The organism is Epilithonimonas hungarica, from assembly GCF_900102265.1.
GTDB classification, from domain to species: Bacteria; Bacteroidota; Bacteroidia; order Flavobacteriales; family Weeksellaceae; genus Epilithonimonas; species Epilithonimonas hungarica.
This window is the reverse complement of record NZ_FNBH01000004.1, coordinates 1-115,343: the sequence shown is the minus strand read 5'-3', so window position 1 is coordinate 115,343 and position 115,343 is coordinate 1. Positions and strand designations below refer to the sequence as shown.

Below are 115,343 nucleotides of genomic sequence, written 5' to 3'. Positions count from 1 at the left end.
AATGCTCCGTTTCCAATGCTTCTTTCATCAATAGTAGCGTCCATCGTATTTATAAAAGACCTATCAGATAGTCTAACTCTCATAAAAAGCTTAGTGGCTCCCGTAGCAAGTGTACCGGTTTGTGCCCCTGTCCAGCTAAGAGTCTGAGTACTGCTTCCTGCTGTACTAAACGAAACAACAGTTGCCGCTTCTTCTAACTGAAACTTGCCATCGCTATTAAAATCGATCCAACCATATAAGTATCTTGTCGCTGCAACCGGTGTGTTAGTTACAGGTATGCTTAAAGTATAAGGTACACCTTTTCTAATCTGGTTTGCAGAAACGTTTATGGCATCCTCATCGGTACCATCTCCGTTTGTTCCATTGTTATCGGCACCTGCAGCTACGCTGTTAGGAGCCAGTTCCAAATCAGGAAGAATAGTTCCCAGACTTAAACCTGTAAGCAAAGAATGTGTGGCAGGAGCATAAACTCCGTCTTTTGTATTGTCATAAGTGGTAGGAACATCTCCATAGTCATAAATAGCCGAGGCAATACTTGCCCAGGTAGTTCCCACTGTAATACCATCAACATCCAGAGTAGGCGCATTGGCTGCTGCACCCTGTATTAATGCTACATATGAAACTGAGGTAATATCTGCTGCTGTTCCTGTGTGGGAAGCATCAGCCACCGCAGGCTCAGATTCCAATGGAGGATTTACATACAGTTTGACAATATTGTTAGCAGCTCCTGTCACCTGTTCGTATTTCAGAACAATCCTGATATTGGTGTTAAAAGATCTTACGGTAGATTCGTAGCTAACAGTACCTGTTGCTCTCAGTACTCCAAAACTAAATCCAGCGCCATTTGATCTGATATATACCTGGTTATTATTCAGAGACATAAAGTAATCTCCTGTAGCCTGTGCTGTCGACACATTTACAATAGCACTGGCATATACTGCCGGTGTAGTTGCATTAAGTGTGACCGCTGTAAAGCTACGCAAGACATCCTGTCCTGTTGCTGTTAAGGATACCTTATTCCCCAAATTATTAGCAAGGGTACCCGGATAGGCCAAATTTCCGGAAGATACATTGACAGCAGGTGTTCCCGCTGCCAGCACCGTCCAATTGGCTGTCGTCAGTGTTGTCCCGGAAGCATAATTGAAACTCTCGGTCAGCAGATTTTGTGACTTTATAGTGGTAATTCCACTAAATGTCATCAAAACAAACCATGCTAACCTGAAGTTATGCCTCTGGAAAAAATTGATTTTTGGTTTCATAAATTTGTGTTATTAAATAGTATTTTAAAGCTTAGATAGCTTTTAATAAAGAGCTAAAATTTATAACTCTCAGCATTGTAAGTTGCTCAACTAAGTTTCCATTTTTTTCATTTTTTTAGTGTGTTTTTAATTGTTATGAACTATAATTGTATTATCCAGCTTCGCTGAAACATATTATATCATCTTGAAACACCTGCTGTCTTGTTATTGACACCACAGATCTTACAAATATTATTAAGTGGTACTTCAAATTATTAGATCCATTTCCCAAGTGGATTGCCATATATTATGAAATTAAAGTTTGAGCCCTCTGATCCCAAAAAATCATTAGCGATTACATGAGTGGGGAAAAAGTGGCATTTTATTATTATGCCTATATTCAATTTTTTCACATGTGGAAATATGCCTCCATACGCAGGACGAATCATTGATAATAAACTTGATGATTGTACAATCATGAAAAATATTGATCTCAAGCAATTCTCAATTAGCCCAATCAAGTGGAAGGCTGAAAAGATACAGCTCATAAAATCTTATGATCTTTTCTTAGACAGGAAACTTTATGTGATTATCATGGGTCATTTATCCCTTTTGAGACAACCTATAACTAATTTTGAAAGTAGCTGATATATCAGTTAAAAGGACATAGGACCATGACAGTATTCCTATGGTTTTTTTTGGGAGACATGATGAAAACAAAAAATCCTATTTTAGGAATTCTGCATTGCCGGGACATCTTCTGGTGGAGGCGGACGTATTGCTGAAGAGGAATATAATGAGCTGTTCTTGTATAGCTCTGATAATTTTTCAGGTGATAATATAGAAAAAAAAGTAAAATCTTTATCCTGCTCAACTACAGGTTGGAAAGGAGTCAATAAGGTAGGATTCTGAATGAGAACTGTAGTAATATTTCCGTTCTTTTTGAAAAAGGTAAAATATTGGTCTGTCCCAGAAGAAAAATTATAAGTGGCAACTTCTTCGGTCATTACAATTTTTTCAATTTCCGGCTCTGGTCTAGGCATCTGCTTTTTAACCTCTTTGATACTGTGAGCCATAGATATTTCCTCATTTACTGTAAAATCTAAAGTATCATTGGTAATATGTGTATCTGAAAAGTTTCCAGGAATCTTGACCACTTCGCTTCCACAAATAAAAGCCTCGTTTTCTACAATAACTACCGTTCCCTCATTAATATAAACTTGCCCAAAAGCATTATTGCAACACAACGATAAAAACAGCAAAAATGTAAACAATTTACTGCCCATATGAGATTTCTGGTATACATCCCATTTTATTTGTGTTATTTTCATCATTTGGCTTAGTACAAAAGGAGTCTAATCTAGACTACTTTTGTTGCTAACTTGTTTTAACACAAGATATCTTATAAAAAAAGACTAATAAAACGGCTACATAGAGGACTGTCTTAACATTTTAAATTATTTAAAACAATTCTATAAATAAGATCAGACATATGAAAAGCTTCAATTTGATAAAAATCTGATAAATGATGTTATGAATTCGGAATTAATCTCATGCAAATGAATGATGTCCAGAAAGTTAAATATTTTTTTTAAACTAAAAGAATAATGAATAAATCGAAGTTTATTTCCGAATTTCTTACAACAAACTCAAATATTTAATTAAATACGTGTGTAATTTCGCAAGGTTAAAATATGTTTCATTGACACATGATCATATTGAAAATAAGTAGTCTAGATTAGACTCCCTTTTATTGTAATTTCGTTGAATATTAATATTAAAATATTTTCAACGATGAATTTTTATTATTTTATTTCTCCCTGCAATAGATCCCGCACTTGCAGTATAAACCTAAACTTAACAGATGAAAACTTAAAGATCGAGCTTCTCTTTCCGCTGCCTTTGCGCATCACTAGTGAGGAATGGGATATAGAAAGGCAACGTCCAAAAAACATCTATCTGAAAAAACATAAGGTACTGAATGCCAAATTAGACAGGCTAAAGATCTTTCTAACGGAGAATATCAAGGAAAGAATAATGAAAAAGAAGATCATCTCACAAAAGATTCTGATATCTCATATCAAAAAATACTTTTTTCAAAAAGAAATCGAGCATCAGAAAGACGACCTTTTATTTTATGTGAAAGAATATATCGAAAAAAAGAATGGATTGATAAGTAATTCCACGATGAAGCGATATAAGGTCTTTTTACGTCTTCTGGAACGCTTTGAAGGATATATCTCCAAAAGGATATCTATTGAAAGTGTAAATTCTGATTTTGTAAAGAATTTTCTACTATTTGGAAAAAAAGAGGAATATTGCGAGAGCACTATACATAGGACCATATATTTTGTCAGAACTATCCTCAATTTCGCAGCAAGAAAAGGCATACGGACATATAGTGAAGAATTGGTAGTAAAAAAGACCGCACATCTAAAAAATATCATAACTCTTTCCGAACAGGAACTTAACAAAATAGAAGAACTGAAAGTTCCAAAAGCTTTGCAGGATGCAAAAAAATGGCTAATTATCAGTTGCTATACAGGACAAAGGATTTCAGATTTCATGAATTTTTCCAAAGAACAACTGCAATTCATCGATGGAAAACCGTGCTTATCATTTTTCCAAAAGAAAACAAAGAAGCATATATTGCTTCCCCTTCATCCGAACATTAAAAAGATCATGGAACAAAGTGAGGATGATTTCCCAAAACATCTGTCGCCACAAATCTATAACAGGCAAATAAAAGAAATTGCAAAACTGTCTGGCCTGACCGAGATACTGAGGACAAGAAAAAAGCGAGGCTTCAGAAGTCGAATAGAAAATGTGGAGAAATGGGAGGTCATGACCAGCCATGTTGGCAGAAGAAGTTTCGCTACTAATTTTTATGGGAAAATCCCCACTCCATTGCTAATCCGGGCTACTGGCCACTCGACAGAGCAGATGTTTCTCAATTATATCAATCATCAACAACAGGTAATATTACTTGGCGAACACTTTGAACGGCTAGCAGGATAACGAGATTGATAATTATATATTCAAATATACCAAAGTTTAAGTATATAAAAAATAAAGGTATTTAACTAAATTATTTATCAAATCAAGTTTAAATTATATGAAAAGCTTGATTTTGTCATGAGAAGGAAAACTAGTTTCGAATCTTTACAAAAATAAAATAACAAACAAACTGCCAACAGGTATGTAATGTTCATCAATCCTCTTTGATTACTTTAACATCTGTAAAGTGGCCTAATGTTCCAGGGCCTATCCATAACCCGATACTTCCCCGGATATCTTTACCCTGCTTCAAGTCATTCACAATCAAAGTAGGTTGAGAAGCGCCGTTAACATACAGTTTGGCCGTTTCATCCTTTACTACGATCTTTATTTTGATCCATTCCGCAGGCACAATGTCGACATAGGCTTCATACTGTTCCGGTGTTTCCTTTCGTAATTTTTCCCAAGGGTATCCCGGAATAGAAATATACTGACTGGAATGGTTTCTTCGTACCTGGTCGTTCGCCCGGCCATTGGTAGGGCGCAAATAGAAAACCTCCATCTTGGAAGCGTCCAAAGCCGCCCTGAATGCAATTCCTACAAACCCACGCGCTGTTTCTCCGGCATTAGCAAGTGTCTGCCCGGAAATCGTTGCTTCAATAATACCATTATGAAAATCAATATCCTTTAGGATTGCAAGTGTTTTGTCCCCATTAGCCTGCCCCTGTATTTCCAAGGCTAAAGCATTTTTACCTTTAAAGTTAGATTTTTCGACAGCTACCTGAAACGGAATGACATCAGATGGAACGATTGTCTTGTTTTGTGCTTTTAGCTGCAAACCAAATACTAAGCTTACCACTAAAATCAATAACAGCCTTTTAGTCATATGAAAATAATTTTTCAATATTTTGATCCATCTAAAATAAGGAAAATATTTAAGGGAATGATACTCTTCTTTGACATAAGATACCACCAAAAAATATATTTACAGTCCAATAGATGAAGGTAAAAACCCTCAATTACTAAAAAAAATAAAATTCAGGTAAATAAAAAAACATATACTAACTTCACCACAACAAAAACAGCCGTTATTAAAAAAACACCATCAACTTCCAACCAATCAACGGCTGGAGTTGGAATAAACAGTACAATTAAGATCGTAATTTGAAATAATTATTCTTCTAACTTTCTGATTGCTTTCAACATATCAATTCCCTTTCCCAAAATGGGTTTAAAGATATCGCCTTTTTCTTTCAGTCGGTCTAATGAATTATGAATATTGAAATCCGTGGGTATGAGTCCATTTTTAACTTCTTCCCATTCTAAAGGCATTGAAACCGGCGCACCATTTTTCGGACGGAGGCTGTAAACACTTGCCAGAGTCTGCCCTCTTCTATTTTGAAGATAATCCAGATAAATCTTATTCTTATCTCTTTTTTGAAGGCTTCTTTCCAAGGTCGTCAAATCTGGTAATCTTTGCTGAACCATCTGCATCAAAAGATGTCCAAAATCTTTAACCTGCTCGTATGAGTATTTTGCATTCATCGGAATATAAATATGAATCCCTGAACTGCCCGACGTTTTAGGATAACCATCAACTCCTGCCAGGTCCAGAACTTCTTTCACAGCCTGAGCGGTTTCTATTACATCTTCAAAAGAGTTTTTTTCAGATGGGTCAAGGTCAAGAACGAGATAATCCGGATTGTCTGCTTTTTTGACCCTGCTGGTCCAGATATTCAATTCGATGCAACCAAGATTATTAAGATAAGCCAACGTTTCTTTATCGTTGCAAATAATGTAATTGATATATTTGTCAGAACTTTCCGAAAAGACCTTTTGCGTTTCTATCCAGTCCGGCGTTTCTTCTGCGGCATCTTTTTGGAAAAAACTTAAACCTTTGATACCGTTAGGATAACGGTTCATAGATTGCGGACGGTCTCTCAGATGTGGCAAAATATATTTTGAAATGCTTTGATAGAAGTCTATCACATCACCTTTTGTAATATCATCTTCCGGAAAATAGATCTTGTTCTGGTTGGTCAGTTTCAGTTCCTGCTTTCCTATTTTCTTTATCAGATCATCTTTTCCGGTTCTTTTTTGGGGTTCCGCTTTTTTCATAATCTCTTCTTTTTCTAGATTCTCAGAATTAAATTCTACATTCTGAGGTTTGATGTCATCCCTTAGCCTGAGGAATATCGGATGCCTGTAAATAAAATCCTTTGTCAGTTCCGTGAACTTGATCTCAGCAACCAGTTGCGGTTTTATCCAGGTAGCTTTGGTATTGGTTTTAGGCGTGATTTTAAATACCGGTTTTTCTGTGATCAGGGGTTGCATCTTATCATAAATCTCGGAAAGTGATCGATCATTAAAACCACCGCCCGTGTGGCCGCAAAATACCATTTCACCATTAAGATATTTCCCCAGGATCAATGCTCCGAACTTTTTCCTCGAGCCTTTTGGTGCAGTAAATCCACAAATGATCGCTTCATCGCTTTTATGGATCTTGATCTTCAGCCACTCTGAACTTCTGAGATTCTCTTTGTAAGTACTGTCTGTCTTCTTGGCAACAATCCCTTCCAATCCCATATCTTTAGCAGCCTGGAAAAATTCTTTGCCATGTTCTAGAACGTGGTCACTATATTTGATGATCTCATTTTCTACTAAAGCCTCTTTCAATAATTCTTTTCGTTGCAGATAAGACAGATCCTCCGTTGAATGTCCATTCAGCCACAACAGATCAAAAACTTGAAAGATCAATGCAAGATCCGGGTTATCACCAATTCTTTGGAGCCATTGGAAGTTAGGTTTTCCTTTATCATCATAAGCGACAATCTCACCATCAAGAACCATCGGATGTTCCTGCAACTTAAATGAGTTCGTTATTTTTTTGAATTTCTGAGAAAAATCGATACCATTTCTGGAGTATAATCGGATCTCATCTTTGCTTAAGTCAGCAATCGCGCGGTAGCCATCCCATTTGATCTCAAATGCCCAATCCTTGTCATCAAATGCTTTATCAGAGACTTTACAAAGCATTGGCTTGATAAATTCTGATAGCTTTTTTTCGCCGGAAAGTGCCGGTGCATAGTTTTTATAATGCTTCAGGCTTTCGGCGGAAGTATTTTTTTTTTACCTTCTTTCTCTTCGAGATAAGCGGTTACTTTGGAAGTTTTTAAAGTATGGTCCTCAGCATTATAATCTTGATCAACGGCAAATATATCCTTATGTTTGATAAGCAGCCACGCATTTTCATCTTTAGAATTTTTGATTTTCACCAATGCAAATTCGCCTTTCAGTTTTTTTCCGTGAAGAGTGAATTTCAGTGACTGCTTATGAAGTTCCGCACGCATTACAAGATCGTCGCTTTTTCCTTCTATTTTTTCGATTGGCTCATAAGTTCCCTCATCCCATATCTCGACTTCACCAGCACCATAATTACCTTTTGGAATCGAACCTTCAAATGTTCTGTAAGAATACGGATGGTCTTCCACCATCATTGCCAAACGTTTGTCAGAAGGATTTAGCGAAGGGCCTTTTGGAACTGCCCAGCTTTTCAGAACCCCCTCCATCTCGAGACGAAAATCATAATGGAGCCTCGAAGCAGCATGTCTCTGAATCACGAATCTCAGTTTCTTTCCACTCGCTTTTTCTTTGCCTTCCGGTTCAGATGTCTCTTTGAAATTCCGTTTTTTATTATAATCTTCTAAAGCCATTTCTTATTTTTTTTAAGTACTATCCTGCTTTCTTCTTACCTTTTTCCAGACTGGCCTTCAACATTGCCATCAGGTCGGTAGCTTTACCTTCCGGTTCTTTAACCTCCGCCAGTTTTATTTTTTTACCTTTTGCTTTTTGTTTGATAATTTTCAAAAGGTCTGCATTGTAAGTATCTTTATATTTCGTAGGTTCAAAAGTTGTTGCCAAAGATTTGATCAGCTGCTCTGCCATTTTCAATTCAGCAGGTTTTGGCGCACTGCCTGATGGGATCTTCAAATCCTCAAAATCCCGCATTTCCTCAGGATAACGCATTCTGTTGACCATTAATATCTTATCTTCATAAGGACGAATAAGGCAGAGAACCTCTCGTTCCCTCAAAACAAATGAACCAATGCCAGCCATTTTAGTTTTGGTCAAGGCCTTTAATAATAATTTGTAAGCACTTTCTCCATTCTTCTGAGGTTCCAAAAAATAAGGCGTTTCAAAAAATGCCGGATCAATTTCAGTTTCTTTTACAAATTGAGAAATACTTAAAACTTTAGATTTCTCAGGACTTGCGGCTTCAAAATCCTCATCATTCAGAACGATGTATTTATCTTCGATTTTGTAACCTTTTACGATGTTTTCCCAAACCACCTCTTTACCTGTTTTTTCATTGACACGCTTGAATCTGATATTGCTCAGATCCTTACTGTCCAGCATATCAAGATCAAGAGTGCTTGAATCCGTTGCCGAATATAGTTTGATAGGAATATTGACTAGTCCAAATCCTATTGCTCCGTTCCAAATTGCTCTCATATCGATGATTTTTAATTTAATAGAAGTAAGGCAAACACACAATTCACTTGTGCAATAAATATTCCATCATTTTCCCAGTACTTTATTTGTAAGTTTTACGTCAAACCAAACCTGCTTTTTCCATTGGTTCATTTATAGCAAAAATCCACAGTATTACCGGAAGCAAAAAGATCAAAAGGATAAATTATTCTGAAAATACTTTTACATCAGTTCCTATAAGTCGATATTCAAAGATCTACTTCATTTCCCGAAACCGGATCGGGGTAATTTGCATATTTTTCTTGAAGAAATCATTAAAGTGTGTAGCTTCTTTGAAACCTAGTGAATAGGCGATTTCCGAAACATTCCATTCGGTATGCCTGAGTAAAATTTTCGACTCGTGTAATAAGCGCCCGGCAATAATTTCCGAAGTTGTTTTTTTTTAACCTCTTTCACGGCTCTGTTAAGATGATTGACATGGACCGAGAACTGAGTGGAAAATTCTGACGGTGAGCGAAAGTGTATCCGCTGCCCCACATCTTCGATCGAAAACTGACGCTCTAAAAGTTGGAAAACTGATCATGTAAATATAAATCTATTTTTAAGATTTGTTAAGCGAATGTCTGGCAAACACTACTAATTTTTTTATACTGCGCCAACTCGCAAATGATACTTCAATTGCCTCTTCTGCTGTAAGACTTTTTCTTTGGGTAGCCAATCTACATAAAATAAATAGTAAATCTTATAAGCTCTTGTCCAGAAAATCTACTATTATTCTGCCAACTTCCTGATGAACTTCTGTCCTGTCAACACCTTGTGGGTCTTTAAAAAAGATCGCTTCATCTGGGCTATATTCTTTTAATTTTGGTAGAAAAATATAATGACCAAGATTCCTTTTAAGCACTTTTATCTGTGATGTAGGAATAAAGCGATGATACTTAATGGCATTACTTTTTATTGGAGTAATTGTATCACCTTCAGTTCCAATGATAAGGACCGGTGCTTCTACGTTAAACTGGTCTTCGGTAGAAAAACCTAATCCTAAGGCCGGCGAAAGTGCAACAAACGCCTTGACCCTATCATCTTTTAGAACCTTTGGTATCTGTTTACAGTCGATCTTATCAATGAGCTGAGTTAGGTCTCCCATTTCTGGGACATTCAGTTCCTGTTTTCCCTGTTTGTTTTTAGCTGCTTTTTTGAACAGAGAGCAGTCTAATCTGGCCCCTGCCAAGGCCAATGATGTATATCCACCAAGTGAAAAGCCCACCACTGCCAATCTGTTGTGATCTATTATATCCGAGAAATTAGGATCTTCCAAGAGCTGATCCATCACAAACGAAATATCCAATGGCCGCTCCCAATATCTCACAAAATATTCAGGGATTTTGTTATCTGTCGTATTTCCAAAATGATCGACCGATGCTACTATAAATCCTTCTCCTGCAAGTATGTTTGCCAGCCAGTTTAAGCTAAACCTGTTACCTCCAGTGCCGTGGGACAATAGAACCAACGGGTGTTTTCGGACTACAGTTTTAGAAATATCAAATATTTCTTTACTATTTTCATCAACAAGATTCCCTGGGTACCAGATCTCTGTTAGGAGCAAACGATTCCCTCTTGAAACATCAATGTATCTTTTAGAAATTTGGTTGAAATTCTTAATTTGTGCTAGTAAACAGGAATAAGTTGAAAGAAATAATAGTATTGTATAACCGATTTTTCTCATATAGTAGTTATTAATATATTATACTGACAACTTAAAAGCTATTTTTATTACTTCTGAAACAAACAAATTCTCCTAGATGCTACTTAATCAATTGAAGATGAAATAAGAACGATAACAGAATCAATGCCCTTTCTTACCTCATCCAAAACGTTTATCCAAAAAAAATTACAATTTAATTTGCCCTAGACTTTTCATCAAACGTCACCTGCCGTCCTCCTGTTTTTACTTTGCGGTTTCCAAAGTTATAAGTCAACGAAACAGACAGGTTTCTGCCATCATAATAGTTATCAAAATAATGGGTAGAATCCACATAGTAGATTTCACCATGGCTTCTGGCCTGCCTGAAAACATCAGAGACATAGACATTCATCAGGAGGTTCTTGTTCATTAGACTTAATTTTAACCCTGTCGTAAAGTTACCGACAAAGTAGGAATAGGTGTTGCCTATACTTGAAGGCAGGCGAAGCCAGTAGTTCATTAGGAGTTGAACGCTTTTATCTTTGGTCAGAGAGAAATTGTTCCTGACTTCAAAACTGGTACTGTTTCCTTTTCTGGAGGCGGCATCAGTGGCAAATACCTGTGTTTTCATATAAGAGAGATCTGCGGAATAGTTAGCTTCCCAAAAGTTAAAGAAGGTATCGGAATAATTCAAAGAGATGCCTGTACTGTTTTTGTTGAAGAAGTTATAAAAATTACTGGTCTTGTTCTCACCTTCCAGGATAACCAGCTGCGCAAAGGCATTCAGTTCCCTCTGGAAGTAGGTGGAAACAGAAAATTTACCTTTATACAGGTATGACAATTCAAAATTATGATTAACGGATGGATTGAGGGCAGGATTTCCAGAGTAGTACGAATTGATGTTCGTGTACCAGCGGAATGGATTGAGCGCACGGAAGCCCGGCCTGTTGATCCGTTTGGAATAATTGAGGTTGAACGTATTGTTGTCATTGGCCTTGTAGGTAAGGTAGGCCGTTGGAAAAAACTTGCCATAGGAATTCTCTGAGCTTTGTCCGGATGAAACAGAGTTTCCTCTGATGGTGGAATATTCATACCTAAGTCCGGCTTTTACGGTCCATTTTTCGCCAAGCTGTCTTTCCATTCCTACATATGCGGCATAATTCTTTTCATTGTAATTGAAAAGATCACTTTTTAGGGGATCGGTCACATAATCCTGACCGATAAGGTTTTTGTATTGCAGATCTGAATTGTTATCGAAATTAGTGATTTTGACCCCTGCTTCTGTCTTGGCAAATTCAAACGGCAATGTGAGGTCGGCCTGACCGGAATAGATCTTGTAATCCAATTCAGACGGAGTTCTCACGACATAGGAATTAGCAGAATTATCTTTGGTGGTAAAATCGATATTGCTGCCCGGTGTGTTGGAGAAATAGTTACCAGTTACGCTAAGCTTATTGCTCCGCTTTCCGAACTTGACATCATAATAGGCACTTGCCGTGGTCTGCTTATTGTCATTGCGGTGTTCCGCATAGGTCAACAAGGTATTCGTGTAGTTTTGACCCTGGAAATAATCCGAAGTGTTGGTGATATCCATTCCTGATCTTCCGGATCCGTAGTCAAATACAAATCCAACACTGGAATTGCTATTCATCTCATAATCTGAACTGAAGTTAAGGCCTGTGCCTTTCCAGAAATCCCTCCTGTCATCAGAACTATGCAGGCCGTCCGAACCGATGATCCTGTAATTTTCATAGGAATGTTTCTGGCTGTCATATTGCCTCAGCTTTAATGAAGACCTGAGCTTTTCATTCTGGTAGTTCACTGTGGCAGAATTCGAGTTCCCCGTATAAGTGGTCTGAAACAGACTGGTGGTCAGACTGCCGTTCCAGCCCAGGTTTTGATTTTTCTTCAGAACAATGTTGATGAGACCGCTGTTTCCCTGCGCTTCATATTTGGCCGGCGGCGCTGTGATGACCTCTATTTTTTCAATATTTTCTGAGCGAAGGCTTTTTAGATAATTGATCAATTCAAATCCGGAAAGGTTCAACATCCGCTCATTGACCATCACTGAAACACCGCTTTTTCCGACCATCGTTATCCCTGCATTCTCATCTACCTTGATTTGTGGTGTGGCGTCCAATGCTTGTATACCGTCCATCCCCTGAGAGGCCACAGAATTGGACAGATTGAAGATCAACCGGTCCGCCTTTCTCTCGATCAGCTTTTTCCTGGCCGTCACCGTTACACCTTCAATTTGCCTTTCGTTTCCATTTGTGATCAAAAGGTCATGATCTATATTACCATCAACCTTTATTTCTGCCTGATAGAGCGTCTTTCCTTCATATATGCATTCGATGGTATAGATTCCGTTTTCAGCCAGTCTCAAGTTAAAATAACCCTTTTCATCTGAGATCGTTGACTGTTTGTATTGATTCTTTCTGGCAACAATCTCTACGTAAGAGATCGTATTTTTTGATCTTTTGACCGTTCCGTTGATACTCTGTGATAGAGCGAATAAGGGCATCAGCAGTAAAACTGACGACGTTGTTTTAAGCATGGTTGTCATTTTAGTGGTTGTTCTATAATGACAATCCTAAGCTGTCTTTTATTACATGCAATAGTGTCTGCTTACAACATGCAGCAAAAAATGATACAGGTATCTTCGTTTTCTAAATTTTTTCTATTATAATTTTCCCAATGAAACAGCTTAATCGTAAGTACAACGATATAGGATATCTTGAAGGAGTTCAAATATCTCTTTTTTAAAGCTAAATATTTATGGTTCCAACCTTCATCCGATGTTGTTTTTTCGCAAAAAAGCATCGATTTAACCGGATCGTCAAATCAATGCTTCGATAGGTTGAAATTATAAATGCTATGCTTTATCGCTAAATACCTTTAGTGATCAAACAGTTGGTGATGCCCCACCATCTACAGAGATATTAGCCCCTGTGATATATTGGCCTTCTGATGAAGCAAGAAAAGCCACCATATTGGCAATCTCTTCGGGCTCTGCCATTCTCCCTATAGGCACGCCAACTTTATCGACTATACTTTGGAAGGATTCCTCAAAAGTAGTTCCTGACTGCTGAGCAATATTTTCAATGAAATCATTCATTAGCGGCGTTCTCACGACACCCGGAGAAACCGTGTTCACTCTGATGCCTTTAGACCCAACTTCATTCGCCAATGCTTTGCTATAAGCATTCAATGCAGCCTTAGCCGATGAATATGACATGGTCATTTCCCAGATGGGTTGTTTGGCCGCTCCTGTGGATATATTGATGATAATGCCCTCTTTCTGTTCTAGCATAGCAGGTAATAGTGCTTTGTTCATACGAACTACTGACATGAAATTGAGTTCCCAGTCTTTGAACCAGTCCTCATCTTCCAATGTATTAAATCCTCCGCCCGGACTTAAATTAGCTCCGGCATTATTAACGACAATATCTATCTTACCGTACTTTTCCAATACCTCTTTTGCAATTCTCCCTGCACTGTCTGCCCGAGTTAGATCTGCAGCTATAAAATGATAGTTGTTATAATCATCCTCTGATTTGCTACGTGCTGTGATCACAACGGTCACTCCGTTTGCACTCAATTTATCAGCAATAGATCTGCCTATTCCTTTCGTACCTCCTGTCACTAAAGCTATCTTTCCATTTAAAGAATCATACATAATTGATAATATTTAAAAATTAAGTTGCAAATCTATCTCCATTACTTTACTTTTGCAAGTAGTTACACGATTGTATACTATCAACATTTTTGTAACTTTTATTGACAATCAAATAGTTATGGACAAAGAAAATATTGAAAAATCGGAAAATAAATGTGAACTTCAGAAAATCCTTGATATTATTGGGGGAAAATGGTCCATGTCAATTATTTATGCTCTTATTTCTGATAAAAAACGCTTTAAAGAGCTGGAAAGAATGATTCCGGGAATAAGCACAAGAATGCTGGTGAAGGAATTGAAGAATATGGAAGAAAACGGCATTGTAACCCGTACAGCTTTTGCGACTGTTCCGCCAACCGTTGAATACAATTTGACACCTAAAGGAAGGAAATTGGAACCTATTATCAATGAACTTTATAAATGGGGGTTAGAACATATCAATTAGTTACAAAATTATGTTGTTTGATTAATACATATTGTAAAATTTATTGCTGATAAAAAAACCTTCTTTTGCAAGAAGGTTTTTCTTTGGTCAAATAAATGTAATTAAGCTTTTGCCTTATCTCGTAAAGCTTTAATTTTATCGTGAGAAGTTTTTAAACCTTGTTTTTGTCCGCGAAGCAAAACCTTGGTTTCTTCCATAACGTCTTCATCCTCGATGGCGGTCTTGTAAGCTTTTTGTGCCGCATCTTCACCTGCTTCACAATTACTTAGTACAGAAGCCCTATCATTCACTGCCAGTGCGGATCTAACATCCATCCAAACTCTGTAGATCTTTCCGGCAGTAGTTGTACCTTCTTCTGTAGAACCTCCATATTCGTGCACCTTCTGCTGCAGCGCATTTTTGTATTCCTGGCTTTCCGTGACCATACTGCTGAAAACCGTTTTCAGATCAAAATGTTCATCATCCTGTAATTCGTCAATTGCCTTTTTGTAGCCTTCAATTCTGTCATTGTTGATTTTGATGAGGTCATTCAATGCCTCAATACATGCATCGTGATTCATAACTTTTATTTTATATTAATAAATTGGTTTGGGCTTTCATGATTACAAACACCGTTCCGATCTGGAACCCATACAATTTCATTTGGTATATATACCATCATAGAAAAGGAAGAATGATTTTCTTCACATTTATTTAAAGTTGACGTAAAACTATTGGTGCAGGAAACCTTTATTTTAGGAGATTTAAGATGAAAAGAACGATATTGTCATTTTTACTTCTTGCGAACACACTTCTATCTGCTCAAAAATCTACGCAGATAGCATTTCTTTCAGATGTTCATTTTCAGGATCTGTACGGACTATTTTCAGATAACAATTTTAGGGGAATCATTAATCAAAAAACAGGAAAACCAACCATTTTGAGAACTATGGACTCTCAACTGCATTCCACAAGGATCTTTAACGAAAACTATTTTGCCTTTCTAAAAGCTTTAGATGACATTGCTGCAAAGGGAATTAAAATCGTTGCGATGCCTGGTGATTTTTCAGATGACGGGCAGGCATACAATCTTCGTGGACTACACAAGATACTTGAACAGTACCATCAGAGATTTGGAATGAAATTTTACCTTACAACGGGAAATCACGATCCAGTTGGGCCATTTTGTCAAGATGCAGGGAAAGATGATTTTTTAGGGGAAGATGGAAACCCACTTGGTATTTACAGCAAAGAGAACATCGGAAAAAGCTCCCATAAAATCATCAGCAAAGACATTGCAGAATCCGGATACCTGGAGATTCTGGGCGAGTTGAAGGATTTCGGGTTTTATCCTAAAAAAGATGACCTATATTGGAGTACACCTTTTGATCAAGTTGCATTTCAAGATTATTCTTATAACAAAGCTATGCAATCTGCCGATTATTCAAAAAGAATATATGAAGTATCTGATGGATTTTCTGTCCCGGATCTGAGTTACGTTGTAGAACCTGTAAAAGATGTTTGGATGATTGCCATTGACGGGAATACCTACATTCCAAAAAACACAAGCGGAAAACCGGATGATGCTTCAAATTACAAAGGAGCAAGTATTGGGTATAACAACGTTCTGACACACAAGCAGCATTTGATAAAATGGGTAAAAAAAATCGCCGGAGAAGCCAATAAAAATCACAAAACCCTGATTGCATTTACACATTATCCAATGATTGATTTCAACGATAATGCAACAGGAGAAATCAAAAATTTGTTGGGTGAAAAAAAATGGCAATTGGAACGTTTGCCTCAGGAAGATGTTGCAAAGGCCTTTGCTGATGCAGGTTTACAAATTCACTTTGCAGGGCATATGCATATTAATGATGTAGGAACCAGGAAGTATGGGGACAATATATTGGTGAATATCCAGGTCCCTTCTTTGGCTGCATATCTTCCTGCCTATAAAATTCTGACCATTGAATCGTCAGGTAAAATGGAAGTGCAGACTGAAGTTCTGAACGATGTTCCACATTTTGATGATCTTTTCCCATTGTATGAAAAAGAACATAAGGCGCTAGAAAAAAGTAACATAAAAAAGCTTTGGAATAAAGATATCCTAAAGACTAAATCCTATCATGATTTTATGCTTTTTCATCTGAAAGAACTCGTCCGCCTAAGAATGATTCCAAACGATTGGCCAAAAGATCTTATAGAAAAAGCGGCAAAACTAAATGGCGAAGAACTATTGTTTTTATCACTTGATCTAAGTGGCAAAGATGCAAAAAAATATTTGAAACAAAAAGATATTAAACCGAAGAAATTCAAAAATTGGATGTTTGAAGACCTGATTTTGGATCTATACAAGTTTCAATCTGCCGATGAATTGGCTAGAAAAGACATTCCAAAAATGAGATCACAGCAATACCAGATATTAGAAAAACTTTTTGAAGTTAATAAATCTCAGAATCCTTTTATCATTCAATTAAGATCTGTATTCAAAATATTGAACCTCTTATCAAACGGAGATCCTACCGATCACTTCGAAATTGATCTGGAAAAACAAACTTTAAACAGAATTGAAGATTAATTCAAAATCACAAAAGACCGTCAAAATTTAACGGCCCTCTCAGTATAAATCTAATTGAAAAAGTTATTTTAGGATGATATGATTTTTTCTTTCGTAGGAATTGTTGTCAAAACTAATTTTATATTTTGACTCGAAAAGCTTACTCGGCAAATAGTAATCGGTCGTAATGATCTGAGCACCGCTTTCCTTTGCCTTTTCGAATCTGGAATAATCCTCACTTCTGGCCTCCATCGTATCTGCATCGGCTCTCGTGCGTACAATATAGCCTTGTTTTACTAGATCTTTTATTTTAGAACTGTCCTTTTGAGGTTCATTTATAAACAAAATCGCTGATTCCGGGGTTCCTGTTGTCGAATTAGTAAAGATCATTCTGCCTTTCAATGATGGATGATCCTTTGCGTATAGATCCCTGTTCTCACCGTTGTTGTCCAAGACAAAAACAAACTTTCCTTTGGCATCTTTCACTTTCGGCCAATTCTTATGCAGGACAGCCTCATTCAGCGTTTTGTAAGACCCTGTGATGTCATCTGGGGTAATGATCTTATCTTTTCCCAAATAGTTTTTCAGTTCATTGTCCAGGTCATCGAAAAGCTTTGACGTATAATGTTCAGGCTCAGTACCAAATTTGTTGACCTTTCCATCCTTTGGCTCCAAAGTAATAAAAACAGGATTGTGGCCGGGATGTGAATCTGACCATTTCTTCAAATCTTTAAGACAGTCTTCAAGCGTATAATACCAGGTCTGATAATCGATATCTGTGATGTGGATCATCTTGTAGCCTGGCTTTTTCATTTTGCCTTCAGGATCAAAGGCCTGTGTCGTTTTCACAAGGTCCAGAATTTTCGGATGCGCATATTTTCCTCCTTTACTGTCTGCGTACACATCGATTTCAAGATTCCGAAGCCCAAGGTCCAGCTGTTTAGGAATTGGAATATGTTCATATTGTATTCTCGGCAAAAAATTCATAGAATCTTTTTGGGATAAATATGCGTAAACCTCCGGGAGAATTGCCTTTTTATATGAATTGTGAGAACCTATCACCTGTATCTCGTTGATCTTCAGATCATCAAGACCTTTAGCCTGTGACCAGAAAATACTGGTTGATGATAAATATAACGCAAGGAAAACTAACCTTTTCATTTGTCAAAGTTTATGAAAGCGAAATTAGGAACTCCGCATTTCCTGAAGCTTATCAGTTGTATTAAGTGTTTTTTAAGATATTGTGAATAACGAAAAACTCATGCGTATAAATGATTAAAAGTGAATATTATTCATTTTTTTATAAATATAAACTGTTATAAATTATTTATTTTAACATAATATTCTGTTAAACTGACTTTCCTCTAAACAGATTTACTTTGTATTCTGAAATATAAAATTAAACGTTTGCTTTAAAAATAAAAACCACTGTTGCGGGAACAACAGCGGCTTTTTACTAAGCAATGTAATCTTTAACAATTACTTTACTTAATGACATGTACCACAAAATTAATTTATTTAAATTTAAAAAGCTAATTCCTGTAGCAATACTTTTTTTGGTGGCAAACCAGGCAAGTGCAGAAGAGCTTAATGCAAAGTATCCTGTTTTTTTGCAGGTGAACGAGACAATTATCGGAAAAGTAGTCAATCAGAATGGCTCTGCCGTAGAAGGCGCAACTGTTACCGTTTTAGAAACCGGAGTTACCGCAACAACTGATGCATCTGGTAATTTTACAATTTCTGCCAATATCGGACAGACAATTTCCGTTTCATATGACGGGAATGAACAACTGGTCAAAATTGCAGGCAGTACTGTTTCTGTCAAGCTACAGTCCAAAGACACCACTATCGCTGAAGTTATGATTGTAGGCTACGGTTCACAGAAAAAAGCCGATTTGACAGGAGCCATAAGTCAGTTAAAAGCTGAACAGTTCAAAGAAGGGATGAATATCTCTGTTGATAATCTGATGCAGGGGAAAATTGCCGGTGTGCGGGTTGTTCAGTCTAGTGGTGAGCCTGGTGCCGGCGTGAATGTTTCCATCCGCGGAATTGGCTCTGTGAGAAGTGGAAGTACGCCACTTTTCGTAGTAGATGGCGTTCCTTTGAGTAACGATGCTGTGAGTGCCGCCAGCCCTAATGTAGGTCTTGGAAATACTCAGGCAAAAAATCCTTTGAACTTTTTGAATACTTCTGACATCGAATCCATAACGGTTTTAAAAGATGCTTCTGCTGCTGCGATCTATGGTGCAAGAGGCTCCAATGGTGTTGTTTTGGTAACAACCAAAAGAGGTAAAAAAGGTGAACCAATGTTTACTTATGATACCTATTTAGGCTATTCATCAGTGATCAAAAAATTAGACCTGTTTTCAGCAGGTGAATACAGGAATGCCCTTCTGGACAAATCTTACGATCACGGTGGAAATACAGATTGGCAGGACGAAATATACAGAGTGGCAGCCTCTCAAAATCATTCGGTTTCATTTTCAAAATCTACAGATACAGGTAGTTATTTTGCTTCAATGTCGCATATGGATCAGGAAGGGATTGTTCAAAACAGCAGTTTCAAAAGGACTACAGTACGTGTAAATGCCGAAGAATCTTTTTTTGATAATAAACGTTTGAAAGTGAAAGTAAATCTTACAGCAAGTGATATCAAGGAAACCGGAATCCCGAATGGTGCAAACGCAGGATCAGACGGCCAAGTGATCATTCACGCTTTGATGGCAAATCCGACACGTTCTGTTTATGATGCAACCGGAAATTACACCAATTTCAACATGAATGCACATTATAATCCTTTGTATCTGTTAAGTGTTTATAATGATAAAACCAACACTTTCAGAGTATTAGGAAATACGGAAGCAACGTTGAGATTATTATCGGGACTTAATTATAAATTAAATCTTGGGATTGATAAAACAACGTCCGAAAGAAATACAACAATGTTTCCAAATATTACGGACAGGACACCAAAAGGCTCGTATATACAGGCAAACCTAGATTCTTATAATGTGCTTTTGGAACATTATTTAACATATGACTTTAAGCTTGACAAAAACAATTTCAGCATATTAGGCGGTTTCTCTTATCAGAAATTCAAATCTGCAGGAACTTATTTTGGAGTGAGAAATTTTGCTGCCCAGGGAGACGCAATTCCGCCAGAGATCAACCCGGGATATTCTGGTGAAGCCTTCATCCCAGGTGCCGGATATGCGCAGGAAAACGAATTGCAGTCTTATTTCGGGAGAGTCAATTATAATTTTGATCAAAAATATTTGTTAACTGCTTCCATTAGAGCTGATGGTTCCACACGTTTTGGAGATAACAACAAATATGGTTATTTCCCTTCTGTTGCTGTGGGCTGGACGATTTCAAATGAAAATTTTCTGAGAGATTCTCAAATCGTAAATGAGTTAAAATTAAGAGGTAGCTGGGGACAAACCGGAAATCAGGAACTACCGAACAAAATTACTAAGGCAAGTTATTCACTCTCACAGTCAGCAGGATACTATTTATATGATAATTTGAATCTGATCAATGGCGTAGGTGTGCTCAGAACCGCATTTCCTGATTTGAAATGGGAAACAGTAGAACAGTCCAATATCGGTGTAGATTTTAGCTTGTGGAATAACAAATTATATGGATCATTAGAATACTACAACAAGGCGACAAAAAATGCCATATTGTATATCCCAACACCTGCATTGAGTCCGACAACTCATTGGTTTAGAAATTCTGATGGACAGATTGTAAATAAAGGTTTTGAATTGTCTTTAGGTTCAGATATTATCAAAACTGAGAATTTCACATGGAACCTTGACATAAATGCTGCGACTGTAAAAAACCTTGTGAAAGATCTAAGTGTTACAGACATTACTTCTGGAGAAGTTTCAGGGCCTGGACTTTCTGGCGTGACTGCCAATATTTATAAAAATGGTTATGAAGCAGGTTCTTTCTATATGCTGAATTATATTGGTATCGATGCGGATGGAAAATATATCTATGAAGATGTAGATGGTGACGGACTTATCGGGCAGAAAGATAAAAAGATTTTTGAAGGTCCTATTCCTAATTTAACTTTTGGGATTAATTCGTATATGAAGTACAAGAAGATTGATTTTGGATTCTCTTTCATCGGGCAGACTGGTGGTTATCTTATCAACAACACTGCTCTGAATTTGAACATCAACAACTTGGCGTCAGACAGAAATGTTTTGAAAAACTTCGCCGATTCTGGTGCAAGTCCAACCAATCAGCCGCAGTTATCTTCTTTATATCTTGAGAAATCAGATTTTATCCGATTGAATAATGTAAGACTGGGATATACTTTTGATATCAATCAGCTGAAATGGATGAAAAGCCTGAATCTTTATATAAGTGCACAGAATCTATGGACGATAACGAATTATACAGGTTATGATCCGCTGATTGACACCAGCAAACCAAGTGGAGGAAACCAATCTTTGGGTATTGATTACACCACTTATCCTTCTGCAAAAACGGTATTATTTGGAGCAACTGTTAAATTTTAATTGAATTAATTATGAAATCTAAATTTTTAAATATAAATAAAGCTGTATTGGCATTTTTAACTATAGGATTAATAGGCTGTACAAATCTCGATGAACAGGTAATAGATGAAAATCTCGGTACAGAAGGTGGCGCTCCTGAAAGCGCTTTGGCAGCAGCTTACGGACAATTGGGAGATGGTACATTTGTAGATCACGGAAGCGTTTTCGCTTTACAGGAATATTCTACAGACGAAGCACTTTTGCCAACAAGAGGAAGCGATTGGGGAGACGGTGGAAAATGGAGAGCAATGCACGAATTCACTTGGGACTCCAACAACGATGTTGTGAAAACAACCTGGAATCAACTGACCCTCGGGATCACAAAATCTTTAACTGCAATTGGCAGCATCGAGAAAAGTACCGTTTCAGATAAGGCTCTTTTCCTTGCTGAAGCGAAGGTATTATTAGCTTTCTACACTTATAATACGTTAGAGATGTATGGCCAGGCACCTTACAGGAATCCTCATAATATTTATGCACCGATAGAAATTAGAAAGGCAGATACTTATATTGATACTTTAATCACCGAAGTTGAAAGTTTAATCCCAAATTTGGCAGACTTCAAAGCGCAGAATACGCACGCTGGAAGATTTACAAAGCAGGCAGCCTACGCTTTTCTTGCAGATATGTATCTCAACAGAGCAGTTCTGAAAAAAAGAGATGCAGCTTCTTTTGATTTCACAGAACCAGCTGTTGGAGGAACAGGAAATGACATGGATAAAGTGATCGAGTATTCCAACCTGATCATCAACTCTGGATTTTTCAGTTTAGAATCCAATTATTTTCACAATTTTGACATCAATAACGACAACAGCAAGGAGATGATCTTCTCCATCGTTCAAAAGAAAAACTCCAACAGAAATGCTGACAATGATCTGGCTTATATGTCAATGGAAAGAATCCAGAAACCTTCACCTGATAACAGAGGGACAAACGCCTCCTGCATCACGCCGGAATTCTATAATTCCTGGAATGGCAATTTTGATGATCCGCGTTTCCACAGATATTATCAGTATGAAGATGGAACCTGGTTCAAAAATGACGGAACAGACGTAAGTGTACCGTCGACCAGCAAGGTGGAAGGAACAGGTAAACCCTGGTTCCATTTCAACAGGGGTTTGCAAGTTGGACAGCAATATGGGCCAAAACTCCTTGCCACAGGAAACTTTGAAATGACAGCAGATAACAGAATAAAAGTTACCAAATTATTCACTGAGAAAAACACGACACTTGCTGTAGATTTCACACCGGAACTTAATTTTGATAAACCATCAGAAGCTGTATTTACACAGGCCCAGATCAACAGAGGCGTAAGAAACTTCAAGTTTGAATTCGATCCCGGTTATGGTAACAACGGGACAAGCGGAATGGATGTTCCTTTGTATAGATTGGGAACAATTTATACGATGAGAGCAGAAGCCTACTTCAGAAATGGAAATATAATGGGCGCTTTGGCAGACATCAATATGCTGAGAACTTCCAGAAAGCGTGAGGCTCTGTTTAATAATGCTCCGGGTGTTGCAATCACCACTGTGGATGCCAATACTTTACTGAAAGAATCAGGCTACGAATTGTATTGGGAAATGTACAGAAGAAAAGCGATGATCAGATTCGGTAAGTTTGATCTTGCAGGAACGGCGAAACCTGCTTCTCAACCTTATAGAAGGATTTTCCCGATTCCTCAGGCAACGCTTGATGCATCGAAAGAATTTAAACAAAACCCAGGATACTAAATTTCTTATTGTTCTAGTTAAAAGAAGCAAAAAAGCGGAGAAAAATCTCTCCGCTTTTTTGCTTCTTTTAAGTTTATAGGATCTTTAAGTAAATATCAATATATAATAAATTATCCTGTTTTTCGGTAGTTTTCTCAGAAACAAAATCATAAATCTAAATCCTCAAGGTATTGATTGAAATTATGCTGTAGCAATGACAATATTTTCTGCAAATAAAACAGTAATTAATTATAAGCGAGACCTTTGCGAGTCGGATGACATTTTTTCATGTTCAATGATATAAATATGACAATTTGATATATAATTATGGTCCATTGGTGACAATTTTTTTAGCAATTTTCAGACGGTATATTATTTGTGTTTGTAAAATTGAGATCATTTAAAATTATTGTTTAACTTTTAAAATTTGTTTGTTATGACAACAATCGTGAAAAGAACAAACGGCAGTTTACTCCCTGCCGATGCACGTTCAATGTTTGACGATTTTTTCAATCGCGAACTTTTTAATTGGGGTAATAATAACTTTTCTGCTTCTCGCACAACACTTCCATCCGTTAATATCAAAGAGCTTGAGAAAGCTTTTGAAGTGGAAGTTGCAGCACCGGGAATGCAGAAAGAAGATTTCAAGGTCACACTTGATGGCAATCTGCTTACCATTGCTTCTTCCAAAGAAGACAAGAAGGAAGAGAACAGCGGCAACTATACCCGCAAAGAATTCAGCTATCAATCTTTCCAGCGCAGCTTCGAACTTTCAAAAGATGTTGATGACGACAACATTGAGGCCAAATATGAGAATGGTGTCCTAAGGCTTACCATCCCAAAAAAAGAGAGTGCCCTGGCACAGTCTTCGCGACTAATCGAGATCAAATAATATTTAAAGGTTTTCCGGATGTCCGGAAAACCTTTTATTTCAATAATTATTTTTTGTAGTTGAGAGATTATGAATGCATTATTGTGGTCTATCTGTATATTATGCCTTACACTGCTTATCTTAAGCTTTATACTGAAACGCTTTGATCAGCCTTACCTGATTGCCTACATCATTGCCGGAATCTTATTGGGTCCACACATTACCGGTGTATTTTCTAAAGTGGAAGAAATAGAAGTGATAGGCGAGTTGGGAATTTTGTTGCTGATGTTTTTTCTGGGTTTAGAGATCAACATTCCCAATAAACGGCATCTGATCATCAAACCTTTTATCGCTCAAGGTATGAAGGTGCTTCTGGGCTTTGGTTTCGCCACACTTATCGGATACTTTCTTGAACTTGATCTTAAAAGTATCACGCTGATAGCGATACTTTTCTTTTTCAACAGCACGGCAGTTGTCACCGAGTATCTAAAAAAATTCAATCTTTTAAATACAGGTTTTGGTAGTACCATCTTCAACATACTGCTCTTACAGGACATACTCTTGGCACCGGTCCTAACGTTACTTAACGCCTGGGGCGGCGAAGAGGTGACATTGTTGAACTCTATCCTACCTTTGTCGTTTTGTATTGCCATATTCTTTCTGTTCAAAAAGATCAGAAATGTGCGGGAAATAAAATTACCGGATTTTTTCAACAAAATACTATATGACCATGACCTTCAGCTTTTTATTGGTTTGCTGATATGTATGGGATTCGGACTGCTGGCAGATCTTGTGGGGTTAAGCAGTGCATTGGGAAGTTTCATAGCAGGTGTGCTGGTAGGAAAACTAAAGGTTTTCAACTGGCTTGAGCATTCGCTTACCTCTTTCAAAGTTTTCTTTGTTGCGCTGTTCTTCGTATCTATCGGCTTGAGGCTGGACCTCAAGTACTTTTTGGACCATAAAGACATCGTCCTCATAGGAACTCTTTTTGTTTTGATCAGTAACAGTCTGATGTCAGCAATCATCTTCCGTCTTTTAAAATATGATTGGAAAAATAGCTTGTACGGTGGTGCTTTACTGTCTCAAACGGGAGAATTTGGAATTCTGGCACTGACCATAGCCTATAAAACAGGCATAATTCACTATGACCTGTACAAATCCGGTCTGGGAATTACGTGTCTTACCCTACTTTTTTCGACAATATGGATCGCAGTGCTTAGAAAAGTGATCAGTAGAAATACCGTGGTCTCCTCCAAAATCAGGACGATTCAAAAGTATAAAAACTATTAGTAATGTTATTATCTTTCTAAAACAAAATGTGAATCAAACTCTTTTGTTCATGACAATACGAACAGACAAATCATATTTCTATTTCCACAAGATACAAACGGTTATAATTCAGTATTGACAGATACATGCATAAGCTTATATTTTTACCATTAAAACAAAGACATAGTGATGACCAATACGAAATACAAATAAAGGGACAGAAGTGTGGTTACCAAAAATATTTCCGCAGATATTTTTAACATGTAGCAATCCCTGCTGTGCTTCGCATTATTAAATCAGAATTTTCCCGTTATCCTCCTATCTTCTACATATTTTCTATTTGCAATATACTCCAGCATCTCATCTGAATCAGAAATGACCATCATTTGAAATACTACTTCTTTAATGTAATTATAGTCTAATAGTAAGACGTAATCATTTACTTTTCAATTGTCATTAAGCACAATACTTCTATGAAGCAATCCCCAGAAATGCAATTCATCCAGAACTTTACCTAAAGACAATCCATGCTCTGTGATTGAATATTCTACTCTGGGCGGAAATGTACTGAAAACCTCACGTCTCAGAAGCTTGTTTGCTTCAAGGCTTTTTAACTCTTTCGATAAGGTTTTATCGGTAATTCCTCTGACCTCGCGGGAAATTTCTTTAAAACGTTTTGGTTTCTCCGATAATGAAAATAATATGAGCAATTTCCATCGGCCTTCTACAGCTTCTAATGCATCCTGTATAGATAACATTGTTTTTGGGCAACCACCATTTGATAGCATATATGTCTGATTTTGTCATTACTATCTTATTGGAAATCGCTATCCAAAAGCATAGTAATATATTTTGGATAGTAAAGATATATAATTTTGTTTTTAATATTTAACTACAGAATTATGAACAAGCCGTCAAAATCAAAAAAAACCGTCAACATCCTAAAGGTGATATTTCAAGTTCTCCTTTTTTTTATATTGGGATGGGCAGGAATGATGAAATTTTTTAATTCGGATGATCTTCCTTTTCCTTGGATCAAAGATGATCCCCAATTAGTTCTTATTACCGGAGTTTTTGACATTCTGGGAAGTATTGGAATTGTTCTATCTCCCATTTTTGGTTTAAAAAGTAAAATTACGGTCCTCTCCTCCATTGGAATCATTTTTTTGATGCTGTCAGCAATTGTTTTTCATATACTTAGACATGAAACGGGCGATATTACATTTAACCTTCTTATGATAGCTATGGCTGGATTTATCATTTGGGCTGAAACAAAGTATTTAAAATCCCAGCAGATAGTGTAGCTGCCAATGAAAGCCATCAGCTCCCTTTCAAAGTCAGAATTAAAATTATTTTAGAAATGAATTTTATTCTAACAGTCAAGAGTCAGTAATGGTATCGAATATTTGTCTAGTACCCCATCTGAATCTAATCTCGAATGGCCGCTATAGTTCTGAAGAGTGAATTTCGCATTTTTCTTGCCACAAAAAATCTCCTATGCGCTTGTCAATAAGCCATTGATGATCGTGAAGGACACAGTGATCATTGTAAACAGCTCCTATGGTAGTCCTGATCTTATTGTCTTTTTGATTGCTGATCAATGTGATCAGGCAATAACAGATGCCGGTGGCCTCATCTCCTTTGATGGTAAATACGGATTGTCCGTTAAAATGGTAAACGGTCTCCACATCTTTAAGAAATTCTGCGAAAGCCTTAGCCATAACACCGCGTCCTTTTAATTCCATAATAACTTTACCCTCTGCTCTGGTTTCTGATAGGGCATTCTCTGTAAAAAGCTGTACCTGGTTATTGAAATCTTTTTGGTCTCCCAAAATGGATACTTGGTCTATAAGCTCTTTGAGCTGTATTTTTTCTTCTGTTAATGTCTTTTTCATCGAATTACTACTATAAGGCAAGGCTTTCTGAATTCAAAGAAAGCCTTTCTTATTTTTAATGTTTAGATCAATAATTACTGATCTACAGTTAAGACGATCTTTCCCTGTATATGCCCTCTGGCCGCTCTTTCATGAGACTGACGGGCTTCAGCAAGGGGAAACGTGCTGTCGATCACAACACGGATGATTCCCTGATCAAGCAACGTTGCAAGTTCTGCAAGCTGCTTGCCATTGGAACGTACCTGGGTCGCCGATACACTGACCCCTAATCTCTCTGCTTCATCACGATCTGAAAACCCTAAAGGGAAGATCGGAAATAATGATCCGCCAGGTTTCAATGTCTTTAAAAATCTTCCTGTCTTGGGCCCTCCTACCGCATCAATAACAAGATCGATATCTTTTAAGATTTCGTCAGCATTTGTTTTGGTATAATCAATAAATTCATCGGCGCCAAGTTCTCTTACTAATTCTTCCTGCCGGCCGGAAGCTACGGCAATCACCCTGGCGCCTTTCCATTTGGCGATCTGTACTGCAAAATGACCTACTCCACCTCCTGCTCCATTGATCAGTACGGTTTTACCTTCGAGAGGAACCGGTATGTGTTTATTCGGCTGAAGTGGATTCTGCTCATCGTGACCGACCTCAATCATAAACTGCCAAGCGGTAAGAAGTGACATCGGAGCTCCGGCTGCATGGATATGGTCAATGCCGGCTGGTTTTAGGGCAAGTTCTGACACAGGCACATTAACGTATTCTGCGTAGGCCTGACTTGGGCCATAGCTTGGAAATCTCACCATCGAATATACTTCATCACCTACTGAGAATTCCTTCATATCATCGGCAACCGATTCAATGACTCCCGAAATATCTGTACCTAGAATGATGGGAAAAGGAACTTTCGGCTGCCATTCGGGAGGTAACATTTTGTATCCGTCACGCAGGTACCAGTCAGGGGGATTGAGGCCTATTGCCTTAACTTTTACGCATACCACTCCTTTGTTTAATTCTGGAACAGGAGCATCTTCATATATCAGTACTTCAGGACCTCCGAACTCATGCTGACGCACGGCTTTCATTATTTTATCTTTTCCAAAATGGCTTTTGTTTTTATCTGATTGTTGCATCTTTAATTTTTTTAAAATGATGATACAAAATTAATTTAATGGTATCTTTACCACAAGTATGTACTTTTTGGTAATCTATGAACTAAAAGGTATGTATTACTGAAAATCAATATATTAAATTTATAAAAAGATGAAAAATAAAATAGCACCTGCTGAGATCGATCAGCAATGTGGTGTGGATTATGCCTTCAAACGGATCGGAGGAAAATATAAGGGAAGGATATTGTGGCACCTTAATTCCAAGGAAGTATTACGTTACGGAGAACTGAGAAGGACATTGCCAGATATTACCACCAAAATGCTGACACAGACTTTAAGGGAACTTGAGGACGACCGGTTGATCACCAGAAAAGTGTACCACGAGGTACCGCCAAAAGTAGAATATGCTTTAAGCGAAACCGGGATGGAACTGATCCCCTTCATCAAACATCTGCATCATTGGGGCAATAGGCAATTGGCGAAGGAAGTGATCTCCTGTGAAAAATGATAATTTTTAGGTTAAATTGTAAGGAGAACATCTTCAATGACCTTGCTTTATTGATATAATAGTGAACCATACAGGAAAGTAAATTGAACCATACAGGAAAGTCAGTTGGTTGATAAATGGAGACCTTTGTCCTGTTACATTAAATCAATCACATGTCAGAAATTACAAAAATTCAATTGGGTCAGAATGGACCTATGGTATCCAAGCTGGGTCTTGGGTGTATGCGAATGTCTTCGGTCTGGGGCGGGCCGACACCGGATGAAACGGAAAGTATTGCAACCATTCATCAGGCTTTGGACAGCGACATCAATTTCCTGAATACCGGAGATTTTTACGGTGCAGGCCACAATGAGATACTCATCGGAAAAGCCTTAAAAGGAAGACGGGATGAGGCCTTCATCAGTGTAAAATTCGGAGCGATCTTCCATAATGGTCAATGGATCGGGCTGGATCTGCGTCCTGTAGCAATCAAGAACTTTGTCAATTATTCGCTGACCCGTCTGGATATTGAGACCATTGATCTGTATCAGCCCTGCAGGATGGACGACAGCGTGCCCGTCGAAGACATTATCGGAACGATCGCCGGCCTGGTGGAGGAAGGCAAGGTACGTCATATCGGGGTATCTGAAATCACTGCTGATCAGCTTCGGAAAGCTAACAGCGTTTATCCTATCAGTGCACTGGAGATCGGTTACTCCCTGGCAGATCGTCAGATCGAAAATGATCTCTTGCCGACGGCTAAGGAATTAGGGATCAGCGTCGTAGCATTTGCCAATACGGCAGAAGGCCTTTTAACCGGTGACCTACAGGCACTGTTGCCAGTTGACGATTATCGGAATCACTTCTCCCGTTTTCAGGGTGACAACCTGATCCATAATCTTGAAAAAGTGGCCGTATTAAAAGAAATGGCTCACGTTAAAAATGTTACCCCGACACAGCTTGCGATTGCCTGGGTAAAAGAACAGGGCGACCATATCATGCCATTGGTGAGCATGAGCCGCAGGTCAAGACTGCCTGAAAATATCGCTGCGATGGAAATTGTGTTTACCCCGGATGAGATGAACATTTTAAACACTACATTTGCAATAGGTGCCATCAAAGGTGGTACTTACCTACAAAGATAAATGGAAAGTCCAGCAGAAATTCTTCCCGGTGTTATATTCTACTCCTACCTTTCCTCAGAACGGAAGGAAAAGGCCTGTGTTTGGAATCACCATACCCTGGTATTGCAGGTCTCCGGACAGATGGTTCTGGAAACCTCGGATCAGAATATCAGCATCTCCGCCGGAGATGTATTGCTGATCCATAAAAATCAGCTTGGAACATTGACTAAAACGCCTGGACCAAATGGTCATTATGAAACGATCGTCATCTCCCTGCAAGAGGATCTGATGCGCCAGATCGCGCTGGAGGATAAAATGGAAGTTCACGGTAAATACACCGGACCTCCGAATCTATGCCTCCCCAATAATGCGTTTCTCACCGGATATTTCCAGTCGATCGTTCCCTATGCCAGAAGTTCTGGTTCTGAAATGACCGATGAATTGGGACTGTTAAAGGTGAAGGAAGGCATCAAGTTAATGCTGATTGCCGTTCCTGAACTCCATAATTTTCTATTCGACTTTTCAGAGCCTTACAAGATCGATCTGGAAAGATTTATGTTGAGCAATTATCATTTCAATGTGCCGGTTGAAAAGCTGGCACAGCTTACCGGGAGAAGTCTTTCAGGTTATAAAAGGGATTTTCAGAAGATATTCGGAATGCCACCACGAAAATGGCTGCAGGATAAAAGACTGAATGAGGCCCGGCACCTCCTTGAAAGTAAAAATAAAAAACCGTCTTCCATCTATCTCGACCTAGGTTTTGAAAGCCTGTCGCATTTCTCTTATGCTTTCAAGAAGAAATTTGGGAGGACTCCGACCGAGGGTTTGGTAAAAACTGGTTAAGATCATAAGCGGTAACTGTATACTTTAATGTACCAACAGAAAATCCTTCATTATTTTTCAGAAAAATTGTCATCCTTCTTAATTAGAGGAAAAATTTAAGGTATATAATTATTTGTCACATTAAAGTTTACAGCCACCTTAACGAAAAAGCTGAAGTATAAACTTCAGCATTCTTGTTCAATAACTTTTTATAAGATCTATTCCCATAACATAAATCCTTCATATGCAAAGTATATCAAAACAGTATAAAAGCCATATTTTATAATTTTTTTTGTCATTTTGTAGCTTTTAAATAATAGTGGATCGTAAGCCGATTTGTCGAAAGGTGTTTTTGATGTCTGTTCCATTTTTTTCATTTTAATTGTTATTAAATAAATTATTTTTCTGCTTCAGTTTTTAGTGCATCAAGCCAATATTCTATTGAGGTATCAAGGCTGGATTGAAAGGTACTTTTCAGTAATGTGACCAGCCAGCCTTCCATACTTTCTTCTACACGGATCGTTGTCTGCCCGTTATGTTCTGTAAAATACCAGGTGTGTATGGCAAATGCTCCAAACGCGGGGCCTGACCAGCCAACCATTTTATTAATTTCTACAGTTTGTAATGTAGAAGTTATGGTCAGTCCGTTACTTTTCCAATTAAAGGATGAACCAGGTTTAAATGCACCGTTAATTTTTGGTGTCACAATCTATTTTTGCCAGGCATCCCAATTGTTGACATCGCTAAAAACTTTCCAAACTTTTTCAACAGGTGCATTAATTACAATACTCTTTCTTGTGATGACAGGTGCATCAATATGGGTAGTTTCTGATGATTTATAATTACTGAAATATTCAAGCGAAAAAACAGTCGCAGAAATTGCAAGAAGTAAAAAAGTAAACCAAAGTACTATACTTTTAAGTCTTCTATTTTTCATAATGGTTACACTTATAAGTTGATATAATTTGGCCTGACCAATTTTCTATGCTTTCCGGTAATGGTCTATCCGCCTTGTCAAAGAAAAAATGGTTGTTGATCTCCAGACCGCAGTAAGTAAAAATACCTTTATCTGATGTTAGCGACAACGCTTTATCCATTCCAATTTCCTCATATTCTGCTTTTGATTTTCCGTGCGTATTGATCACGGTTATTTGTTTGCCTGTAAGCAAGCCTTTTTGTACACCTTGGTCGTAACGATAGGCAAAGCCGTAACTAAAGACGCGGTCAATAAATCCTTTCATAATGGCAGGCATTCCCGTCCACCAGATAGGATAAATAAAAGTAATGTGGTCTGCCCAGGCAATAAATTCCTGTTCTTGTCGTACATCGTTTGCAACTATTCCCATTCGCTGTCCTTGCATATCTTCTAATGAAAGAACCGGGCTGAAATTGAGTTGATATAAATCCCTGACCACCACTTCGTGTCCGCTGTCCCATAAATGTTCGATGAGTGTTTGCTTTAAATGGCTGTTCAAACTCTCCGGACCTGGATGAGCATAAATAATTAAATGTTTCATTGTTCTATTATTTTAATTTTGATAGAACAAAAGTAGATCAGCAATATCTGCTAAAATTGTAAGAAAACGAAATATGCTTATTTAGCTTTTGGATCGCAAATATCCTGTTGAAATTTGAGATATTTTGTAGGACTGAGATCAAGGTAATGTTTAAAATCGTGAATAAGCTGGCTTTGGTCGTAATAGCCACATTTGTCGATGACTTCAAACCAATCTGTTTTAGTGGAACTGGATGCAGCACGTTGTATTAGTTCTACAGCTTTTAAGAACCTTTGGTATCGGTTAATTTCTTTAGCGGTATATCCTAAATATTTCCTATGGTTGAGCTGGATGTTTCTCTCAGTCTGGTTTTGTAAGTTTGCTATAGACTTGATAGGATCTAAATTTCTGTCATTGAAGTTTGCCAACTGTTCTACAATTATATTTCTCTTTTTCAGGTATGGTTTGCAGAATTCTAAAATATATTCTACCCTATTGTTAATTTCCTTTATTTTGTTGAGTTGTGTCCATAAAGAAGTAAAACAATTTTCTTCTAATAGATCATCCGGGTCGACAGGCAGATGTTCTGCGACTTCAGCATTGCCAAAGAAATTGTAAAATGAATCGTCTTTAAAATTCACAACCAGAATGCCGGAACCTGGCGGTAATGAATAATTAAAAGCCTGTTTTATAGGTCCTAAAACCATGCATCTATCAACCTCTATTTCTGTATTTTCATTAGAACAAAGAAAAGCCGGTGTCCCAAAACTGAAGATCAAAATGGTTTGGTAAGAAGGAAGTAAAGTTTTGGTAATAATTCTATCGGTTGTATTTTCAGCAAAATAAAAATGAGAAAACATTTCCTCATAGTCTTTTGGAACAGCTATCTGGAAGTTGTCATATGGCTTTTCGTTTTCTGTCATTTTTTATGTATAATGTAAAGTTACAACTATTTAATTTTAAACTTTAAAACATAGTACGGCAGTTTTTGATATCATCTTTACCTTTTTCTTTCAGATCTAGTACCTACCCAATATTTTGGGTGAAAGTTGAAATTGTCTTTTTATTAATTTCTTAATTTAGTACATCACCAATCTCCGGAACACTTGTTATAATTCTCAATCATTTGCAATATGTTTTTCTTCAAAAATAAACGAGAGAAGTTTTTTAGCTACCCTTGTTTTTATAAATTAAATTCAATTGATATTGAAAATCAACTGAATACAGTTCTAAAATCGAATATCATTAGATTCTGGAACACAACAAAAAAACCCAGCAGAAGCTGGGTAAAAACTAATAACCATGAAAACTCAAATTAAACATGAGAATCGTTTCATCAACAAACAATAAGTAGGCCACAAAAAATTAAAATTTACTTAAAAAAAGTTATTTTATGTTAAATATTAAATATTATATTTTAGCGTTTCCACACCCAAATCACTTATAGAAAATCTACAATACAAAAATCAGTAATAACATTTTATTATCAAATCCTGACCTTCATCAAGATTTTTTAAAACCCCGTCACCATCTAAAATCCCCGCAACCGTGTAGCTCAGCAAATCTTTATAAAATTTGCCAACAATTTCTATTAAATCATCCATTTTGCAACTACTGTATAATCTGTAGATAAGTATTAAAATTCAATTCGAGGAATATTTGGAAGTAATATTAATAATAATAACTTTGGTAAAGTTTTTAAAATCCAATAATTCAAAATGAAAATCGAACACTTGGGAATTGCGGTAAATTCTTTGGAAAATTCTGACGACCTGTTTGCCAGACTTTTAGGTACATCAAATTACAAAAGAGAGTCTGTAGAAAGAGAGGGTGTAACAACTTCTTTTTACAAAATAGGGGAAAGCAAAATCGAACTTTTGGAAGCCGCAAAACCAGAAAGTCCAATCGCTAAATTCCTCGACAAAAAGGGAGAAGGAATCCACCATATTGCATTTGGGGTTGAAAACATACAGAATGAGATCGAAAGATTAAAAAAAGAAGGCTTTGTTTTCATCTCTGAAGAACCGAAAGAAGGCGCTGATAATAAATTAGTTGTCTTTCTCCATCCTAAATCAACCAATGGGGTATTGGTAGAATTGTGCCAAGAAAAACCTTGAAAAGTTTTGTAGATAGATAAATTTTGTTATTTTTGCACACACAAAATTCAACCAAATTTTGAGGTCCTATAGCTCAGTTGGTTAGAGCACCTGACTCATAATCAGGTGGTCCCTGGTTCGAGCCCAGGTGGGACCACAATAAACACTCTGAAAGCCCCTTAAATAGGGGCTTTTTATTTGGGAAATGAGGACAGCTCAAATATATGCTCAAACTTTCTCTGCAAGTCCCTGCCAGATTGACTTTGTAACGACTTGCTTACTTCTAAAAATAAAATTTGAAATGACTTTGTGAGAATAAAATTACAGAAGTTATTTTACCTTTTTATCTCTGCATTGCCTTTGCCTAAAGAGATTGATATTGTTTCCATTTTCGTCAATTGCCAATCATCTTTCAAATCCCACCAAATATTTTTATCTTAGTCCTTCCAATAGCCCCTTTATGCCAAAATACGATCTGTCTCAATTACCGATTAAATCAGCGGTAAAGAACCCGGGCAAAAGTGAATAAGAACGGAACGCCTGATAAGCGCATCAAAAATAACTTTCAGATTCCAGTGGTTCAATACGGCAGACTTAAATCCTCTAATTCCAGAGGCTTAAATGAAGAATATCAAATCAGTCATTTTGAAGCTGCGGAAGAATTCGGGAATGCTTTTCAGGAATATAGGAAGGTTTGCAAGGTATTGTGAAAAAAATATTCAAAATAGACCCCATGATCTCAAAACAAGACAAAAATCATGTTTCTTATTTTAAATAAGTCTAAATAAACTTTGATTAAATTGATCAAATGAATATTTTTGCACCCTATCTTTAAATGACCGGTGTGTTTAAATATTTCTTTTTATTTCTTTTCAGTCTTGCTTTTATTAATGTCCAAGCACAATCCGAAAATTTCCCTATCACCATTCAGGTTTTGGATGACCTGAAAAGTCCTGTGGTGAATGCAACCGTAAAACAAGACCAAGAGAAAAATACAATTACAAATGCGGATGGCATTGCCGTTCTCTATCTTTCAAGAGGAAAGCATACCCTATCCATTACGCTGGATGGTTACGATGAAAAGGAACTTCACATCCATGTGGAGGGAGCGCAGACCTATATTGCCGAGCTAAAAAAGGAAACCAAAATTGCAGAAGTTGTCATTACCGCAAAAGAAGGCAAAGGCCTGACCAGCAAATCTGTCATCAACAGACAAGCGATGGAACATTTGCAGCCTTCCAGTTTTGCAGACCTGATGGAATTGCTTCCCGGTGGATTGTCCCGAGATCCCAACCTCAGCACAGCCAATAGAGTTTTATTAAGAGAAAATCCAGGTGGTCCGTCGTCTTACAATACAACATCATTGGGTACTCAGTTCATGATAGATGACAACGTTTGGAATACCAATGCCAACTTACAAACTTCGGTTGACGATGCACAAATGGGTTATGCTGTTCAAAACAGATCTACGCCAGCCATTGGTGTAGATATGAGAACGATATCGACCAATGATATTGAAAAAGTGGAAGTCATCCGTGGAATCCCTTCTGCTGCCTATGGAGATCTAACGTCGGGTGTCATCAAAATCGAGAGAAAGATAGGAAATTCACCTTTGGAAGCGAGATTCAAGGCTGATGGTTTTAGCAAACAGTATTATGTTGGGAAAGGTTTTCTCATCAATAAAAATTGGAGCATCAATGCCAATATGGACTATTTGGATTCCAAGCAAAATCCCACTGACGAATTTGAAAATTATCAGCGGATCACCGCATCATTACGCTCCAAATTAAAAACAAATCTTTGGCAAAGACCACTGGAATGGCGTTCGACAATCGACCTCTCGAACAACATCGATAAAAAGAAATATGACCCTGACACGGGTTATGCGCTGACAGATTCTTATAAGAACTCCAACCAGCGTGTTAGCTTTACCAATAACTTCATTTACAAACTTGACCCTCAAGCCATCTTTGACAAATTGGTTTTGAATACGGCCATCCGACAAGGATTTGAACGCATAGAACAGGTCAAATTGGTACAACTTTCCGGCCCAAGAGCTCTCTCTCTAGCTACAACTGCTGGAGAAAATATTGGAATCTATCCGAGTACACGTTACGTTGCAGAATCTTCTACGGACGGAAAACCTTTAGATCTATCAATTTTTGCTCAAGCATCAGGCGCCTGAAAATTTGAGAAATTTAATAATCAGGATTGGATTAGAGATATTGTAAAAATTTCGGAAAGGACATCCGGCTGAACCTTTTTTACAAAATAGTTTTTAGCCATAAGGCGTTCCAGTAATAATAAAAAAGGATGGCAAAACCATCCTTTTAACTATTATTTACAGCATTGATTGTATTGCTAATTGGTTACTAGAGAGCCAAAGTCATCTTCTAATCAATGTGTAATTTTTATCAAAAACAAAAACTATCTTGAATACATTACCAAGGTTGCCAGTGATGAAAAACTTCACCAGTTGGAGCTGATTCAACTGCATAATTGGATTCTCCGTATATATCGAAATCCCAACTGTAAAATGAAGTGCCACTATCTCCGAAAGGACCACCATAACCTACCAAATGATGTACCGCGTTATGATCAAGTAATAGGTTTGGAGAATAATTTGCATCATTAATCCAACAGTTAGTCAAATTACTGCAAATTGCCCCTGTAAACATACTTAATTGACTATCAGCTGAATAATAAGTTTCCCATCGTTTCTTAGAAACATCATCTGTAATTATTTCTCTAGATTTGATAGTAAAAAATTCCCCATAAAAATAAGCATCCTTAGTATAACTACTTTCAATTAACAATTTTTCCAATGATTTGTTAGTAATTTTATATTTTTTAATGTTAGTACGATCAAATTTAATCATACCCATACTTATTGGATTTCTTAAACATTTAATCATAAATGAAGCCTTTTCTTCTCGAGATTTTGATTTAAAGTCAACATTTTTCACATTTTCTTCCTCTAATGCAATAACTTGACTAGAATCAATGCAGCTATTAACTAAAAAAGCGCTTAGGAAAATAAATAAATAAACGTAATTTCTCATGTGTACATAATTTTCTACAACAATACAATTAAATTAGGATATGAAAGAAATTAATATAAATGATAAAAATCACATTATTTTAATCAAGTCTAAATAAAGGTAAAAATTAAGGATAATAAAGGTGGAAAATAAATATTATTTTGATTTACTTTACTTTCCATCAAACGGGATTCCTTATATTTCAAAGAACAGGAACGCCCGGAAGTCATTCTCGGAAAAATGTTATTTTTTGACCCAAAACTTTCCAATTCCAATCAGATCTCGTGCAGCTCTTGTCATGATCCAGAAATGGGATGGACAGATAGAAGGCGCATCGCATTGGGAAATGACCATCTAATGGGAAACAGAAATACCTTATCTCTTTACAATATTGCTGATCGAAAAGCTTTTTTCTGGGACGGACGAGCCAGATCTTTGGAAGAACAAGCTTCCGGACCGCTTGGCGCACATCACGAGATGGCGATGGATGTAAAAGTTCTTCCTAAAAAAATCCAGAAGATCAAAGACTATAAAGTTCTTTTTCAAAACGCTTATGGTGATGAGAAAGTGACCTATGACAGAATCGTAAAAGCACTTGCCGAATTTCAAAAGACCATCAAAAGTCAACCCAGCAGATTTGACCAATTCATTGATGGCAAATATAATGCTTTGACAGACCAGGAAATCTACGGCATGCACATATTCCGTACAAAGGCACGTTGTATGAATTGTCATAATGGGAAAAATCTGACCGATGAATCCTTCCACAACATCGGATTGACCTATTACAAGAGAGAATATGAAGATCTGGGACTTTATAACGTGACAAAGAAGGCCGAAGATGTCGGTAAATTCAGAACACCCCAATTGCGCGACCTCAACCTAAGCCGGCCGTGGATGCATAATGGCTTATTTGACCAGCTGGAAGGTATTGTAAATGTCTACAACAGCGGCATGCACATGATCGATGCAAAACCTGAACAGAAACTGAAAGACCCGTTTTACCCTGTCACCGACTCTCTGATGCAACCATTAAAACTGACAAAAGATGAGAAGTCTGCGCTGATCTCTTTTTTGGAATCATTGAACGGAACCAAATACAAAATGAGGAGACCAGAGTTTCCTGTCAAATAATCCTATGCAGTAAAAATACCCAAAAATGATCCATGAGTCATTGTTTTTCAATCTGGTTATACTATATTTTCAAGAATCCCTATTACTTGACTTTACAATCGCAAACTTCAAATAACCTTTGACATCGTATTTATCTTACAACTTCCGGATACATCTGGAATGTAATTGAAATCCTGACTAGTGTCGGGATTTTTTGTGACATCCTATCAAAAGATATAATGCCGTTTAATATTTCATTAATTTCGTATATCTAAATCCTATTATATGAAATACATTATCTTACTTCCACTTCTACTACTTTTCAACCATACTTTTTCACAAGAAAGGCATTTGAAAAAAGAAAAGTGGCATTGGAACAACAACAAGTTAAAACAAGATACAATTGCAGGTTACTGTCAAGTTTTAAAAGTGGATAATGTTCTTTATATCTCAGGTGCTGTAACCAATGACATTACCCCGGAAGGCATCGCATCCGTGTACAATGACCTGAAAGTTTCTTTGGCCAGTTTTGGAGCCACCTTTGAAAATGTGGTGAAAGAAAATCTCTACACCACTGATATCGAGAAAATGAAAAAATTGAATTATGTGAGAAAAAAATATTATCAGAATGATTTTCCTGCCGCTACCTGGATCCAAATACAAAGATTGTACATGCCCAAAGCAAAATTAGAAATAGAATTAATAGCACATCTGCCAAAATAAAAAACTTATGCTCATTGTACAAGAAAATGTGAGCATTAACCTTAATGGCGGGAATAGTCTCTATTCCTAGAAGAGATCATGCCCTTTGCTATCAACCAACATTTTTGCAGCTTTACGGAATAGTGAAATCTAATAATCAAGTTTTATGAAAGAGATCATCACACATCATCCCAGTGGTTCAGTACGGACGACTTAGACCCTCCAACTCCACAGGTGTGAATAAAGAATATCAGATCAGCCATTATGAAGCTGCGGAGGAGTTTGGGAATGCTTTTGAGGAATACAGAAGGGTGTGTAAGGTATTGTGAAAAATATTATCATAACAGTAACGTTTTAAACAATTAAAAACATCCATACGTTATGAATTTGGATTGAGCTATATTTGTCAACAAATAACAATTATTAATACTGTCCAAATGAGAACTGGTGCATACGGAAAACCCCCAATAATATTGTTTATCATTATTACTTTGTTCTTAGGGTCTACCCAATATGCTAAAGGTCAACAGAAAATTCAAAAGTCTATTAATAAAGATATTGTTCCAGTAAAACTATCTGTGAAAAACATGCGGACAGACCTGGAGATCCTATGGTCAACTATAAAAGAGATGCATCCGGGATATGGTTATTTTACACCTGTAGATAGTCTGCGGAAAGTCTATGCCCAGACATTCTCCTCCCTTACCAAACCGCTTTATGAGGGTGAATTCATTTCCCAGATCTACCCTTTCATTTGTAAATTGAGGTGTGGACATACACAGATCAAGCACTCAAGAGGATACAAATATCCTTCTGGTCTTTATCCGGCACATTTACCGTTTAAAGTGCTAGTTAAGAATGGGAAGGTTTTTGTAACTAATCATCAAACAGAAGCTGTCAATACCGGTGACGAAATCATTAGTATCAATAATGTAGCTGTTGAAGAAATTATTAGCCATGGTTCTGACCTGTATTCTACTGACGGATATAATAAAACCTTTAAAGAACTGTTCCTAAGCGAGTATGATGGTTTTGAAGATGCCTGTAATAAATATTACCATTGGCAGGGCGACTATAAATTGCAAGTACGAACTGTCCAGGGGTTGCTTAAGGATCTGACCATAGATACAAATACAAAAAGTGCGAACGAGCCTGTATCTTCCAGTTTTGACAATTATGCAAACTGGACCACTGCTGAAAACACTGGAAATCTTAAGCTTCGTTTTTTTAATAATTCATCGATAGCATTATTTGAAACCAAACCTTTTTCGTACGAGGATACTATTGTCTATAAACAAGCATTTAAAGAGATAGAAAATAAAAAAATAAAAAACCTGATACTGGATATGCGCCACAATACTGGCGGAGACATTCGTGTTGCGATACAATTGTTATCCTATCTAGCAGATACTCCTTTTAATATCATTAAAGATGTTAAGTCACGTCTTCCAAACCCCACTTTAAGTAAATCCGTGAACTATTTTGACAAGCAAAGAATGAAGAGCTTTCTAAGAGGATATAAAATAGCTAATAAAGAGGGGTCATGGTATCATGTGGAGACCACCTCGGCAATGGGTACCGTGTATGGTCCTCTTGAATTGGCAAAAGACCATCGTTTTAAGAACAATCTATACGTTTTAATCGATGGTGCCACATTTTCTTCGGGTGCGCTGTTTACTGCTGCATTAAAATCACAGCGTAAGAATGTAAAATTCATTGGAAGAGAAACCGCCGGAGGTGAAGAAGGGTGCAACGGTATGGTGATGCAGGAACTGACATTACCAAATTCAAAGGTAATGATCGATTTTCCCTGGATGCGTGTTGAATCTGTAGCCTTAAATCCAAATCATGGACGAGGAATCATACCGGACCATATCGTTGAATATGATCCGCAGGATATTGTAACCCAAAGAGACCGTGATCTTGAAAAAGTCTTGGAACTAATAAAATAAGATATCTATCGATCCCCCTTTTCCGTCTTCAGGGTTATTTGCACTCGGCCTCGTGCTGTGGAAAGTTATAACGAAAATAGTGTCACTACCCTTCCCAAGGATACCCAAGTCTATGTTTCCAATAAGGCGAACTGGAATAATTACAAGAAGATAAAATGAGGTAATTATTACGGCTGGGCCGATGACGCAAATTAAATATCATCAACATTGTTATTAAGTAATATATATGAGCTGATCGAAGGATATCCGATATGAGGAGTAAAGGTCTCATTACCAACTCTGCTCTGAATATATTGAGAATAAATACGAAACCTCTGATCACTTGGCAGATCCTCCTTCAATTTTTCAGGATTAGAAATATGAATGCAGCATCTATGGAGAAGATATAGGTATATGGGGTTCCAATCAATCAGACATTCAGAAAATGTTTCTTTCTTTAAGTAGTGATATTTGTAATATAAAAAAATTCATTTAGATGATCTTTTCATTTCAATTTTTCTCTTCCTGATAAAATCTGCAGGGCGAATACCATTTATTTCCTGAAAAAGCTCTGAAAAATTCTGACGTGACGTAATTCCACATTTTTTTGCCAAAGCTTCAATGGTATAATCAAGAAGTTTATGGTCGTGATATAGCTGATGAGTGATATATTGAATACGTAATTCATTAATATAGCTATTGAATTTTTTGCCTTTATATTCATTGATAACCTGGGAAAGATAAGTAGTATTCGTGTTGAATTTTTTGGCAAGTTCTTGTTGGGTAAGTCCTTTTTTCCTAAATTCCCTTCTTTTCTCAAAATCATCGAGCTTTTGCAAAATATCGTTTATTATTATCTCCGGAACTTCGATCTTATTTTCCTTAACAGAGTAAGAAGTAGCTAACAATTTTTCATTTTCAACTATCTTTTTCTCTAAGCCCTCATATTTGCGTTGGACCGTCCTTTCTTTCCTATTTCGGTAAACGATAGTTACCAACAGACCAAGAATTAATGCAATAGCAATTATGAGTGATATTTGACCAACAGAATTTTTGCTTTCCAATTGCTTTTGTTTCTCCAATAAAGCATTCGTGTCATATTCTTTATGGATTTTGTTTGATATATATTGAAAATCTTTATTGATTATATTATCTGCATCAAGCAATTGTTTAGTATAATATAATTCCTTTTCAGGATGTTTTATTTTGTTGTAATAGTTGATCAGACTTTCATAATTGCTCCTTAGCTCGGGAATAATAAACTTTTCCTTTTGAAAAATGGAATCTACTTTTATAAAGTAAGGAACGGCCAGAGCCTCTTTATCCATTTTTTCATAGGATTGTCCTATATAAAAGTATATCACCGAGGTCCAGGTAAAATCCTCAATTTTTTTTATTTCCGGTAAAGCCAACATTAAGTTGTCAATCGCTTCTTGATACCTCTTTTTCCTAAAATCGGAAATGCCAAGACATTTATGAAAATATGCTGTCTCCAAATTGTATTCACCGGAACTAGGGATAGAGGCCAAGCCGAGTTGAATAAGTGAGTCGCTTTTAGAATAATCCTTTAATTGACGATAACAAATAATTTGCTGATGCAAACTGTTATAGTAACCTTTTCGGTTGTTATATATAAGATTAGGATGGATATCGGCATTAATGAGTGACTGAAAGTGCTCCGAACTCTCATTAAAAAGCTTCAACGCATCATCATAATATCCGAGGTAACTTTTAACGACCCCCAAAAGATAAATAATTCTATATTTTAAGAATTCATCTTTAATATTTCTGGAATACTCGTATGCTTTCAGATATTCGTTTAAAGCAGGTTGATATTGTTTATAGAAAAAATAGTAGATAACTCCTTTTTCCAAATAAGCATTACTGATCAGTTCATTGTTGTGGGACCTTAAAACATAATTGACGCAGCTATCGGCATATTTAAGCTTCAGGGATTTGTCTCTCGAATAAAATACAGCATCCTGATAACCCTGATAAATTTTCTTGAAATCATTTTCCTTTTTTGCCTTTTTCAAATATATTTTGATAAATGGCATTGCCCTCCTGTCATTTTCGGGCATTTCTTCATAGTATTTTCTTAATTCAGCATACGAATTGCTTTTAAAAACAGGATCCCCCTGCCCTTTCAAAAGTATTATCAGAAATAAGGGAATTACCGTTAAAGCACGGTATAATAAGAGCATCATTGGTGTTTTTTAGTTATCAAATTTATCAAAAATCATCTAAGAATACAACGAATCATAAATTAAAGATTTATTAATATATTTTGATTTAAACACATTGATAATCAATAATATAATTTTGGTACAATTTGTAAATCGTGCCATGCCATTTATAAATCGTGCCAAAGATTCTCTGTTGGTGTATGCCTTTAATCTTTAAATTCGTATCATAAGCTTACAAAAAATCCGGTACCGGGTAAACCATTTAATATTTAAATCAAGTAGATATGAATAAAAAGTTTATCCTTTTGTTGTCACTTTTCATTGTATTCACTTCCTGTAGAGATACTGAAGAAGCTATGGAAAAAGAAAAAAACAATGCCAGCGAATTTGCAAAATCGGCAAAACAGTCCTCGGTTGCGGATAAGGACACCGTTTCTGAAAGCAACTTTGAAGTCCCATCTGACAGTACCTCTACGAAGTATCTTGAAGAGGAGGAGGATCCTCCAGTTAAACATGGTGGACATTGGAAAAATTCTAAATAGCTTCTTACCAGATTACTATATTCAAATTTTTCTAATAGTATTTTAATCACATATTTGGAAAAAGCTGTTCTGAATTAGCAGAAAGAATGGCAAAGTAAAAAAAACAAACTCTTTTTTTATGGGGATTTCTTCCCGTGTGTAAAATATATTGATTTTGATGGACATAAAAATAGTAACGTTTTAACCTAATCGAATCCATTGCTAAAATAGCAGTTTCATATTAGGGTTGATAGAACGAAAAGCAGCTTACATTAGTTATGCCTAGCTAATGAAATTCTTAAAAAACATACCAATCTCACAATTAAACAATACTGATATGAAAAAATCTGTACTCATTACATTACTATTACTCTTGCCGTTCTATTTTTCGGCACAGATATTTAAATTTGAGTTTACAGGCGGAGAGGTTTGTCCCACGCCCGGAAATACCCCTACAGTGCAAAATCCCAATACGATTGTTTCACCGTTAAACAGAATTGGAACAAATTGTACAGTGGCGTTGGCTGCTTTTAACAGTAGCAACTGGTCTACGAATGCCACAATAGACGAAAACAAATATGTAGAAGTTACGGTTTTTGCATCGGGAGGTCATCAGATGCACCTTTCTTCGTTTTCCTTTGATACAAGGAGAAGTGACAATGGACCACTATCAGGAAGAATAGCAATGGATACCGGAACAGGAACTTTCTCACAGTTCTATGATTTCACCCCACCAACGGGTATGCAGACGATAAACTGGGATTTTCCCGATGTCTCTGTATCAGCAGGCTACACCGTCCGTTTCAGAATCTACGGATGGAGTGCCACCCTTACCACCGGCACAATGCGTTTCAATAACGTACAGTTGCAGGGAAGCACTACAGACCAGAGTGCGTGGAATACGACCGGAAATTCGGGAACACATCCATCCATCAACTATTTGGGAACTTCTGACAATCAGGATCTTGTTGTCAAAACTAATAATGAAGAAAGATTGAGGGTCAATTCTGCCGGTAAGATAGGTATTGGAGGTCTGCCGCATCCAGACATTGCATTGAAAGCATATGGAAGAACACAAATAATTTCAAACATTAATAGTGATGCATTTTTTGTAGGAAATGATTCAAATAATGTAGATAGTGGTGCTTCACTTGTTTTTCTTCGTTATGGACAATATCAACCTAACAATCCAGGAGTTTTGGATGTTTCCGGTGTAACATCGCCATCTGTCTATGAATTATTTTTCTCTCTCAAGGCCAACGGAAAACTATTCCTGGGGACATCCACCAATCTTTCCTGTCCGGATTGTAATGATTACAGACTATTTGTAAGAAATGGTGTTAGAACTGAAAAAGTTAAAGTGGACATCGCTTCTGCTAATGGTTGGGCAGACCATGTATTCAAGAAAGATTACAGACTGGCAACTCTGGAGGAAGTTGAAAAACATATCAACGAAAAAGGACATCTTCCGAACGTTCCTTCCGCAGAAGAAGTGGTGACCAACGGGCTCAACCTTGGCGAGATGGATGCAAAGCTATTGGAGAAAGTTGAAGAGCTTACGCTTTACAGTATTGACCTTAATAAGAAGAACAAGATTCTTATCGAACAGTTTGGGCAACAGCAGAAAATGATCGACCAATTGCTACAAAAAGTGGAACAACTTGAAAAAAATTCCAAATAGGGAATATATTTTTTACATCAAAAAAACATTTTTCTTATGGAAATCAATACCAAGTACAGCATTCTCGTTGCTGTGTCCTTCTATTGCTCTGTATTTTCCCAAGATACCGGATCGAAGATCACAGTCAACAGGGACGCTTTAGAGAAGATCATTGTACAGCAAAGACAGGCAAGATCGCTAAAAAGTTCGCAGATCGAGAATCTCAAGGCGAAAGGTTATAAAGAATTTATCACGGATGGTGATAACAACAAGCAGCTCATCGGAGCAGACGAACAGGGCAATCCCCAATATTACACCACCCTTAACGCAGCCGCATCAAAAAGGATCAAGGCAAATAGCTTTTATGGCGGTGGCGCATTAGGGTTGAACATTTCCGGTCAGGGAATGCGCATCGGACAATGGGATTATTCCAAACCGAGACTGAACCATCAGCTAATCGCAGGGAAAGCAACCTATGATGCCTCCCAGAATCAGACGATATCGCGTCACAGTACCCATATCATGGGTACGATGATCGGAAATAATTACAGCAACACGCCAGCGACCGGAGTGGCATATGATGCGACGGCAAAGGCGTTCGATTGGGTGGACGATGTAAAGGAAATGGCAGAAGAGTCCATTTTAGGCCTTATGGTGGCCAACAACAGCTATGGTTTCGACCCGATGTATTACCAGACCTACCAGTTCGGGAAGTACAATGAAACATCGAGGGACTGGGACAAAGTGATGTACAATGCTCCCTATTTCCAGATCGTAAAGGCCGTTGGAAATGCCAGGGGATTGAATCCGACAATCGTTCCGCAGGTAACGGCAAAGAACGGATATGACCTGTTGGAAGGGGCCGGAATCGCAAAAAATGTCCTGGTGGTCACTTCGGCGGATAAAAATGATAATCCTTCGGGAGATTCTGATTTCAATATTTCCTCTTTCAGCAGCTACGGATGTACGGATGACGGAAGGATCAAACCGGATATTGCCGCTCAGGGACAAGGTGTATTCTCTGCAATCGAAACCTACAACTCAGCCTACGGCACATATAACGGTACTTCCTCTGCAACAGCCTCTGTATCCGCTGCAATACTATTGCTTCAGCAATATTATATGAGTATCCAGCAACAATTATTTGCCCCGCTCCGGTCTTCATCCATACGTGGGCTGGTTGCACACACAGCTAATGACAAGGGAACACCCGGACCGGATTATATCTATGGCTGGGGGCTGATGGATACCGAACGTGCTGCCAGGCTTATCTACAACAATGGTAAAAGTGCACTCATAAAAGAAAGTGACCTTCAGCAAGGCGGGGAATATCGTCTATATGTCGTGGCATCTGAATTTGAGAATCAACCACTAGTTGCAACTTTGGCCTGGACAGACCCTGAAGGAAGCATCGGAGATAACACTATCGATGATCCGACCCCGGCATTGGTCAATGACCTTGATATTACCATTCTGAAAAAAGATAATAATGGCAATACCCAGACCTTTTATCCGTGGAAGCTGGGAGGAATGCAGGATCTGACCGCCCCAGCCACCCGGAATTCCGATAATAAGGTTGACAATATCGAAAAAGTGGAGATCGACAACCCTGATGGGCTTTACCAGATTATCATCAAGCATAAAGGAAATTTATCTTCCGGTTCCCAGAACTATTCCCTCATTATTTCAGGGATATCTTTCTGCTACACCGATGACCTGTATGTGCTGACCAGGGAAAAGGATAATATAGAGACATCCAATTTTGTCGGAACGGCAAAACAGATCAAAGCCTCCAATGTGATCAAGAGTGCGGCACAGGGCATTGTCTATAAAGCCTCGCAATCCGTGACATTACTTCCCGATGCATCGGGCGGTTCTGCGACCGTAGGCTTCACCGCTGAACAGGGCTCAGGTTTTACTGCTTACATAGACCCTGATTGTGATATGTCAGACCCTATTCTCGTATATCATTCGCAGGCGGACCGGCCTGTGGGGTCATCAACATCGGAAGATCCGGGCACTTCTTCCCCTTCAGGAAATGATATTGGAAAGAAACAGCTTGATAATGTCGTGCTGTATCCAAATCCTGCCAAGACAGAGGTCAACATATCCTATAAAATAGGTACTGCTTCAGTGGTAAGTGTAACGATTACGGATATGACCGGAAAAGTGGTCTACCGAAATAAAAGTTCTGAGAATTTCCCTTCCGGGGTCTACATGAATCGAATATCTACAGATCAAATGGTATCAGGTACATATCTGGTCACCATTGAGACTGCCAACTACAGAGAGACCAAAAAACTGATCATCCAATAAAAATCAAGAAGATGAGAAAATCTATACCTTTTATCCTGTTTCTTTATTCCATCTCAGTCGGAGCGCAGTCCCCGGGAGGCGTCAGTGGTGTCAGCCTATGGCTGAAGGCAGATTCGGATAACACCAACCTGCCTTATTATCAGGATCTCGGCTATGGCCATCATCAGGTACAGGCTCCTGATACACAGAGTAGGCCTACCTATACTCTGCTCAATTACAACGACAGCTTTTCATTTGACGGACAAAGGTCGTCATTGAAACTAAAATACCTGATGGAACTTCTCAACAGGGTAAGTATTTTCACGGTGTTCCAGAATAAAGACCTCAATAAGGAAAGCGCTGTCTACACTACGGACAATTCCGGCGAGAAAGAGCTTTATTACAGTACTGCGAATGTTTTCCGCTACAATGGTGATGCATTGGAATATGCCGATCCCAACCAATTGGACAGCATTGCCTCATTCAGTATGTACTCCAAATTCGATGTTCCCTCAAAAAAAGTGGGTTTCGCAAGTGGCAATACCGGGAAGAGTACCATGTACATCGGAAAAGATATTCGGGGCAACAGTTCATGGAAGCTCTTTAAAGGAAACCTCCCTGAATTGTTCATATATGAGAAGATCCTCACGATGAACGAACGTAATCGCATCAATTCCTATCTCTCCATAAAATATGGAATCAGCCTGCCTTATACAGAATATCTAAGCTCAAAAAGTAAAAAAGTATGGAAGCAGGAAGATCATGATGATTTTCCGAACAGGATCACCGGAATTGGAAGAGACGACTTTTCTGCTCTATATCAGAAGCAATCCACTAACAGTTCGGAGAATAAACGCCTGGTCATTGCAGCCGGAAATCTAGCGATCAGCAATAAAAAGAACAGTGCCGTTTTCGGTGACCAGAGTTTTCTGCTTTGGGGAGATAATGGTAAAGAGCTGAAACCCGGGGAAGAAAATTTTGGATTCCAGCCCATAAGACGCCAATGGAAAGCGAGGTTGACCCTAGAGCAGGGTCAGAGCATCAAAACATCGGTGTCATTCAATGTCAAAGATATTTTTACAGATATACCTGCAGACAAAAATGTATGGTTGATCATTGACAGAGGTGGAAACGGAAATTTCTCCGCCCAGTCCGATGCCATTCCTGCAGATCAGATCAACAGCAAAGGAGAAGCATTGTTCCCGGATGTTTATTTCGATAAGGACCTTTCGGGTACGGATGTTTTCAGCTTTGCCCTGGCGGGTAAAATGTTTGCGTTGTATGACTTGATACAGCCTTCCTGTAAAATCTCTGGCGGGAAGCTTTCTCTTAACATTAAGGGAGGGAAGGCACCTTATCAGCTTGATTTGAGCGGAGACAATAATTACTCGGCAAATATGACCATTCAAAGTTCCGAGATCACCTATGATCAGCTTAAAATCGGACATTATACCTTAAAAATAAAGGATGCATTTTCCTATGAGCAAACCTATGAATTTGACATCAACTCATTCAGCGATATCAATCTCAATTTAGGAGATGAACACGAGATAGGGAGTCAGGGTTATGTGGAAGTGGATGCATCACAGAATATCACAGATCCAGGTGCGACCTATCAATGGATCTCTGAAAACGGATTCAACAGCTCCCTTCCGAAAGTGAAGCTTTATGAGGCGGGAACATATACCGTTACGGTAACAACGACTGATGGCTGTAACAAAACGGAAAGCCTGAAAGTGACGAAAGGCATTGAAAACGGTATCGTGCTATATCCGAATCCTACACTGGTGGGTGAGGATTTCACCATCAGGATACGGTTGGACCAGCCGGAAGATGCAGATATAAAAATATTCGACATGTCCGGTAAGCTGATCTCTTCCAGAAAATTCAACGGGCAGTCTTCTTATGATATCAAAGACCACCTTCTTTCTCAAGGTGCCTATATCGTTAAGGTCGTTACCGTGACCCAGCAAAAGACATTCAAACTCATCATCAACTAATAACCTGAAACTATGAAACCTAATATATTCAGCTACATCCGCAACCAGAAAAAATTGGTTCGTTTTGTGATATTTTTTATTTCCTGGACACAGGTGTACGGTTACAGTTACGCAAGCTATTTAGGAAGCCCGGAGTCAGGTTCGAAGAATTCTTATAATGGTTATAATTATTCACCTAAGACAAAAGGAGGTTCAAATGATAGCGGACCAGCTGTTTCTGAAACCAGAAATAATCCACTCTCCGGGAAAATTGAACAGCCAAACGGAAACGCTTCTTTCAGTGTTCCTGCTAAAACCATATCAAATACTAATGTTTCGTCTGAACCTTTTTCTTCGGTCTATTATAATTCTGATATCAAGGAAGGGATCATCGGAAAAGATAAAGACCATCCTATAGACCAGGTATTTGATAATATTTTCAACATTACGGTCGATGAGCTGCCCAAGGGCGGAACCGTCACTTTGGAATACGACCTTTTCGGAGTTTCTGATTACTCAGGTATCAGCAAAGTGGTGAACGATGAAAGGTTTTCCGGAGGATCGAGTACGCAGCACAATCAAAGTTGGGCCCATCAGTCCGAGCCGGTAAAGCCGGGAACTTTGGTAAAAGGGCTCAATACAATACTGTTTACTATATCTCCGGATGCAAATTATACTTATCGAGTAAAAAATGTGCGTTTCAAGATAGCATCTTCTAAAAATTCAATTACTTATGATAATAATGTAAACAGATCATTAAGCGGAACTATAACCAAAGAATTCTTCAAAGGACAAAAACAAAATTTCTCCATAGGAAATGCCGGACTGGAAACAATTGCCGGCAGTATTTCTGAAAATACAGTTTTCAGCATCACTCCACTGGAAGTTCTGGATATTCCGGCCTTATCCCCGGAAATGGTCAATGTAACTTCTGAAAATGCAGGCTATCGTTTCCTTCCTCACGGTGAGCATTTCAAAGTGCCAGCAAAAGTAACATTGGGATATGACAAGAACAAGATACCTGCAGGTTATACTGAAAGGGATATCAAAACCTATTTCTTTGACAGGGTCTTAAAGAAATGGATAGCATTGGAGAAAGACTCACTGGTATCTGATAAAAAAATACTCGTTTCCAAAACGACACATTTTACAGATATGATCAACGGGATCATCAAAGTCCCGGAATCTCCTGAAACAGGAAGCTACGCCCCGAACAGTATCAAGGACATCAAAGCGGCCGACCCCGTTTCCGGAATCGTGAGTTTATCTGCACCTGCCCCCAACAATCAGGGAAGTGTAAATACCAGTTTTCCGATAAAGCTTCCTGCAGGAAGACAAGGGATGCAGCCCTCGCTATCTGTCAATTACAACAGTGACGGAGGAAACGGATGGATGGGAATGGGCTGGGATCTTTCTGTTCCTGCGGTTACTATTGATACCCGTTGGGGAGTACCTACCTATGATCAAACGGTCGAGACCGAACTCTACACTTTGGGAGGAGAACAATTGGCATTTGAGGCCAGTTCCGGCGTGTATGCAATGCCTAACAGGAATGAGGGTTTTGAAAAGAACAGAACTTCCGACCGCCAGTTTCATCCAAGAATAGAAGGAGCATACAATAAGATCATCCGAAAAGGTACCAATCCTAAGGACTATGTCTGGATCGTGATCTCCAAAGATGGCACAAGATCTTATTTCGGTGGAGATGAAGCAGGGATAAAACAGGATTATGTGCTTAAGGATGCGGATGGCAATATTGGACATTGGGCTTTATATAAAACGGTAGACACCAATAAGAACTACCTTGAATATTTTTATGACAGAACGCCTTATTCGGGAAGTACAGCAAACGGAGGGCAACAGATCTATCCAAGCCGGATTGACTATACATTGCATGAAACAGATAATCCTCCGAAGCATTATTCTGTTACATTCTCTACGGATTCTGACAGAGAAGATGTACAGATCGATGGAAGGCTAGGATTTTTGAAAGTGGTCTCAAAAAGGCTTACAGGTATCAATGTTTCATACGGTACAGAAAAAGTACGTTCCTATCAGTTCTCCTATGTTACGGGAGCGTTCAAAAAGCAGCTGCTTTCGGATATCAAAGAGCTGGATGCCGCTGATCAGGAGTTTTACACCAATAAGATAGAATACAATCAGGTACCTTCCCAGATCTTCGGGACACCTCAGACCTGGACAGCACCTGACATTGCAAATTTTTCGGGATTGGCACAGTCCCTTCAGGGAGGATATTCGTTACTGAGCGGTAACTATTCAAGCAATCTGGGAGGGAACTTCAGGATCGGTGTCGGTATAGGAGATGTAACTGCGATCGTTCCCGATGATAAAGCTATATTAAGTTTCAATAAAGGGACTTTTGGGGCATTGGGAGGTTATTCAAGAGGTAACTCCAAGACCCAGATCATGGCGATAGACATTGATGGAGACAACCTTCCGGACAGGGTCTATATGCAGGATGACGGTATCTATTATTCTAAAAATATGTCCAAGGCAGAGAATGGCGCCCAAAGTTTCGGAGCAAAGATAAAACTGAATTCACTTTCCAATATTGGGAAAAGTTCATCCGATACCTGGAACGTTGGGCTTAGCGCAACCTTCGGAAGTGCAGATGTGGGTTTTGACTATTCCAACAGCACCAGCTCGACGAAATCCTATTTTATGGACTTCAACAACGATCAGCTAATAGATTTCGTGAAAGATGGCAAAGTATACTTCAACAGTATTGTAGGAGGTATACCAACATTCAATCCAGATAGTGGGGTGACACCATATCCTATCAATATCACATCCTCGGGAGCCCAGCCGTCGACATCCTTATTCGATGACAACGACAAAGCTGAAAAGAAAACGATGCTTGAACAGAACCCGTTGCACGATGTTGTACGGGTGTGGGTGGCACCAAGAACAGGAACTGTTACGGTAAAAAACAGTTTCAACCTTCAAAATGTTCAATGTGGCGCTGATGAAGATTGCAGTCTGGCAGATGGTGTGGCAGTATCATTTCAGTATAAGACCGATATGCCTCTAGTACAGAATATCAATGCGGGGGACTATAATATATATTCTTTCACAGACCAGGTTATCAATATCAACAAGGGAGAAAAGCTTTACTTCAGAATATCATCAAAATATAACGGGGCATTGGACCAGGTCAACTGGAATCCTGAAGTAACTTACAATACATCCATATCTCCGGCCGTGGATAGTGACAACAGAAACCTGGACCGATATGACTCCTTTGAGGATTTTGTCAATACTACACCAAGATCTGCAAAAGCAAACGATCCTTCTGTTGCCACGAGCGGTTATATTGCGTCTGCTGATGGAACTTTAAATTTAATGCTGAGCAAGCCGATCGCATTGTCTGACAATGCAGAGATCTCCGTCAGTATTGACGGTATATCATATGATTTTCCGATTTCGCAATCTGATATCTACAATGATACTGTTGTAAATAGTACGGCCTTATCCGTAAACCAAGAGCAAAAAGTGGTGGTCAAAGTAAGGACCAGTACTCAAATTGACTGGACCAAATTTAAACTTATCCCTGAATTTACAGAGACGGCAACCGGAAAAAGAACCTTTCTCCCGGTAGAATATACAATGTACAACAACAGAGGAGAATTTTATACCTATCAGCCTACGGGTGCCGATATAGGCAAAAAAATACTGGTAAAGACATCATCGTTACCTAACTTCAATAACAGAAATGGCCGGGTTGTCATTTCTGCCAAATTCAGAAACAGATTACTGACAAAAACAACTTACGAGGTCATAAACAACAATAACACGGTTGTTACCACTTACGGAACTCCCTATACATTGACATCGGCCGATATAGCTTCTTCTGAGCTTATCTATCTCGAAACCACCGTGGACAGTGATGACCCGGATTTCATCAATACCATTAACTCTATCAATGGACAGCTGGTAAGCAGTGACCTGAACTATATCAATGAGCCTAACAACCTGTCGTTACAGCTTCCAAACGCCAATAGTACATCCCATAGCGATGGAACTATTGTCATAAGCCAAGCTTCCACGCTATATTTTGTTTTGAATAATTATGCGGCCAATACCTCGGCCATCTTATCCATTACAGATACAGCAACAGGGACAGGCGTGCCGTTTCCAAACGGAACATTGTCAGGACAGCCGGGATTGCCAACATCCACGACGGCGAGTTTACCTCCAGGAATATATACTTATAATCTGAACTTTTTCCAGGGATCAAATCCTTCAGCCAATACTCAGATCTTCATAACCAACGGAGGAAGTGAGACCAATATGGTGAGTTTTTCAAATACACCTCCGCACAAACCGATTCTTACCCCTCAATCTATCACAACAGCTTTGGGTTCCAATGAGTATGATAACAGGTTCGGAAGTCTATACCGCGGATGGGGCGGATTTATCCTCAACGGGAATAATCCGGCAAAAAGTACCATTGTTGAAGCCTACGACCTTAACAGTAACTTTGCCAATGCGGGAACAGCAGCAGAGATGAAGGTGGATGAAGCAGGCCTTAAGCTAAGCGATGCTTACGGAACCAGCACTACAACTAATCCTACCATTAATTATCCTACAACGGATGCGAATGGAAATGTCATCATCAATAACAATGACAGTTCCCTTTCCCAGAATTATTTTCTGACCGTCAGTTCCAATATCAATAATACCGATAAAGGAAGACTGGAAGATGTGGACCCTGCGATCTATATTTCGCAAAATGTGATCAATGTATCAAGATTGAATATCAGGGACATCGATAATAATTTTGTTAACAATACGCTCAGCCAAAGTCCAGGGAGTGAACTTAATGCGCCGAATCTCAAATCCAGAAATCAGAGTGTAAGTGATAAGTTCGGGGTAAATATAGGTCTGTCTATTGGTCAATCCCGATCAATCTTCAATGAGAACAAATCACTCCGTTCATTGATCGATTTCAACGGAGACGGATTCCCGGATGATTTTGCCAAGACCAATGTGAAATTGTCCAACCCTATCGGATTCCTTTCCTCTAATTCAAAAGAAGTGGGAAGTGAGTTCATTTCCAAGGCAGATTTCTTGGGTGTATCTGCAGGATACAGCTTTAAGCACGCCAGCTCTGCGCCTACGCGATGGGGAATTTTCCCAATGCCGGGTGTAGCTTTGGGTACCTTGGTGCTTCCGCTTGCTAAGGAAGTTTCCACTACCGTTTCTATAAATACCAATTTGGATATTTATAACAACCAAAGATCAAAACAGGCATTTGTAGATATCAACGGAGACGGCCTTCCGGATAAGTTCAATGATGGAAACTTTGAATTGAACGTCGGAAATCAATTGGTAAACAATGAGTCCTGGGGCACTGGTGAAGTTTCTACCAACAAAGATTTTGGAAAAGGCGCCGGACTTGGTATTTCATTGTTCAAAGGAAGCTTTGAAGGAGGTATCAATACAAATACCAATACTTCTACCACACAAAATGAACTATTGGACATCAATGGTGATGGTATCAATGACAATATTGAGTATAACGGTTCCGGTGCTACGGTCACCTTCAACAAAGGGAACGGATTTACCGGAGGAGAAACGGCCTCTGTCAATTCAAAAAGTATCGTTGAAACATTAAGCCTAGGTGGTAATGTTGGTTTTACAATTCCGATAACCATTATTGTCCCACCAAGTACGATAGGTGTCAAGCTAATGATATCTGCCGGAGTCTCTGCGGGAGAAGCCGCTGGCAAAACTAAATCTTCATTTAAAGATATGAATGGGGACGGCTATCTGGATTATGTTACTTCAGATGATGCCAACAATGTTACGGTAAGCCTGAACCAGATCGGTATTACCAACCTCCTCAAAAAAGTGACCCTTCCAACCGGAGGAAGCTGGGAGGTAACTTACGAGCGTAAAGGAAACACCTATGAGATGCCACAGAGCCGTTATGTGATGACCTCTGTTATCGTGAAGGACGGCTTTGCACAGGACGACCAGTTCAAGCCTGGTGTATCCAAGATCACCGTTTCATATAACAACCCTTACCACAGCCGTAGGGAAAGAACATTCTACGGATTTAATGAAGTAAGAATTGATCAAATCAATACAGCCAACGGCGGAGCCAACGCAACGCAGGTGTTCCGTTATACCGTCCAGCATTTTAATAACAGTTCCTACTTCTTAAAGGGCAGCCTTTTGGACGAAACGCTTTTTGATGCCTCTAACAGAAAATGGACGGAGACCATCAATACCATTACGGCAAGAGCATTATCGAACACCAATCTTCCTATAGCATTGCCAACTTATGAAGCAGAAAAAGCGTTGACCAATTACGCCTATTTTGTCACCGCCAATAAAACCGTTTCCAACTTCTACGAAGGGCAAACCACTGCAGGAAAATCTACCTACTCTGAGAGTCTTGCCTATGACAATTACGGAAACCTTACCGGTTACAGGGACTACGGAGACCAGCAGATAGGCAGCAACGATATCCTGAACTCCATTATAGAGTACCAGATCACCGACAGCGGAACAGATTATATGATCCTTCCGAATGCGGTCATCAACGGTGCCACAGGTGTTCTGAGAGAAAGAGTCGCCTCATATGACCCGAAAGGCAACCTGATGTCCATCACGATGACAGGAGGCGGAAATCCCATGTACAGCTACCAGTATGATATCTATGGTAACATCTCGAAAGCAACATTGCCGCAGAATGCCAATGGTGAAACTTTCTGGCATCAATATACTTATGACAACGATCTCAAGACCTATCCGGTAGCTGTGGAAGATGCGTTCGGATACAGCAGCAGTACGGAATACGATTACCGTTTCGGGGTGCCAGCCTTCACTACGGATATGAACCTGCAGCCTACGCAATATACCTACGATGCAAAAGGACGTTTGACTACCGTTACAGGACCTTACGAGCTGTTCAACGACATCCCGTGGACGATACAGATGGAATATCATCCCGTGACCAACGCCCCTGTGGATGCTACTACAGCACAGTCCTATGCGGTTACAAAACATTACGATCCTGAGATCGCAGGCAATACAATTAACACAGTTAGTATTGCCGATGGTTTAGGAACGGCAATACAGCTGAAAAAAACAGCAGTAATATATGATTCCCAAGCACTGAAAGGACAATACATTGTTTCTGGAAAAGTAGTGCAGGATGCTTTCGGACGTGCACTTAAGAGCTATTATCCTACGGTTGGGCTTGTCAACAATTTCTATGACCCTTCTGTGGACAATATAGAGCCTACCACCAGCACCTATGACGTTCTGGACAGGGTTCTCACCACCAGGCTTCCGGGCGAGCAGCTCTTTAGCAAGGTGCAGTACGATTTTGGGAACGACCGTTTGGGCAGAAAGATGTTCCATACCCAGTTTACTGATGAGCTGGGAAGTATCAAGCATAATTTTGCGGATATTAAAGGACGCACGACCACCGTGCACGAGGAAAGCAACACAGGAGATATCGTTACCAGCTTTACCCACGATGCCATTGGCGAACTATTGCAGGTAAAAGATGTGGAGAACCATCTCACCGCCAGTATCTATGACGACCTGGGAAGAAGGGTGAGCATTACACAACCGGACAATGGAACAAGCACATTTACCTATGACCCTGCCGGAAACCCTACCAGCAAGACGACCGCCGAAAATGAAACGGTAACCTATCAATATGACTACAACCGTCTGAAAGGCATTACCTACCCGAACTATCCGGAGAACAATGTGGCCTACTATTATGGGCAGGCGCAGAATGCCTCCGCAGCCGATGACAATGCCGTGGGCAGACTGTGGTATCAGACCGATGCCAGCGGAACACAAAGGCTGAAGTATGGCAAGCTTGGTGAGCTTACCTCGCAACGCAGATCCGTGGCTACCCCGGATGCCGGTATCTTCTGGTACGGAACAGAATGGGAGTACGACACCTGGAATCGTGTGAAAAACATCACCTACCCCGATGGCGAAAAGCTGACCTACAGCTACAACAGGGCGGGCAACCTCAACAATATGGTAAGCGTGAAGGACGGGCATTCTAGAATCCTTGTACGCAATATCGGTTATGATAAATTTGAACAGCGCGTATATCTGCGTTATGGCAACGATACCGAGACCACTTACGAATACGAGAACGAGCGACGCCGACTCTTGAAGATGAACGTGGAGAACAGCACCCGCAGTTTTATGGACAACCTCTACCAGTACGATGTCGTAAGCAATGTCTTGCAGACACACAACAATGCACCGGCAGCACCGGCAGGATTGCTGGGCGGGGGAACCAACTATGCCTATGGCTATGACGACCTCTACAGGCTGACCTCTGCCAACGGCAACTGGAAGGGCAAGACTGACATTGGGACAGACCTGCGCCACCGCTACACCTACACCATGGCATACGACAATATGCACAATGTGATGAGCAAAGTGCAGAAGCACGAGACCGCACCGGGCAATACAGGAAATGACTGGACGGCAAGGTACGATACCTCTTATATGCTGAATTATAAGTACGAGGGCAGCCAGCCACACGCACCAAGCACCATTATAGACCAGCCGAACATAGTGCCTACAACCACTTGTTGTGACCCGAATGACCCGGGTGTTAAGTTTATGCATTACGCTTACGATGCCAAAGGAAACCCTACAGGCATAAATAAAGAGACCTGTACAGTAACGGAAGCTGCAACCACCCACATTTGGGATGAGGAGAACAGATTGCAAGCCGTTGATACCAATCCGAGCACACCAGAGGCAGATGGCATAGCGATGTACACCTATGATGCAGGCGGAGAGCGTATTATGAAGCAGGTGTATGCCGGAAGTTACACCATTAGAACCCCTTTTGGACCGATAGAAGTGCCGTATTACACGTACACGCTGTATCCTAATGGCTTGGTCTCTATGAACTTAAGCTTTGACAGACGTGGCAATACGTATAGAAGAAACTACACCAAGCATTACTATGCTGGCACGCAAAGAATAAGCGGAGCATTGGGTAGCAGTGTAGCTGTAGGAGATTTTAACTGTAACTGGCTGATAATCCCATTTGGAGCAGGTGGTGCGCCAATTAACGAGAAAGATGTAGCTTTGCAAAAAGCGCAGACGGCGAAAGAGCATACGAAGAATATGCTTGAGAGATTTGGCATTAATGGAGCAGACTACGGACAAGGTGGCGGTTATGATGGAGACTACTGTGCCACAGACTTTAGTGGACAAGAGGAATTGGATGTGTATTGGTATCATCCTGACCATTTAGGTTCTAGTAGTTTTATTACAGGAATAGACGGAGAAGTTAACCAGAACATAGAATATTTCCCTTCTGGCGAGACGTTTGTTGAGAACCATTTGAATTCTTATAACGTTCCTTATAAGTTTAACTCTAAGGAATTGGATGATGAGACGGGGTACTACTATTACGGTGCGAGGTATTACAATCCTCGTACAAGTCTTTGGTTAAATGTTGACCCGCTGGCATCATATAATCCCATTATGGAAATCGAACATTACATTGATGGACAGCATAATGGCGGGGTTTACAATTCCGGAAACTTGAATCCATATATTTATTGCTACCAAAATCCTGTAATATATGTAGACCCTAATGGAAAGCAGAGTTATTTTATGACCCCTCCAAGTAATGGTGGCGAGGCATTTGGAAGATTCTTTAAAGGTTTTGGCAATTTTTTTAAAGATTCATATCAAGGAGCTAAATTCTCAATCACTAATGGCTATTATATAAATTGGGGTACACCAGCTCAAATGCAATTAGCTAGACAAAATATGATGAATAGTGCTAATGCGTTTGCTGTATCTATAACGAGTGGAGAGGCATTAAAATCAATTGGGGAGGCATTACAAACACCTGAAGGATGGGGATACGCAACTGCTATGATTTCTACATTTGTTGTAGCTAAAAGGCTCAATGCATCTATTGGTTCAGGAAGCCTTACTATTTCAGAGGGAAGTTTCTCCGCCAGTGAAATTAGTGCTGCTCGATATATGGCAGGTAGAGGAAGTAAAGTTATTTTAAGGGATGTTATTGAAGGTGGAGCACAAGGAAGGACATCTGATTTGCTTGTAGATGGTTTAACCTATGATGTTTATACACCAAAAACATCAAGTGTTAAGTCTATAGTATCAGCAATAAGAAGTAAAAATTCTCAAGCTCAAGGTATTGTAGTTGATCTTTCAGAGAGTAGTCTAAAACCATCTGATTTAAATAACATATTAAAAAGAGTTCAAGGTGCAGGAGCAAAAAACATAAAAGATATTGTTGTAATGCCTAAAAAATAAATTATGCCTAAAATTAAATGTAAATGTGGGAATATTGTAAGCTTGAACGATATTCCAAATGTTAATGAATTACATATCATTTCAGATATCGATTTTGAACAATTTTGGAATGACGATGAAGATTTTGTTAAAATAGAAGATGTTGCTTCCCAAATGAAACTTGTAGTAAAATGTAATAATTGCTATAGATTGTATATATATGAGAATGGAATGAATGAAGATCCTATTATTTATAAATTAGAGGAAGGAAAGTGGAATAAGTGAGAAAACCCCACGCTAGCGCGAGCGTTCCGCTCGTGCCGGCTTTTAACAAACACAATTTTAAAAAATTTATACAATGCCAGTAAAGTACAATGTAACTGAGCGTAAGAACCTTCAGGATCCGAAGGCTGCCCCCCACGCTGGCGCGAGCGTTCCGCTCGTGCTGGCTTTTAACAAACACAATTAAAAAAAATTATAAAATGCCAGTCAAGTACAATGTAACAGAGCGTAAGAACCTGCAAGACCCGCAGGCAGCTCCAAAGTTCTACGCCAGCGCAAAAGCAGATGGCGAGATCAATCTAAAAAGCCTTTCCAAAGAAATCTCGCAAGGCTCTACTACCGTCTCAGACACAGATGTTTTAGCCGTGCTCAATGACCTTATCAAAACCGTAAGCCGCCATCTTGCAGAGGGCAAGATCGTAAAGCTCGGGGACTTCGGTAACTTCCAAGTTTCCATATCCAGTGAGGGTGCAGAGACCGCAGAAAAGGTAACCTCCGGTCTCATCCGCAGCAATAAGATCAACTTCCGTCCAGGTGTAGATCTGCGGGATATGCTAAGCACTGTAAAGTATGAGAAATACAGCAGGTAAGCAAGACACTCAACGCGTGCGCATCCGTGGCCTGACGGATGCGCACGCGTGCTTTGTCCTGTGCGCAGAGGGCGAGTCTCCGATGCGCATCGGTTAAGTCCCCGTTGGGAATAGACAAAGAAACCTGCAATAATACAGAAGCCCAGACCACCTACATCTGGGACGAGGAAAACAGGCTGCAAGCTGTGGATACCAACCCAAGTACGGTAGAAGTAGATGGTATATCTCTTTACACCTATGATGACCACGGCGAGAGAATTGTAAAAGATGTATTGTACCAGGGTTTTATAACGCCGGGTCCGCAAGCACCTGTAGACCATATGTATTCTGTATACCCTAATGGTTTGGTAACGATGAAGGTGTATATAGGAACTTTGATAAGCAGTCTGCCTACCTATACCAAGCATTACTATGCCGGAACGCAAAGGATTAGCGGAGCGTTGGGCAGTAGCGAAAAAATAGGAGTATTTAACTGTAATTGGCTCATTATACCATTTGGCAATGGCGGCGCACCCATCAACGAAAAAGATGTAGCTTTGCAGAAAGCGCAGGCGGCAGTTGCACACGGTAACGATATTTTGCAACAATTGAACATAAACGGAGCTACTTATGGGCAGAATGGCGGTTATACAGGAAACTGTACCACAGATTTCTCAGGTCCACAGGAGAATGATGTCTTTTGGTATCATCTAGACCATTTAGGAAGTTCTTCTTTTATTACAGGAAAAGATGGAGAAGTAAACCAAAACATAGAGTATTTCCCTTCGGGCGAAACTTTTGTAGAGAACCACCTTAACAGTTATAATACCCCATATCTATACAACTCCAAGGAGTTAGATGATGAAACGGGCTACTACTATTACGGAGCGAGATATTATAATCCGAGAACAAGTCTTTGGCTCGGGACAGACGCTCTTGCAGGTTATGATCCAATAATGAACTCTGAACATTATATTGACGGGCAACATAATGGAGGTGTTTACAACTCCGGAAATCTTAATCCTTATACTTATTGTTATCAGAATCCGCTTGTATATATTGATCCTAATGGCAAACAGGTAAATAAGATAAAAAAATATGAACAGCAAGCTCATAATTTTAAATCGTTTGAAACAAACAACTTTAGGATTAATCCTAATACTAAAACTTGGTACTTTGACCATACTGCAAGTGCTAGAAATAAAACAATCAAATTTATGGGTGGGGTACTTGGATTTGAAACAGATTCACAAAACACTGTAATGGCAGGACCTGTTATTGAAAAAGTAAAAAATGCAAGATCTGTTAAAATTGCTCAAGTTGAACTAACTAAATTATTATTTAAAGATGGAAAACTTGATAAAGGTGAAACTCAAGGCTACTGGTATGATATAGGAACGATATTTGGAAAAGATCATAAAAACTTTGCCAGAATATCAGTAATGAGTGGAATAGATTTGATGGATGGCAATTTCTATGATAAAAATACTTTTTTTCAGGAAGAAAACGTGTTAGGAAGTTTTTGGGCAAGTGCAAGAGTAAGTGAGGATGGGAAAAATATCATTATGACTGTTTTTGACACTAAAACGATTGGTTCTTTGACAGATGGTTTGCTGAAGAGGGATAAAGGTAGTAAAGCCAGTAAGTTTCATTCATACATTTGGAATGTCCCAACTAAAGATTTTTTAATTCAAGCTTATAAAAATTCGAAAACTAAATAATTATAAAAATGAAACTTAAAATATTATTAGCATCAGCCTTATTAGGAATTTTTGTAATGATTATCTTTTCTTTAGATTTTTTTTTAAAAGAGCACGAAGTTCATATTGTTGATAAATATTCAGTATTACAGATTAATGGAGAATACAATTTAATGCGTAATGAGGATAATGGATATGGCTTAATAGTACCAAGTGTTATGAGCGTCTATACAAAACAAAAGGAAATTGTTACTGTGTCAAATTTCGATGGAAGCAAGTTTATAAATAGTAATTATAAAAGTAAATATTTCAATGTAGAAAATAAGTACTATTATTATGTGAAACAACACGGAGTACAAGAAATAAGTGAAGAAGAGTTTTTAAAACTTAAAGAAACATATAATTTGATTTGGGATGCAAATAGATAAGGTCGGTTATCAAAAAAGTTGATAAAGATTTAACCCATTGGGAATTAAATATTATTAAGGAATGTAAATCGAGAGCAGTAATATGTCTGCTCTTGGTTTCAAGAAGAGAAGAAGTTCTTTAAAAATATAATGCAGGACCGGAAGAGAAAGATGTGTATTGGTATCATCCGGATCACTTAGGCAGCAGTTCTTTTATTACCGGTATTGACGGAGAGGTAACGCAGAATATAGAGTATTTCCCAAGTGGTGAAACTTTTGTAGAGAACCATCTTAATAGTTACAATACGCCATATCTGTACAACTCTAAAGAGTTGGACGACGAGACCGGTTACTACTATTACGGAGCTAGATATTACAATCCAAGAGTTTCATTGTGGTTGAATGTTGACCCGCTGGCGGAGAAGTTCCCAGGACGTTCTCCATACGAGTATACTTTCAGTAATCCTATTAAGTTTATTGATCCGGATGGGAATGAACCCACTGATTGGTTTTGGGATAGCAAAAAGAAAGCATTTGTTTATGATGCGTCATTGACATCAAAAGCACAGTTTGAAACATTAAAAAAACAAGGATTAGTATCGGGAGAATATCTAGGTAAGAGTGGTTCCTGGAATGTCACATTGGGTAATGAGACAATAGGAAAAGTTAATTTACAGGATAATGGTGGACAAATATGACAGATTCGAACAAATTACAGTTTTTATGGTATGAATACTACAATATTTAATTTTAGATTAGTAGCACCACCAATACCAAAAGAAATAAAAAAATGATTAAATTAAGTAGGTTTTTAGAAAATAATGAATTATCTGAATATGAAAAAAAAATTTATATAGAAGAACATATTTTAGTAGAGAATATTTTCAATGATTATATAAATGATTTTACAATAGCGGATGATTCTGAAAAAATAGAGAATATAATTAAATTTTATAATTTATTTACGTATGATACAGATAATGAAATTGGAAAATTTATTCGTAAAAAAATATATGATTTTTATATTGACCACATCAATGAATTGATAATCAATAGAAAGGATTCTATTATATATTTATTATTAGACCTATTTTATTGTGATTCTCAACTTTTTCCTAATAAAAATAATAATACTGAGTTTTTAGATAAGTCATATCCTATATTGTTGTTAAGTACTGAAGATTATAGTTCATTAATATCAGTGGCTAGTATAAGATTAATTTCAATTATAGGAAGTGAAAACAATCTATATTATCTTCAAAAATACGTTAGAGATATGCCTGATGGTATATATATAGATGAAGTTAAAGAAGAGCTGGAAAATCTTATTTAACCCCCTATTGCGCAAAGTCGGGACTTTAAGCAGTATAATAAAATCAACCTAATTTTCAAAGCCAGAGCGAGCGGGATGCTCGCTCTGGCTTTTCCCACAAACACAATTTTAAAAAATTTATACAATGTCAACAAACTATGAGACCGGGCATGCCAAGAATCTTGCCCATTTCCAAACACTTATTACCTTCTGCGAGGGCTACGGCGCAGCCTACAACCCAGTAAAAGACACATTAAGCATTGCCGCGATGCAAGCTATGCTCACAGAAGCCACAGACAGGTTCAACGAGGTCAAGAACAAAAAGACAGCATTCGATAATGCCACCAACGCCAGACGTACCGTCTTTGCAGACCTGCGACCACTGGCGACAAGGGTTGTCAACGCCTTTGCCGTTTCCGGTGCAGACCCTCTGGCAGTAGAAGATGCCCGTGGCATCAACAGAAAACTACAAGGTTCCTCTCTCAAAAAAGAAACCCCGGAAACCCCGGAGACCACCAACCCAATTTCCACCTCCCAGCAGTCCTATGACAAGCAGATAGACCATTTTCTAAACCTCATAGAGGTCTTGGAGCAGGCACCCGCCTACAAACCCAATGAGGTAGAGCTTCAGCCGAAGAATCTCAGAACCCTCCTCCAAAGCCTCAATGATGCCAACACCGCGCACATCCAGGCATACACGCCCTACAGCAATGCCCTTATCGCAAGGGACAAGGTACTGTACGAGGATGCAGACAACATTTGCAGTGTAGTCAAAGAATCCAAGGCCTACATCAAATCCGTATTCGGGGCTACAAGTCCCCAGTACAAGCAGGTCAGCGGCCTGGAGTTCACCAAGCCAAGGTAATATTTTACCATTCTCATTTATATTTTTAGCACAGTAGTTTATACTATTCATGCAGTAGAATTATATTCTTTTGGATAAGTTTATACTTTTCCAAAAGGGGAAGCTACTTTTAGCGGAGGGGTTTATATTTTTAATGAAGTAGATTATGATTTTAGTAAAGCGTTAAATGCTTTTAGAGAAGAAGCTCATTGTTTTACGAGAGTGGTTTTTCATTATAAGGGAGAAGTTTTCACTTTTAGCTGAGAGGTACGCAACCCCACGCCCCAAGCACCATAATAGACGAGCCCAACCTTGTGCCGACCACTACGTGCTGCGACCCGAATAACCCGGAGGTTAATTTTGCCAACTACGGTTACGACAAAAAAGGTAATCCTCTTTATATTGAGAAGAATACCTGTAATGTAGGAGAAGACGACAGAGCCTTTATGTGGGACGAGGAAAATCGTCTGCGTTTTGTGGACACCAGGCCAAGCACACCGGAGGTGGATGGCAGTGCAATCTATACTTATGATGCAGGAGGTGAAAGAATCATAAAGCAGTTGCTTTCTTCTGAGATTCTTGACTTTAAAAATGGTGTTACCACAACGGTAGATTCTGCCAACTCTATTACAGCTACCATTTATCCCAACGGTCTTATCTCTGCGAGATTGCAGTATGAGCCGGGAGACGGATACAACGGTACTTACATAATAGACTATACCAAGCATTATTTTGCCGGTACACAGCGTATCACAGGCAAATTGGGTGAAGGCAGTAACTTCGGAGCATTTAACTGCAGCTGGCTCATCATACCGTTTGGAAATGGCGGAGCACCAGTTAATGAGAAAGACAAAGCCATGCAAGCTTTGACAACAGCAAATGCAGCAGTGCTGGCATTAATGCAAAGCAAAGGCATCACCCCGCCACCGGGCTTTGGACAGAATGCAGGATATTTTGGAAATTGTGTATCTTCGTATACAGGACCAGAGGAGAACCATGTGTATTGGTATCACCCTGACCATCTGGGCAGCAGTTCTTTTATTACCGGTATTGACGGAGAGGTGACGCAGAATATTGAGTACTTCCCTTCTGGAGAGGTGTTCCTTGAAAATCATTTGAATTCTTATAATACGCCATATCTATACAACTCCAAGGAGTTAGATGATGAGACGGGTTACTACTATTATGGAGCTAGATACTACAATCCTCGTGTATCGCTTTGGTTGAACGTTGACCCATTGGCATCGTACGACCCTATGATGAACGGTGAACATTACATTGATGGTGAACATAACGGAGGTGTTTACAATTCTGGAAATATTAACCCTTATATCTATACTTATCAAAACCCTATAAGGTATATAGATCCAAATGGAAAACAAGTCGATATATATTGGTTTAACGCAAAAAAGGATAAATCTCTTATACAATCTGCTAAGAAAACAATTAACTTTCCAGAGAATACAATACAATTAGATGCTCATTCAAACAATAATGACGGAATAGCTTATAAAGTGAATGGAGAGACAGTAGATTGGATCGATAATGCAGAGAAATTTGATAAGTATATGACATTGAATAGTAAAGAATGGAAAACTAGTTCGCCAACAGCACAGGTAGTTATTGTGTACTCTTGTAGAATTGCACTTGAAAAAGATAACTCTACTACATCTATCTTGCAAGACATTTCTAAAGGTTCAAAGGATAAAATCTTTATTGGAGCAACAAACTATGTTTGGGGTGGTGATGGAAAAAACGCTACTTATGGAAAAGATTCCGAAAATAAGAAAGATACAACTAACCCTGGTGTTTGGAAAGTTATTAAAAATGGCGTTGTTATCACTGAATTTAATGCTGATTGGCAACCAAATCCGCGTGATGCGAGAAAAGCAGTTCGGCAATATGAAAAAATAAAATCATATTTTAATAAAGCTAACTTAAGGAAACAAATTAATGAAAGCAATAAAAATTCAACGAGAAAGCCAATTGATAACCTTAGGGTTAAATAGAATAATTCTCTTACTAATATTTTTATCAATGATAAGTTGTAAAGATAATTCTATTCAGAAAATAGAGCCTGCAAAAAATGTAAATAAACTTAAAAAACAATTAAAAGATTTAGATAATGAGGTTGTGAAAACTCCGTCATATGACGAAAGTTATATTAAGAAACTGGAAAAAAGAATTGCTAATAAAGGTAATGTCGAAGATTTTCAAGAGTTGACAGATTATTATTTTGGAGAAAGCACAAGCAAATTAGAGTTTCTGCCGATTTGTAGAATAATGGCAGATAAATATAATGATAAAAATGCCTCTTATTATATCTATATTATATTGGAGAAAAAGTATCAAACTAGTTGCCAACTTAAAGAGCCCTATTTATGTATGAGTAATGATGACAAAAAAGATGCTATTAAATATTTAAAGAAAGCTATGAAACAAGGTCAAGAAGGTGCTAAGTTAAAGTTTAAGACATTGGTCAAAAAAGGAATAATGTAGTTTTCCTCTCGCTGGCGCGAGTGTTCCTCCCCCAAGCCAGCACGAGCGTTCCGCTCGTGCTGGCTTTTAACAAACATAATTTTTAAAAATGTATGATTGCATCAGTAAATGACACAGTCACGGATTGCAAATCCGCGACCCACGCTGGTGCGAGCGTCCTGCTCGTGCTAGCTTTTTACAACAAACACAATTTTAAAATGTATGATTGCATCAGTAAATAGCAAAGTCACGGATTACAAATCCGCGACATCGGGGGTCGTAGGATGGGCAAAAGAGTTTAAGCAAAGAGGTGCCGCAAAATTGAAGCCTATAATATGGACTACACAACCTAAAACAAAACCATAATGAAATATTATTTATATACCTTTTTATGTCTTTGTATTTTCAGTTGTCAGAAGGAAAAACCAATTACGAACATAGAATTATTGAAAAAATATGTGATTTTGCCAACGAAACCGGAAACTGTACAATATGAAGTTATAGAAAAGAAATTGAGAGAAGGTAGTCAAGATTGTTCTAAACTTATATCTGTAATAGGGATATTAAAGTTTTCGAATAAAGATTTTAAGAGAATATTGGAAGATATTCAAATGAAAAAAGAAAACGAATACGAAATGAATCTAGCCACAGATAACGGGTTGTATAAAAATTGGTATCCACCTAATGTGAAAAAATTATTTTCAGAGGAGAGGAAAAAGAGCCCGAAGACCATTATATACACTGGAAATTTTTTCAATAAAGAAAATATTATAGGAGGAAAAACTGTGTGTTTCATTACAGATAATAATGAAATAGTAATAAACGTTGGATATTGCAATTAGTATATGTGAGCCCCCCACGCTGGCGCGAGCGTCCTGCTCGTGCTAGCTTTTTACAACAAACACAATTTTAAAATGTATGATTGCATCAGTAAATAGCAAAGTCACGGATTACAAATCCGCGACATCGGGTAATTTTGATATGTATGAGCAAATGTGGGGAAGATCAGTTATATCTTGGTATAAATTAGGAGATGAAACACTTTTTTTAATGACTGATTCTAAGTCACAAGAGTCATTGTTCTATAGATTACCAGTAAATAATTTTGAAAGAACGAATGGAAAGGTAAATAGCTTTGGAAATACATATCAGACCTATATATGGACTGAAAGCAATTCAGAAGTTCAAAAAAAAGTAATTAACCCAACCTTAAAGAACGTTTTTAAACAAGCTATAACACCTCCATCTATATTAACAAAGCCTTGATTTTAAATCGAATATTTTAAATTTAATAAATATGAAAAAAAGTATAAGTTTAATTTTATTACCTTTTTTATTTTCGTGCCAAAATATTAGTAATGAAGATATATATGGAAAATATTCACCCATATCATACAAGAATACATATGACACTCTAACAATTAACAAGGATGGGGTTTATAACAGGGTAATTTACAATATAAAAGGGAAGAAATTATTGAATTACAATTCTAAATACAAATTAGATGGTTCTTCAATAAAGTTTTCTGATTTTTATTTGAATTTAGATAAAGATTTAATTGCTTTTCCCGAAGATGTTAATGATATCGATATGACTTACACAACTTTTTTTGAAAAAAAGAATAAAAATATTGTACTTTGTTTTGGATATCACGAAGGGGAAAATTGTTATCAAAAGATTAAATAAATAATCCCCCCACGCTGGCGCGAGCGTCCTGCTCGTGCTAGCTTTTTACAACAAACACAATTTTAAAAATGTATGATTGCAAGAGTAGATATTACAGTCACGGATTACAAATCCGCGACATCGGGGTTTTCATCCATTAAATTATCCATCAAAAAAGATGAATACCTTAACCCTTCCAGAATTCATTAAGAAGAATAATATTCCAGTTCCTCATTATCATAGAGGAAGAGGGAATAGCTTAAGGATACATAGACCTTTTGAATTGGACAAAAATGGAAAAAGAGTATGGTAAAATGAAAACAGAGGATTTTTATAAATTATATATTCCAGCTTTAGAGGAAGCTTTTCGGAATGATTCGGTTAATTATGGGTTTTATGTAAGACCTCCCGAAGATTATTTAAATAATGATATTGCAGATTTAATTGCAAAATATTTAGAAAATAATGAGGATGATTTTACCGAAAAAGTTGGTTATTATTTTGATGCCAAATCACACAATTTTCCTACAATAAAGGGTGTAAGTATTGATGCTTATAAAGAAAATTTAATTGATGAAATGCTTAAAATAAAAAAAAAATATTTTTGAATCCCCACGCTGGCGCGAGCGTCCCGCTCGTGCCAGCTTTTAACAAAACACAATTTTAAAAATGTATGATTGCAAGAGTAGATATTACAGTCACGGATTACAAATCCGCGACATCGGGGAGGAACGGGATTATATCAACAATTACCTTCTCTTGGAGGAAAAAGTTATTGGGAAATGAATATGACAACTGAATGGGAATTGAGTCAAATTTTGAATAATAAAACATTACTAAATAACACTAAGTTTTATAAAATGGGAATACAGGTGCCTACGAAAACTGTGATTAATGCCGCAAAATAGATAGAAAAATGAAGTATCTAATTAAAAAACAAATAAAAGATAGGGGAATATTTGCCGAGTTTGATTTAGAAGCAACTTATACGGAAGATATCGGTTTACAAGTTGAATATCTTGGTGATTCTATATGGGAAGATGCTTGTATGGTGGGAGCTATGGTATTCTATGAATATTTCAAAAAAAGAAATAAGAAAGGATTAAATGTGAAAATTCTTTCCGTTAAATGGATGCCTGTAGATACAAATACTTTGATTATTTTATATGGAATTGTCGATTCTTTGTCAAAAGAACTGAAATTTGAAATAAACAATTTTAGTTTCAGTGCAGAAAATGAATGTTTTATATTTCCTGAATGTAGAGCATTGTTAATATAACTAATTTTATGGTTGAATATCAGATAAAAGTTATGATGATAAGTGATAGAAAATTAAATGATGTTAATCAAGAGCAGAAAATTTTCTGCTCTTGATTTTAAGAAAAGAAGTTCTTTAACTTAGTTGCCTATCTTCGTATGCAGGACCAGAGGAGAACCATGCGTATTGGTATCACCCGGATTACCTAGGCAGCAGTTCTTTTATTACCGGTATTTACGGAGAGGTTACGCAGAATATAGAGTATTTTCCTTCAGGTGAAACTTTTGTAGAGAACCATCTTAATAGTTATAACACACCTTATCTGTACAATTCTAAGGAGTTAGATGATGAAACGGGCTACTACTATTACGGAGCGAGATATTACAATCCTAGGGTAAGTCTGTGGCTGAATGTTGACCCATTGGCAAGCTATGACCCCCGATGATGAATGCAGAGCATTATAGGTCGTGTATCAGAAAAGTTGACAACCCCGTAAATGATTGAAAATCTGATATATTCAAATTTAAAAAATCAATAAAAAATGAAAAATTTGAAGGTAGTAAATCATTAAACAATAATAATTAGTAAAAAATACATAACTTAAAACACTGTGATACATTGTAGATGTATCAGAAAAGTTGATAATGATTGAAATAGAAAATTACAGACAGGAAAACTGTTTGCAGTGCGAGCGAAAAGGAGTAAAATATGGGAAAAGTTCCAAAGGCATTCAACGTTTGCACTGCAAATCTTGGCATAAAACCTGGCAGATATCTTATGTTTTACAAAGCATATTCTCCAAAAGTTAATGGATTTATCATTAAATTTATTAAAGAAGGTTGCGGTATAAGAGGTATTGCTAGGCTTTTGCGGATTTCAACGACAACATTACTCAATAGAATAAGAAGTATCGCCCAAAAAATACAGCAGCCGATACTAACATCAAACAAGATTTATGAAGTGGATGAACTCTGCACCTATGTAGGTAGAAGAGAAAATAGAATCTGGATAGCCTGTGCATTGGAGCGGGAAAGTAAGAAGGTAGTACGCTTCTATGTGGGAAAAAGAACGAATAAAACAATCAGGAAAGTTATTGATGACCTATTGATTTCAAACCCACGTCAAATAATAACTGATAAACTAGTCAACTATCAATACCTTATTCTAAAAGAAATACATCGCACGTTTTCCAAAGGAATACAAAACCTGGAAAGGATGAATCTTAATCTCAGGACATATCTAAAAAGATTGAACAGAAGAACCATAGCATTTTCAAAAGAAATAACAATGCTAAAGGCAGTAACGAGAATTTATCTGTGGGCATAGAAAATTATTACTATCCTCTCGGAAAAAACTAAATATTACTAACCATAAAAACTAAAAAACATGCAACAATCTTATCAGGTGGGGCATTCCACCGGCATTATCAAATTAGAAGTTACAGTAGGTACTGTTGGTACAGCCTACAGCGAATTTTCAAGAGTAAAGAATGGAGCTAGCTCAGGAGTTCTCGGGCACTCTACACCTAAGGATGGGAATATTCCCGAAACATCAATTGGTACAGCAGAAAGTAACAACGGTGCTTACATATTTGTAGGGGTCATTATCAACTTAAACCGATTTACGATGGAACAGAGAGAAAGCGCAATCGAAAATCTGTACATAAACTACAAGTTTTCCGGTGGAGTAAACGGAACCGAAAATTTTTCGTTTCAAAAACAGTCAGACCTTACAATTACTCCTAAAAAGAACATCGTTTCAATATCATCTATAATTCAATTGTTATGAAAAAGCTCTATCTTATCATAATAGTCCTTTTATCGCAACAATTTACTTTTGCCCAAAAAGACACAGTGACATTGAAAGATATGGAAATTCCTACTTCACCAGGATTTATCCTCTTGGACGAAAGTGCCTCCAATATTGAACGCCCGAATTCTTCCAAGGCATTTTCCCTTAGCATACTGAATGCCCTTACCGAGGGCAATGGGTTTCCGAAAAACTATGCTGTCGAGTTTACGCCATTCTGGTTCTTTAAGCATAAAAAAATGAATGCGCTGAAATATATTGGCTTTGACGGAGAAAAAGAGCGATATTTTTCTTCAGTAAAAATGGCAAGTATATCCGCTGCATCCATCAATTCAAAGGATACACTTACGGGTAAAACCTTAAATAATATTTCTGTAGGTGCCAGAACAACTCTTTTTAAGATTTATCCGAAAAGCTTCAAAGAAAAACTGCTCAAAGCGAATCTGGCAGAGTTTCAAAATTTAAAAGGTCTCGCTGAGACTCTGAAAAGAGAAGGTGCTACCGATGTGCTGAGAATAGAGAATCCTGAAAAGTATAAGGAAATCGAAACAAGGATATTGACCGCTGTTGAAGAAAGCAAAAATGAATCTTCTCTGGAAAATGTTTTGAAAACTAAGCCTTTGTTAGCTGTTGATGGTGCTGTTGCCTATAGTAATTTCTTTATCGATGGGGATTTTTCTACAAGAAGATTCGGTAGGTTGGGTATCTGGACTACAGTGAATTTGGCAATCAATCTGAATAAAGAGAATACCCAATATCTTAATTTTTATGCTGTGGGAAGATACTTGTCAGATGGTCTGAATCGGGATGACGCAGGGAGCTATTTCAAAGAAAATTCCTTGGATTTTGGAGGTAAGCTGGAACTTGAGTTGAAAGCATTTTCTATCGGATATGAATTTATCCAACGGAATAATGACGTGAAAAATACCTTCCGTTCCGTAGGAAATTTGCGTTACAAGATCTCTGAGAACCTATATTTGGTCGGAGCTTACGGAAAGAATTTCGGAGAAGGCCGTAATCTGATTTCGCTATTGGGAATAAATTGGGGAATCAATTCTGGAAATGAAAAAGCCAAGGTGGAATAAACATATTTATTAACTTTGCTTTCAGACACAGATGAAAGATAAAAATGATAAAATCCGCGCATTACACTTTAAGCGTTCACGTAATTTTAGAATTCTCCAAGGAGCTTACCCTAGGAAATATTTTGAAAGTCCAAAAGCCTCTTTACTGACATTTATATTAGTAATAATTACTTTGCTTTCGTTATACTATTTTACCAGTTATAAAGAAGCAATAGTCAAAATTGGACTTTTTGCAATTTTTTTCAGTTTATATAAAATATATAAAGTTTGGAAAGAACCTATCATAATGGTAAATGATGATGGTATTACTTTGAGGAATGTTCGTTTTAGCTGGTCAAAAATAAGAAAGTTAAAAATTGAATATGATTCTAAAAATGGAGAGGTTAATCTTAACATTGTATCAATGACAAATATAATCACAACAGAAAAGGTCGAAAATTTTCCTTTTTCAGAATATACTTCTCTTTATCTTATTGTCAAAGCATTCAAAAAGAAACATAGAAATCCATTAATTTATAAGCAGAAAAAATAACATAATTAAAACAAACAAATGAAACACACGATGATTTTTCTTTTTATTCCGGTGCTTTTTTTCGGACAAAAAAATGCAGCAACGGTTACTTACAAGAACGGAAGCAAAAGAACTGGCTTGGCAGACCTGCCCTCAGAAGTTAATAAAAAAGGTGAAATAAGATTCAAAGAATCTGAAGCAAGTAAAAAAGAGCTCATAAGCCTCACAGAATTATCAGGTATAGAATACACTTCTCCTGATGGAAAAAATAAGGCGATGGGAATACCTGTGACATACGCTGGCAAACTTTACTGGGTGTATAAGGTTTATGAAGAAAAAGGAATTACCATTTACACCACAACAAAGCAGGACGTCACAAATCTTGGAGGAGTTCCCAATCGTTCTATCTACGGTAAGGGAACGAGTTTTTTTATAAAATATAAAGATAAAGAGATCCAACCTATCCTGACCTGGTATGATGCTGGACCTCTGACGATAAATACTTTTCAGAAAAAAGCCAACATCAAATATATTCTGAAATTTTTCAAAGATGATTGCCCTACAATGGAAAAAGCGTATGATAATGGTGAAATAAAATTTGATAAAACACCTTTTCCTTTTATCGAATTTTACCAGAAGAATTGCAATTCTAATTGATTTTACATTGAAATTAAAAAGTCAATAGTGGGAAACCCCTGCCCTGCTATTGACTTTTTTTTATGGGGACTAATATTATTAGATGATACTTGCCAGAGAAAATCTATGTGATTGTAAACCTGATCACCAGAAAAGACCTTCAGGAATTTAGAACCGAATTGCTGGAAGACATACAAAACCTGTTTCAAATAAAGATTTCCAGCAGAAATTATGGCTTCGTTCGTCAGAGGTCAAAGCACTTCTGAAAATCTCCCCACGCTGGCGCGAGCGTCTCGCTCGTGCTGGCTTTTACAACAAACACAATTTAAAAAATGTATGATTAATAGTATGGTCACGGATTATAAATCTGCGACATCGGATTAGCCTTGTCCCACTTTTACAATTTTAATTTTCAAAAACATTGCAACTTTGCTATCTAAAATTTTCAACAAAGAAATGATCCCGTGTTTGGAAATTAAATAAAATGACAATTATTCAATGAGCTAAGATTATGAAAACAGGAGCAAAATTTTTTATCACGGTCGTTAGTTTGGCCATTCTTTATGCCTGGACAATAAAGCAGACAAAAGACATTCAAAAAGCAGAATGGCTGATCGGTACCTGGGAAAATAAAACCCAAAAAGGCAGCATCTATGAGACCTGGACCAAGGCTGGCAATAATGAACTGTCGGGGAAAAGTTATTGTATAAAAGACAAAGACATGATCGTTTTTGAAAGCGTTCGGCTTGTGCAGGAAAATAAAAAGTTGTTTTACATTCCGACTGTCAAAAATCAAAATGATGGTCTGCCTGTCCGTTTTGCTGCCAAAATTATTTCTGAAGATCAATTGGTCTTTGAAAATCCACAGCACGACTTTCCGCAGATCATCGCTTACACAAAAATCACTTCCGATTCATTGATAGCCGAAATTTCAGGAACAAAAAACGGACAGAAGCGCAAACAGACCTTTCCAATGAAAAGAGTGAAATAAAAATACAGGTAAATTTCTACTTTTCCATATCACTTATCTTATCCAATATTTGCTTTTTCCTCTTCTCTAAAGTTCCGCTTACTTCCAGAACTTCATTGCTGAAATCTCCGATCCAGTCCTCTAAAATATCATTTACTTCCTGTCTTAGATTCGGCAGATCCGATCCCTGGCAAACTATTAGATCAAATTTTTCTATGGGAACAAAAACCAATAGGTCAATTTCAGCAATTGCCGCGGCCATCTCTTCGTAGAGATCAGATATATTTTTCTTTTTGCCAACCGCATAGACATACGCCAGGAGGTCTAATGGACAACGGTCAAAAATCACATTGTCTCCACTATTTTGTAGTTGTTCAACAGAAAAATTGAATTGCTCAATATAATCGTCCAATGTCGGTACTTCTGAAAATAGATATCCTTCCTCCTCAAGTTGTAAGTAAGGTTCATTTATAAATTCGTAATCAGGTAAACTATCAGCAATCTCTTCCGCCAAAGTTGTTTTTCCGACCCTATGGGAACCTGTAAAAGCTATTCGCATAATTAGTTTCTTTATTTAATTGAAAACTATCATAAACTTTGCAAAATTAGACCGCATTACAAAAAAAACGTTTTATTTCCCACTCATATTTTGGTCATAAAAATCTGTGAATTTATTGATCATGTCGTCTAAATTTTCTCTGTTAAATTCACCAAAACCTAAAGTCATAATGTGCCCTTCAATATTATTTGACAAAACACGGTTGAAGTTTTCTATATAAGTATGAGCGTGTCCTTGTAACTGTAATTCAGCATTTATCATCTTCACCCAATGCTTCTCATCTTTATCATCATCTATAGAATAAGTTAAATAAGGTAGGACAAAAGGAACGAACTTATCATATTGATTATTTTTATGGGGATCTAAGTTATCATTTGGCCAAATCCTGAAATTTTCTAATAGATCTAAATTTTCAGATCGAACAATTGTAGCAGTTTCATTTCTTGCAATTTCAGAAATAATTTTCCCTTGGTCCTGAATATACAACCAAAACCAAGCTAAATCCCAGGCAGTAGCGCCTTTATGATTTATTAAATTATACGGAGGAATATCGAATCTATTGCAATGTAACCTTTTCCATCACCAACAGTATTTCTAATAATTTCGATTAAATCATTATGATTAGAAATTTTTTGCATTGGATTTCCATTAATGAATCCATAAATATAATTCGAGGTCCAATTTGACGGTTTATGGTATCCATCATCAGGAATAGAATTTTCATTGATTTTTTCAGTTAGTGAACTTACTTTGTCAGTTTCCTTTAATTCAATATTGTCTTTTTGTTTTGTATTGAAAAAGTCAAAAAATCCCATATTTATCTATTATTTAATTATTCTTGAACATTTCAAATATACGCATTGAATCAAAATATATAGAGGTATTTCATCAATTCGATCATCTTCTATCTCTTCTGTAAAAATTCTATCGGTCTCATTCCATTGATTTCGAGAAAATGGGCTGAAAACAATTGTCAGATGGATTATTACTCATTCGTGAATCTCTATGGATTTTTAAGCTGGATGTAGAGAAGCTGGAAAGAAGTTGGTGAGCAGTCACCGTACTTATCAACTTATCAATATGGATAAGAGTTATCTCACGTTCATTGTGGAACTTGTTATGATCCGTATTGCTCATCTTTTGACTCAGACCGATACCATTCTCGTTAAGGATGGCGATTATCATGTAACAATTTGATTATTACGATTGTCATTAGTATAATTAACCACTAAATATTTCCAATGAAAAGGTCATTTCAGATCATCAAGATTGTATTACTTCTGTTTGCAGTATTATTTTCACAGCAGACGATTGCTCAATTACCAACTGATAATCGATTAAAGACGCCTTTGGATTCATTGGTACAGCGTTCAGTTTCTGCTTTTATGCAAAATCATTCCAGAGTCGGTATTTCAGTAGGTATCATAAAAAATGGTAAGAAGTTTATCTATAATTACGGCTCAACAGTGCTAAAACAAAAAACGCTGTAAACATTTATGTTTACAGCGTTTTAGCTTATTTTGGTTCCCCAACTGGCGGAGAGTGAGGGAAAACCACCTTCTCTTTAGATCTCTTTATTTGTCGACATTTTTTGAAATCAGGTTTCAGCTACTCACCGAATCACTCACTTTTAAAATGTAGGTCTCTGATTCATTTTTATATTCAAATGTACTAATTTATATTGAATATTATCCAGCTATAATTAAAATGGATAATCTACCTTCCAATACCATTTACTTAGCTGCGTAGGAAGATTGTACATCAAAACATATTATTATTCCAATAATCTCGTATCAGTTGGCAGGAACCATAATGAAGTTTGATTACAATAATGTTGGCGGACGTTTATAAGGTTGATGTTACAGGATTTCTAGATTCAGACATTAAAGTATGACGACCCGGTGAAACTAAACGGAACTAACAATAAGTTTTTTATCGGATGACGGTCCGGACGGGACTCAATCTTATAGAAAAAAAACCTATCCATAAGCTTTATACTATTCTCTTAATCTTCAGGTCACCGAATAGGTCACTTTTTAAAACAAGATTACGAGCGTCTGTTTTTACAGGTGCAAAATGTATGTCTTTTTTTAGTATTTCCAAAAAAACATTCTTTTTTTATCACAAATATTTTTAAAACACAGACTATCAAATATAAAAATTTCCTATTTTTAGATTTATCACTTTAGACCAAAGCGATAGAAATAAAATTAATATATTACCCCTAAAATACATACTTATTAGTTGTTCTTTTGTCATTAACACTTATTTCTCTTTTAAAGGTTTATGTAGATTAAAGTATTTTCTCTAAACTCTTCATACCATGAATCAGACAATATATCTGCAGGGTCTACTTTTTCAAGTCCAAAATTCCCCGTAATTAATCCGATTTGAATACCAAGTTCGCAAACAGCTATATTGGGATATTCTAAATAAGTATGCGCCATTATTGCTACTGCTTCATCTTGAGTATATTCTTCATTGGGAATCAATTCAAAAATAGCGTTAGGCAAAAAGGAAAGACCGTTAAGTATCTCTTCGCCAATTAGCTTCATATTTCCAGCCTTATAGTATTCTTCAATGGCATCACTGAAACTTTTTGCAAAAATCAAATCCATTATCTCATAAAACTCTGATGATATTGAGTGATTTGGGGATATAAGATGATTCAGATACCTACTTAATGGATAAGTTTGCCGAAGGGTTAAGTATTTATCATAGTGTAATAGAAATTTTAATAAGTCCGGTAATTTTAACTCACACTTTGTAAATGTACCTAAATCAGCAAATTTGACTATTGCAGTATATTTTTTAAGCAATTCAAGAATTGTGTTTTCGTCATGAATTTCTTTGGCTTTAATAAAATAGTATAAGCTTTTGAAATGATTATCTAATTCAAGTCGATATTCAAAAAATGCAATAGCAATATTCTTTAATTTATCATTTTTGTCGAAATTAAAAGCTAATAAATTAGTTTTAAAGTCAAGCATAAATAAATTTTCGGGATCAATACTTAAGCCCTTATCAATATAGCGTAATGATTCATCAATCTTATCAAGTTTCTCATAAGTATATGCAATCCAAAAATATCCAATCGGAAATCCATTCATCATTTCTTCTTCATACTCATTTGATTTTAGCATAAGGGATAACCCCTCTGTATGTTTTTTATAAATATGAGAGAGTGTTACACCTTTACTAAATAATGCCTGTGGAAGATTGGGATTAATTTTTAAAGCTTTATCATAACAAACAATTTCTTCCTCATGGCTATGTAAGTCCATAGTATATTGAACCTAAATTTTTCCATGCTTGGGCATTATTTGGGTTTATCTGTAAGCATAGCTTATATTGTTTAACAGCTTCTTCCAAATCACCCAGACTTTTTAAAGTATTGGCGAAATTATAATGCCCGATTTCGTTATCATTCCCCTCTAAAAGATACTGATAAAAAATATTTTTTGCTTCAATGAGCTTGCCTTTGCTTCTTGTTACAACACCGTCTTCTGCCAGAATACAAGCTTTGGTCAAATACTGATTTTCTGTACCTACATTTTCAATACATTTATTAATCGTTTGTAATGCATCCTTGTAATTAAAGGACATATATTGACTATGTGCCAAACCTTCAAGTATTACTACCTGATTTTTCTGTTTTTCCTTTAACAGGCTTTTAAAATAGAAAGAAGCGTCCTCGTATTTACCAGTATAATAATTTCGCCACGCTAAAACCTCTGTATTTGACAATTCTGTATATTCTAATGCCCTTACACCATCAATTAATGTTTTTATGCTAAAAATATCTTGAACATATTTTGTGACAACATTCCAATCAATCTGACTTAATTTATTAGCCCTTGGAATATTTATCCTAACCATTTTTTGTATTTTAGTTAGGTCGAGATTTAGGTCGTTGTACCAGTACCAATAAGCTTCCTTGTCCTCCTGCACATATGCAACCAGCAAAACAGGTTCAAGCTTTGTATTAAACAACCCTAATGTAGACTGTTTTAATAGATATTGAAATATGTTGTTTGTTAGACTCTTTCTCTTTGCTTTTTAGTTGCACAGAAAAATTTAATCCTGCCACTTGCCCATTTACAGATATGTGCGTTATATAGTCTATCCCATAATCATGGTCTGGCTTATCTGCAAACCATTCGTTTGGCAAACAATTGCTATAAAACTTATTGGATTCTGTTTCTAATATGTGATTCTTATGTCTGTTAGGTTTGTTCATGGGCGTGAAGTTCTTGACTCAATTAGTGATGAGCATAAAAATATATATTGCGGTAAACATATAAAAATTATCTACAAGGTATTATTGTGTCACAATTATTTTGCATCCAATCGAAAAGATAAGTGGGATAATTGCATTTCCTCAAAAGATATTTTTTTTCACTAAACAAAAAAATCTGGCACATTAAAGTATATAATAACCAATGATTTATGTATAGCCCCTGTTAAGATACTCTCAACCAATGTAACAACTCATATCTGAACCTTTATTACTTTATGAAACAGATTCGTTGTAGGATTTTATTGTTGAAAAATGCAATAAACTTGCAGCTGGAACTAATTGATTAATGCTACAATCTGCATTATTTGTGCTATCCGATTTCCCTATATTCAAATACATTTGAAGATTAATTAAAAATTAAAGACAATATGAAAGCATTAGTTTATTACGGCGACCACGACATTAAATACGAGGAAAAACCAAAACCTGAAATCTTAAAACCTACCGATGCGATTGTAAAAATCGTAAAAACGACTATTTGTGGAACCGATTTGGGAATTTACAAAGGAAAAAATCCTGAAATAACACCAGGAAGAATTTTAGGACACGAAGGAATCGGAATAATAGAACAAGTGGGAGAAAGTGTAACCAATTTTAAAGTGGGTGACAAAGTGCTGATCTCTTGTGTAACATCTTGTGGTTCCTGCGAATATTGCAAAAAACAATTGTACGCTCATTGTAAAGATGGGGGTTGGATTTTAGGATATATGATTGACGGAGTTCAGGCAGAATATACAAGAATTCCACATGCGGATAATAGCCTTTACAAATATCCGGATACGATTGATGATGATGTTGCAGTCATGTTGAGCGACATTCTTCCCACAGGACACGAAATTGGTGTACAATACGGAAATGTAAAACCAGGCGATGCGATTGCTATTGTTGGAGCGGGGCCTGTTGGAATGTCTGTTTTATTAACTTCTCAATTCTATTCTCCGTCGACCATTATTATGGTGGATATGGATGAGAACCGATTAGAATTGGCTAAAACTTTAGGGGCAACTCACACGGTAAATTCCGCGGTTGAAAATGCAGAAGAAGCCATCAAAAAAATTGCCGGAGAAGAAGGTGTGGATGTTGCTATCGAGGCAGTGGGAATCCCGCCAACCTGGGATATTTGTCAAAAAATTGTAAAACCGGGAGGTCATCTTGCCAATGTTGGGGTTCACGGCGTGAAAGTAGATTTTGAAATTCAGAAATTGTGGATTAAAAACCTTACGATAACAACAGGATTGGTCAATACCAACACAACACCGATGTTGCTGAAAGCAACTGCAACCAACAAACTTCCTCTAGAATCGCTGATTACCCACCATTACAAATTAGACCAGATTGAAGAAGCCTATCAAGTATTCTTGAACGGAGCGAAAGAAAAAGCAATGAAAATAATCATCGAAGTAAATTAATCGCATTAACCAAAATCTACATAAAAACATCTTTTTTAAGATGTTTTTTCTTTTTACGAAATAGAAGTGTTCATTAGCTGATATTGTTTCGGCGTAATACCTTCGTACTTTTTGAACATCCGGATAAAATAATTACTGTCTTCAAAACCCGTTGCAAACGAAACCTCATTGATATGAATATAAGGATTGTTTAAAAGTCTTTTGGCATATTTTATTTTTTCTTTAATGATAAATTCTGCCGGACTCATACCCAATTCTCTTTTAAAATTACGGTAAAATGTACTCGAACTCATACAGGCGTATTTGCTGAGTTCTTTCATCTGAATCGGTTCACCAATGTGTTTTCGGATATAATCGACGGAAGAAGCAATCGGACTATTGGCTTCCATAACCAAAAACTGGTTTTGGTCGAGTCGTTTTGCAGTTTGTGTCTGTACAATCCGAATAATCAATTCCTGCAAACTCAGATATGAAAGCGCATCTTTCGCAACATTTTCGCTCATACATTCTTTCGTTATTTTGTTGATAGCATTCGCTAAATCCTGACTGTTGTAAAAATAATACGTTTCAAAATCAATTCTCCATAAATTGGCTGTTCCTTCTTTCGGAAATTTATCATTCAGAAAATCCAACGTATCATCAATAATTCTTTTATCAATTGCCAAAGCAATGCACTGCGTCGGTCTGTTTTCGGAAGCTTCCGGAAAATCTACTTTAAAACCTGATTTTGGAGGAACAATAAACGTTTCTCCCGGAAGATATTCAAATGGTGTTCTATCCTGATAATGAATTCGTTTTTTGCCTTTCAGCATACTTGTTACGACAAAATCATTAAATTCTAAAGGAACTTTTTCCGAATACTGATGTGTTTCAAAGAGACTCAGCTCGCAATTTTCCAATGAAAAAACAGAACGGTTCTCAATCAAAGTCTGAAGTGATTTTTCGTGAGAAAGCTCTACACTATGAAGTAATGATTTTTGAAACATTTATAAATTGGAATTATTTTAAACTAATAAAAGTAAAATTATCAGTATTTTTTATTTAGGTAAATTAAACAAAAAAAATAAAAGTACTAAAATAAACATAGAATATTGGTGAAATTCCTAGATAGGAAGCAATATGATATTGAGGAATCGTTTGTCCCTGGCAAGGGAAATTTTGTTGAAAAATAAGCTAGTGTTTATGCGCATCCAGCATTACAAGATCAACTTCTCTTTCTTCCTTATGCACAAAGAATAGTTCGACAAGTTTTCTTCCAAAACGTTCGAAATCTTGATAACTTTCGTAAAGGCATACCACATCTGCGTAATTTATTATCAATAACCGACAGTCGGTAAGAGCCTGTTGGTCGATTTTATTAGGTTCATTAGTGATTAAAAAGAGTATCCTACGACAAAATTATTAGCTAAAAAGAAGTGTTTATTATATTCTGTTCCTTCATTATTTCTATAAAATCCCTAATAATACCATTGGTTAGAAATTCTATTTGTTTGGCCATTTCTCCATCTTTAATAAAATAGTCGCCTTTTTTTAATCTTTTTTCCGTAAATATCTCTTTTACTTTCTTCCATGTTTCATCTTTGATTGGAGAAACAGAGTTCAATAATTATATAGTTCTGTCATTAAAAAGATTGCTTTCGTTATTATTACTCTGAGCTTTTCCGCCCCCCTTCAATACAATGGAAAAATACAACAATCAGGTTTTTATATATCTTAGCTGTTTTGCCTGATTAATTTCTCCAGCTCATCCGCCTGAAAAACACCGGATTGCTTCCATTTGACTTCACCGTTCTTGAAAATCATCAGCGTCGGAACACTTCGGATTCCGAACTGTGCAGCAACTGCCTGATTTTTATCGACGTCAATCTTAATGATACTTGCCGTATCGCCTACATTTTTTTTCAAATCCTGAAGAATGGGAGCCTGCATTTTGCAAGGACCACACCATTCTGCAAAGAAATCCACTAAAACAGGTTTGTCCTGGTTGATAATTTCTTGAAACTTATTCATTTTAATAGACTTTTATTTAATTTCCTCATATTCTACTTCATCATTTGTATTTTTTGATTTGCTAATCGGTACAGAACAATTTCCCGTTGTACAACAGCCGATATTCAATAATGGCATTGCAACAAAAACTGCTCCAACAGCAACCAAAATCCACATCCCGGATTTCACGGCTTCCACAACAAGGAAAATTCCCATTGCCAAACGAAGCAACCGGACAAAATTCCAGTTTTTCAATATGTTTTGTATCATTTCTTTTTTTATTTGACAATAACATTATCATTTTCTAACCATTCTTTCATTCCTCCAGAAAAGTTTTTAACATTTCCGAAACCGTTTTTCTTTAGTAAAGAATATGCAATCGTTGCTCGGTCACCACTTTGACAATGGATAACTATCTGTTTACTATGTGAGATTTTATTTAAATTGTCTTCCAGCGTTCCCACAAAAACATTTTCGGCATTTTTGATATGCGCTGTTTCATATTCGGTTTTGTTTCGTACATCCACAAACTGAACATCTTCTCTATTCAGACAGGCTTTAAACTCTTCAATATCAATAATATCAGCAGTTTGCAACTCTAATCCCAGACTTTTCACATTATCAATATACCCCAACATCTGATCCATCCCGATTCTCATCAGTTTTCGGGTAAGGTCTTCTATTTGCTCTTCCTGAGCGACCAAAATGAAAGGTTCAGAATAATTAACCAGCCAGCCCATCCACGTTGAAAAAGAATTGTTTCCTTGAACATTAATACTTTCCGGAATAAAAGCTTCTGCAAAATCAACTTTATTCCTGGTATCAATCACTTTTACTCCGCTGTTGTAAGCCTTCAAAAACTCGTCCTTGGAAAGTTTTTTATGTTTTGGAACTTCTGTTAATAAAGGTCTTTCCTCCTTATTGAGCTTCTTCATCGTGGCAAAATATTTTGGAGGCTCAGGCTGTCCTTCCAGCAGATATTCTATAAAGCCTTCCTCATCTTCTTCATACTGAAAAGCCCAGTTTCTGATTTTCTCATAACCAACCGTTGAGCTTGGAACCGACCCCAAAGACTTACCACAAGCAGAACCGGCACTGTGCCCCGGCCAAACCTGAATAAACTCTGGCAGCTTGCTGAAATCCTGAACAGAATGAAACATTTCTTTCGCTCCTTTTTCCTGGGTTCCTGTAATTCCGGCAGCTTTCTCCAATAAATCCGGTCTTCCGATGTCGCCCACGAACACAAAGTCTCCTATAAAAATCATTACCGGTTCATCTGTCGCAGGATGGTCTGTTAATAAAAAGCTGATACTTTCGGGAGTATGTCCCGGTGTGTGAATCACTTTTAGCGTGAGATTTCCAACATTGATTACTTCTCCGTTTTTTAAACCTATATGCGGAAATTCATATTGCCAATCTACGCCACCTTCATCTGAAAGATACATTTTTGCTCCGGTTACTTCCGAAAGTTCCCGAGAGCCTGACAAAAAATCGGCGTGAATATGTATTTCTGTGATGTGGGTAATGGTCAGATTATTTTCTTTGGCAATCTCAAGGTAAGTATCAATATCTCTTTTAGCATCGATGACAATCGCTTCACCTTTTGCCTGACAACCAATCAGGTAACTTGCCTGAGCAAGACTTTTATCATAAATATGCTGAAAAAAACATACTATTAATTTTTAATGTATTACCAATACAAAGTTATTCCTTACTATTTTCTTTTTCAGTGACTTTGATTACATAAGAGAAATTACTTTTTAACAGCAAAAATTCTTACCACAGATGCTTCACCTTTATGATAATCTCCTTCGTTGAGCACAATCGTTTTTACAACAGCTTCCTTTATCTCAAAATTTTCAAAATCTTTTTTTAATTCTTCAAGGTCATACAGCATTTCAGAATCTCTTGGTCCTCCGGATTGTAGGTTTCTTTGCTGAAATTCTTGCTGAAGCTTAGAAAATCCTTCCAATATGAGATAACCTCCCGGCTTTATAAATCGGGAGAGTTTTTGGTGAAAATCTCTTCTATGACCTCCCGGAAAATGGGCGTAAATCATAGCTAAAGGATCAAAAGAAGAATTTGGATATTCTATATTTTCTACGTTAGATACGGTATAAAAAATCTCCGTATTGTTTTCGCCAGCCCATAGAAGTGCTTTTTTCTTTCCTTCTTCACTTTGGTCAAATGCTTTAGATTCCCATCCTTTTATTGCTGCATAGACTGCATTCCTACCCTCTCCTTCTGCAGGAAAAAGAATTTTCCCGGATTTCAAAGTATCTAACTTTTCTTTCAAATATTCATTCGGCAGCTTCCCATAGGTAAACTCTTCCTGACTGTAACGATCGTTCCAAAAATTTTTCTGATACATATTAATTATTTTCCCTTATAAAATTAATTCTTTTGTGATAATATAAAATCCCATTACTAACACAAACCATCCGAAACCTATTTTGAGTTTTTCCCCTGAAATCTTCCCTGATAAAAATATCCCGATAAAAATTCCTGCAACAGCCAATAAGGTAAATTTTATAAGCAGACTCCAGTCTATTACCGAATGTTCATGGGTAACAAATCCTATAAAACCAATTGCAGAATTGATTGCAATAATAAAAAGAGAGGTTCCTACCGCCGATTTCATTTGGAGTTTTGCAAAAAAGACAAGAACAGGGATGATAAGAAAACCACCTCCGGCTCCCACCAATCCCGTAACAATTCCTACCAATGCTCCCATCAATACAATCATCAGATAATTAAAATCGGGTTTTGAATCACCTATATGCTCTTCACAGTCTTTACGCGGCCGGATCATCGATAAGGAAGCGGAAACCATGATAATAGCAAAAATAATCATCAGAACAACAGGTTTAGTAAGCTGAAAATCTCCTGTTCTCAAAACAATTTCAGGAATCAAAGACATAAGATATGCTCTGGTCAGATATACGGTAGCAATGGAGGGAATCCCAAAAAACAAAACGGCTTTAAATTCTATCTTCTGATGATTAAAATTTTTGATTCCCCCTAATAAAGAGGTAATTCCTACCACAAACAATGAATATCCCGTTGCTGAAATAGGATCAACACCCAATATATATACCATAATAGGAACGGTAAGAATAGATCCACCACTTCCTATTAACCCGAGGGAAACTCCTACTAAAATGGCTAAAATATATCCCGTTAACATTTATGTATTTTTATTGTGGTCATCATTTAATCGCTTACTGAAAAACATGATGTTCGGACTTATAATCCCGATTTTGCAGATTAAAATTTTATTATCTGCCTAATCGGAAAAATATGTGAGACTTAAATGAAAGTGAAATTTTTTTTAAATAGGATATTTATTGATATGAAAACGTCTTATGACCTCCATCATTCAATTTTCTTTTACATAATCATTACCCCTAGTTCCGCCATGCCCCTTTCCGACAATGGTCATAATTTTGACATTTAAAAACAAGAATTTAAAAAACTGAAGAATGGGATTCTGCATTTTGAATTTTTCCCATTTCGATATCCTTTCTGACATAATTTTGATTTTTTAAAATTGAAAATTTATTCCGGAATCAGCCACCAAAAGGGCTTCATTTTGGCTTTCCATAAAAATCCGATGTGGAGCGAATATTTCACCCAATGTCCAGCCAGTCCTATATCTCCAAAGGTTTTCTGAATATCCCTGCCGCCGGTTTTCTCATATTTCACATAATCCGGAACAATCGGAAACGTCGTGATACTGACTGCCGAACCTTTTGTTAAACCAAAACCTGCCGAAGCAATACAGGCTGCTCCCATATTTCCAAGCGAACCTTTATGAATGCGCGCTGATTTTCCATGTTTGATTTCTGCAATAATATTATCTGCAACTAATTTTGCAGTAATTCCGGAAGGCATTCCCGTTCTTGGCGGAGAAGGAAATATTGGGTTTCCGTTCTTGCTGAACCTCGGTTTGGAGATGGAATGCGGTGGCGCAAAGGCAATTCCTGGCGCAAAAATATTCGGATAGCTTGGATTCTGATACGTTTCCGGCCAGTCCTGTACTTTCCATTCTTCATAAGGTTTTTCCGTATAATCGGCATCTACAATCATAAAACCTTTGAAAAGTTTTGAAGTAACATCATTTCCGCCTTTATCATACGCTTTGAAAGGATGTCCGGCAAATGCCGGAATCAACATCCCGAAATCATAATCTTCCACTTTATATTCTCCATCAAGCGTTTCATAATGCACCTTTCCGGGTTCTACTTTGGTAACACCAGCTTTCAAAATCCATTTGATATCCCGGTCTTCAAAAATCATTTCCACCATTTCGGAGGATTTCATCCGCATTCCTTTATAGGCCAAAAGCACACCATCCATTCCGAAATCTCCAAGTTCGTATTCATTGGAAATCCATGTAATTTCTACTTTATCCCGCAGTTTTTTCCGACGGAGCTCATTTTCAACATTCAGGATATATTCAAATGCTGCACCTTGGCACGTTGCCTTTGGATGCCCGGTTCCGATAAGGATTTTCAATTTTTCATCGGATTTTTTCAGCTTTTCTTCCAAAATCTTCAAACCTTCTGCCGCATGTTCTGCATGACCGTAAGTGCAGACAGAATACATCTCATTTTCATCAGGATTCAACCCTTCGGTTTGGTCGAATGCCAATCTTGGACCTGTCGCATTGATGAGATAATCATACGAAATTCTCTCCTGCTGCCCTTTTTTTTCTCCGACAACATATTCAGCAAGGATGTGCGGTTTCGGTTCTTCAAGACTTCCTTCAGGGAAAAAACTGATTCCTTTTGCCTGTTTAAATCCGATTCCTTTTCTTTTATACAAAGGTTTCAGCGGAAAAATGACATCTTTCGGTTTCATTCTTCCAATTCCTACCCAAATGTTAGACGGAACCCACTGATAATTACTATTGGGAGAAACCACAAGAACTTCGTGTTCCTTACCTAGTTTTCTTCTCAGATGTGCGGCAGCAGTATGTCCCGCAATTCCCGCTCCGAGTATGACTATTTTTGACATGTTAGTTTTTTTTTGATTATAAATGTAATAAGTGAGATTGAGTTATAATGTGACCTTTATTACATAAGGTCATTTTTGTTTCAAAACAGCATCAATAATCTCTTGAATATTGACAGATGATGCTTTTTCAAACGAAATTTCATTGTCCTCCAATTCTGTACGCAAACGTTTTCCCATTGCATAATACATCAACAAATCTCCTTTAGAGAACAACTCGACAAGTTTACTATGGTCGTGATAATATTCTCCGGAATGCGTTTTGCAACAGCCTTCATCCTGATGCGAATGCGGATTGGGAACAAATGATTCAGAAACTACATTTTCGTTTTCGATTTCATAAAGGCCAAATTCTTTACATCTTCCGGTATGAACAGCTATGGTCTCACGGTCGTTGGTGGGAATAATAATTTTCATAACTTTTTATTTGAGCTTCCTTTCTCTTTCTAATTTTTTGAATAGCCAGAATGTGAGTCGGTAAGACACATAAATCACCACCGGAAGTGAAATGAATTGTAAGATTTCTTTGAAATACATTGTTTTAATTTTTTTGAATTAGTAAACATGATTTTCGGAATCCTTAAGCTCTTCAGAAGATATTTCTTTAGAATCCATTTTCTTCCAGACCAAAGCAATATATGCCACAACAAATGGAACCAGTAATGAAACATAGCTCATTGTTTTCAAGGTAAATTCGCTGGAAGAGGCATTATAAATTGTGAGTGAACTCTGCAAATCGTGAGCAGACGGATAAAACGCTGTATTGTTGAAACCCGCAATCAGAAAAAGCATCCAAACCGTAAGAACTGTTCCCAGACCGGAAAACCAAATCCCTTTTTTGCTATTGAAGAACATATTGGCAGCAATTCCCGCCAAAACCAATACCACACCAACGAGAAATACGGCTAAAACCAACGGCATTTCGAGGAAATTGTGAAGGTATTTATTCGGTTCCATAAAAACTTTTCCGTTGGAAGGATTCACAGCAAAACCATCCAAAAACAGCAGTCGTATCAACCAGAACAGGAAGAAAATTAAAAATAATACCGAATTATAAATCAAGCTTTTTTGCGATTTTTTGTAGATATTTTTGTCTTTAATATTATTCTGGAAGTAAAGATTGGCTAAAACTCTTGCCAAGAAAAACACCGCCAATCCCAAACTGATATTCTGAATAAATGCCAGATTTTCGGTTGTCCAAAGTGCCTCAAACCCGTGGAAAGGTGTTTCCCAAGCAGAAATAATCGGCATTTTTGATGAAGATATATCCAGAATATTGGTTTTATTTACCGAAAATTCTGCTCCCGTAAAAAAGGTAGAAACCGCAACTCCGAGAAGCAAGCTTCCTAAAATGCCATTCAGAAAAAGGAAAACTTCAAAGGTTTTATGACCGAGAAAATTATTGGCTTTACTGCGAAATTCATAGGAAACCGCCTGAAGAATGAATGCGAATAAAATTGCCATCCAAACCCAATATGCACCTCCAAAACTTGTGGAATAGAACAACGGAAACGAAGCGAAAAATGCACCTCCAAATGTAACCAAAGTTGTAAAGGTGATTTCCCATTTCCTTCCGGTAGAATTTAGAAGCATCGTTTTTTCTTTCTCGTTGGAAGCCAAAGTATAAATCAAGGATTGACCACCTTGCACGAAAAGTAAAAATACCAACAGCGCCCCCAAAAGTGAAACCAAAATCCACCAATAATGTTGCAGCCCGCTATAATCTAAAAATGAAAACATAATCTTAGTTTTTTGAATTAATGTTCAGTTCCTTTTTTGATGGCGGAAAGCATAATTTTGATTTCGGCAATCAGCAAAGTGGTGAAAATGATAAGGAAAAGGAAAAATGTGATCTGTACGCTGAAGGCATCAATTTGAGAAACGGCAGCGATATTCGGCAGCAGATTCTGAATCGTCCAAGGTTGCCTTCCGACTTCGGCAACAATCCATCCCGATTGCGAAGCAATATAACCCAAAGGAATACTCCATAAAGTCAATCTCAGTAAGCCACGGCTTTTGTCTAACTTTCCCCTCAGAGTTTTAACAAATAGAATGATGAAGAGCACCAGAAAATAAGTCCCGAGAATGACCATAATGTGGAATGCATAGAAACTCATTTTCACATTCGGAATCAGCGTGTGTGGATTTTTCCCGAAGTAATAACCATAGCCAAAATCTTTTTCATGCGTACGGAAAGTTTTGAGTTCATTCTCAATTGTATTTAAATCTCCGTATTTTTTGGCTTTCACATAATTTCCTAATGCATCTATGGCCATTTTTCCGCTATCGATTCTTTCCTGAAAAGAACGTACGCGTTCTTTAGGATTTCCGTGTACCAAATCATCAATACCAGGAACAAACTTATCGGAATCCAAAAATGCGAGATAAGATAAAGCCTTTGGAATTTTGAATTCAACAATAAATTTTTCTCTTTTATGAATGGTATTTTCCTGTTCTCCAAAAATTCCCATGGCAATCAAGGGAGCTTCACGGTCGCCTTTGTACAAGCCTTCCATTGCAGCAAGTTTCATTGGTTGGGTCGCAGCCACCTGTCTTGCCGATTCGTCACCACTCCAGAATGTTCCGATAGTGGCTAAAAGCCCGAAAACGGAAGCAACAAGCATACTTCTTTTTGCTAAAACAATATCTCTCCGTTTCAGTAAATACCAGGCGCTGATTCCCACCACAAACAGAGCCGAAACAATATAAGAGGAAATGACGGTGTGAAGAAATTTATTTACTGCAACCGGATTGAAGAGCACAGCCCAGAAATCTATCATTTCGTTCCGCATCGTATCCGGGTTAAAACTCGTTCCTGTGGGATTCTGCATCCAGCCATTGGCTACCAAAATCCACAATGCGGAAAGGTTGGAGCCAATTGCAACCAGCCAGCTCGAAAGCAAATGAAATTTCGGACTCACTCTGTCCCAACCGAAAAACATCACAGCAATAAATGTACTTTCCATAAAGAACGCCATAATGCCTTCAATGGCTAATGGAGCTCCGAAAATATCACCTACAAACCAAGAATAATTGCTCCAGTTGGTTCCGAACTCGAATTCCATAATGAGTCCGGTGGCTACACCGATGGCAAAATTAATTCCGAAAACCTTCATCCAGAATTTAGTAATCGACTTCCACTTTTCATCCTGGGTTTTCAGATAAATGGTTTCCATTATGGCAATCATAAAAGTGATACCCAAAGTAAGCGGCACAAAAATCCAATGGTACATCGCAGTCAGTGCAAACTGTGCTCTCGACCAATTGATCAGTTCCCAGTCTATATGATTCATAATATTGTAATTTTTCTATTTTTTGATTTCTGTAAAATTCTTCTGGAGATATTCTATTCTTTGTTCGTCATTCTTAAATTCTGTTTTTAAATAGTCTCTAAAAAAGAATATTTTCAGTATTCCGAACATAATAATGAGCTTTATTACTGCAATCACCCAAAGTGTCCGGCTTTCTTTTGACATCATACTGAAACCATATTGGTAAAGCTTAATGAGTTCCCGAAATGGATAAAGGATAAAACTGAGCATATTGCGTAACACCATTATCATGTGATTGTTTTTCACACAACAAATTTACTCACAGACACTTATGATATTATGGAAGTAAAAAAGGGAAAAATGGTAATTTTTACTTATTTATCGATTTACGGAATTCCGCCGGGGTGAGTCCTGTATTGGCTTTAAAGAATTTTGTAAAATAGGAATTGTCTTCAAAATACAATTCATAAGCAATCTGAGAAATGGTATATTCCGAATTAACTAACAGACGTTTTGCCTCAAGAACAATCCTGCTTCTGATTACTTCGCCCACAGTTTTCCCCGTTAACTTTTTGCACAGGGTATTAAGATAATTGGACGTAACAGAAAGATGCGCGGCATAAAATTTCGGGTGATGAGCTTCCATAAAATATTTCTCCAGCAATTTCTCAAATTTTACGAGAAGATAATTATTGCTTATGATTTCATTTTCCGGATTTTCATCTTTAGTCTTAATGGCAATCATCAGAACTATTTCAAGAACAAGCGTCTGAATAAATTGTTTTTTATATAAGGAATCATATTTAATTACTTTTAAAATCTTTGCAATAGTAGATTCCAGTTCACTTTTACAACTGTCGACCTTGCGGAAGCCATATTTACCACTTTTACTGAATACCGGCAGAGAATTGATAAAATCTTTCTGAGACAAAAAATCGTTAAAAAAATCTTCATTGAAATTTATCATAATCCCTTCCGGATTTTTGGAAGTAAATCTAAGGTTATGCACCTGACCAGGGCTAAGAAAAAAAATTGTCCCATCCTCTATTTCCCATTCCTGGAAATCCACATAATGAATTCCTGCACCCCTGCTTACATAAAGAATCTGAAAAAAAGAATGTTTGTGAGGCGTTTTTGGGATATACAAATCTTCTTTCACAAGCTCACTGAGATTGTGTACCGCAAAATTATTCTTCTGATTATCCCTTTTCTGGATATCACAGGACTTAAGTAATGGTATATTCATAGAAGTTGAAACAATAAAATAAACCCTTCCACTAAGATAATGAAAGGGTTTATAATTTAAAAGAGTTTACAGGGAACAACTTCCGCCGTCTTTTTTAACACCGAGCCTATTGAGAATCATATACATCAGACACCAGTTGGTTAGCGCATGAATCCACATATTGACTCCTACAAATCCTGTAAGCCAAAGCCAATTCTGATTGACATAAATTCCTAATAATAAACTTACTAAAATAATGGTTCCTGCTATTGCGTGTACTATTCTTGTTTGCATATTTTATATTTTTTATTGATTTTTTTTACTTTTTCTCAAAAACTGAAGCCAACAGATAGCCCATTATGGCACCATAAGTAATACTGTTGAAAGGCCGAGAAGTGATTGTACAACTTCCTGTACTGCAACCGATGAAGTAATAATACAGATAACCTGCAACTCCTCCCAGAAAAGCTCCGATAAGTGATACCATTATTTTTTTACTTAAAATTTTCATTTTCCAAATTTATCGTTGCTATATGAATCTGAGAAACGGTTTTCTGTTTTTGATTAAATTCGTTGACATTTTTGTAAATATCATCAACACAATTGCAATCGGAAAAAACCGTAAAAAGTAGAGAATTGACAGCAATTTCATCTTTTCCGAACCAATTGCTCATTTCGTTTTCATCATTTCTATATCCTTTTACAGATTGATACGAAAAAGACTTCACTCCCGAATGTTTAAGAATATTGATGACATCGTTTTCAAATTCTTCTATGGCTGTAATTAATAATAATTTCATAAGTTTTTTTGATTTTTTTGAAACCTCACAAGCTTTTAAATCCTGTGAGGTTTAATGATGTTATTCTTCAAAATTTTCTTTCTTAATGGTAGTATTTTTCTCCCATTTTTTCTTTTCGGTTGCGTAATACACCAACGGAACAACCACCAATGTAAGCAACGTAGAAACAATCGCTCCGAATACCAATGAAATTGCCAATCCTTGGAAAATAGGGTCAAAAAGGATGATAACCGCTCCAATTACAACTGCTCCTGTCGTTAATAAAATTGGCGTTGTTCTTACCGCTCCAGCTTCAATAATTGCCTGTTTCATAGGAATTCCTTCTTTCAGACGAATTTCTATAAAATCAATCAAAAGAACTGAGTTTCTTACCATTACACCTGCTAAAGCAATCATTCCGATAAAAGAAGTTGCTGTAAAGAACGCTCCTAAAAGCCAGTGTCCTAAAACAATTCCAATGAGTGAAAGCGGAATGGCAACCATCATCACGATTGGTGTTTTAAAGTTTTGAAACCAGCCGACAATCAGCATATAAATGATGATAATCACAACCGCAAAAGCAGTTCCCAAATCACGGAAAACTTCTAAAGTGATTTGCCATTCTCCGTCCCATTTTACAGTGTAATTACTTTCATCTTCCGGTTGGTTCATATACAATTCATTCATTGAATATCCATTCGGAAGCTGGATTTTTTTTAGCTTTTCGTCCATTCCGAGAATCGCATAAGCCGGACTTTCCAATTTCCCCGCCATATCGGCAAGAACGTACACCACCCTCTTTTGGTCTTTTCTGTAAATGGTTTTATCGAGTTCTTTTTCTTCTACTTTTACCAAATCGCTCGCAGGAACCATTCCCATCTGTCCTTTGATTTTTAAACCTGTGATATCCTGAATCATAGATTTATCAGCATTTTTCAGCTTCATTACAATATCCACAGGGTCATTGGATTTTTCATCGTAAAGGTTTCCAATCGGATATTCTCCCATCAGATACGTCATATTCCCGACAATCTGTTGTGGTGCCACGCCGTTCAGCATTGCTTTTTCTTTATCCGGAACAAGCTTAAATTCTTTTTGAGGCGCTTCCACCATCCAGTCGATATCCACGACATCATCGGTTTTCTTCAGAATGTCTTCCACCTGTTTCGCTACTTTTATCTGGCCTTCGTAGTCAGGTCCGTAGATTTCTGCTACAATAGTTGATAGAACCGGTGGCCCCGGGGGAACTTCCACCACTTTTACATTAGCTCCGTATTTGGCAGCAATTTTCTGAATTTCCGGACGAATATTTTTAGCAACATCGTGGCTTTGTTTATCACGGTCTTCCTTGTGCAGAAGATTAACCTGAATATCTGCGGTATTACTACTTCCACGCATATTATAATGACGAACCAATCCATTGAACGTTATTGGTGCAGAAGAACCTACATAATTCTGATAGTTGACCACCTCAGGAACAGTTTTCAGGTATTGTGCAATATCCTGAGTAACGGCAGAAGTTCTTTCCAGCGTTGTTCCTTCAGTCATATCAATGACAACCTGAATTTCATTTTTATTATCAAAAGGAAGCATTTTTACCGCCACCCATTTCGTGAAAAATGCCATCACGGAAATCAATAATAAAACTACTGTAACCGCCATCATTGTCCATCTTTTTGATTTCGAATCTAAAAGTGGCTGCTCAATTTTTTTATAGATTTTATAAATTCTGTTGGTTTCCAGACCTTGTTCTTCTTTATGTTCCTGACTATCTTTCACTTTTAATAAATGATATCCGAGATACGGTGTTACCGTTAAGGCAACAAAAAGCGAAAGTAGCATTGCAATAGAAGCTCCAATCGGCATTGGCGACATATATGGTCCCATCATTCCGCTTACGAAAGCCATCGGAAGAATCGCAGCAATTACTGTAAATGTTGCTAAAATGGTAGGATTTCCGACCTCATTAATGGCATAAATCGCGGCCTGCTTGAACGGCAGTTTCTTCATATGAAAATGCCTGTGCATATTTTCAGCGATAATAATACTGTCATCCACCACAATTCCGACCACAAAAACCAAAGCAAAAAGCGTGATTCTATTTAATGTATATCCCAAAATATAGTAGCTGAACAACGTTAAAGCAAACGTCAGCGGAACCGAAAAGAATACTACCAAACCTCCTCGCCAACCCATTGCCAGCATTACCAGAACAGTTACTGCCAAAATCGCGACACCAAGGTGCATCAACAACTCAGAAACTTTGTGTGAGGCGGTTTCCCCATAATTTCTGGTGACCTCTATATGCACATCATTCGGAATGAGATTTTTCTTTAACTCATCAACTTTGGTAAGAATCTGCTCGGAGATTTTCATTGCATCAGCGCCTTTTACTTTCGAAACTGAAACGGTAACCGCAGGATATTCTGACTTAAATTTCTTACCGTTTTCTACTGCATTTCCGTACCCGAAACTTACATAATTGGCAGGGTCAGAAGCACCATCTTTTATAATTGCCACCTGTTTCAGATACACCGGCATACTCTGAGAAGTTCCGATAACCAGATTTTCTACATCTTCCGCAGAGTTCAGGAATTGTCCCGTCGTCAGAAGATATTCTGAATCCCCTGAATCAAATTTCCCGGATTGTGAACTTCCGTTATTCGCCTGAATCATCTGCATTACAGAAAGTGCGTCCACATTCAGTTCAGCCATTTTATCTTTATCCAAAATCACGGAAAGCTGGCGGTTTCTCCCTCCGATTACTTTGGTAAGGGAAACATCTTTTATTTTTTTGATTTCCGAAGATAATTCTTCTCCAATCTGCCGAAGCTGAAAATCATTGTAATTAGCATTATCACTCCACAACGTTAATCCGAGCATCGGGACATCATCAATGGAGCGGGTTTTCACCATCGGTTCCATCACCTCTTTCGGGAAGATGTTTTTATTCTTCATCAGCTCATCATAGAGCTTTACATACGAACGTTCTGTATCTTCTCCTACATAAAACTGAACGATAATCATTGCCTGCCCATTCATCGCCATCGAATGGATATGCTCTACACCCTTGATATTGGAAATCAATTTTTCCAGAGGTTTTACCACACGGCTTTCAACCTCCTTCGGGTTGGCTCCGGGATAACCGACCATTACATCCGCCATCGGGATGATAATCTGCGGTTCTTCTTCTCTTGGTATTAATGTCGAACTGTATACGCCAATAATCATCAATGCGACCATCAGTAAAATGGTTAATTTTGAATTGATGAAAAACTCGGCAATACGTCCTGCGAATCCTTTTTCCATAATTTTTGAATATTAAAAATCACAATTATCATTCCGAGGAACGGGGAATCTCAAACAGAGATTCTTCATTACACTTTGTATCGTTCAGAATGACAGAAGAGTTTTTTATTTAATTTGAATTTTTGCTCCGTTATACAATTTTCCATTCGAAGTCAGGATATACGTTTCCTTAGAGTCCAAACCTGATAAAACTTCAACCTGGTCACCAAATGTTTTTCCTGTTTTTATCCATCTGAGAACGGCCGTATTTTGTGAACTCACGACATAAACACCTGTCAACTGACCATTTTCAACCAAAACAGATTTCGGAACCATCACACTTTCCTGAAAATCCTGATTGACTTCTTCTGAAGATTTGGTAGGAAATTGCACATTCACAAACATTCCCGGAAGTAAATCCACAGAATTATGAATGTTGATTTTCACCATATATTGTCCACCAGTATTGGCTGCCGATTTGCTGATTTCGGAAACCGTTCCGGAAACCGTCTTATTCAAGGATTTCAGAGTGACCTGAACGGACATTCCTTCGTTGATTTGTGTGATGTTTTGCTCGGAAACCAGAACCTGCGCCTGCAAAGATGACTGCGATTCTATCGTCAACAAAGGCATTCCCGGACTTGCCATATCACCTTGCTCTGCAAATTTTGCCGTAATAGTTCCGGAAATAGGAGCCGTTACATTAGTATAACGGTATTGCGCATTGACTTCGTTTTTCATCTGTTGTGCAGCCTGCAATCCTGCCTGTGCCATCTCGTAACGGGCTCTCATATCGTCAAGCTCTTTTTGGGAAGCACTTTGTGATTTATATAAATTCTGAAATCTCTCGTAATCTTTTTTGGCAATATTATAATTGGCCTGAGCCTGGGAAATCTGTGCATTGGCTTGTCCGCCTTTTGCCTGAATATCAGTAGCATTGATGCTTACCAGAAGCTGTCCCGCTCTTACATTTTGTCCGACTTCTGCTTTCATTGCAGTGATATAGCCCATCATTCTTGTGGAAATATTAACAGAGTTTTTTGCAACTAGTTTTCCGCTGGCCGTGAGAAAAGCACCGTTCGAAGCCGTTGCAGACTTATGAACGGTTACAGAAACAGGAGCATCGGTGTTAATCGCTGATTTTTCCTGGTCCGAGGAACAACTTTGCAAAGTGATTGCTCCTAAAATTAATGTTGAATAAATGTATCTTTTCATTGTAATTATTTTATTTAATTTTCGTTTGTTATTCCGAGAAATGAAGAATCCCAAATACATCGTAAAGATTCTTCATTCCGTTTCACTTCATTCAGAATGACACTATTTTTTGATGATTTATTTCTTCAAAAATTCCAGATAAGCAATTGCTGTGTTATGCTCGAAAATGGCTTGCTGATATTCCAGCTCTTTTTGGGACATCAACGTTTCGGCAGAAAGCAAATCCGCTGATTTTTCCAAGCCCTGGTCATACCGGTTTTTTTTGATTCTATAGGCTTCCCGGCTCTGTTCCCAAGCTTGTTTCGTGAACGTAACTTTGGAGTCTGCATCCTGAACCGACCTCACTGCTTTGTTGAGTTCCAACTGACTTTGCTTGGTGTATTGTTCGATTTCGGTCTGGGCTTTATGGAGTTCGGATTTGTATTTTTCCTGTTCGGATTTTGACTTCAGACCATCGAAAACATTCCAAGATAACTGAAATCCGACCAAATATCCATTGGCATCAAATTGCACAATTTTGTTGTCGTACATTTCCCAGCTTCCAAAAGCGTTCAGTTTCGGAAGAAATTTTGCTTTGGACGATTTTATCATTAAAATACAGGCTTCCAACGATTTATTGTACGCTTCCAAATCCTTTCGGGAAGTATTTAATGAAAAGTCGTTTTCAACCAAATTTCCATTATATTGCAAAGGTTCGGTCGGTTTTAAAATTTTGTCTTTTGAATCTTCATTCAACAGAAAATAGAGATAATCCGAAGCATTTTTGATATTGGAATCTGTCAACTGAATCTGGCTGTCGATTTCACTAATACGAACATCCATATACAAAACTTCCGATTTCTGAATCATTCCGTTTTTAAAATAATTATCGATGACCTTTTTGTTGGCAAGTGTTGTTTCCTTTGCATTTTCCAGCGTTTCTTTCATTTTGTACGCCAACTGAAGCATCATATAGGCTTTCTTCAACTCAAACTGCACATATTCTTTGGTGCGTTCGGTTTTTATGTTTAGAACATCGGCTTTGATTTGTCCTGCTTTCTTCTGATACACCGCATCCATATTGATAATCGGCTGCTGAACTTCAACTTTTGTCCCAAAATTGGAGATGCTTTTTGGACTGTTCAGATTATCCGGATTGAAATCCATCATTGTAATACGTTCCTGATTCAGCTTCGAGCCAAACGCCATTAAAGGATTATTGGTATTGGTAAAGGTGTAAGATGCGGTCACATTCGGAAGATACATTGCACGTGTTCCTAGAAGTTCGGTTTGAGCAAGGCTGGCTTCGCTTTTTGCCATTTTGACCTGAAGGTTTTCGTCGAGCGATTTGGATTCAATTTCGGCTCTGGAAATCATTACGGTTTGCTGTGAAAATGCCGAAGCAAAAAAGCTTGTTGAAATGATGAAGGTGAACACTTTTTTCATTCTTTCTAATTTTAAGACAAAATTAGATTGGCGGAATCACGTGTACAGTGATGAAAGTTACATAAGAGATTTTTTTCGAAGCATCAATAAAAAAACCGCCTGCAAAGGCGGTCACATTATAAACTATGGAAATAAACACTACATCAAACTTATTTGCGGAATCATTGTAATTTTAGACTTCACCGAATTAGATATCAAACAGTTCGCTTCGGATTTCTGGAGAACACGTTCAGCCTTTTCTCTGTCCGATTCATTTTTTATAGTAACGACAGGTTCCAGAATAACTTCTGTCATCAGGAATTTTCCTTCAACCTGTTCTAATTTTCCCTTAGAACTGCATTCAAAATTTACAAAATCCAATTTAGAATTTTCTGCAATTGCCAGAAAAGTCGTCATCAGACAACTGCTTACTGCTGCGGTGAAAAGATGTTCGGGTGACCAGATATTTTCTACTCCTTTCGAAAACTGCGGAGGTGTTGCGATTTCTACAGATTGAGAAAGTTCCGGTGAAGACATTTCCCCTTTCCTGTCCTGTTTCCAGGAAATGTTTACGTTATAAAAATGTGCTTCCATCAGTATTAGATTTTATTGTTTAAACTTGACCATCCACCGCCATTGTGTACATTTTTATAGCCATTATTCTGAAGAATGCTTTTAGCCGAAGCGCTTCTCATTCCCGAGGCACAACAGGTAATAATAGGTTTTTTTTTATCCTTCAGTTTCGAAAGATTCTTCTGAAGCTGGTCAACAGGAATATTGATAGAATTTTTGATATGTCCTCCGTCATATTCGCTTTTGCTTCTTACATCAAGGATTACAGCACCTTCTTTTAAAAGCGCCGCATAGTCGGTTTTCTCCATTCCGAAAAGGTTTTTTATTGCATCTAACATTTTATTGATTTTTAAATTGATGATACAAATGTAAGGTGTGGATAAAAGCCTGTCAGTGATGAAGGTTACAATAGGGTAATTTTATTTCGGGAAAGTTTTATTTTACCGTCCGTTTCAATCTGTTTGAGAACACGGCTAACGGCTTCTCTTGTAATTCCGAGTTCGTCCGCCAATTGCTGGTGGGTTACATTAAGTTCTTTAGACTTGTATAGTTGGGATTTCTGATCTAATAAATAGAGAATCCTTGCATCTACTTTTTGGAAAGCAATAGAGTTGACCATCGTAACCAGATCTTCAAATCTTTTGTGGTAAAGTTCAAAGACAAAAGTTGACCATTCCGGATATTTTGTAAGCCACTCCTTAGCTTTTACTAAAGAAAGCATTAAAATTTCGGCATCTTCCTCTACTACAGCCTTAACTTTTGAGGTATCCTGTGTAAGCCCGGAAAGTATCGATGAGATACAACTTTCTCCCGGAGTCAGATAATAGAGAAGAATTTCTCTTCCATCTTCTTCTGTCCGTACGACTTTAACACTACCTGACATCACTAGCGGAATATAATTTACATAGGAATCAATATCTAAAATTACAGTACCCGCAGGGAACAGTTTTAAGTCACGACTCTCCGTAATTTCTTTCTTGAATTCAGGATCTACTATTTCATAAATATTCATTCTCAAATATAAAAATAATTAATCATTTTACTTTTGCATTTAGTCATTCTTTTATTAATAAAAAATCATATATTTAAAGGTATTATATGTTTATCCTACAACTTTTAAACATCCTTCAGTACTATAATGAACTTTTCGATAGTAAACCAATAAAAAAGACTATGGTTTCTCTCTAAAATCATCTTCAATTATTCCGTTTCCTTATGGTTAAGAATCATTATTTTTTATTTCCTTTCCAAAAGCCTTTTTAGAAGCTTATAAATCTCAAACCAAAACACAGAAACTGCAGCAGTAAGGAATGTCAATCCTAATTCTTTTACTGTAAGAGGCGCTACACTAAAAAATCCTGATACCGGCTTTACATATAGAATAACAAACAATAATACAAGAACCAACACGGAAATCCCTGCTAATAAATAATTACGATTTTTAAAGCTTTCAAAAATACTGTAATGGAAAGATCGATTTACCAAACTCAGTAAAATATTCGCAAATATTAAAGTACTGAACACCCAAGCTCTTGTTGTAGGCTCATCATTCCCCAGATGGACAGAATGTTGATATATCCATAGTATTCCAGCTGTGATAACCAGTCCCTGAATAATACTTACCATAAGCTCCCTCCAGTTCAGAAATGTATCTGTAAGCACTCTTGGAGGTCTTTGCATTTCATCTTTTTCAATAGGCTCATTTTCATATACAATAGAACAGGTAGGTCCCATTACCAGTTCAAGAAAAATAACGTGAACCGGAGTAAATATGTGAGGGAATACCCATCCCAGGAATAAAGGCAAAGAAACTGTAAGGATAATGGGAATATGAATAGAAATAATATACTGAACAGCTTTTTTGATATTGGCATAAATTCTCCGCCCCGCAGCAATTCCTACTACCAGCTTTTCAAGATCATCATTCGTAATGACGAGTGCTGCTGCTGATTTGGCAATTTCGGTTCCTTTATTTCCCATTGCGACTCCTATATGGGCAGCTTTTAATGCAGGTCCGTCGTTCACTCCATCTCCCAACATGGCCACTACGTTACCCTGTGCTTTCAGCGCATTCACCACTTCAAGCTTTGCTTCAGGAAACATTCTTGTAAACAGAGTCGTTTTTTCAGAAAGCTTCATTAAATCATCTTCTGAACTTGCGGTGACGTCACTCCCATTAACGGCCGGAGCATTATTGATAATCCCGGCCTGCAATGCAATGGCCTTTGTGGTATCCGCATTATCCCCCGTAATTACCTTTACCTTAATCCCTGCGTTATAAATATGCTGAAGAACTTCTTTTATTTCTTTTTTTGGAGGATCATAAAATGCGGTCAGTCCTAAAAATTCAAAACTAAAATCCTGTTGGTTTTCAGGGAAATTATTTCCTTCGAAATGAGATTTAGCAACTCCAAGAACCCGATATCCCTGTTCACCAAATTCTTTTACAATATTTCTGATTTTATTCTTTTCCTCTTCTGAAAGTTCAGAAACAGTAAGGATTGCTTCAGGAGCACCTTTTGCCGCAATAATTCTCTCTTTTTGTTCATTTTCAAAAAGATGGGTCATCATAGGAGGTTTTCCTTCCAACGGATATTCATGAAATAACTGATAATTTTTTCTGTCGTCAGAATCCTGAGTCTGCTCATAAATCTTATGTAAGGTTATTTCCATCGGATCAAACGGAACTGGTTCACTGCTCCACATCGCATAATCAATAAGTTCATCCAGCTCTTTTGTTTTGAAATTCTCCTGTTCGTAAATCGTATCAGACTTATAATCATAAAGATGCTTTAGCTGCATTGAGTTTTCGGTAATTGTTCCCGTTTTATCTGTACATATCACTGTAACACTTCCCAACGTTTCGACAATACTGCTTCGTTTGATAATAATTCCTTCCCGCATCAGCTTCCAGGCCCCCAAAGCCATAAAGGTGGTAAAAGCTACAGGAATTTCCTCAGGAAGTACAGACATCGCCAAAGTCAAACCGCTTAATAAGCTGGTCACAAAGTCTTCCGTTTTAATATAACTAAAAATACATACCGCCATAAAGATAATCAGCCCAATAATAGCCATACCTTTTACAAAATTCCGGATCTGGAGCTGTAAAGGAGATATTTCTTCCTTTATCCCCAGTATAGACTGTCCTATTTTTCCTACTTTGGTTTCTTTTCCTATTTGCTCTACCTCAAAAACTGCAAGTCCGGAAACAGTAATTGTTCCGCTATATACTTTATTATCTTCTGATTTGCTGTCTTTAAAAACAGAGAAGCTCTCCCCTGTAAGTGAAGACTGATTAACGGAAAAATCATTGCTATGTACAATGGTACCATCTGCATTGATCAGATTTCCTTCTTCGGTAATACAGAGATCTCCCACAGCAATTTCAAAAGTGGGTATTTTAATAATCTTTGAATTTCTTATGACCGTACTTAAAGGCTCGTTCAATTTTTCAAGTTCTTCCAGGGCCTTTTTACTTCGGTTATCCTGATAGAAAGAGATAGCCGTAACTCCTATTATCGCAACCAACATAAATAAAGCCTCACCATAGTCACCTATGATTACATAGATAAGTGAAACACATATCAATAAAATAAGCATGGGTTCTTTCAGAATATCAATAAGCATATCTGCCCATGTTTCTTTTTTAACCGCTTCAAGCCGGTTATATCCGTATTTTTTTCGGGAAGCTTCCACTTCCGCTTCTGTAAGACCTTTGAGATTTTCAGGGATATTATAATTCATGTGAAATGGATGTAGTATTAAAATTACTGAATGTTTTTGTCATAACAGAATAATATTGATGATTTTAATTATTAATTGATCTCCTTTTTAACCTGAACCACCCATTTTTCTATTTCCGATTTATCCGTGGAAGATAATTTTGCATTATGATGGATTATTGTATACGAACTAAGCGGCATTTCTCCCTCTTTAACGGTTTCGACAATTTCATCTAATTTCTTCAATTTTCTTTCTTTAGTATAGGTATTAAATTCATCAAAATTCAAATGCCTCTTTCCTGAATTGACATGATCTGCCAACCACCATTTTACCAGCTGTATATGATTATACCATGGATAAGCTGTATTGTTACAATGACAGTCATAACAGCTTGTTTTTAATAAACTCTGTACATGAGATGACACCTGATAATGTTTTTCAATTGCATTTTCCGAAGGAGTAGCTGATATATTTTTATCCGTATCAAAAAACTGAATAGCAATTATCAATAGTATAACAAATCCGGCTCCTGTTTTTATTAAAGATGATGTTTTCATTATTTTATATTTTACTTGATTTTTAAAGTACTTATTCATTTATCAAAAGCTATTCTTCTGTATTTTTAAGCTTCATAAGAAGTGTATAGGCATTTTTGGTTACGATTTTTTTATTATTAAAATCATTAAAATTCAGAATCTGAACAAAACCGTTTTCAGTATCTCCCAATGTTACAGGAGTGAGCCTATAAGTTTGCTTTTTTTCTTCCACAAAAACAAAGTCCTTCCCTTCAAAATTTACCACACTGTCTTCGGAAATGGCATTGGAAAAAGAAGTGCTGGTTTCTATCTCTGCATTCATATACATACCCGGAACCAGATTGTGGTCATACTTATCAAAATGGCAATGCACATCTACCAAACCTCCGGGATTAATATCTTTACTAATTAAAAATACTTCGCCATAATATTTTTTGGACGGATCTGCATTGGTATAAGCCACAAAACGTTGTCCCTTTCTAAGACTCTGAAGATCTTTTTCATAAACTTTGAGGTTTAGATGAATGTCATCCGGATTTATAAGTTCAAATAGCACATCCGAAGGATTTACATATTTCCCGATATTAACATTCACTTTGCTCACAAAACCATTAATCGAGCTATAAACAGGTACACTTTTCGTAATGCTTCCCGATTTTAAAGATTCAGGATTGATATTGATGAGTCTTAACTGTTGCGACAATGAATTCATTAAAATTCTTTGACTGTTCATTTCAGATTGGGCAAGTTGCATGGCTTTATCGCTGCTTGCCTGACTTTGATTCAGGGTTTTTTGACGGGTGTAATCCAATTCTGCAAAACGTGCTTTGGATTTTGCCATGAGGTAATCCTGTTGAAGCTGGATAAACTGTGGATTTTCTATCACGGCAATCACCTGACCTTTAGATACCGGCATTCCCGGAAGCAGATTGCTGGATTTCAGATAGCCTCCAAGAGGAATACTTACGGAAACCAGATTTTGCGGCGGAACATCGATCATTCCATTTAATTTCAGGGTAGAAGCAATATTTTTTAACGAAAGTGTTGTTGTTTCTATCGGTGCATTTCTCATCTGGGCATCGGTTAAATTGACTATATTTTCGTCTTTCGGGAGATTTTTTTCCTGCTTCGGAGCTTCTTCTTTTTTACATTGGATGAGTAGAGAAAAACTGATTAATAAGATATATATTGAATTTGATTTCATTTGTTAAGGATTTAAGTTAAGGTATTCGAATTCTATAGCACTTTGGTTGAGCTTCCAGACAGCATCGGCATAATTATTTTTTAGAGCTACTGCCTGATTGACCACTATTACAAAATCCAGATAGTTGATTTCTCCTGCCAGAAATTGTCTTCTTGCCGTTTCGGTAATGGTATCGGCATTTTTCAGTTCCGAAGTTTCGTAGCGGGAAACAATGTCCAAACTTGCCTGATAGATTTCGCTGGCCTTTTTCAGTTGGTTATTCAAATTAAATTCAGCATTTTTCAGTTCATTTTCAGCAATTGTTCCTGCAACTTTTGCCGCTTCTATTCTGGCTTTTTGTCCACCGAAAAAAACAGGAATAGCAACACCCACCTGCACCGAATGAAACTGTGGTGTAGCGTTGTACACTTTGTCATCTGCTCCCATACCTTTAAAACTGTTCAGGTTATACGCCAATTGCAGGCCGGGTAACATTTTTGCTTTTTCCAGTGAAATTTGTTCGGCAGATACATTTTTCTGCTGTTGTAAAATTTTGAGCAAAGGATGTTCGTTCAGATCATTTTTTAAACTGGCTGCAAAATATTTTGAGTCGTTCGGGGTAAAATCTCCTTCGCTGTTCAAAAGCCAACGAAACTGGTGATGCAATACAGCTAATTCCTGCTGCACCTGTTTTAGCTGTATTTCAATGGCAGATTTCTGATTAGAAGCGGTAGTTTTTTCCAGAATGTTACTTTCTCCAGCTTTCAGACGCAGGTTTGCTTTATCAAAAAAATCGGAATAGAGCTTCAAAGTTTCGTTTAGCAGCTTTTCTTTTTCTTTCCAATATAAAATATCATAGAAGGTATAACTAACCGCTTTTTTGAGTTCAAATTCTTTTAAAGAAACATTAAGCAGAGATTTTTTCCATTCTTCGGTATACACATTTTTTTGTTTTTTATACACCGTTGGAAAAGCTATGCTTTGGACAACCCCGAATTTCATATCATTATACGCACTGTTAATCTGTCCGTAATCCATAGTAACGGCAGTCTGCGGAATATCCGAAGCGGATTTTATCAATACTTTGGAATATTCTGCCTTTAGTTTCTCGTTCTTTAGATTTCTGTTGTTTTCCAATGCTTGATTAATTGCGTTCTGCAAACTGATCGGAGTTTGGGATTTGGCTTGGAATCCTAATAAGCTACAAACTAAAATTACTAATGTTACGATATTTTTATTATTTCTTTTTTTCATTTTAAATCCTTTTTCAATAGTTACGTATAGCAGGGGCAAAACAAATAAGGTAAGGAATGTTGCCACCATCAATCCTCCGATAACAACCGTTGCCAGTGGACGTTGCACTTCTGCTCCTGCACCGTTGCTTACCGCCATCGGGATAAAACCTAACGATGCCACGAAAGCCGTCATCAGCACGGGGCGCAGTCGGGACTCACCGCCATCAACAACAATTCTTACAATATTTCGGATACCGCTTTTGTAAAGTCGGTTAAATTCTGAAATCAAAACAATACCATTCAGTACGGCTACCCCGAAAAGTGCAATAAAACCGACTCCTGCGCTGATACTAAAAGGCATCCCCCGAAGAGCCAAAAGAAATACGCCTCCAATAATGGAAAGTGGGATTGCCGTGTAAATCAGTAAACTTTCTTTAATAGATTTGAATGCAAAAAACAACATTACAAAAATAAGAGCCAACGCAATAGGAACGGCTACCATAAGGCGTTGTTTGGCATTATTCAGGTTTTCAAAGGAGCCTCCGTATGTCATATAATAACCGGTAGGGAGTTTCATCTCTTTGTCCACCTTACCTTGGAGTTCTTCTACGATGCTCTGTACATCTCGTCCTTTAATATTAAATCCTACGACAATTCTTCTTTGTGCATTTTCTCTTTGGATTTGGTTCGGACCATTTTTCACTTCTACTTTTGCCAGTTGCGAAAGCGGAATCTGATTTCCAAAAGGAGTTGGAACAAGAAGATTTTTAATATCATTCACGTTTTTACGATCGTTAGAATCAACGCGGACAACCATATCAAAACGTTTTTCTCTTTCAAAAATCAAACCTGTGCTCTGTCCTGCAAAAGCAGCATTCACAATCCTGTTGATATACGAAATTGACAGGTGATACTGTGCTATCAAAGGACGGTTGTATTCTATAATTACCTGTGGCATTCCAGAGATTGGCTCTATGTACAGATTCTGGGTTCCTTCTACCGTTTCTATTATTTTGCCAAGTTTCTGTGCGTTCTGAGAAAGAACATCCAGATCGTCACCAAAAATTTTCACAACTACATCTTGCCTTGCACCCGTCATCAACTCATTAAAACGCATCTGAACCGGAAATTGAAAACTCGCCGTAACTCCCGGGACATCTTGCAATTCTTTGCTCATTTTATTTGCTAATTCCGGAAAAGTAGTGGCTGAAGTCCATTCTTTTTTATCCTTAAGAATGACCATCATATCCGACGCATCCATCGGCATTGGGTCAGTAGGGACCTCACCACTTCCTATTTTTGTAACCACTTTTTCTACCTCCTGAAATCTGGATTTCAGGATATGAGCAGCTTTTTGGGTACTTTCTATGGTTGTCGTAAGATTGCTGCCCGGTAATACTCTGGTATCTACTGCAAAATCACCTTCTTCCAGAGAAGGGATGAATTCGCCTCCCAGCCTGCTCAGGATAATAACTGCCAATAAAAATAATATTACAACTGCGAAAAAAATTAATTTCGGAATCCTAAGGACTTTCAGAAGGGCTTTAAGATAAATCTGTTCCACATTCTTCATCATTCTATCCGAAAATCCGGGCTTGCTGCTTTTTTTTCTTAGTAATAAAGCACTCATCATCGGAATATATGTTAATGAAAGTAAGAAAGCTCCTAGCAATGCAAAGGCTACAGTTTCCGCCATAGGTTTGAACATTTTTCCTTCGATGCCCTGCAAAGTAAGAATCGGGAGATAAACAATGAAGATAATAATCTGTCCGAAAACAGCACTATTCATCATTTTCCCAGCTGAGTCTATAACGATGCTATCCATTTCCTGTTTTCCGACTGAAAACATTTTTTTAAACTTTGAATTATGACTGAACTGATGCAGTACCGATTCTACAATAATCACTGCGCCGTCTATAATCAAACCAAAATCCAGTGCGCCGAGACTCATCAGGTTACCGCTAACCCCGAAAAGATTCATCATACATATCGCAAATAGCATGGCCAAAGGGATTACTGATGCTACAAGCAATCCTGCCCGAAAATTCCCGAGGAAAAGAACCAATACAAAAACGACGATTAAAGCACCTTCTGTCAGGTTTTTTTCTACTGTTCCTATGGCATTGTTTACCATTTTTGTGCGATCAAGGAAAGGTTCTATCACTACTCCTTTTGGAAGTGTTTTCTGTATTTGAGCTATTTTTTCTTTAACATTTTTAATGACCTGATTGCTGTTTTCGCCTTTAAGCATCATCACCACAGCTCCCGAAACTTCACCCTGATCATTATAGGTCATTGCTCCGTAACGGGTAGCAAAACCTGTTTTAACCTTCGCAACATCCCGAATAAACAACGGAATATCATTCTTTTTGGTTGCAATGGCAATATTTTGAATATCTTCAATATTACCTATTAAACCTTCGCTTCTGATGTAAAGAACCGTTGGTCCTTTTTCGATATAGGCACCGCCAGTATTTTGGTTATTGGTATTCAGGGCATCAAACACATCGTTGATGGTAATCCCGTAAGCGTTTAGTCTATCGGGATTCACGGCAATCTCATATTGTTTCAGCTTTCCGCCAAAACTGCTGACTTCCGCGACACCTTTCACACCCAGTAGCTGCCTTCTCACAATCCAATCCTGTATGGTTCTCAGCTCTGTAGTATTGTATTGTTTTTCGTAACCTTTTTCGGGTCTTACCACATATTGATAGATCTCGCCCAGTCCTGTAGAAATGGGTCCTAACTGTGGCGTTCCTATACCTTGAGGAATGACGGATTGAACCTGCTGAAGCCTTTCCGCAACCTGCTGTCTGGCCCAATAAATGTCAACATCATCTTCAAAAACAATGGTAACAAGAGACAGCCCGAATCTGGAAAAACTTCGGATCTCTTTTAGTCCTGAGATATTATTATTGGCCTGTTCTATAGGAAAGGTAACAAGTCGTTCTATATCCGTTGCCCCAAAAGAAGGTGCAATGGTAATAACCTGTACCTGATTATTGGTTATGTCGGGTACCGCATCTATCGGTAATTTAGTGACCTGATAGGAACCAATTCCAATAAGCCCTAATACCAACAATGCAATAATGAGTTTATTCTTTACAGAAAACTCAATGATTTTTGTAAGCATAAATGATTGATTATTAATCTTAATTATTGAGATAAGTTTTAGGTACTCTGAAGCACACGATGAATACATCTACATTTTTTGCAGATATTTTATGGCAAAGCAGAATACCCTCAATCAGAGAATGATTGAGAAAAATAGATTAAGATTGATAAAATTTTGGGGGCTCCCAAATAGAATTTAAAATTTCCTTGTTATAAAGAACATTTTTATAAAGAATTTGTTTTATGCCAATAGGATTATATGTCTTTTCTATACAATGAAGATCTAAAATTGGATTAACGGTAAAAACGACAGAAAGAGGACTTGCGTGTGAAACAAACGGTAGCTTCTGATCCTGATCATAATCATTATCTTTAACCGGATGGTCATAATGGATTTTCAGAAATGCAGTAAACGACATTTCAGAATTCAGACTTTTATGCTGTATATAATGTTCTATGAGAAGCGGCATTTTCAAAAGCTGATATAGTTCGGTTGTAGAAACCAAATACAATGACAACAATAATATGGAAATCAGCTTTTTCACTATATCAAAATTATGAAATATTTCATTAAGAATAATTTTAAATAAGCCAAATCATTGTTTTCCATTATTATATTTTCTTATCTAATACCATCCAATTAATACAGTCTCTGATGATTTAATTCATACCTCTAAAGTCAATGAATAAGAATTGCGGTTGAACAACATTAGCAATTCCCCAATATAGAGGATACTCTAAGTCTATTGCTATCCACTAATTTTTACGATATGGTCTTCAGAATCTATTCTTTCGCCACCTGATTTTACAGTTTCACCTGTTTATTGTATTGTTAATTTCAATATTTTCCTTTCTTTGTAAAAATGATTAAGAACGAGAGAAAAATATACCTGTATAGTGCCCTGCTGATTACACTGGTCGTCAATTCAGCAAAACTGATGGCACTTAATAGTGAGGGGATTATTGCCCGTTACTGGCAGTTCAATATTTGGGAATATGGTTTTCAGTTTATCTACAATTTGATGTTCTGTCTTGTCTTGTTTTATCTTAACCTTTCTGATAGTAAATTTTTTAGTGGGTTTAGAGAGAACAAACAATATTGGAAACTTTACACATTCAATATTTTAGTAGTTTTAGCAGCCATTATATTGGGAAGCTTGATCCATTCTGTGTGGTTTGGAATTCTCCATGTGCCGGGAGGCAGAATAAGGGGATATTTCGTCCGTTTTTTGCTCAGTACCATTATGATTGCCGTAGTAATCCGTCTTATTCTTCTGATGCGAGAAAGCAGAAATAAAGATCTTATCAACGAGCAGCTTAATTCTGCTTATCTTACAGCGCAACTGCAATTGCTTCAGGAACAATTAAACCCACATTTTCTGTTCAATACGCTGAGCAGTCTTTCTGCTATTATAAGGGAAAATCCGCCTTTAGCCCAAAACTATATTCATCATCTTTCCAAAATCTTCAGATATACCCTGCTTCGTTCAGGAAATGATCTTGTAACTATTGAAAAAGAGCTTGATTACTTGAATTCTTATATTCAACTTGTAAAAATGCGGTTGGAAAACACCTTTCAGATTCAAATCAATATCAGCGAAAACATTTTGAGTAAAGAACTTCTTCATTTATCACTCCAACCTCTGGTGGAAAATGCTGTTAAACATAACAAGGCTATAGTTTCATCTCCTTTAATCGTAGAAATTTATTATGAAAGTAAATGGCTTATCATGCGAAATAATCTTCAACCTACTATTAGTGAGGTAGAAGGAACCGGGCTTGGTCTTGTCAATCTTAATGAAAGATATAAACTACAACTTCATAAGGAAATAGAAATCCTTCAAACGGAGCAATATTTTACAGTAAAACTTCCTTTATTATGACACAGAATTTACATATCATAATTATTGAAGATGAAGCTGCTACTGCAAGAAATCTGGAATATATCCTGAAAGAGATCAATCCTGGGATTGAGATTATTATAACATTACAAAGCGTCGCTGAAGCAGTAGACTGGTTCGAAACAAACGATAATATTTATGATCTGATATTTTCAGATATACGCCTTTCAGATGGATTATCATTTGAAATTTTCAGCAGAACGAAAATATTAAAACCCGTCATTTTTGTAACCGCCTATAATGATTATGCTATTGAGGCTTTTCGGAACAATGGTATTGATTATGTTTTAAAACCTTTTGACAAGGAAGAAATACTACGAACTTTACTTAAATATAATACTCTTATTGCTTCCGATGCAAACAACGAACTGTCTAAAACAAAGTCTTTGCTTTACGAGCTTCAGTATGCCACAAAACAATACAAAAAATCATTCCTGATCCATTATTGCGGAAGACTTATCCCCGTAGAAGCAGCTAAAATCAATTGGTTTTACACAGCCAACGAAATAGTGTATGCATATCTTGCTGATGGCAGGCAATATGTTGTGGAATTTACATTGGAACAGCTGGAACGTGAACTTAATCCTTCCCTTTTTTTCAGGGCAAACCGCCAATTCATTATCAATAAAAATGCTGTAGACACCGTAGAATATTTTTTTAACGGAAGACTGCTTGTGAAAGTACATCCTTTACCTCTGGAACAGATAATCGTAAGCAAAGCAAAAGCCATGGATTTTAGAAAGTGGCTGGATCAGTGATAACTTCACCCTTAGATTTAGGCGGTTCACCTTTTTTTATATTAAAGTAAACATTGGGTATTGCTACATTTGTTTCATTAAAAATTAAAATTTTCCAAGATGCTTTTAAAACAAAAACTTTTGCCAATTCTTATAATAGCATTTCTATATATGACATTTACAAATGTATCGGCACAGACAAAAAAATTAAAGGATACTACTCCTGAACAGCATGCAAAGATGCAAACGGAATGGATGACCACTAAATTGGCTTTGAATACGTCACAAATCCAGCAGGTTTCTGCGCTTAACCTTCAGTATGCCCAAAAGAATGAGCCTATTATTCAGAGTAATGAAGGTAAACTCTCCAAGTTCAAAAAACTAAAAGCTCTACAGAAAGAAAAATCTAATGCTCTAAGCCAAATTCTTGATGCAGGACAATATAAAAAGTATCAGGAGATTAAAGATCAGATGATTCAAAATTTAAAAGAAAAAAGAAAATGAAAAAACTATTTTATCCATGGGTAATGATTATGCTTATTACCACTACAGCATGTTCTCAAAGTACTAATGACAATGAGGAAGTTCTTGATAATCAGTCGAAACTCGGTATCAGCAATACCCTTCAGGGACCTATACAAAAACCGACATCAGGATACGGATCAGACGGCAACTATGAAGTGGCTGAAATTGATTTTAATAATCCACAATATGCAGGAACACAGGTTTCTATTTTCTATCCTAAAGGAATTACTTCTCCCAGACCTACGATATTCTTTTCACATCCTTTTGGTGGTGAAGACAAGGATTATAATATAGAGCTTTATAACTTTATTGCAAAAAAGGGTTATGTTGTGGTATTTGTACCTTACCGTACTGTTGATATCAGTGTTGATCATCGTTACCAAACCCTTTGGGAAGGCTTCGTAAAAGCGGCTACAGATTATCCTAATATTATCGATACCCAGAAAGTAGGTTTTATGGGGCATTCTTTCGGCGGTGGAGCAAGTATTGATCTTGCATATAAGGCGTTTACAGAAAAAGGTTGGGGACAAAACGGACGTTTTCTTTTCACCATGGCTCCGTGGTATTCTTTTAACTGGAACAGTTCATTGACTACTCAACAACAATTGGAAAGTTTTCCCGCCAATACCAAAATGATTACCCAGGTCTATGACGAGGACGATGTAAACGATCACAGAATGGCAATTGATATTTTTAAAAACATCAATATTTCTAATGCTGAAAAAGATTTCGTTTATATTAAATCATCCACTATTAACGGATACAATTATGTAACAGACCACGTAATGCCAAGTTCCAGAAAAGCTTTTGATGCATTGGATTATTATGGTGTATATCGTCTTTTGGATGCCATGATGGATTACAACTTCAACGGTAATGCCAGTGCCAAAAATGTGGCTTTAGGCAACGGTTCGTCTGCACAAGTTACCATGCCTTCTTATAACGGACAAGCGATGGCTCCGCTGGAAGTTACAGACAATCCTACTCCTAAATATCTGCAAATTAAATATCAGTTTCCATGTGGAAGCAGTACAAATCCTAGAATTTCTTACTGTAACTAATATGAAAATAGCTTTTTTTTGAATAAAACACATTTAAAATAATAATTTAAAAAAGACTTTCCCGAATTTGGAAGGTCTTTTTAATTATCAAAAGCTATTTATTTAAAGCATGTTTAAATCTTTAATTTATTCTTAACATCAAGAAATTAAGTCCATTTAGCTTAAAAACTTACTAAAAATCAACTTCAATCTTAATTTACTGAAAATCTTATTTTAACATTGAAGTTGTTTAAAATTAAAAAATTATTGATGCAATTGAAACAGGCTCTAAACGAGTCCAAAAATATGATCAATTAATAGTATATTGTATTCAAAAACAATTAACAATGTCTGTAAAACATCAGGTTGAAAATCAAACAAAAAAAATCAAAAAATTCTTCGGTCTTTTAGGTCCCGGACTGACAACGGGAGCTGCGGATGATTATCCTTCAGACTGTAAATCGTCAGCGAAAAGTGGACATTAGATATTAAAAAGTTAAGGAGTGTTTTCATAAAAAGAGTAATTTTAATTATGGCAGCACCGAAAAAG

At 37.3% G+C, this 115,343-nt stretch carries 107 protein-coding genes, 1 tRNA gene and 1 pseudogene (1 of these 109 running past the window's edge); 53 read left to right on the top strand and 56 right to left on the bottom strand.

All coding sequences use genetic code 11. The features are described from left to right. Both BLT30_RS15345 and BLT30_RS15335 read right to left on the bottom strand, forming a co-directional pair. Window positions 1-1,259 carry the 5' end (the start) of a GEVED domain-containing protein gene (locus tag BLT30_RS15345; protein ID WP_089874455.1) on the bottom strand. 7,723 nt of this gene lie to the left of the window's left edge, so the window shows 1,259 of its 8,982 coding nt (coding positions 1-1,259); its start codon is at window positions 1,257-1,259; its stop codon lies off the left edge, out of view. A gap of 710 nt (window positions 1,260-1,969) precedes the next feature. After that, window positions 1,970-2,572, bottom strand: coding sequence for a hypothetical protein (locus tag BLT30_RS15335; RefSeq protein ID WP_139166684.1), 603 nt, complete (start codon window positions 2,570-2,572; stop codon window positions 1,970-1,972). A 460-nt stretch (window positions 2,573-3,032) separates the two neighbouring features. Here BLT30_RS15335 and BLT30_RS15330 point away from each other — a divergent pair, with 460 nt between their 5' ends. Further along, window positions 3,033-4,256 carry a phage integrase SAM-like domain-containing protein gene (locus BLT30_RS15330; protein ID WP_089874452.1) on the top strand — a complete coding sequence of 408 codons (1,224 nt, stop codon included), beginning with the start codon at window positions 3,033-3,035 and terminating at the stop codon, window positions 4,254-4,256. A gap of 193 nt (window positions 4,257-4,449) precedes the next feature. Here the strand turns inward: BLT30_RS15330 and BLT30_RS15325 are convergent, their stop codons facing one another. The 8 genes from BLT30_RS15325 to BLT30_RS15285 form a co-directional block, all read right to left on the bottom strand. Next, window positions 4,450-5,121 (bottom strand): hypothetical protein, encoded by a 672-nt coding sequence (locus BLT30_RS15325; protein ID WP_089874686.1) that lies wholly within the window; start codon window positions 5,119-5,121, stop codon window positions 4,450-4,452. Window positions 5,122-5,408: 287 nt separating this feature from the next. Continuing rightward, a complete protein-coding gene (ligD, locus tag BLT30_RS15320; protein WP_089874451.1) occupies window positions 5,409-7,271 on the bottom strand; it encodes a DNA ligase D in 1,863 nt (620 codons plus the stop codon). 65 nt (window positions 7,272-7,336) lie between these two features. Further along, complete coding sequence (locus BLT30_RS15315; protein ID WP_089874450.1) at window positions 7,337-7,948, bottom strand: DNA polymerase ligase N-terminal domain-containing protein; 612 nt, start codon at window positions 7,946-7,948, stop codon at window positions 7,337-7,339. 19 nt (window positions 7,949-7,967) lie between these two features. Continuing rightward, window positions 7,968-8,747: a non-homologous end joining protein Ku gene (gene ku, locus BLT30_RS15310; RefSeq protein WP_027383902.1), complete on the bottom strand. Its 780-nt coding sequence runs from the start codon at window positions 8,745-8,747 to the stop codon at window positions 7,968-7,970. A gap of 235 nt (window positions 8,748-8,982) precedes the next feature. Further along, window positions 8,983-9,150 (bottom strand): helix-turn-helix domain-containing protein, encoded by a 168-nt coding sequence (locus BLT30_RS18515; protein ID WP_221405603.1) that lies wholly within the window; start codon window positions 9,148-9,150, stop codon window positions 8,983-8,985. Between the two features lie 318 nt (window positions 9,151-9,468). After that, complete coding sequence (locus BLT30_RS15300) at window positions 9,469-10,332, bottom strand: alpha/beta hydrolase family protein (RefSeq protein WP_175487214.1); 864 nt, start codon at window positions 10,330-10,332, stop codon at window positions 9,469-9,471. A gap of 292 nt (window positions 10,333-10,624) precedes the next feature. Beyond that, window positions 10,625-12,976 (bottom strand): outer membrane beta-barrel family protein, encoded by a 2,352-nt coding sequence (locus tag BLT30_RS15295; protein WP_089874448.1) that lies wholly within the window; start codon window positions 12,974-12,976, stop codon window positions 10,625-10,627. Between the two features lie 339 nt (window positions 12,977-13,315). Then, on the bottom strand, window positions 13,316-14,089 hold the full coding sequence (locus BLT30_RS15285; RefSeq protein ID WP_175487213.1) for an SDR family oxidoreductase: 774 nt from the start codon (window positions 14,087-14,089) through the stop codon (window positions 13,316-13,318). 118 nt (window positions 14,090-14,207) lie between these two features. Here BLT30_RS15285 and BLT30_RS15280 point away from each other — a divergent pair, with 118 nt between their 5' ends. After that, window positions 14,208-14,534: a winged helix-turn-helix transcriptional regulator gene (locus BLT30_RS15280; RefSeq protein WP_089874445.1), complete on the top strand. Its 327-nt coding sequence runs from the start codon at window positions 14,208-14,210 to the stop codon at window positions 14,532-14,534. A gap of 101 nt (window positions 14,535-14,635) precedes the next feature. Here the strand turns inward: BLT30_RS15280 and BLT30_RS15275 are convergent, their stop codons facing one another. After that, a complete protein-coding gene (locus BLT30_RS15275; RefSeq protein ID WP_089874444.1) occupies window positions 14,636-15,094 on the bottom strand; it encodes a PA2169 family four-helix-bundle protein in 459 nt (152 codons plus the stop codon). A gap of 188 nt (window positions 15,095-15,282) precedes the next feature. On the opposite strand from BLT30_RS15275, the gene BLT30_RS15270 reads away from it, so the two are divergent. Beyond that, on the top strand, window positions 15,283-17,094 hold the full coding sequence (locus tag BLT30_RS15270) for a metallophosphoesterase family protein (protein ID WP_089874443.1): 1,812 nt from the start codon (window positions 15,283-15,285) through the stop codon (window positions 17,092-17,094). A 63-nt stretch (window positions 17,095-17,157) separates the two neighbouring features. Here BLT30_RS15270 and BLT30_RS15265 read toward each other — a convergent pair whose 3' ends face one another. Beyond that, complete coding sequence (locus BLT30_RS15265) at window positions 17,158-18,234, bottom strand: phosphatidylinositol-specific phospholipase C1-like protein (protein WP_089874442.1); 1,077 nt, start codon at window positions 18,232-18,234, stop codon at window positions 17,158-17,160. Window positions 18,235-18,632: 398 nt separating this feature from the next. On the opposite strand from BLT30_RS15265, the gene BLT30_RS15260 reads away from it, so the two are divergent. From BLT30_RS15260 to BLT30_RS15245, 4 genes are all read left to right on the top strand, one after another. Beyond that, complete coding sequence (locus tag BLT30_RS15260) at window positions 18,633-21,605, top strand: SusC/RagA family TonB-linked outer membrane protein (protein WP_245707192.1); 2,973 nt, start codon at window positions 18,633-18,635, stop codon at window positions 21,603-21,605. 11 nt (window positions 21,606-21,616) lie between these two features. Then, a complete protein-coding gene (locus tag BLT30_RS15255) occupies window positions 21,617-23,377 on the top strand; it encodes a RagB/SusD family nutrient uptake outer membrane protein (protein ID WP_089874440.1) in 1,761 nt (586 codons plus the stop codon). Window positions 23,378-23,792: 415 nt separating this feature from the next. Beyond that, on the top strand, window positions 23,793-24,248 hold the full coding sequence (locus BLT30_RS15250; RefSeq protein WP_089874439.1) for an Hsp20/alpha crystallin family protein: 456 nt from the start codon (window positions 23,793-23,795) through the stop codon (window positions 24,246-24,248). A 69-nt stretch (window positions 24,249-24,317) separates the two neighbouring features. Then, window positions 24,318-25,517, top strand: coding sequence for a cation:proton antiporter (locus BLT30_RS15245; protein WP_089874438.1), 1,200 nt, complete (start codon window positions 24,318-24,320; stop codon window positions 25,515-25,517). A 425-nt stretch (window positions 25,518-25,942) separates the two neighbouring features. On the opposite strand, the gene BLT30_RS15240 is transcribed toward BLT30_RS15245, so the two are convergent. After that, the gene (locus tag BLT30_RS15240) at window positions 25,943-26,254 is read right to left on the bottom strand and encodes a winged helix-turn-helix transcriptional regulator (protein WP_228404674.1); all 312 of its coding nucleotides are present in this window, start codon (window positions 26,252-26,254) and stop codon (window positions 25,943-25,945) included. 144 nt (window positions 26,255-26,398) lie between these two features. On the opposite strand from BLT30_RS15240, the gene BLT30_RS15235 reads away from it, so the two are divergent. Continuing rightward, window positions 26,399-26,800, top strand: a complete 402-nt coding sequence (locus tag BLT30_RS15235) for a DoxX family protein (protein WP_089874437.1) — start codon at window positions 26,399-26,401, stop codon at window positions 26,798-26,800. 141 nt (window positions 26,801-26,941) lie between these two features. On the opposite strand, the gene BLT30_RS15230 is transcribed toward BLT30_RS15235, so the two are convergent. Beyond that, window positions 26,942-27,391, bottom strand: coding sequence for a nuclear transport factor 2 family protein (locus BLT30_RS15230; protein ID WP_089874436.1), 450 nt, complete (start codon window positions 27,389-27,391; stop codon window positions 26,942-26,944). A gap of 74 nt (window positions 27,392-27,465) precedes the next feature. Continuing rightward, entirely contained in the window at window positions 27,466-28,515 is a 1,050-nt protein-coding gene (locus BLT30_RS15225) for an NADP-dependent oxidoreductase (protein ID WP_221405596.1), read from the bottom strand. 130 nt (window positions 28,516-28,645) lie between these two features. On the opposite strand from BLT30_RS15225, the gene BLT30_RS15220 reads away from it, so the two are divergent. The 3 genes from BLT30_RS15220 to BLT30_RS15210 all read left to right on the top strand — a co-directional run bounded on the left by BLT30_RS15220 (window position 28,646) and on the right by BLT30_RS15210 (window position 30,948). Continuing rightward, the gene (locus tag BLT30_RS15220; RefSeq protein ID WP_089874435.1) at window positions 28,646-29,002 is read left to right on the top strand and encodes a winged helix-turn-helix transcriptional regulator; all 357 of its coding nucleotides are present in this window, start codon (window positions 28,646-28,648) and stop codon (window positions 29,000-29,002) included. 152 nt (window positions 29,003-29,154) lie between these two features. Continuing rightward, window positions 29,155-30,126, top strand: coding sequence for an aldo/keto reductase (locus BLT30_RS15215; protein WP_089874434.1), 972 nt, complete (start codon window positions 29,155-29,157; stop codon window positions 30,124-30,126). After that, window positions 30,127-30,948 carry an AraC family transcriptional regulator gene (locus BLT30_RS15210; RefSeq protein ID WP_089874433.1) on the top strand — a complete coding sequence of 274 codons (822 nt, stop codon included), beginning with the start codon at window positions 30,127-30,129 and terminating at the stop codon, window positions 30,946-30,948. A 376-nt stretch (window positions 30,949-31,324) separates the two neighbouring features. On the opposite strand, the gene BLT30_RS15205 is transcribed toward BLT30_RS15210, so the two are convergent. The 5 genes from BLT30_RS15205 to BLT30_RS18235 form a co-directional block, all read right to left on the bottom strand. Then, window positions 31,325-31,633, bottom strand: coding sequence for an SRPBCC family protein (locus BLT30_RS15205; protein ID WP_089874432.1), 309 nt, complete (start codon window positions 31,631-31,633; stop codon window positions 31,325-31,327). A gap of 3 nt (window positions 31,634-31,636) precedes the next feature. Next, the gene (locus BLT30_RS15200; protein WP_089874431.1) at window positions 31,637-31,864 is read right to left on the bottom strand and encodes an SRPBCC family protein; all 228 of its coding nucleotides are present in this window, start codon (window positions 31,862-31,864) and stop codon (window positions 31,637-31,639) included. After that, window positions 31,854-32,444 carry an NAD(P)H-dependent oxidoreductase gene (locus tag BLT30_RS15195; protein WP_089874430.1) on the bottom strand — a complete coding sequence of 197 codons (591 nt, stop codon included), beginning with the start codon at window positions 32,442-32,444 and terminating at the stop codon, window positions 31,854-31,856. The genes BLT30_RS15200 and BLT30_RS15195 overlap by 11 nt, the downstream gene beginning before the upstream one ends. A 77-nt stretch (window positions 32,445-32,521) precedes the next feature. Next, window positions 32,522-33,346, bottom strand: coding sequence for an AraC family transcriptional regulator (locus BLT30_RS15190; RefSeq protein WP_089874429.1), 825 nt, complete (start codon window positions 33,344-33,346; stop codon window positions 32,522-32,524). Window positions 33,347-33,889: 543 nt separating this feature from the next. Further along, complete coding sequence (locus BLT30_RS18235) at window positions 33,890-34,027, bottom strand: hypothetical protein (RefSeq protein WP_175487212.1); 138 nt, start codon at window positions 34,025-34,027, stop codon at window positions 33,890-33,892. A gap of 114 nt (window positions 34,028-34,141) precedes the next feature. Between BLT30_RS18235 and mce the strand changes: the two genes are divergently transcribed. The 4 genes from mce (at window position 34,142) to BLT30_RS15165 (ending at window position 36,704) form a co-directional block, all read left to right on the top strand. Next, window positions 34,142-34,540 (top strand): methylmalonyl-CoA epimerase, encoded by a 399-nt coding sequence (mce, locus tag BLT30_RS15180; protein ID WP_089874427.1) that lies wholly within the window; start codon window positions 34,142-34,144, stop codon window positions 34,538-34,540. Between the two features lie 62 nt (window positions 34,541-34,602). After that, window positions 34,603-34,676, top strand: a tRNA-Ile gene (locus BLT30_RS15175). Between the two features lie 364 nt (window positions 34,677-35,040). After that, complete coding sequence (locus BLT30_RS15170) at window positions 35,041-35,229, top strand: hypothetical protein (protein WP_089874426.1); 189 nt, start codon at window positions 35,041-35,043, stop codon at window positions 35,227-35,229. Window positions 35,230-35,363: 134 nt separating this feature from the next. Next, window positions 35,364-36,704 carry a TonB-dependent receptor gene (locus tag BLT30_RS15165; RefSeq protein WP_175487211.1) on the top strand — a complete coding sequence of 447 codons (1,341 nt, stop codon included), beginning with the start codon at window positions 35,364-35,366 and terminating at the stop codon, window positions 36,702-36,704. Window positions 36,705-36,960: 256 nt separating this feature from the next. Here the strand turns inward: BLT30_RS15165 and BLT30_RS15160 are convergent, their stop codons facing one another. Then, window positions 36,961-37,581: a hypothetical protein gene (locus BLT30_RS15160; RefSeq protein ID WP_089874424.1), complete on the bottom strand. Its 621-nt coding sequence runs from the start codon at window positions 37,579-37,581 to the stop codon at window positions 36,961-36,963. 156 nt (window positions 37,582-37,737) lie between these two features. On the opposite strand from BLT30_RS15160, the pseudogene BLT30_RS15155 reads away from it, so the two are divergent. The 4 genes and pseudogenes from BLT30_RS15155 to BLT30_RS15145 all read left to right on the top strand — a co-directional run. Next, window positions 37,738-38,694: pseudogene (locus BLT30_RS15155) on the top strand (cytochrome-c peroxidase); the annotation flags it as partial. A 264-nt stretch (window positions 38,695-38,958) separates the two neighbouring features. Further along, complete coding sequence (locus BLT30_RS15150; RefSeq protein WP_089874422.1) at window positions 38,959-39,396, top strand: RidA family protein; 438 nt, start codon at window positions 38,959-38,961, stop codon at window positions 39,394-39,396. A gap of 173 nt (window positions 39,397-39,569) precedes the next feature. After that, window positions 39,570-39,704 (top strand): hypothetical protein, encoded by a 135-nt coding sequence (locus BLT30_RS18410; RefSeq protein ID WP_262488091.1) that lies wholly within the window; start codon window positions 39,570-39,572, stop codon window positions 39,702-39,704. Between the two features lie 108 nt (window positions 39,705-39,812). After that, a complete protein-coding gene (locus BLT30_RS15145; RefSeq protein ID WP_089874421.1) occupies window positions 39,813-41,327 on the top strand; it encodes a S41 family peptidase in 1,515 nt (504 codons plus the stop codon). A 467-nt stretch (window positions 41,328-41,794) separates the two neighbouring features. On the opposite strand, the gene BLT30_RS15140 is transcribed toward BLT30_RS15145, so the two are convergent. Further along, window positions 41,795-43,513, bottom strand: a complete 1,719-nt coding sequence (locus tag BLT30_RS15140; protein ID WP_089874420.1) for an AraC family transcriptional regulator — start codon at window positions 43,511-43,513, stop codon at window positions 41,795-41,797. A gap of 263 nt (window positions 43,514-43,776) precedes the next feature. Here BLT30_RS15140 and BLT30_RS15135 point away from each other — a divergent pair, with 263 nt between their 5' ends. The 27 genes from BLT30_RS15135 to BLT30_RS15010 all read left to right on the top strand — a co-directional run bounded on the left by BLT30_RS15135 (window position 43,777) and on the right by BLT30_RS15010 (window position 75,791). Then, window positions 43,777-44,034, top strand: coding sequence for a hypothetical protein (locus BLT30_RS15135; protein WP_089874419.1), 258 nt, complete (start codon window positions 43,777-43,779; stop codon window positions 44,032-44,034). Window positions 44,035-44,350: 316 nt separating this feature from the next. Beyond that, on the top strand, window positions 44,351-45,694 hold the full coding sequence (locus BLT30_RS18230; RefSeq protein ID WP_175487210.1) for a hypothetical protein: 1,344 nt from the start codon (window positions 44,351-44,353) through the stop codon (window positions 45,692-45,694). A gap of 36 nt (window positions 45,695-45,730) precedes the next feature. Further along, complete coding sequence (locus BLT30_RS15125; protein ID WP_089874418.1) at window positions 45,731-47,989, top strand: S8/S53 family peptidase; 2,259 nt, start codon at window positions 45,731-45,733, stop codon at window positions 47,987-47,989. Between the two features lie 11 nt (window positions 47,990-48,000). Beyond that, the gene (locus BLT30_RS15120; protein WP_089874417.1) at window positions 48,001-49,968 is read left to right on the top strand and encodes a T9SS type A sorting domain-containing protein; all 1,968 of its coding nucleotides are present in this window, start codon (window positions 48,001-48,003) and stop codon (window positions 49,966-49,968) included. Between the two features lie 12 nt (window positions 49,969-49,980). After that, the gene (locus BLT30_RS15115) at window positions 49,981-60,264 is read left to right on the top strand and encodes a SpvB/TcaC N-terminal domain-containing protein (protein ID WP_089874416.1); all 10,284 of its coding nucleotides are present in this window, start codon (window positions 49,981-49,983) and stop codon (window positions 60,262-60,264) included. 3 nt (window positions 60,265-60,267) lie between these two features. Beyond that, window positions 60,268-60,528: a hypothetical protein gene (locus BLT30_RS15110; protein WP_089874415.1), complete on the top strand. Its 261-nt coding sequence runs from the start codon at window positions 60,268-60,270 to the stop codon at window positions 60,526-60,528. Between the two features lie 197 nt (window positions 60,529-60,725). After that, window positions 60,726-61,115 carry an HU family DNA-binding protein gene (locus BLT30_RS15105; protein ID WP_089874414.1) on the top strand — a complete coding sequence of 130 codons (390 nt, stop codon included), beginning with the start codon at window positions 60,726-60,728 and terminating at the stop codon, window positions 61,113-61,115. 38 nt (window positions 61,116-61,153) lie between these two features. Next, complete coding sequence (locus BLT30_RS15100) at window positions 61,154-62,815, top strand: RHS repeat domain-containing protein (RefSeq protein WP_221405595.1); 1,662 nt, start codon at window positions 61,154-61,156, stop codon at window positions 62,813-62,815. Between the two features lie 8 nt (window positions 62,816-62,823). Beyond that, a complete protein-coding gene (locus BLT30_RS15095; RefSeq protein WP_089874413.1) occupies window positions 62,824-63,222 on the top strand; it encodes a hypothetical protein in 399 nt (132 codons plus the stop codon). A 152-nt stretch (window positions 63,223-63,374) separates the two neighbouring features. Next, on the top strand, window positions 63,375-63,899 hold the full coding sequence (locus tag BLT30_RS15090; RefSeq protein ID WP_089874412.1) for an RHS repeat domain-containing protein: 525 nt from the start codon (window positions 63,375-63,377) through the stop codon (window positions 63,897-63,899). A 92-nt stretch (window positions 63,900-63,991) separates the two neighbouring features. Further along, window positions 63,992-64,534 (top strand): hypothetical protein, encoded by a 543-nt coding sequence (locus BLT30_RS15085; RefSeq protein WP_089874411.1) that lies wholly within the window; start codon window positions 63,992-63,994, stop codon window positions 64,532-64,534. Between the two features lie 124 nt (window positions 64,535-64,658). Further along, a complete protein-coding gene (locus BLT30_RS15080) occupies window positions 64,659-65,378 on the top strand; it encodes a hypothetical protein (protein ID WP_089874410.1) in 720 nt (239 codons plus the stop codon). 293 nt (window positions 65,379-65,671) lie between these two features. Further along, window positions 65,672-67,366, top strand: a complete 1,695-nt coding sequence (locus BLT30_RS15075) for an RHS repeat domain-containing protein (protein ID WP_089874409.1) — start codon at window positions 65,672-65,674, stop codon at window positions 67,364-67,366. Beyond that, complete coding sequence (locus BLT30_RS15070) at window positions 67,311-67,856, top strand: hypothetical protein (RefSeq protein WP_089874408.1); 546 nt, start codon at window positions 67,311-67,313, stop codon at window positions 67,854-67,856. Before BLT30_RS15075 ends, BLT30_RS15070 begins: the two co-directional genes overlap by 56 nt. A gap of 201 nt (window positions 67,857-68,057) precedes the next feature. Next, window positions 68,058-68,201, top strand: a complete 144-nt coding sequence (locus BLT30_RS18225; RefSeq protein WP_175487209.1) for a hypothetical protein — start codon at window positions 68,058-68,060, stop codon at window positions 68,199-68,201. Continuing rightward, window positions 68,201-68,677 carry a hypothetical protein gene (locus BLT30_RS15065; RefSeq protein ID WP_089874407.1) on the top strand — a complete coding sequence of 159 codons (477 nt, stop codon included), beginning with the start codon at window positions 68,201-68,203 and terminating at the stop codon, window positions 68,675-68,677. The genes BLT30_RS18225 and BLT30_RS15065 overlap by 1 nt, the downstream gene beginning before the upstream one ends. Window positions 68,678-68,753: 76 nt before the next feature. Continuing rightward, window positions 68,754-69,101: a hypothetical protein gene (locus tag BLT30_RS15060; protein ID WP_089874406.1), complete on the top strand. Its 348-nt coding sequence runs from the start codon at window positions 68,754-68,756 to the stop codon at window positions 69,099-69,101. 31 nt (window positions 69,102-69,132) lie between these two features. After that, window positions 69,133-69,522 (top strand): hypothetical protein, encoded by a 390-nt coding sequence (locus tag BLT30_RS15055; RefSeq protein WP_089874405.1) that lies wholly within the window; start codon window positions 69,133-69,135, stop codon window positions 69,520-69,522. A gap of 272 nt (window positions 69,523-69,794) precedes the next feature. Then, window positions 69,795-70,109 (top strand): hypothetical protein, encoded by a 315-nt coding sequence (locus tag BLT30_RS15050; RefSeq protein ID WP_089874404.1) that lies wholly within the window; start codon window positions 69,795-69,797, stop codon window positions 70,107-70,109. A 308-nt stretch (window positions 70,110-70,417) separates the two neighbouring features. After that, window positions 70,418-70,780, top strand: coding sequence for a hypothetical protein (locus BLT30_RS15045; RefSeq protein WP_089874403.1), 363 nt, complete (start codon window positions 70,418-70,420; stop codon window positions 70,778-70,780). Window positions 70,781-70,982: 202 nt separating this feature from the next. Next, the gene (locus BLT30_RS18380; RefSeq protein ID WP_089874683.1) at window positions 70,983-71,204 is read left to right on the top strand and encodes an RHS repeat-associated core domain-containing protein; all 222 of its coding nucleotides are present in this window, start codon (window positions 70,983-70,985) and stop codon (window positions 71,202-71,204) included. A 199-nt stretch (window positions 71,205-71,403) separates the two neighbouring features. Further along, window positions 71,404-72,085 (top strand): IS1 family transposase gene (locus BLT30_RS15035; protein WP_449401668.1). Its coding sequence is split into 2 segments (ribosomal slippage): window positions 71,404-71,541 and window positions 71,543-72,085, totalling 681 coding nucleotides; the frame shifts between segments, so codons are not numbered across the junction. 60 nt (window positions 72,086-72,145) lie between these two features. Beyond that, a complete protein-coding gene (locus BLT30_RS15030) occupies window positions 72,146-72,547 on the top strand; it encodes a hypothetical protein (protein WP_089874402.1) in 402 nt (133 codons plus the stop codon). Next, the gene (locus BLT30_RS15025; protein WP_139166682.1) at window positions 72,544-73,653 is read left to right on the top strand and encodes a hypothetical protein; all 1,110 of its coding nucleotides are present in this window, start codon (window positions 72,544-72,546) and stop codon (window positions 73,651-73,653) included. Before BLT30_RS15030 ends, BLT30_RS15025 begins: the two co-directional genes overlap by 4 nt. 31 nt (window positions 73,654-73,684) lie before the next feature. After that, window positions 73,685-74,185: a hypothetical protein gene (locus BLT30_RS15020; protein WP_089874400.1), complete on the top strand. Its 501-nt coding sequence runs from the start codon at window positions 73,685-73,687 to the stop codon at window positions 74,183-74,185. Window positions 74,186-74,203: 18 nt separating this feature from the next. Further along, window positions 74,204-74,821, top strand: a complete 618-nt coding sequence (locus BLT30_RS15015) for a hypothetical protein (RefSeq protein ID WP_089874399.1) — start codon at window positions 74,204-74,206, stop codon at window positions 74,819-74,821. A 490-nt stretch (window positions 74,822-75,311) separates the two neighbouring features. Further along, a complete protein-coding gene (locus BLT30_RS15010) occupies window positions 75,312-75,791 on the top strand; it encodes a DUF6265 family protein (RefSeq protein ID WP_089874398.1) in 480 nt (159 codons plus the stop codon). Window positions 75,792-75,807: 16 nt separating this feature from the next. Here the strand turns inward: BLT30_RS15010 and BLT30_RS15005 are convergent, their stop codons facing one another. The 3 genes from BLT30_RS15005 to BLT30_RS14995 all read right to left on the bottom strand — a co-directional run bounded on the left by BLT30_RS15005 (window position 75,808) and on the right by BLT30_RS14995 (window position 77,144). Then, complete coding sequence (locus BLT30_RS15005) at window positions 75,808-76,329, bottom strand: AAA family ATPase (protein WP_089874397.1); 522 nt, start codon at window positions 76,327-76,329, stop codon at window positions 75,808-75,810. A 72-nt stretch (window positions 76,330-76,401) separates the two neighbouring features. Then, the gene (locus tag BLT30_RS15000; protein WP_089874396.1) at window positions 76,402-76,815 is read right to left on the bottom strand and encodes a hypothetical protein; all 414 of its coding nucleotides are present in this window, start codon (window positions 76,813-76,815) and stop codon (window positions 76,402-76,404) included. Between the two features lie 44 nt (window positions 76,816-76,859). After that, the gene (locus tag BLT30_RS14995) at window positions 76,860-77,144 is read right to left on the bottom strand and encodes a hypothetical protein (protein ID WP_089874395.1); all 285 of its coding nucleotides are present in this window, start codon (window positions 77,142-77,144) and stop codon (window positions 76,860-76,862) included. Between the two features lie 426 nt (window positions 77,145-77,570). Between BLT30_RS14995 and BLT30_RS14990 the strand changes: the two genes are divergently transcribed. Beyond that, entirely contained in the window at window positions 77,571-77,819 is a 249-nt protein-coding gene (locus BLT30_RS14990; RefSeq protein ID WP_089874394.1) for a hypothetical protein, read from the top strand. A 786-nt stretch (window positions 77,820-78,605) separates the two neighbouring features. Here BLT30_RS14990 and BLT30_RS14985 read toward each other — a convergent pair. From BLT30_RS14985 to BLT30_RS18510, 3 genes are all read right to left on the bottom strand, one after another. After that, entirely contained in the window at window positions 78,606-79,613 is a 1,008-nt protein-coding gene (locus tag BLT30_RS14985) for a tetratricopeptide repeat protein (protein ID WP_089874393.1), read from the bottom strand. Then, on the bottom strand, window positions 79,600-80,208 hold the full coding sequence (locus BLT30_RS14980) for a tetratricopeptide repeat protein (protein WP_139166680.1): 609 nt from the start codon (window positions 80,206-80,208) through the stop codon (window positions 79,600-79,602). Before BLT30_RS14980 ends, BLT30_RS14985 begins: the two co-directional genes overlap by 14 nt. Before the next feature lie 106 nt (window positions 80,209-80,314). Continuing rightward, on the bottom strand, window positions 80,315-80,569 hold the full coding sequence (locus BLT30_RS18510; RefSeq protein ID WP_089874391.1) for a DUF4365 domain-containing protein: 255 nt from the start codon (window positions 80,567-80,569) through the stop codon (window positions 80,315-80,317). Window positions 80,570-80,997: 428 nt separating this feature from the next. Here BLT30_RS18510 and BLT30_RS14970 point away from each other — a divergent pair, with 428 nt between their 5' ends. Then, a complete protein-coding gene (locus BLT30_RS14970; RefSeq protein ID WP_089874390.1) occupies window positions 80,998-82,038 on the top strand; it encodes a zinc-dependent alcohol dehydrogenase family protein in 1,041 nt (346 codons plus the stop codon). 53 nt (window positions 82,039-82,091) lie between these two features. On the opposite strand, the gene BLT30_RS14965 is transcribed toward BLT30_RS14970, so the two are convergent. The 28 genes from BLT30_RS14965 to BLT30_RS14835 form a co-directional block, all read right to left on the bottom strand. Continuing rightward, entirely contained in the window at window positions 82,092-83,024 is a 933-nt protein-coding gene (locus BLT30_RS14965; RefSeq protein ID WP_089874389.1) for an AraC family transcriptional regulator, read from the bottom strand. Window positions 83,025-83,211: 187 nt separating this feature from the next. Then, window positions 83,212-83,358, bottom strand: a complete 147-nt coding sequence (locus tag BLT30_RS18220) for a hypothetical protein (RefSeq protein ID WP_175487208.1) — start codon at window positions 83,356-83,358, stop codon at window positions 83,212-83,214. A gap of 393 nt (window positions 83,359-83,751) precedes the next feature. Then, window positions 83,752-84,048 carry a thioredoxin gene (gene trxA, locus BLT30_RS14955; protein ID WP_089874387.1) on the bottom strand — a complete coding sequence of 99 codons (297 nt, stop codon included), beginning with the start codon at window positions 84,046-84,048 and terminating at the stop codon, window positions 83,752-83,754. Between the two features lie 12 nt (window positions 84,049-84,060). Then, on the bottom strand, window positions 84,061-84,297 hold the full coding sequence (locus BLT30_RS14950; RefSeq protein ID WP_139166678.1) for a hypothetical protein: 237 nt from the start codon (window positions 84,295-84,297) through the stop codon (window positions 84,061-84,063). A gap of 8 nt (window positions 84,298-84,305) precedes the next feature. Continuing rightward, a complete protein-coding gene (locus BLT30_RS14945) occupies window positions 84,306-85,649 on the bottom strand; it encodes an MBL fold metallo-hydrolase (protein WP_394332210.1) in 1,344 nt (447 codons plus the stop codon). Window positions 85,650-85,780: 131 nt separating this feature from the next. Further along, the gene (locus BLT30_RS14940; RefSeq protein WP_089874384.1) at window positions 85,781-86,398 is read right to left on the bottom strand and encodes a class I SAM-dependent methyltransferase; all 618 of its coding nucleotides are present in this window, start codon (window positions 86,396-86,398) and stop codon (window positions 85,781-85,783) included. Between the two features lie 15 nt (window positions 86,399-86,413). After that, window positions 86,414-87,214, bottom strand: a complete 801-nt coding sequence (locus BLT30_RS14935) for a sulfite exporter TauE/SafE family protein (RefSeq protein ID WP_089874383.1) — start codon at window positions 87,212-87,214, stop codon at window positions 86,414-86,416. Window positions 87,215-87,406: 192 nt separating this feature from the next. Then, on the bottom strand, window positions 87,407-87,559 hold the full coding sequence (locus BLT30_RS18215; protein ID WP_175487207.1) for a hypothetical protein: 153 nt from the start codon (window positions 87,557-87,559) through the stop codon (window positions 87,407-87,409). A 26-nt stretch (window positions 87,560-87,585) separates the two neighbouring features. Next, entirely contained in the window at window positions 87,586-89,046 is a 1,461-nt protein-coding gene (locus BLT30_RS14930) for an NAD(P)/FAD-dependent oxidoreductase (protein ID WP_089874382.1), read from the bottom strand. A gap of 69 nt (window positions 89,047-89,115) precedes the next feature. Further along, a complete protein-coding gene (locus BLT30_RS14925) occupies window positions 89,116-89,460 on the bottom strand; it encodes a NifB/NifX family molybdenum-iron cluster-binding protein (protein WP_089874381.1) in 345 nt (114 codons plus the stop codon). A 138-nt stretch (window positions 89,461-89,598) separates the two neighbouring features. Further along, window positions 89,599-90,783 carry a cytochrome d ubiquinol oxidase subunit II gene (gene cydB, locus BLT30_RS14920; RefSeq protein ID WP_089874380.1) on the bottom strand — a complete coding sequence of 395 codons (1,185 nt, stop codon included), beginning with the start codon at window positions 90,781-90,783 and terminating at the stop codon, window positions 89,599-89,601. 17 nt (window positions 90,784-90,800) lie between these two features. Then, a complete protein-coding gene (locus BLT30_RS14915; RefSeq protein WP_089874379.1) occupies window positions 90,801-92,336 on the bottom strand; it encodes a cytochrome ubiquinol oxidase subunit I in 1,536 nt (511 codons plus the stop codon). Between the two features lie 15 nt (window positions 92,337-92,351). Beyond that, window positions 92,352-92,585, bottom strand: coding sequence for a DUF4492 domain-containing protein (locus BLT30_RS14910; protein WP_089874682.1), 234 nt, complete (start codon window positions 92,583-92,585; stop codon window positions 92,352-92,354). A gap of 100 nt (window positions 92,586-92,685) precedes the next feature. After that, a complete protein-coding gene (locus tag BLT30_RS14905; protein WP_089874378.1) occupies window positions 92,686-93,561 on the bottom strand; it encodes an AraC family transcriptional regulator in 876 nt (291 codons plus the stop codon). Between the two features lie 66 nt (window positions 93,562-93,627). Next, the gene (locus tag BLT30_RS14900) at window positions 93,628-93,834 is read right to left on the bottom strand and encodes a YgaP family membrane protein (protein ID WP_089874377.1); all 207 of its coding nucleotides are present in this window, start codon (window positions 93,832-93,834) and stop codon (window positions 93,628-93,630) included. A 25-nt stretch (window positions 93,835-93,859) separates the two neighbouring features. Beyond that, a complete protein-coding gene (locus BLT30_RS14895) occupies window positions 93,860-94,027 on the bottom strand; it encodes a hypothetical protein (RefSeq protein ID WP_245707190.1) in 168 nt (55 codons plus the stop codon). 7 nt (window positions 94,028-94,034) lie between these two features. Beyond that, window positions 94,035-94,340, bottom strand: a complete 306-nt coding sequence (locus tag BLT30_RS14890; RefSeq protein ID WP_089874375.1) for a polysaccharide deacetylase family protein — start codon at window positions 94,338-94,340, stop codon at window positions 94,035-94,037. A gap of 60 nt (window positions 94,341-94,400) precedes the next feature. Then, the gene (locus tag BLT30_RS14885; protein ID WP_089874374.1) at window positions 94,401-97,628 is read right to left on the bottom strand and encodes an efflux RND transporter permease subunit; all 3,228 of its coding nucleotides are present in this window, start codon (window positions 97,626-97,628) and stop codon (window positions 94,401-94,403) included. A 105-nt stretch (window positions 97,629-97,733) separates the two neighbouring features. Further along, window positions 97,734-98,822, bottom strand: a complete 1,089-nt coding sequence (locus BLT30_RS14880; RefSeq protein WP_089874681.1) for an efflux RND transporter periplasmic adaptor subunit — start codon at window positions 98,820-98,822, stop codon at window positions 97,734-97,736. A gap of 117 nt (window positions 98,823-98,939) precedes the next feature. Then, window positions 98,940-100,247 carry a TolC family protein gene (locus BLT30_RS14875; protein WP_089874373.1) on the bottom strand — a complete coding sequence of 436 codons (1,308 nt, stop codon included), beginning with the start codon at window positions 100,245-100,247 and terminating at the stop codon, window positions 98,940-98,942. Window positions 100,248-100,385: 138 nt separating this feature from the next. Beyond that, window positions 100,386-100,820: an OsmC family protein gene (locus BLT30_RS14870; RefSeq protein WP_089874372.1), complete on the bottom strand. Its 435-nt coding sequence runs from the start codon at window positions 100,818-100,820 to the stop codon at window positions 100,386-100,388. Window positions 100,821-100,825: 5 nt separating this feature from the next. Beyond that, a complete protein-coding gene (locus BLT30_RS14865) occupies window positions 100,826-101,137 on the bottom strand; it encodes a rhodanese-like domain-containing protein (protein WP_089874371.1) in 312 nt (103 codons plus the stop codon). Between the two features lie 65 nt (window positions 101,138-101,202). Next, entirely contained in the window at window positions 101,203-101,811 is a 609-nt protein-coding gene (locus tag BLT30_RS14860; protein WP_089874370.1) for a Crp/Fnr family transcriptional regulator, read from the bottom strand. Between the two features lie 224 nt (window positions 101,812-102,035). Next, complete coding sequence (locus BLT30_RS14855; RefSeq protein WP_089874369.1) at window positions 102,036-104,543, bottom strand: cation-translocating P-type ATPase; 2,508 nt, start codon at window positions 104,541-104,543, stop codon at window positions 102,036-102,038. Between the two features lie 71 nt (window positions 104,544-104,614). Next, window positions 104,615-105,079: a heme-binding domain-containing protein gene (locus BLT30_RS14850; protein ID WP_089874680.1), complete on the bottom strand. Its 465-nt coding sequence runs from the start codon at window positions 105,077-105,079 to the stop codon at window positions 104,615-104,617. A gap of 49 nt (window positions 105,080-105,128) precedes the next feature. Then, window positions 105,129-106,262, bottom strand: coding sequence for an efflux RND transporter periplasmic adaptor subunit (locus BLT30_RS14845; RefSeq protein ID WP_089874368.1), 1,134 nt, complete (start codon window positions 106,260-106,262; stop codon window positions 105,129-105,131). 3 nt (window positions 106,263-106,265) lie between these two features. Beyond that, window positions 106,266-110,609 carry a CusA/CzcA family heavy metal efflux RND transporter gene (locus BLT30_RS14840; protein WP_089874367.1) on the bottom strand — a complete coding sequence of 1,448 codons (4,344 nt, stop codon included), beginning with the start codon at window positions 110,607-110,609 and terminating at the stop codon, window positions 106,266-106,268. A gap of 139 nt (window positions 110,610-110,748) precedes the next feature. Then, the gene (locus BLT30_RS14835; RefSeq protein ID WP_089874366.1) at window positions 110,749-111,135 is read right to left on the bottom strand and encodes a hypothetical protein; all 387 of its coding nucleotides are present in this window, start codon (window positions 111,133-111,135) and stop codon (window positions 110,749-110,751) included. A gap of 318 nt (window positions 111,136-111,453) precedes the next feature. On the opposite strand from BLT30_RS14835, the gene BLT30_RS14830 reads away from it, so the two are divergent. From BLT30_RS14830 to BLT30_RS18105, 5 genes are all read left to right on the top strand, one after another. Then, window positions 111,454-112,473, top strand: coding sequence for a sensor histidine kinase (locus BLT30_RS14830; RefSeq protein WP_089874365.1), 1,020 nt, complete (start codon window positions 111,454-111,456; stop codon window positions 112,471-112,473). Next, the gene (locus BLT30_RS14825; RefSeq protein WP_089874364.1) at window positions 112,470-113,249 is read left to right on the top strand and encodes a LytR/AlgR family response regulator transcription factor; all 780 of its coding nucleotides are present in this window, start codon (window positions 112,470-112,472) and stop codon (window positions 113,247-113,249) included. The genes BLT30_RS14830 and BLT30_RS14825 overlap by 4 nt, the downstream gene beginning before the upstream one ends. A gap of 99 nt (window positions 113,250-113,348) precedes the next feature. After that, window positions 113,349-113,732 carry a hypothetical protein gene (locus BLT30_RS14820; protein WP_089874363.1) on the top strand — a complete coding sequence of 128 codons (384 nt, stop codon included), beginning with the start codon at window positions 113,349-113,351 and terminating at the stop codon, window positions 113,730-113,732. After that, window positions 113,729-114,814: an alpha/beta hydrolase gene (locus BLT30_RS14815; RefSeq protein ID WP_089874362.1), complete on the top strand. Its 1,086-nt coding sequence runs from the start codon at window positions 113,729-113,731 to the stop codon at window positions 114,812-114,814. The genes BLT30_RS14820 and BLT30_RS14815 overlap by 4 nt, the downstream gene beginning before the upstream one ends. Before the next feature lie 326 nt (window positions 114,815-115,140). Then, a complete protein-coding gene (locus tag BLT30_RS18105) occupies window positions 115,141-115,278 on the top strand; it encodes a hypothetical protein (RefSeq protein ID WP_175487206.1) in 138 nt (45 codons plus the stop codon). The last annotated feature ends 65 nt before the right edge of the window (window positions 115,279-115,343 follow it).

Bases quoted from the DNA above. Each gene is read 5' to 3' on its own strand.
- BLT30_RS14830 (WP_089874365.1), top strand. From the start codon at position 111,454: ATGATTAAGAACGAGAGAAAAATATACCTGTATAGTGCCCTGCTGATT.
- BLT30_RS14845 (WP_089874368.1), bottom strand. From the start codon at position 106,262: ATGAAATCAAATTCAATATATATCTTATTAATCAGTTTTTCTCTACTC.
- BLT30_RS15265 (WP_089874442.1), bottom strand. From the start codon at position 18,234: ATGAAAAGGTTAGTTTTCCTTGCGTTATATTTATCATCAACCAGTATT.
- BLT30_RS15120 (WP_089874417.1), top strand. From the start codon at position 48,001: ATGAGAAAATCTATACCTTTTATCCTGTTTCTTTATTCCATCTCAGTC.
- BLT30_RS15005 (WP_089874397.1), bottom strand. From the start codon at position 76,329: ATGCGAATAGCTTTTACAGGTTCCCATAGGGTCGGAAAAACAACTTTG.
- BLT30_RS15240 (WP_228404674.1), bottom strand. From the start codon at position 26,254: ATGTTATCTATACAGGATGCATTAGAAGCTGTAGAAGGCCGATGGAAA.
- BLT30_RS15110 (WP_089874415.1), top strand. From the start codon at position 60,268: ATGCCTAAAATTAAATGTAAATGTGGGAATATTGTAAGCTTGAACGAT.
- BLT30_RS15215 (WP_089874434.1), top strand. From the start codon at position 29,155: ATGTCAGAAATTACAAAAATTCAATTGGGTCAGAATGGACCTATGGTA.
- BLT30_RS14840 (WP_089874367.1), bottom strand. From the start codon at position 110,609: ATGCTTACAAAAATCATTGAGTTTTCTGTAAAGAATAAACTCATTATT.
- BLT30_RS15295 (WP_089874448.1), bottom strand. From the start codon at position 12,976: ATGACAACCATGCTTAAAACAACGTCGTCAGTTTTACTGCTGATGCCC.
- BLT30_RS14870 (WP_089874372.1), bottom strand. From the start codon at position 100,820: ATGGAAGCACATTTTTATAACGTAAACATTTCCTGGAAACAGGACAGG.
- BLT30_RS14965 (WP_089874389.1), bottom strand. From the start codon at position 83,024: ATGTTTCAAAAATCATTACTTCATAGTGTAGAGCTTTCTCACGAAAAA.
- BLT30_RS15145 (WP_089874421.1), top strand. From the start codon at position 39,813: ATGAGAACTGGTGCATACGGAAAACCCCCAATAATATTGTTTATCATT.
- BLT30_RS14825 (WP_089874364.1), top strand. From the start codon at position 112,470: ATGACACAGAATTTACATATCATAATTATTGAAGATGAAGCTGCTACT.
- BLT30_RS14820 (WP_089874363.1), top strand. From the start codon at position 113,349: ATGCTTTTAAAACAAAAACTTTTGCCAATTCTTATAATAGCATTTCTA.
- BLT30_RS15015 (WP_089874399.1), top strand. From the start codon at position 74,204: ATGAAACACACGATGATTTTTCTTTTTATTCCGGTGCTTTTTTTCGGA.
- BLT30_RS14990 (WP_089874394.1), top strand. From the start codon at position 77,571: ATGAAAAGGTCATTTCAGATCATCAAGATTGTATTACTTCTGTTTGCA.
- BLT30_RS15010 (WP_089874398.1), top strand. From the start codon at position 75,312: ATGAAAACAGGAGCAAAATTTTTTATCACGGTCGTTAGTTTGGCCATT.
- BLT30_RS14895 (WP_245707190.1), bottom strand. From the start codon at position 94,027: ATGGTATCACTTATCGGAGCTTTTCTGGGAGGAGTTGCAGGTTATCTG.
- BLT30_RS18215 (WP_175487207.1), bottom strand. From the start codon at position 87,559: ATGTCAGAAAGGATATCGAAATGGGAAAAATTCAAAATGCAGAATCCC.
- BLT30_RS15150 (WP_089874422.1), top strand. From the start codon at position 38,959: ATGAAATACATTATCTTACTTCCACTTCTACTACTTTTCAACCATACT.
- BLT30_RS14910 (WP_089874682.1), bottom strand. From the start codon at position 92,585: ATGCTCAGTTTTATCCTTTATCCATTTCGGGAACTCATTAAGCTTTAC.
- BLT30_RS15330 (WP_089874452.1), top strand. From the start codon at position 3,033: ATGAATTTTTATTATTTTATTTCTCCCTGCAATAGATCCCGCACTTGC.
- BLT30_RS18225 (WP_175487209.1), top strand. From the start codon at position 68,058: ATGATTGCATCAGTAAATAGCAAAGTCACGGATTACAAATCCGCGACA.
- BLT30_RS15070 (WP_089874408.1), top strand. From the start codon at position 67,311: ATGAAAGCAATAAAAATTCAACGAGAAAGCCAATTGATAACCTTAGGG.
- BLT30_RS15220 (WP_089874435.1), top strand. From the start codon at position 28,646: ATGAAAAATAAAATAGCACCTGCTGAGATCGATCAGCAATGTGGTGTG.
- BLT30_RS18235 (WP_175487212.1), bottom strand. From the start codon at position 34,027: ATGGATGATTTAATAGAAATTGTTGGCAAATTTTATAAAGATTTGCTG.
- BLT30_RS18230 (WP_175487210.1), top strand. From the start codon at position 44,351: ATGAAAAAATCTGTACTCATTACATTACTATTACTCTTGCCGTTCTAT.
- BLT30_RS14985 (WP_089874393.1), bottom strand. From the start codon at position 79,613: ATGGACTTACATAGCCATGAGGAAGAAATTGTTTGTTATGATAAAGCT.
- BLT30_RS15225 (WP_221405596.1), bottom strand. From the start codon at position 28,515: ATGCAACAATCAGATAAAAACAAAAGCCATTTTGGAAAAGATAAAATA.
- BLT30_RS14995 (WP_089874395.1), bottom strand. From the start codon at position 77,144: ATGGGATTTTTTGACTTTTTCAATACAAAACAAAAAGACAATATTGAA.
- BLT30_RS15285 (WP_175487213.1), bottom strand. From the start codon at position 14,089: ATGTATGATTCTTTAAATGGAAAGATAGCTTTAGTGACAGGAGGTACG.
- BLT30_RS15045 (WP_089874403.1), top strand. From the start codon at position 70,418: ATGAAGTATCTAATTAAAAAACAAATAAAAGATAGGGGAATATTTGCC.
- BLT30_RS15245 (WP_089874438.1), top strand. From the start codon at position 24,318: ATGAATGCATTATTGTGGTCTATCTGTATATTATGCCTTACACTGCTT.
- BLT30_RS15100 (WP_221405595.1), top strand. From the start codon at position 61,154: ATGCGCACGCGTGCTTTGTCCTGTGCGCAGAGGGCGAGTCTCCGATGC.
- BLT30_RS15055 (WP_089874405.1), top strand. From the start codon at position 69,133: ATGAAAAAAAGTATAAGTTTAATTTTATTACCTTTTTTATTTTCGTGC.
- BLT30_RS14875 (WP_089874373.1), bottom strand. From the start codon at position 100,247: ATGAAAAAAGTGTTCACCTTCATCATTTCAACAAGCTTTTTTGCTTCG.
- BLT30_RS15025 (WP_139166682.1), top strand. From the start codon at position 72,544: ATGAAAAAGCTCTATCTTATCATAATAGTCCTTTTATCGCAACAATTT.
- BLT30_RS14880 (WP_089874681.1), bottom strand. From the start codon at position 98,822: ATGAAAAGATACATTTATTCAACATTAATTTTAGGAGCAATCACTTTG.
- BLT30_RS18510 (WP_089874391.1), bottom strand. From the start codon at position 80,569: ATGAACAAACCTAACAGACATAAGAATCACATATTAGAAACAGAATCC.
- BLT30_RS15030 (WP_089874402.1), top strand. From the start codon at position 72,146: ATGCAACAATCTTATCAGGTGGGGCATTCCACCGGCATTATCAAATTA.
- BLT30_RS15080 (WP_089874410.1), top strand. From the start codon at position 64,659: ATGTCAACAAACTATGAGACCGGGCATGCCAAGAATCTTGCCCATTTC.
- BLT30_RS15160 (WP_089874424.1), bottom strand. From the start codon at position 37,581: ATGAGAAATTACGTTTATTTATTTATTTTCCTAAGCGCTTTTTTAGTT.
- BLT30_RS15125 (WP_089874418.1), top strand. From the start codon at position 45,731: ATGGAAATCAATACCAAGTACAGCATTCTCGTTGCTGTGTCCTTCTAT.
- BLT30_RS15050 (WP_089874404.1), top strand. From the start codon at position 69,795: ATGGAAAAAGAGTATGGTAAAATGAAAACAGAGGATTTTTATAAATTA.
- BLT30_RS14850 (WP_089874680.1), bottom strand. From the start codon at position 105,079: ATGAAAACATCATCTTTAATAAAAACAGGAGCCGGATTTGTTATACTA.
- ligD (WP_089874451.1), bottom strand. From the start codon at position 7,271: ATGCTTTGTAAAGTCTCTGATAAAGCATTTGATGACAAGGATTGGGCA.
- BLT30_RS14865 (WP_089874371.1), bottom strand. From the start codon at position 101,137: ATGTTAGATGCAATAAAAAACCTTTTCGGAATGGAGAAAACCGACTAT.
- BLT30_RS15280 (WP_089874445.1), top strand. From the start codon at position 14,208: ATGGACAAAGAAAATATTGAAAAATCGGAAAATAAATGTGAACTTCAG.
- BLT30_RS15140 (WP_089874420.1), bottom strand. From the start codon at position 43,513: ATGATGCTCTTATTATACCGTGCTTTAACGGTAATTCCCTTATTTCTG.
- trxA (WP_089874387.1), bottom strand. From the start codon at position 84,048: ATGAATAAGTTTCAAGAAATTATCAACCAGGACAAACCTGTTTTAGTG.
- BLT30_RS14860 (WP_089874370.1), bottom strand. From the start codon at position 101,811: ATGAATATTTATGAAATAGTAGATCCTGAATTCAAGAAAGAAATTACG.
- BLT30_RS14930 (WP_089874382.1), bottom strand. From the start codon at position 89,046: ATGTCAAAAATAGTCATACTCGGAGCGGGAATTGCGGGACATACTGCT.
- BLT30_RS14980 (WP_139166680.1), bottom strand. From the start codon at position 80,208: ATGGTTAGGATAAATATTCCAAGGGCTAATAAATTAAGTCAGATTGAT.
- BLT30_RS14940 (WP_089874384.1), bottom strand. From the start codon at position 86,398: ATGTATCAGAAAAATTTTTGGAACGATCGTTACAGTCAGGAAGAGTTT.
- BLT30_RS15325 (WP_089874686.1), bottom strand. From the start codon at position 5,121: ATGACTAAAAGGCTGTTATTGATTTTAGTGGTAAGCTTAGTATTTGGT.
- cydB (WP_089874380.1), bottom strand. From the start codon at position 90,783: ATGTTTTCATTTTTAGATTATAGCGGGCTGCAACATTATTGGTGGATT.
- BLT30_RS15065 (WP_089874407.1), top strand. From the start codon at position 68,201: ATGAAATATTATTTATATACCTTTTTATGTCTTTGTATTTTCAGTTGT.
- BLT30_RS18105 (WP_175487206.1), top strand. From the start codon at position 115,141: ATGTCTGTAAAACATCAGGTTGAAAATCAAACAAAAAAAATCAAAAAA.
- BLT30_RS15095 (WP_089874413.1), top strand. From the start codon at position 62,824: ATGAAACTTAAAATATTATTAGCATCAGCCTTATTAGGAATTTTTGTA.
- ku (WP_027383902.1), bottom strand. From the start codon at position 8,747: ATGAGAGCAATTTGGAACGGAGCAATAGGATTTGGACTAGTCAATATT.
- BLT30_RS14855 (WP_089874369.1), bottom strand. From the start codon at position 104,543: ATGAATTATAATATCCCTGAAAATCTCAAAGGTCTTACAGAAGCGGAA.
- BLT30_RS15135 (WP_089874419.1), top strand. From the start codon at position 43,777: ATGAATAAAAAGTTTATCCTTTTGTTGTCACTTTTCATTGTATTCACT.
- mce (WP_089874427.1), top strand. From the start codon at position 34,142: ATGAAAATCGAACACTTGGGAATTGCGGTAAATTCTTTGGAAAATTCT.
- BLT30_RS15060 (WP_089874406.1), top strand. From the start codon at position 68,754: ATGATTGCATCAGTAAATAGCAAAGTCACGGATTACAAATCCGCGACA.
- BLT30_RS14950 (WP_139166678.1), bottom strand. From the start codon at position 84,297: ATGATACAAAACATATTGAAAAACTGGAATTTTGTCCGGTTGCTTCGT.
- BLT30_RS15315 (WP_089874450.1), bottom strand. From the start codon at position 7,948: ATGGCTTTAGAAGATTATAATAAAAAACGGAATTTCAAAGAGACATCT.
- BLT30_RS15255 (WP_089874440.1), top strand. From the start codon at position 21,617: ATGAAATCTAAATTTTTAAATATAAATAAAGCTGTATTGGCATTTTTA.
- BLT30_RS14905 (WP_089874378.1), bottom strand. From the start codon at position 93,561: ATGAATATACCATTACTTAAGTCCTGTGATATCCAGAAAAGGGATAAT.
- BLT30_RS15020 (WP_089874400.1), top strand. From the start codon at position 73,685: ATGAAAGATAAAAATGATAAAATCCGCGCATTACACTTTAAGCGTTCA.
- BLT30_RS15235 (WP_089874437.1), top strand. From the start codon at position 26,399: ATGAACAAGCCGTCAAAATCAAAAAAAACCGTCAACATCCTAAAGGTG.
- BLT30_RS15195 (WP_089874430.1), bottom strand. From the start codon at position 32,444: ATGAAACATTTAATTATTTATGCTCATCCAGGTCCGGAGAGTTTGAAC.
- BLT30_RS14915 (WP_089874379.1), bottom strand. From the start codon at position 92,336: ATGAATCATATAGACTGGGAACTGATCAATTGGTCGAGAGCACAGTTT.
- BLT30_RS15115 (WP_089874416.1), top strand. From the start codon at position 49,981: ATGAAACCTAATATATTCAGCTACATCCGCAACCAGAAAAAATTGGTT.
- BLT30_RS14890 (WP_089874375.1), bottom strand. From the start codon at position 94,340: ATGAAATTATTATTAATTACAGCCATAGAAGAATTTGAAAACGATGTC.
- BLT30_RS15275 (WP_089874444.1), bottom strand. From the start codon at position 15,094: ATGAATCACGATGCATGTATTGAGGCATTGAATGACCTCATCAAAATC.
- BLT30_RS14970 (WP_089874390.1), top strand. From the start codon at position 80,998: ATGAAAGCATTAGTTTATTACGGCGACCACGACATTAAATACGAGGAA.
- BLT30_RS14900 (WP_089874377.1), bottom strand. From the start codon at position 93,834: ATGCAAACAAGAATAGTACACGCAATAGCAGGAACCATTATTTTAGTA.
- BLT30_RS15105 (WP_089874414.1), top strand. From the start codon at position 60,726: ATGCCAGTCAAGTACAATGTAACAGAGCGTAAGAACCTGCAAGACCCG.
- BLT30_RS15270 (WP_089874443.1), top strand. From the start codon at position 15,283: ATGAAAAGAACGATATTGTCATTTTTACTTCTTGCGAACACACTTCTA.
- BLT30_RS14815 (WP_089874362.1), top strand. From the start codon at position 113,729: ATGAAAAAACTATTTTATCCATGGGTAATGATTATGCTTATTACCACT.
- BLT30_RS14885 (WP_089874374.1), bottom strand. From the start codon at position 97,628: ATGGAAAAAGGATTCGCAGGACGTATTGCCGAGTTTTTCATCAATTCA.
- BLT30_RS15210 (WP_089874433.1), top strand. From the start codon at position 30,127: ATGGAAAGTCCAGCAGAAATTCTTCCCGGTGTTATATTCTACTCCTAC.
- BLT30_RS14935 (WP_089874383.1), bottom strand. From the start codon at position 87,214: ATGTTAACGGGATATATTTTAGCCATTTTAGTAGGAGTTTCCCTCGGG.
- BLT30_RS15200 (WP_089874431.1), bottom strand. From the start codon at position 31,864: ATGAAAAATAGAAGACTTAAAAGTATAGTACTTTGGTTTACTTTTTTA.
- BLT30_RS14925 (WP_089874381.1), bottom strand. From the start codon at position 89,460: ATGAAAATTATTATTCCCACCAACGACCGTGAGACCATAGCTGTTCAT.
- BLT30_RS15085 (WP_089874411.1), top strand. From the start codon at position 63,992: ATGATTAAATTAAGTAGGTTTTTAGAAAATAATGAATTATCTGAATAT.
- BLT30_RS15250 (WP_089874439.1), top strand. From the start codon at position 23,793: ATGACAACAATCGTGAAAAGAACAAACGGCAGTTTACTCCCTGCCGAT.
- BLT30_RS15335 (WP_139166684.1), bottom strand. From the start codon at position 2,572: ATGATGAAAATAACACAAATAAAATGGGATGTATACCAGAAATCTCAT.
- BLT30_RS15190 (WP_089874429.1), bottom strand. From the start codon at position 33,346: ATGACAGAAAACGAAAAGCCATATGACAACTTCCAGATAGCTGTTCCA.
- BLT30_RS15230 (WP_089874436.1), bottom strand. From the start codon at position 27,391: ATGAAAAAGACATTAACAGAAGAAAAAATACAGCTCAAAGAGCTTATA.